Below are 115,343 nucleotides of genomic sequence, written 5' to 3' on the forward strand. Positions count from 1 at the left end.
AGCATGAACCGGGAAGAAATTGTCTTCAGCTCGGGGAAATTCGATCAACAGGAGCTCAAGCAGCAGCAGGTGATTACCGTGGAAAACGAGGACGGGAAAATTGTTGCTTTCCTCACAATCATTCCAGATTACAAAGCAGATGAAGGCACGTATGACTTGATTCGGCGAACCAAAGATGCTCCTGCTGGCGTGATGGACGCCTTAATCGTGCAGCTTATTCAACAGCTGAAAGAAGCGGGTAAAACCCATTTAAATATGGGTATGGCGAGTATGTCGGGCATCGATAAACCAAAGGATCTTCCCGAATGGACGGTAAAGTTCGCCTATGAAAAACTGCGGCAATTTCGGCAGCATCAGGGCTTATATGAGTTTAAGGATAAGTTTAATCCTGTTTGGCATAAAAAATACCTGGTTTATCAAAATCATTATGATTTGATTACGATTCCTTTGGTGATATCGAAGATTATGAAGGAATGATGAATGATTTCCTAACTCTTGCCTTTACCTGCATCCCCCTTCTCCAAGGCGTCAATTTTATGACAAAGTTCTTTAATTAGCTTATATTGGGTTTCCTGCGACTCAAATAGTGCCTTCAACTGCTCTTCCAAGAGCATATCCATCTTTTGATGTAGGCTTCGGATCTCGAGCTCTGCCTTCATATTGACCAGGTAATCGTTTTCTGCACGCATCCTATCCTTTTCCTCTTGCCTATTTTGGCTCATCATAATAATGGGTGCTTGAAGTGCTGCAATACAAGAAAGCACTAGGTTCATGAGGATAAAGGGAAATGGGTCAAATTGATCCTTGCTAGGCACCTGGCTATTGTAGATGATCCAAACAATTAGAATAAGCGTGAAAATAAGGATGAAAGTCCAGCTGCCACCAAAACGAGCGACTTTATCGGATATTTTTTGTCCCGGGCTCAGAATTTCCTTGGGTGGATGAACTAATCGGTCGACCATAAGGGCTTCTTCCTCCATTGTTTTCCTCACGAGATTATGCAGCTTTTCAATATTCTCATTGCTTTCCAGCATAATCTGATGGATATTCTTTTTCTTTTCCATACTTGCTAGGTTTTGTTTTTAAGTAAAACAATTGATGGGTGAAATTGCTTGCGCGATGGAAAAAGAGATTAATAATGAAAAAAGGATCGGGCCGCTCTTACAGGGCAAGCTTTACCTGCAAAAAGCACTTAAAGACATTACTATTGCTATTGATAAGTAGGCTATGTTGCTCGCCGGGATAGCAATACGCTAACCGCGATTGGAAATTCTTGATGAGTATATTATTAGCCTGATCTTCCAAATAATGATTGACACGGTTGCTAACTTCCATCGTGAACTGGTTAAAAGCTACTTTGATACGAATTTTAACCGGATGGTTTTCCATGCTGTTGTACCCGTTTCTTAAAGCATTCTGAACCAAAGCTAAGCTAATTAATGGCTGAATTAGTAGTGTAGGATCTTCGATTTGATAGTTGGTTTTGAAAAAGAAGGGTTCAGCTTGTAAAGAGGCAAACCACTGTATATAGCTTTCCAGGGCTCTAATTTCCTCCTCAATAGTCCATTGTTCTTGCTCAGGATAGCTATAGCAGGTTTTCTGCCAAGCCAAGAATGCATCCTTTGCCGCTGTATCGGCATCTTGTCGTGCTAGAAATTGTTGACAAAGCTGATGATCTAAACGGGCTTCCTGATAGGATAATCGGGCAGCAAGCTGAAGATTCTCTTGCTGCATAGCCTGTTTCTCCTTGCTTTCTTTATTCCAGAACATCACGTTTCTCCTTCCCTCCTTCCAAACCACTTACACCACCTGACACCACTAGTTTCATGGCATCTGTTGCCGACATATTTAATTTATGTACCTTCTCGGAGCTTATGATAACCACCTGCCCTGCAACCGAGTAGGAATACGGAAAGTAAACCACTACTTCACCGGGAAGACCGATCGCTTGCAAATCCTTTTGAGTCAGAAAACCAACCTTCTTCAGTCCATATTCATTGACATCAACCAATACCGGTTCATTAAACTTCTTGGCATCGCCTACAAAAGCCTCTGTAAAGTCTTTGATCGAAGAATATAAGGTATTAAATAGAGGAATCTTGTTGATGGTGCGGGTCATCCAACTGCGAATAGGTGCTGTTACTAAATTGGTGAATATTAATCCGACCAAGGCCAATAACAGGATAACGGAAAGTATACCGATCCCCGGAATATACAAGGGGTGCCCACTTTCATCTTCCAAGAAATGCTCGGTAATATTCAAGGCCCCGTCGAGCGTAGCCACCAACCAAACAATTACGAATATAGCCCCTGCAACAGGTGCTACCACCAAAGTTCCTTTGATTAAATAATAGAAAAACTTTTGAAAAATCTTACGCAACATACTTATTCAAAATAATACACTCTTTTTACTCGACTCGCAATATTGACCAATAACTCATAAGGTATCGTATCGATCGCTTTGGCCGCCGCCATAATATCCGGAAACACCTCCACATCATCGCCTTCTTTTACCTCAATATCCGTGACATCTAGCATACACATATCCATACAAATAGTGCCAACGGTGGGTACTAGCTGCCCGTTTATCTTCATTTTACCGATACCGTAGCCAAATTTACGATTATATCCGTCAGCATACCCAATTTTTACCGTAGCAATTCGACTATCGCGGGTTAAAACCCCTTTCCTATCGTATCCTACGGTTTCCGTTTGTGGCAAATCCTTCAACTGGGTTACCGTCGTTTTAAGGGTACTTACCTTTTCAATAGTTGAGCGTGTATGATCCATATCAACGCCATAAAGGCCGATTCCTAAACGCACCATATCAAAATGCGCCTGTGGCCAACGGACAATGGCGGAGGTATTGGCTACATGCTTAATGAAGGTATAACCCAGCCCTTCCTCCAGTTGTTTGGCACAATGGCTATAGGTGTCGATTTGCTGTTGGGTAAAAGCATCTTGCTCTGGATCTCCCGACGCTACTAAATGCGTAAAGCAGGATTGTACATGTACTTCTTCCTGCGTTTGTAATCGGCTAAGCAAGGCAGGTACTTCGTTGGGCAAAAATCCCAGTCGATGCATACCTGTATCTAGTTTTAAATGTATAGGATATGCAGTTTTACCTACATCTTTAAGAAAACTCATAAACTCCTCCAGAAACCGCATGGAATAAACCTCAGGCTCTAGGTTATATTGCAATAGTGTTTGGAAGGTATCGCTGTCCGGGCTCAGCACCATAATAGGTAATTGGATGCCCCCTAATCGTAATTCTACGCCCTCATCGGCAAAGGCAACCGTTAAATAATCAACCTTACTAAACTGCAAGAGATTAGCCACCTCAAAACTGCCACTACCATAGGAGAAAGCCTTAACCATGGCCATTAACTTCACCTGATTAGGAATCATGGATCGGTAATGCATAAGGTTATGGGACAAGGCATTTAAGTTTATTTCTAAGACGGTACCGTGCGAGCGCAGGGTTAAGCGTTGCACCAATAGCTCAAATTGATAGGCACGGGCGCCCTTGATTAAAATACTTTCTTCTTTAAAAGCCAATTTATCTAGGGATTCCAGCAAGGCTGTCGTTTCGGCAAAGAGATGAATCTCAGGCACAGCTAAGGAGGTTAACCAAGGGTATTCGGGTCCTACCCATATAAATCGTTGCAGGTTCGCCCTATTAATTAGGCTCACTACTTTATCTTGAAATTTAGCAGTCTGCTGTAGGCCTTCCATATCCGAAAGAATCAAGGTTTTCTTTTGATGCTGATTTTGCTGCGAGAGAAAATCTAAGGATATCTGCAAGGATGCTAAATCGTTCGAATAGGAATCATCAATCAGCGAGCAATTATGGATACCTTTTTTCAATTGCAAACGCATTTCTAAAGGTCGCAATAGTTGCAGGCGCTTGATGATTTCAGACATGCTATATTGAAAGTACAACATAACGGTGCTGCAGGTGAGGCAATTCTCGACGGATGCCCGGTCGGTAAAGGGTACTTCAAAACTGTATTCCTCACCTTTTAACAGTATAGTAAGCGCGGTTCCCTTTGCTAAGGTATGTTGATCCAATACACATAGGCTATCAGATTCCAAACTTCCCCAGCTGTACCAGTCCAAGCACTCAGGCAACATAGCCTTCTGTATATACTTGGATCCCGCTATTAAGGCCTTGGCATGTTGGAATAGTTTCAACTTTTCCTGTAGTTTGGCTTGTATGGATTCAAAATACTGCGCATGGGCTTCACCAATATTGGTAAATATGCCAAGGTCAGGTTGAATAATCTCCTGTAGTCTTTCCATTTCTCCAGGTTCACTAATTCCGGCTTCAATTAAAGCAATATCATATTGTGGCCCTAAATTCCATAAGGATAAGGCCACCCCTAATTGGGAATTATAGCTTTTCGGACTTTGGTAAACTTGCTTGTCATGGCCCAAGAGCTGATGCAGCCATTCTTTCACGATGGACTTGCCATTGCTTCCTGCAATGCCAACCAGCAATCCCTTAAATTGAAGACGATGGTAGGTTGCCAAACGTTGCATCGCCGCTAATGGATCTGCAACCAGCAGGATATTGACCGCTGCTAAGGTCTCTAAATCCGCTGTTAGGCGGGAAACTACAAAACTACGAACCCCTCTTTGATAAGCATCTAAGATAAAGTCATGCCCATCACGTGCGGCAGTAAGAGCAAAAAACAAGCTTTGTTCCGGTTGATTAACCTTTCTACTGTCGTATACTAGTTCAGTAATTTGTTGATTGTAATTCGCTAATCGATCATCTTTTACTTCTAAAACCTCACGTATTAAATCAATAGTATACATCTTTAAATAAATATGGAACGAATTTCATCATTTTTTTATTAAGTTCATCATTTTTTGAACATTTGTATTATGGAAGAAGGATTTGGAAAACAAAAGAAATATACGCCCCTGCAAGCCAAGAGTAAAGCCGAGAGTTATTGCGCCTATCAGGAACGCTCGCAACAAGAGCTACGCGATAAACTGTACAGTTGGGGGCTTCATCAAAGCGACGTGGAATCCATTATCTCCGATCTTATTGCCGATAACTTCCTGAACGAAGAACGCTTCGCTAAAGCTTTTGTTTTGGGGAAATTCCGCATGAAAGCCTGGGGTAAAGTTAAGATCATCCAACATTTAAAGCTGAAACGGGTTTCCAAACCCCTTATTTCAGTAGCCATGCGTGAAATCGATCTGGATGAATACGAGGAAAAGCTAGAAGAATTGATTGCCAAGAAAACAAATAAACCACTTGGCAGTCTTACTCTCCCTGAAAAGGCAAAATTAATACGCTATTTACAAGCAAAAGGCTATGAAAACGATTTGATCTTTCAAAAGATAAAAGCCGAATAAGGCTCATTAAGGCTGTTTAATGTAAGATTTACAGAAAAAAAAGCGCCCGATTGGGCGTAAAATAAAACTATTGAACTTGACAAACAGCCACTTGTAAGATTTAACCCATTTTTTTTCAAAAATAATTTTAGGAAATCAAATTTCTCTCTATCTTTGCAGCACGTCAAGCGAAAGTAGCTCAGTTGGTAGAGCACAACCTTGCCAAGGTTGGGGTCGCGAGTTCGAATCTCGTCTTTCGCTCAGTTGCCTAGGTGGTGGAACTGGTAGACACGCAGGACTTAAAATCCTGTTCCCGTTAAGGGAGTGCGGGTTCGATTCCCGCCCTAGGTACTTGGATAAAAAGCTCATCGAAAGATGAGCTTTTTTAGTATATAGTTTTTGGACTTAGTAGTTAGATCTTGAAAGTGTTAAATTTTAGAAACTTACTGTACTCAAATACTCTCCAAAACCGTTAAGATCCGTATCTTTTAGAATCACTTTTTTATCCTTATCCAATAAATAAATCGTTGGTGAGGCTTTCAAATCATAGAGTCCTTGACTCAGAACCGCCTGCTTCTCATCTATGGCATTGATAAAATTAGCAGGAACCTGATTCCTATAGTTTTTCCAGATATCCATATTTCCATCAGGATAAACCGCCAAAACTTGTAAATGCTTATGGCTAATGAGGTCTTGAATGCCTGCATGAGCCTTTAATGCAGCAAATGTCTCTTCGCAGTTACTACAGCCTGGTTCATAAAACATAAGCAATAATAAAGCAGCATCCGTTTGATATAAGCTGGACGTTGACCCATCGCCTAATAAGAAGCTGAAGTCTGTTGCTCTTGTACCCTCTTTATTGCGTTTCACTAAATCTAGTAGCACCTTATATTTTTCTTTATCTGCCGCGCTAACCCGGTCAGATGACGTGAAATAGGTCAGTACCGGTTCGTAGTATAAATCGTTTCGTATCGGGGAATTCGGGTCGTATAAATAGCTATCTAATTTCTGTTGAAAAAACGCAAAACCTGTAGGTTCTATTTTTGCTTGATCCAAAAACTGGGGAATGCCGGTTTCCAATTTATCTATAGAGACCTGAGGAAACATCGCCAAGTAATCGACCAATATTTGCTCAGCCGTACCATTATTAAATTGTGTGCTGGTATCACTAAAATTAAAATGATCCCAATAATGCTCAAAAACGTAATTCAGTTTGTCCTGCGGATCGGTCAGCACCGCCGGAGCTTCTGGAAGGTGAAACCCAGATTCTGAAGGATTACCCTTATCTGAATTTAAGTTAGTGCTGGATTGGCAGGACAGCAACAAACTAACTATACATAAAAATAGAGAGGAAAGAAATATTCTGTTCGCATACATAGGCTTAATGAAATTGATACTGTAGTTAAATTTAACAAAAAATAGTCTTGGCCCAAAAGGAACCAAGACTATCAACTATTTAAATGAAATTTACTTTCTTGTATTGCTTACCAAATCTTGAAATTCAAGCCAACTAGGGCTGCTAATGAACCTTCGGCATTTCTACCGCCAAATTCACCATCAAAACCATCACCATGGATATTACCTCTGACATCAATATTTAAATCCAAAGATTCGCTCAAACGGAAGGTTTGCAAAATACCCAAAGATGGGCTAACACGCATTTTTTTCGTATGATCTATGCCGATCATTAAGCCTACACCTGCATAAGGAATAAGGCTGTACAAGCGTTGTTCGCTGTAACCATTCACATCATTTAACCAGTTGAACATAAAATCGGCGTTCACATTTAAATAATTGAATTTTTGATATTGCAGGTTTTGGGAAGCATCCCATACTTTTCCAGTCCCTAAATTTGGGTCTTGGGTAGCTCCTTTATATTGGAAACCTCCTAAACCTAGGCGGGCACCAAACCTATCATCAAACCACTTGCCGGCATATACCTCAAATTTAGGCGATATACGCTTACCAAGATCCATTTGTTTATCATGGTCACCGAAATAAATAGCCCCACCGGCATTTACCCCAACAAACCAGTTGTCTTGAATACCTCCAAATTGGTAGGCACGGCTTGGTTTGCGCAATAAAGGTTCACCTTCTTTAGGTTCTGTTTCGGCATATCCCAAATGTAGGGATGTTAATGTAATAATTAACGCTACTAGTTTTTTCATCATTATATTAAAAATTGATTGGATACCTGCCGGAAAACCCCCTGTCTTTCGGCAGCTTATTTACTAAAATTCTATTTTTTACGACATCGCACCGTTGCTCTCCCCGTTGCAGCTGACATCACATCGAATGTAAATTGACTTTTTGGATTCGCTTTATAAAAACTTAAAGCATAACTTGATGTGTTAAGTACCGCAGGGTCGGTAGTCATATATAATCCTCGATTGCCTACACCATTGGTAAACCAGCCCAAGAAAAACTCATAATATCCTGCGGTGTAAATTCTGAACTTTTCATTTTGAGCAGTTGTAAACTCATAAAAGTCGGATCCTGTAGCTTTCACAGTTGAGGAATGATTTAATAGTTTTCTAAAATCATCCCTAGAAGGTGTAATCCAAGTCCCCTCGGGAGCTACCTTTAAACAAGGGTCTCCTTTATAAATACCATCCCAGGAGTAAATCTCCTCTACACCAAAATAATCTTGTGTTCTTTGTAAAACTGTATAACTATAGGTGTCACGAAATTTATTAACTCTTGTTTGCGGCGTATGTAAATTATAGCGCGCCCAAGTTATTCCATCTATTTCTAAACCTCCTTCATACATGTCAATCACGGTGCGGTAAGCATAATTAGGCGCTACATTAAAAGGATTGAACGATACAGTAACAGGCTTATTTAGTACCACATCAGCACCACTACCATCCTTATAAACTAAATTCGTTACCTTAATAGATGGAGCAATCGAGCCTGTTTTGGCTGTATAATACCATTGTGTTCCCGCTTCGTAATTGGGGCTAGCCAAGGTTACAAAGTTTAATTGACTAACGGTATACGGTTGTAAATCGGACACAACTCCGGTTTTTAAGTTTACAGCACCTGTATAAAATTCATTGGTATTCACCAATTGGGCAGTTATACTTTTTATTTTCCGATTTAAGGAGGTAGCTCCATTAAATGTAAAATTCATTGCTGCATTTTTACGTTTAAAAGCAATCGCAATCAAACGGTTTTGGGCTCCAGCTCCAGTTACTGTTACGGTGCTCGTACCACTTGTAGCATGCAAAAAGCTTCCGGTTTGCAAGGTTCTTGCTGTTGGGTTATTGGTACCTGTAATATCAGGCACATCCGTTGTGTTATTATAGGTATATGCCGCCCATGTATATGCTACATTTTTAACCACAGGAATATTTAACCGTGTTCCGGAAATAGCTTGTACCGATTTATAAATGCTTCCGTTCGGATTAAATAAGAAAAGCCGATATTTATTTCCAGCAGTCATGGCAACAGCTTTCACGCCCTTAGCCGATCCAGCACCTTTTGCTGTACTTTTAAGAACAATAGATTTTCTATTCTGTGTATCTCGTTCTACACGAGGAACCATATCTAAACTTTCCATAGAAAAAACTTGGCTTTTTTTACCACTTTTTAATCCAGCTGTTATTTCTTGCGCATTTGCTTTTGCCTGACCTTGATTATCCCACACTCCTTCTTCTTCATCAATAATCCCCGCCACATCTACTTGAAGCGTTGTCAAATCATCTGGATTCACCTCGGTATTGGTATCCCTGTTACACCCCATTGCTACGGCAAGGAAGGATAGTGCAATAATTGATTTTAATACTTTCATCTTGGTTTGATATATTATATTATAAACATCCAACGAATTCCTCTTAGAACAGTCCGTTCGTTCTTTGGTTATCATCATAGATATACTCTTCCACTTCGGGCGAGTATGGCTTATTTGAACCTGTAGGTGTAACTGTTGCTGATGAGGTAGCAATACCTTGTTCAAGTTCAAGCGATACACAAAGAACACTTGGCCGTGTATACTTTAGTTTTTGAAATTCCATTTTTCCCATTTTTAAACACTTACTAGATTACAATTTCTGGAAGAGCATGTCATCCAGAGCTTGCTTTATTACTGCATGTTTACCGAGATTGAACAGTTAGTGTGAATAACAATTTGCACTCCGTTAATAAACAGCAACAAATATAAGCCGGGAAAAAGATGTATTAAAATCGACTAAAGATACATATTTTCGTTAAACAAAATATTTAAAATTGAATTCTGTAAATAATCAACTACATTTCTTAATTATCGCGTTCCATTTATAAACTAACATACATCTATTTAATTATTACATTAGTTGTTTACACAATTTGTTAAGAAGAAATAGCCATACGGAATAATTGTCTATATTTTCATTTGTCAATGTATGTCTACATAAAAGGTCGATTTAATTATACATGTTATAACAATAAACCTTAAGTAGTTAGTTAATTGACCTAATTGAGGATTGAAAATATTAAATTAATATATAAACACAGGTAGATGAATTCTTAATTTCTTACGCAACGAATGTTCTCCTTACCACCCCAGGATGATATCGCCCAGTACTCCCACACGTTTTCACCAAAAAGTGGAACGCTTAAATTATCGCTAACACGGTAGCCATAAACCCCGGTCATTGCACCGCCTAAGAAGCCCGTTTCTGAAGACCAAAAATAGCCATCGGTTTTTTCACCCGAAACAGTAAAAAGGCCAGCAATCACATGGAGGAAACCAAATTTATTGATTCTTAGTTTATTGCTTGGATAAGGTGCTGCAACCCCTGTTGCCACATACTCTACATAATCATTTTTCAATTCTCGCAAGGAACTTGCGTCTACAGCAACAAGCTTTTGAATTTCATCACGATTCGGCATGCGCCAAACATTTAAAGGATAAACTCGTGTACAAGGATCTTGTTTTCCAATAGTTCCATCTGGAAATGGCGCCTTGAAATTCCAATAATCCTCTTCTCCTCGGGGATATTCAAAACCAATTTTATGCCGAAAGCGGTACGCTCTATCGGCATAGGAGAAGTACAAATTCGTCCTCGCCCAACGAACTCCAGCTACCGTTAAAGGAGACTCCAGCATATTTAAGTTGGCAATTTTACTGATGCCGACACTGGGGCTAATGTTATAGCTGAAGCTAGCCGGACTCGTAAATGTACGCGTGGAATTATCATCCAGGTTGAGGACAAAGTTGTTTAAGGTGTATTCAAAGTTCGGAATTGCTGCCATATCCGCGGTATAGAAATAAGCCACTTTAATGGTATCTTTCGAATCAGTTTCCAGATTTTGGAAATCCAATGGACCCGATACGGTATAAGGTTGCAGATTTTCAATGTCACCCGTTTTCAAATTGACAGTTCCCATTTTGAAATAACTATCGGAACCTAAGGTCACATTCGCCGATCGAATACCAGCAAACATACCCCTAGCATGTAACTGTACGCCTACCCTACCCAATTTCTGAAGGAAATATACCCGTAAAGGTTTATTCACTTGTCCCGGACCGGTAACCGTAATGGAACCTGTTGCATACAACATTTCTTTTCCAGGAATCGTAGGAATTTTCGGGTTATTATGATCAGCTACATCAGCCACATCATCCGTCGAATTATAGGAGTAAGCAATCCAGGTGTATGGATGTCCTTTCACCACATCAATTTTGGTTTCTGTACCAGAAGTCAAATGGTAGGATCCCGCAAACTTGCCATCACTCATATACAATAACAACCTATACTTCATTCCCGGATCCATGGCTAAGGCCTTCGCGCCGTTCACTTTTCCCTGTTCTTGGGAAGAACGACTTGCCAATACCACCTTACCTTGGGCTATGGGGGCTTTTATTAGCTCAGAAACCACATCATAACTTTCTAAGGATTGCACTTGTGGTTTGCTTTGACTTTGGATCCCTTCGCGATTTAACAGCGCTGCAGAAGCCATCGGCTCCTCATCCTGCATAGACACCTCTTCCACCCCGCCAACAGACACGATTAAGTCTGTCAGGTCTTGCGGGTTAATTTGCTCTTGGACGCTAGGTTTATCACAGCTATAAATAGCAAATAATACCATCGGCAAGCAAAGGAGTTTAATTAATCGAATGCTTTTCTTTTTCATATATAGATGCTGATTCATAGGTTAGAAATCTTTGTTTTGCGAACTTATTTCCACTTCCCAGTCTTGATATTCTGGTGTTGAATTTCCTTGTTGTCCATTACCAGGCGTAAAGGTCGCAGAAGAACTAGCGATTCCTTGTTCTAACTCAATAATGGACCAACTAATTCGTGGCGCATGATAAGGCAGGTTTTGGTTGCGTTTCTGTTTCATAGCATAAATGACTAATTACATTTTAAATTATTATTAATATATTGTAATTATAATGCAAACATAAGAAGAGAACACGCATGATAACGCATGTTTACTATAACTTAATTATTATTGTAGTAATTAAATGACAAGATGTTTACTTGACTATTAACGAATCTAAATAAGGATAGTTAACCGATAGGAAACCAAGCAAATACCTTCGCCTTCATGTAACATATAAAACGGATCACTCCTTTTACTTAAGCGTAATAAACCTTATTGCAAAGGGGATTGATACGGGTGTGAAAGGGGAGTGAAAGGGGAATGAAAAGGTACTATGTGAGAAGAGAGTATGCAGTCGTACCTAGAAAAGCCTCCCAATATTTCTACTAACTAGCCATCATGCGATAGCTTTATAAAAATACAGGGAGGCTATATAACTTAGCGGAAAAGCATTTCAGACGCTAAGAGCGCCTAAAGAGATTAGAAAAAAATCCTTTCTTTTTTTGCACTTCATAGCCATAGCCGTAACCATAGCCGTAACCATAACCATAGCCATATCCGTATGATCGAGGGTCTTCTTTGACTCCATTCAGGACAACAGCCATATTTTTTAATTTATGGTTTTGATATACTTTTTCAATTTCTGGCAACTGACGCTTATCCATCTTTCCGGAACGAATAACAAAAAGCGTTAAGTCGGTCACCCGATTTGAGATATACCCATCGGCAACAATTTCAATAGGCACACTATCGACCACGATATAATCATATACTTCTCGCAATTGACCAAATAGATCGTCCAAGCGCTTCGAGAGTAACAATTCTACTGGGTTAGGTGCCGGTACGCCAATCGGGATTAAATCAACATTATAATCATTCAATAAATTGGTCGGGTAAATAATTTCTGATAAGTCTACTGAATGATTAGCCAAATAGTGGGTTACCCCCTTATCTACCTCTAAATTGAATTTCGAACTTAATGTTCCTTTGCGAATATCTAAATCGACTAATACGACTTTCTTATTTAAAAAGGCCAGCGTAGCTGAAAGGTTTAAAGCGGAGAAAGTTTTCCCTGCGCCAATTCTAGAAGATGACAGCATAATCACTTTGGCTCCTTGGCTTTCAGGGCTCATAAAGCTCAAGTTAGTACGTAAAATTCGGAAGGATTCTGTTAATGGATCACGTCCATTTTCAAATACTTTCACATCCGATGTAGACTTTTTATTATCTGCTAATGGAATTTCACCCATCACCGGAATACTTAGGCCATTTTCTAGATCTCCTTTACCCCTAACTTTCGTATCTAGCATCAGCATGGCTAACAAAATAATGGTAGGAATTAAAAATCCTAATCCAACACCTAATCCAACTTTCCTGAATTTACTTGGTGATATGGGTGCGCCAGAACCCGTTGCAGGGTCGATGATACGCATATTATCTTCCGTCATCGCCTGATTAAGGGCGTTTTCTTCCCGTTTATTAAGTAAGAATAGGTAAAGCTCCTCTTTCACTTTTTGCTGACGTTCAACCGATAACATGGTTCTTTCCTTTTTCGGAATCTCCATGACCTTGCCGGTTAGTCTTCTATACTCCCGATCGACATTCGTCAATTTAATACGCAAACCCTCAACAGCATTATCCACCGCACGGTTTATATTACCCCGCATCGAAGAAAGATCGCGATTCAATTCTTTTACGATCGGGTTTTCGCTGCTACTCCCCTCTTCTAATCGGTTCTTTTTTAGCAAGATATTGTTATACTCATTTATCTGCGATTCGACATTGGCATCTACTAATCCAGTATTATTGGGGATTAGATCTTTGGTGCGTTCAGCCGAGCGTAAATAATCCCGCATCATATTGGCCAACTTAATATCGGTTTCAATTTTATTTTTATCAGCCTGATACTGGCGGCTGTCGGTCAAGTATATTTCACTTGCGGTTCCTACATCAATGCCCTGGTTTCTGGATTTTAAATTTTCGATATCACTTTCTACAGACCCTAATTCACTTTCAATAATTTGTAACCGTTCTTTGATAAAATTAGACGTGTTGTTCGCGATTTGATTTTTATCAATAACGGTTAATTCATTATACACCTCAATCATCTTGGTGATGATATCATCGGCTCTTTTTGGCGAGCCATCCTGAATGCTGATTTCCAATAAATTGGCATCATCTTGCAATTGTTGAATGGTCATGTTGCTTAAGAAATAGGCCGCCATAGCTTCTAAAGGTATTTTCTTAATCAAAATCTCTTCGCCAAAGAAATACTCATCATAGTTATTATTTGCCGTTAAGGTCATTTTACCGACGGGGGTTTGAATTTCTTCATTAAATTTGGCCTTTATACGTACGCTAGGGTCGCCTTTACTGAAGCCAAAAAGTTCAACGGTTTCCTTGTCTATCCCTTTCAGGTCAAATTCAAAACCCTCATAACTGTTGTTATGGATTAAATGTATTAATACGGGTGCATCTTTATAAAGCTCAACCTGTCTTAACCCTCGTTTTTCGCTATAGCTGATATCGGCATGCAAACTAGTGACAGTTTGACGCATCAATTCTTTTGATTTTAACTGCAGGATTTCACTAGCAACGCTGACCGTATTGTAAAACATGGAAGATCGAGTCACCCGACTGGAAGTTGGCGTATTTTCCGGGGTTTTGATCATAACCGTTTCGGCACGCCTAAATACATAAGGCGATTTACTATATTGATAATAAAAATAGGATGTAAATACTAGAATGGATAAAACATACCATTTCCAATAATGCAATAAATAATTTACGATATCCAGTAAATTAATCGTCTTATGTGCATTTAAACCTTCAATAGGTTGATAATTATTTGCTGTATTACTCATTGCAAATTACTTAATAAGATTTAAAACGCTAAGTAAAATGGTAACTAGACCTAAACTAAAGGAAGCATAGCGCCATGTACGGTCTTCTTTAGGTGTGTTTTCACTTTCTTTAGGTTCTACGAAAACAAAGTCATTTTGTTTAAGGTAAAACCCTGGAGAATCAAATACATCTTTGGATTCGATATCAGTGACAATTTTTTTACGTTGTCCATCTTCTTCCCGAACAATGGTAATACGTTGAGGATTCGCATTTGAGGTTAATCCTCCAGCACGGGAGAGTGCCTCGATTAAAGTTAGTTTAGAATCTGACACCTCAATCAGGCCACCACCTACCACTTCCCCTAAAACATTGATCTTTAAATTCATTAATTCAACCCGCACGATGGGAGCTGTAATGTATTTTTCATCAATCAGTTTATTACGAATAATCGATTTAATTTCTTCAATGGTTTTCCCTTCAACGGCTATGGTTCCTAAAATAGGAAACTCAATATTTCCACTCTGGTCCACTAAATATCCAGCTTTCATGGCTGTAGGTGTACTACCAGGGGTAACAACACCTGTTGGTTGTACGGAAAAGGAGCCCATTTCATTATTAAAAGGTGCTGCCAATTCTGGATTCTTTGCACTTATAAAAACGCTCAGTCGATCACTCTTTTGAATCGTTAAGGGAGCAACCTCCGCTATCGGATAACTGACATTTTCACCCATGTCTTTCACATAGACCACCTTTTGGCCAACTGAACATGCATTTAATAAGGCCATTAAACACAACAGTCCAAAAAATAAAACTTTATTCATAGTTATATGATTTGTTATTCTTAATTTCTTTATTACAAAGCTTTGCAGCTTCTTCATTAGGTAAACAGGCTAATTCACCAACATATACCCTTGCTATAATGTTTTCTAATAAGCCAATCATGGAGGAAAAAAGTTCATTATTCCAACGTAAGGCTGTAAAACTTGGCAAAAGTGCCATTAAAGCAAGTTTTCCGGTTTTTGATTCCATTTGATTATAAGGGGCTTGCTTTAAGCGGATAAAGGCTTCTAACCTCCCTTTTTCATTCTTATAACAAGGTGTTTTGCCACTCCATGGTGTTCCGTATATATACACTTCACCATTTGGTAGACATTTGATGGCTGGATTATCATCATTTAGGAGTTCATATCCCTGAATATACTGCAACCATAATTTACTATGGGTACTTTTTCCGGTTCCGCTTTTTCCTAAAAAGGCAACCGCCCTATCCTCCTTTTTCACCACTGAAGCATGAATTAAGGCGGTATTAAATCTTAAAATGGACTGGCCAAATGCAACCATCAATAACCAACTTAAGGCCGTATTACCGGCTTCAATAGATCCATCGGTATAGATAGCAGATTGCGAAAAGTTTTTATTACTGAGCATTTTCCAAGAAGCGGATTGATTAGCCTGGGAACCTTCAATATGGGTAAGATATTGCTGCTCCGATTCATAGAACTTAAAATTATCGCCCCACACAATCGAGATATCACTTAACAGCTTAAAGTGTTCTTGCTGTAGTTGGACGTTATTTAAAAATAGATCGAAGGAAATTACCGGCATTCCATCAGGAATTTCTTCAACCTGAAACCTTTTGAAGTTATAGAGAACAGCATCCATTTTGATCTGGCTTGGATATCGAATTTCCAGAGCAATTTCAGCCACCACATAGTAAATGTGCAACTGTTCTTCTTGATTTCTATGTTGTTTGTTCTCCATTAATTCAATAAATTATTGCATATAAACAACTTGGCTACAGCGCTCTGCTACAGTTAAATCATGCGTTACATAAATGACCACCTTATCCTTTCCTGCTAGCAGGAGTCGATCTAATAAGGTTTGGGTGGTTTCAGCATCTAAGGCGGAGGTTACTTCATCAAATAACCAAATGGTCGCATCCTTTAGTAAGGCGCGTGCTAAGGCAATGCGCTGGGCCTGCCCTTCAGAAAGACCATATCCAGATTCACCAATATCCGTATCTAAACCCTCTGGAAGCTGATGAACAAATTCAGCGCAGCTTAAATAAAGCACCTCTTTTATTTTATTTTCGGTGATCTCTGGATGGATCATGAGGTTCTCGCGGATTGTACCAGCAAAAAGCTTATCACCTTGCGGAACATAAGCAATATTTATCCGATGGTTTCGGTTTAATGGAATACGTTTGCCTGCTGCTTCTAAATAAACCTGTCCGGAAATCGGGTTCACCATCGTTAATAACAAGCGAATAAGCGTAGTTTTTCCTTTTCCACTCGATCCGATAATGGCGGTTGGTTGCCCTGATATGGCCTTCATCGTAAAGTTGTCGATAATGAGGTTATCCTCATATTGAAAGGAAAGATTATTGATATGTAAAGCAGCAACATCAGGCAAAACCTCAGGTTGTTCCTCCGCTTCCAATTCGGTACCTAATAGTTCATCTACCCGATCTACAGACGTTCTAAACTTAATGAACACGGGAACAAAGCTCATTAAGGCCAATACCGGTGTTTGTATCCGGCCTACCAACTGTAAGAAGGCCGTCATCATCCCAAAAGTAATTTCTTGCTCTAACACCTTATAAACACCCCAAATAAAGGTTAATAAAAACCCGAAATTAACAGCTGCTTTTAACAGGGTTTGTGATTTGATGGAAAACGTCAGTAAATCCCCTTTTAAATCTTCAATAGACGCTTGCTGTTGTTCAATTTTATGCCATCTATTCTGTTGCAAACCTAAAGCCCTGATGACCATACGGAACCGAAGGTTCTCTTGAACAACTTGTGCAAGCTTACTTTCTGCTGTTTTCAAGTTGTGATTTAAGGTACGTAGTCTGCGAAAATAGACCTTGGAAAAGATAAATAAGGGGGTAATGGCTAAAATAATAAAGGCCAACATGGGATCCATGGACCAAAGCACAAAGAAAGAAGCAATCAAGCGAATTAAAGTTAATACAGAAGCGATACATGTTGCCCCGACCATTTGAACAACTTCATTGGCATCTGCGTTAATCCGTAATTGGATATCACCACTGTGCCACTTCTTGATGTAATTCCAAGTGGATAACATTTGCGATTTAACCAAACGATTCTGTAAATCGATCAACATATTAATGCGAGTCTTCTCATTGATCCAAACCGATAAACTTTTAAAGATCAAGCCTAATATCACGACAACAACTCCGATAATCAGCACCATCTTGACCATTGCCCGATCTCCTTCGATGGCAAAATCAATCGCTTGTTTGGAGAGAATAATAAAGTATAGCGAACTGGCAATGACAAGTAATTCCAACAGGAAATGTATTGCCAATTTCCCGTGGAAGCCTTCGGCCAACTGCCAAGCCCATTTCAGCTGATATTTTAAGTTACTGTTCATAACCTTAATGGCTAAACCGGGATAAAAAGTGGACGATAGGGAATGATATTGCTTCTTTGGGTGCTACTGGCACATATTTTATAAAGCTTGAGAACAAACGTTTACCTATTTGTTGTCTTTTACCTGCGCGAAGTTCTTCGCTTTTATAGGCTTCATGATGGAATCCAAAATTTCCTGCCAGCAGGATATCTTCTAGCATCCATTCGGCGTTATTATTTTTGTTTAAGGCAAAAGGCAAATAGGACTCTGCTAAGCCTAAGTTTTTCACCAAGATGTGGTGCAACAGATCAATCCATTTATGCAAGCCTGCTCGTTTATAAACCTGTTGTAACTCTCTCTCATCATACTGGTTTTTTAAGCTGAAATAGGCGCGTGCCGCATCGCACAATTGCCTCAAACCAATTCCGAAGGATAATAAATGCTTTAGAATATGCGCATTCACCTGCACGAGAGTTTCAAGAGCCGATGGTAAAGTAATAGTCTTTTCATTAACCTCCAGAGTTAATCGTTTCGGTTCTTCCTTTTTAGCCAGTTTCCCTAAAAAACCCTTTAAAAAAGGGTTATGAAGGTCGAACATCCGTTGATGATGCTCGATTTCGCAGTTATTCCAAACATAGCTTAAGCTATAACCCGCATCTTCTTGAACTGTGATGTCTTTCGAATGTAAAGCCGCTGCCACCTTGCTGTAATCTTTACGATTTTCGAAATACCAATCGATATCTCCTGACACACGTCGCGAAGGCTCCTCATAATACTGTGCAAGCCCCTGCCCTTTTAATAAAATTGGGGATACTTGGATCTGGCTAAAAAAATGTATCTGATCCACAAGAATCTGATTCATCCAGTTGTTACGCATCGCCAACTTCTCGACGCGGACGATCCATTTTAACAAGATTGATTTTTGGGGTTGTAAGTTTTGTGGCAATTGTTGGATACCATCGAATAAAACGCCTTCCACGGTTTGATGAACTGCCCATAGGTAAACCAGCTCCCAATCCGATTCAGACAATGGGAAATTCTCCAAATGTTGCACAGGTTTATTCCATAAACCGCTCTGCAATAAAGTAAAGAATACTTGTTTTATCTTTTGTTCGTTCATCAAATGATTTTATTCAACGATTAAACCGCCGGATTTAAAATCTGCTAACAATTTTTCGGCGTCTTCACGAGCCAGTTCAGGTTCTACTTCAAAAGTAGTTAAGAGAATAGCGACAACTGTATCTACTGTAAAATCTTTATCAAGCAACTCTTCCCAAACTAACACAGCAGACTCATTTAAAGTAAAAACTTTGGACAGGTCTACCATGTCTTGTCCAGGATCAACAATAATATACTCGCCTGCAATATTCCTTAATTTTAAATCTGCTCTTAACTTCATAACTAATTACCTAATGATCTTGGAAACTACACGGCGCAACGGACGTAAATAATAGTATAATGTCGATTTGACGATACTTTTTCTGCTATACAAGTGGAGCTGCTTCTGGCCTCGAAATCCTTGCAAGACCTTGGCTAATAATTCACTTTTTGAAACCTCTTCAATAAGTTGTAAATTATTATCACCAATTAAAAAAACAGTATCTCCTTTAATTCGGCGGATCCGATGTAATATATACTGTTTTTTATACCTGGCTAATACAATATCTCCCGGTTGTATGTTGTCTAAATCGACTGCCTCTAGCAGCACCTGATCACCATAACGCAGGAAAGGAAGCATGCTGTTACCGATAACATTAATTTTCACAGTTTTACCTGAGCGGATATCGCTTAAAATCTCAGCAAAGAAAACTTCATTGTTAATTTGAATTTTTCGATGACCAAGTGTTTCATCCATTGTTAAGTAATATCTAGTATCTAAAACTGTAAATTGTCGTGACAACCTTTGTTTCTAAGCCACAAACATACCTATCCGTATTAATTCGATAAAATCTGTTTATATAATTGTAAACTTTTATCTACCATATTGGCGAGGGTAAAATTTGATTGAAATCTATTTTTTCCTGCAACTACTAATTTATTGAAATATTCCTTATTTTCGGTAATGATTTTTATCGCATTTGCGATCGCTAAACCGTCTTCAATAGGTACTATAAGTCCTGATTCATCTTTTTTATTTACCCAACTTACACCCGACTCTGGGATATCCGTGGAAACTATTGGTTTACCACAAGACATGGCTTCCAATTGAACGATACCAAAGGCCTCTGTTTTTATGATAGAGCTTAAGCAGAATAAAGTGGATGCACCATAATAACTAGGGATATCCTCGTCGGCAATAAATCCCAAGAGTTTCACCTTATCCTGAAGTTGATATTCGGCGATTTGCTGCTCTAATTCCTCCTTTAAAGGGCCCTTCCCTCCTATTAAAACCACATAAGAGTCATCTAAGTGCCGGGCAGCATCAATTAGATATCGGAATCCCTTGTATTCAACCAAGCGACCTAAGGAAAATATTATTTTACGATGATTATAGCTTTCCTGGATTTTTTTGGCCGAGGCTTGGTCATAGGTCATGGCTGGGATACCAATGGGTATATAATCTATTTTATGTTGAAAGTTTTTGAGGAATGGGGATTGCGCAACATATACGGGAGTAGTACCAACAATAAGATCGGCACGTTTCAACAACCAGTTTTGCAGGGGTTTATAGGCTTTCAGCAACATTTTTTGTTTTAAGATATCACTGTGCCAATGTAACATCACTTTGCCTTTATAACCGCTTAAAAACAAGGCTAAAGTCGCCATAGGGTCTGGGTGATGGATATGGATAATATCGTAATCTTTAGCGATGCTCCTCAGCTTGCCTATCATATCAGGCGCCAGCATGGTGGCGGCAAGCTTTACCTTGGTAGGCATGACCATGAGTTTTGCAAAAGGATTGAGCTGTATGGTTGAAGCAGGATAGTCTTCTGTGGAAGCACAGAGCATATCGCAATGAACCTGCTGCGCGGAAAGACCGAGCATGAGGTCGTACATTACTTTCTCTACCCCTCCCCGGATTGGATAGAATTTACCTATTTGCAGAATTTTCATGGGTTTAATATTTTTTTTGCGAGCTGATTGAATATAAAGGCAGAAATAATAGAAAATAAAACGACGCTGATGGAAAAGATATAGTCATTGTCAAGATGTATAGTTTTACCTCTTAATAAAAACATCCAAGCGCCATGCAAAAGATATATTTCGTAGGATATACTACCTAAAAATAATAAAACCTTATTCTTAAGCGAAATAAAACTTACGAGATAAACTAAAGCTATGGGAATAATAACATAGGCTAAAGGAAACAAAAGCTCGATTTTACTTTTTACAATAAGCAATAACAAAACGCAAATAGACGGAACAATCAGCAATGGCCATTTCTGTTGCTTAGTAAGTTTTAATAATTTGTCTTCATACAACTTATAATACATCCCGGTAGGGAAAGCTAAAGCACAAATCCACCATTCTCTTCCGTAACCTAAGTTTCGTAGCATAAAGATAAATGCAACGGTCAAGAGAAGGAGGATAAATAATTTCAAGTATAATCCTAATTTGGAATTTAGAAATACAAGGTAAAAAAGCAAGTAAAAACCAATGATAGCATATGCATACCAAGAAAAAGGTAAAGGAGTTATCCCGTAAAGGAATAAATTTTGAAAGATTCCCTCGGGGAACATTTGCTTATCTAAATATTCAAAAATCAGATAAACAGCTGTCACCAATAATAGTGGAAAGACAATTCGCCATATTTTAGATGGGATAAAGTTATTTAAATAACTATCTCCTTTTTTTTGATAAGATGCTAATAAACCATATCCAGAAATGCATAGAAATAATGACACTATAGGTGCGCCCCAAAAATCAAAAGGAGATAAGAAAGTCACATGCCCTATAGTTGTTAAATGATAAAGGATAATTAAAATGGCTAAAACACCTTTTAGGTTATTTACTTGATCTAAAGAAAAAGGCTTGATTTCACCATTTTTTAGTGTTACAATCAATGCGTTTGCATATAAAAACACAATAAGGAGAGCAAAGGAGATCATATTTTATTTTAATAAAATAGAAAACAATTGTTCCCAAGATTTTGATACCGGCTCTTCTAGATTTTTCTCTGGAACGGTTGAAAAAACACCCTTTTTCTGTTCAATAAAAGCTAGCATTAACTCAGCAAGTTCCTGAGGATTTTCCGAGTTAAAGAAGGCAGCATTTGATGTGGAGGCAGCTGTTTCTTTGGCATAGGGTAAATTTGCTAATAGCATAGGTTTTTTAAAACTAGCAAACTCCGTGATGGGTAATCCCCAAGTTTCTACTTTTGAAGGAAAAACTAAGCAAGACGCCTCATTATACAGTTTGAACATGCTTTTTCTATCTTGAAATCCTTCCCATTTTATTTGTTTTACAGAACCCCATTTTTTATACAACCATTTTGAATAGGCATTCTCTGTCCCATCTATAGTGAGTTTAACATTAAATTCACTATCTGTGTTTATAGCCAGAATGCGAGTCGCCTCGCATAAACATTCAAAGTTTTTATGACTGTTTGGCGAAGCTGCGTATATAAAGGATGGTATTTCAACTGTACCCTCTGAAGGTTTGATAGACCAATTATTGTCTGAATTCTCCGTAGGAAGTGCAACAATAATTTTGTCTTTCGCAAGTCCAAACATCCTTTTAAAGGCATCTTTTATCCATTGTTGTTGAACAATGACAAATAGATTTCGATGAATTCCTTTTTGATAGATAAGCTTTGAAAACAAGGAAAAACCTACAATTTTGGGAGCAAATAAGATTTCTTTAAATTTCCAATGATAGAAAGGAAAAGGATTATGACAATATACAGCTTGGCGCTCAGCAATTACATTCGGAGTGGTATCATGTAAGGATAACCAAAGAAAAACAGGACCAATTTGTTTGGAAATTTTATTTAAGCTTATATACTCATACCAGAGCCTATTTAACCAGCTTTTTTTTGGCCATTTATTTTCAATATATTCAATGTAAGGATAATATGCTAAATCCTTATCATAAACGACAGCAATTATCCTATAATCCCCCTCTTTATTTAAACTGGACAAATAGCTTAAACAATCTCTTAAAATGGTCAGTGTCCCACCAACATTTAAGTTTACAGCTGATACAACAATGGTTTTCTTTTTTTCCAAAATATCAATCTTCTATTATTTAATATTAATCAGATAAACCATCAAAGAGTTTCATCCACAAGTGCATTACTTTATCTTCTGAAAAATTAGAAGCCATTAATTTAGCTTCCTTTCCCATAGTTTTTCGGAGTTCCTTATTCTCAATTAGGGAGATTATGCCTTTTGCCAATCCATTTATATCCCCTACAGGAAATAGCATACCATTTTTCCCTTCCTCTATAATATCTCTTGGACCACATTTACAGGCATATGCCAACAAAGGTAATCCACATACTTGTGCCTCAATTAATACCATTCCAAACCCCTCATACCTGGAAGTCATAACAACCATACTTTTATTTAAATAGGCATTTCTGATATCTTTTACTGGTTCATGGAGTATAATCACGTTTTCCAATCCATAGGCTTTTATACGTTGGATATAAGATTGTAATAATGGCCCATGCCCATATATATCCAATACCCAATCTGGATGACTTAAATTCACGATTTTCCAGGTGTCAATCAACTCATCAAATCCCTTTTGGTAATCGAATCTACCTACAGCGATTGCATGTTTCTGTTGTAAATTTGAAACAATGTCAGACTCAAATGAATTAGCGTTAGGGATTACCTCCATATTTTTCATATTTCCCCAAAGCTTTTTATCTTCTTGAGTCAACACGACGAACTTTTTATATTTCGCAGCAGTAATAGCATCTTGCTTACTTCTATATCGATCAATAGCTCCCCAAAATCCTTTACGCCCATACTGGATGCGCTTAAATCGTGAAAAGTGGATTTCCAACAGCTTTTCACTCCCGTCAGAAATGCTATGTAAAAAACTTACATCATGATCAAACATAGATATAACAACATCAGCTTTTAATTCCTTTAAAGCTGCTTCCAACTTTTTCTTATGTAATCGCTGTTTACTTGGATAACTCCAAACTTTAGATAATAAGCTTTTATTGTTATTCAAATCGTAATTGATATCTAAATCAATATGTTTAATCTGAGGGTCAAAAGAAAAAAATGTATTTCTGTTTCTTTGGTCCGTTGTAATAATTACTATTTCATAGCCATGTTTTTGTAAATAGTTCGCTTTATTGGCTAATACCCTTTCCATTCCCCCAGAATTAAAAATTCCAGAAATACAATAAACTATTTTCATTGAGCTACCTTTCTTTCATTATTCATGCAATAGAACAGCGCATATATTAGGAACAAATCTGTCGAAACCTTAAGCCAAATAATAAAAGTTAATGCCAATAAAAAAATAAAGAACAACCTATATTTGGGAAATTTTAGTGCACAGATCCACGCATTTACAATAAAAAAGATAGAGAATGTCACTAACCCAAGCAAACCAGAATAAAAGATGAATCGACAGTAGCCAATATCAGTACCTGCAAAAAACCAGTTCGCAAATTGCGCCTTTCCGATAACCCAGGTTTGATAATCATCAATATCTGGCCATCTCCACATTTCTGAATTCAACCTTTCCGTCGAACCTGTGGTCCAAACACCTGTTTCCAACCAATTAAAAAATCCTTCAAACCCAAACCTTAATTGTTCCCGAAATTCTAAGTTGGTGTTATAAAAATAAATTGACAATAATAGAAGAATAATGGAAACCACGAATATTAACCCCCAACTTTTTAATACAGAGAATCGAATATCACTTTTGAAAATATTTGAACTTATTAACAGATATCCCAGTCCCATGGCTAGACCCACTGTAGTAGTTCGTGAAATCATATTTCCAATGACACTAATTACAAAAAAGGAGAACCAATAAAATAGAATTAAAGATCTTCTATTCTCTCCATCAAATTCATTTTTCAGTATGGCACATAATCCAATTAGTATAATAGAAAAACGTGTGCCGGCAACATCAATAGCGGCCCCAATTCCATATAAGCGATCTACCTCATTTAAAAATTTTACATCAGCAACTGTATCTTGAGAAATGTATCTGTCGACAATCGTTTTTACCGTTTCATTATTATCGATTAAAAGGGCTAAAAAACATTGAACTACACATACTGCAATTAAATAATGAAAAAGAGTTTTGAAATTGAAGGTTTTATGATACAATTCTAATACAAAAATTGTGGTATAAGCACCTAATAGCCAAGTGGCAAAAGAAATCCAATAATTTGCATAACTAAGGTCACTGGAATTATTAACCTCAACAGAAATAAAACCAATAATACTAAAAATGACTGCAATGCCTATTGCGGGAAATAGTTCTTTATTAATAAGAACCGCACCTTGCCGAATGAATTGAACCGCCAAAATCAAAACAGCAAATACAGCAAGGATGACCTTGGTATTTAAGCCCTTTGGAAGAAAAGTAAATTCGAAAGGAAAAAAATAGGTACTAACTAATATGCCTAGTAAGATAGATGTGATAATTACACTTAGCTTACTGGGTTCTGACTTAATGCCAGAATAATTCTTATTTATAGATAATTCCATAGATTACTTTAATAATTAAGAAATAATGTAACCGGACTATAAAATCCAGTTTATGCAAAGCTGCCCACTGAATAAATTTTATTCGTCTATTTGTTGTTGGATTACTTTCAATAAATGGATTTGATTCTGTATATAGAGACCTCCAAAAATCAAATGAAGTCTTATTATTACCTATAAGAAGGGGTAATTTGACATTTAATTTAAAATAATTTGATTCATTATTGAACTTATCTCCATACCGTCTTTCTAAAAAGTTTATAGTTTCTTGGGCATTAAAATCAATTTGTTTAAATCGCTCCAAAGACACCTGTTTAGTATAGGCATTTGGATTAATTTGTAAATAATGATAAAAAGCTTTCGGCAAATAGCTGACGACTTTAGCATATGCAAATAATTTTATCATCGTCATATCCTCCCCCATTGCCTTTCCAACAGGAAACACCACTGCACCTTCTCTATATAAATCTCTTTTTACTAATTTATTCCAAACATTAAATCGCATTCCACCTTGTAGCATCGCTTTAATACAATCTTCTCCATTAGTATGAGCTTCTTGTTTCATGTAGCGTTCGTTTTGGGCAAATGTCAAATACCAATCTGAATAAACGATATCTGCCTTCTTGCTAACTGCATGGTTTACCATTTGTTCTACCATGTCTATTTCAACCCAATCATCACTATCTACATGTATAATATATTCACCTTTTGCAACTTTCAATCCTGTATTTCGTGCCGCTGGCAAACCTTGGTTTTTCGGATGACTAATAATTTCTACCTGCGTTTTTCTACGCGGATATTTATCCAAAGTTGCTTTGGCAATGTCCATACTACCATCCTTGCTTGCGTCATCAACAAGCAGATATTCAATATTTTGATAGGTCTGCTCAAACAAAGAAACTAAGCATCGCTGAATAAATCGTTCAACGCCAAAGACTGGAATGATGATGGAAACCAAAGGAGTATTCATGAACTAATTAGGTGATTAGGATGAAAAAAAGTTTTTAATCTTTTTAGTAAGTATCCAAGTATTAATAAATATATAATTATTATGATTAATTGCTTGCCCTAATAAACGCGAATACTGCGGCAAACTTTTTTGTTTCATTACAAATTCATTGGATTCAGGAAAAATTTCCTTCCATTTTCTATAATCAGATTTCTTGGTTGAAAATAAAAGACTCTTTTTCGAGGATAACATCAATTGAGCTAATATCTCGGCAGCATTAAAGTTTTCTTTTGATTTTAGAAAGTCTAAAATACTTTGTGTATTTACAAATATGGAAGCTAATTTATCAGGAGATTTGCTAGAAACCTGGGAATCTGCATTATACTGAACATAATGATAATAAGCTTTTGGCAAATAACTAACCTTTTTTGCCCAATAAAATAATTGAACATTCACAAGCATATCTTCCCAGATATTATAACCAGCAGGAAATCGAATATTATGCGCCTTAAAAAGTCGCATCGCATATAATTTATTCCATAATCCTGCATGCATTTGTTCAGAAATCATCGCTTTAATACATTGTTCAGAAGTCGGTAGAACATCTTCTTTTTGAATCAATTCCTGGTCAACATAGGAGAGAAAAAAATCAGACCAAACGATATCAGCATTTTGACTATTAAGATGATCAAACAAATCCTCTAAAGCATTTTTCTCCATCCAATCGTCTGCATCACAAAACGTAACATAGTCACCATTAGCCTTATCTAAGCCTATATTCCGAGATTCTGAGGATCCTTTATTACATTCATTTTTTATGATTAATATTTCTTTCCTCTCCGGGTATTCTTTTATAGCTTCTTCTAAAATTTGTATGCTATTATCCCCTCCAAGATCATCAATGAAAATATACTCTATATTACTGTAGGATTGCTGCATTAAGGAATGCACACATCGCGCTATATACTTCTCAGCTTTATAGACAGGAACAATTATAGAGATCAATTGATTCATCCTTTGCCCCTCTTTCTTGGAAAAAAATACCTTACTAAAACTTTTACCCGTTTCATCAAAGATAATTCATCAAGTTCGTTAAACTTGCTGGCATAAAATTGATAATAGTATTGCGCATTAAAATAGGGTGATTTTCGATAATATTCCCACCAAATATCAAAGTTTAAGCACCAAGAGTTCCATGGCTTTGGACCATTATAATGGATTATACCGTATTTTAAAGCATAAGCAGTCTCTTCTTTGGAATAATAGGTTTGCTTAGGATCTTGGAGGATTTTTGAGGTAGTCCCTACGACACAAAATGAAGGCGGTAAATATTTTACTCGCCCCTTGCAAGCAATATTTAAAACATCCATATCTTGGTATTTCCAGTTCTCCTTCGCCAGGTCTTTAAATTTTTGTACCAACCCATCCTCACGAAGTTTTTTAGAATTCAAGATGATGTTTCCCGCAGCGATATACTCTTTAGAGGTCATTCCAATTACCTTTTGCAAGTATTCTTCTGTATCTGAAAATGGAGTCGATACACCAGCAACATAGTAATCCTCCATAGCTGTATTCAAGAAAATATCAGCTAAATCCGATCTGAAAATAATATCGACATCATGATACATAATAGTATCATATTGAGGAATAACATCCGGAATCAATAAACGATAATAAGTAGCTTGCGTAATGCCTCTAATTTGAAATGCGTCCTTAAAAGTTTCGCCTACATTTACATAAGAGATTTCAAAATTAGAATAAAACTCATGGAGTTTTTCTAATTCACCAAGCTTGGGAAATTTAGCTTGGTCATCATGTAAAATGAAAATAGAATAATAAGTGCTTGCTTTGGCATGAAAAAGTAAAGAAGAAATACAAACTCCTGCCTGCATCACTAAATTATCGTCAAAGCTAAATACAATAGGTATGATATGCTGCTTTTCCATATTAATATTATTTCCCTAAAACTTTTTTTAAGAACAACCAACCCCTAGGAATCAAAAACTTGTTATTTAGAATCTGATTACCGATAATTTTATAATGTTTCGGCAAATCACTTTCATCAAGGAAGGCATTACTCTCCGGAAATACTTCTCTCCATTTTAAAAAAGCACTCAATTCTTTTCCTCTAACCAGCAAGTTCTGCTTTGCTATTAACTTTAACTTCATGATGTTGCTTTCTACACCTTGGAAGTTTTTTGATTTTAAAAAAGATTCTATACCCTTTATATTTTCAAACCATTGAAGATTGACTTTTACTTGCTGATTATTAGATATACTTATAGAAGTATCACTAAATTGTGTATAGAAATATAATCCCTTGCCAACGTATTTTACGGTCTTTGCATAATAGAATAAGGATATACAAACCCTAAGGTCTTCAGACATATTTAAACCATCGGGGAACCTGATTTGATTCTCTAGAAATAAGGAGCGTTTGACTAATTTAGTACACATGCCACCAAATAAAGCTCCAGACAAAAGATCAGAAATACATGTGAGAGGATCTTCCGCTATCTTTTGGCTGATATAATCTTCTCGATCTGCATATACATTTACATAGTCACACCAAACGATATCCGCATTGGCAGTCTCCGCGGCTTGAAACATATCTTCCAACATAGTAGGTGCAATAAAATCGTCCGGATCTACTGCTGCTAAATATAATCCTTCAGCATTGTCAAGCCCTTTATTACGAGTACTTGCAACACCTAAATTACTTTTATTAAGTATGACTTTGGTTGAAATTTCCGTATTAGCTAGGTCACTTAAAACTTTTTTTAGTTTCGAGACAGTACCATCTGCACTACAATCATCAATAAATATAATTTCAAAATTAGTTAAGGTTTGTGCAAATAAACTCTCCACGCATTTTGTCAAATACGCCTGCGCATTGTACATTGGTACAATTACACTTACCTTATATTTATCTAATATTATTGACATTATATAAATTTATCTCCAACTATTTAGCTTTCAAATAAGTTACTACGGAGGAATGCTAAGGATTTTTCGCGCTCTTCTTGAAGGACATTATTGATTTTATCATAATCAATAGCCTCTTTTAATAGGTCAAGATTCAACTTTTTGTAATCTACTAGCAAACGATGCTCTAAACCAAACTTCTTCAGTAAAGAATAAAATCTCGACGCCCCTCTTTCTTCATTTACTATCGAAAGAAATGGTTTATTAAAGATAATTGAAAAGACTGTACCGTGGAAGGAATCGGTCACAACAAATGAAGCTTCAGCAAAGGACTTTAACCAACTTTCTAAGGAAGGGTATTTATAGTCTTCTATATTTTCAAAATCATAAACAGGACCATTTTCTATCGCTTTTTTAGGTTGTGTAGTAAATAGTTCCGTTCCCAAAAAATTGGCAATTTCTTTTAATACAGCTTGTTTTTCTGGATCTCTATCAAGAACATAATTAAATACGGAAGGCTTATTAGTAATTTCCTGGTTAATTAGTTCTAAATAATGCGATTTAGTCAATAGCATCGTCGGATCCAATACCCACTGCGCATCACAATCTAAGTATTCTTTACATAACTTGACTGCGGATTCCTCGCGAACAGAGATCGCTTTAAACGTTTGAACAAGTTGTTTACAACGGATTGTTTGTTCTTCGGAAAACTCCCATTGATCTGTTCCAAATGAGGTAGCATAAGTAAGTTTTACTGGTTTAGCATCATTTGATACAAAATCTAAGAAATAGTTATAGATATTGGGTGAATATTTTGGCCTCCAAGTTTGATCACTCCCTACGATTATTGCATCAAAATTATGTTGCGAAAAATAGGTTTGCATTTCTGCAGTATTATATATGCTTTTTGACTTATTAATATAGGTTTTAATAAATCTGAAGTTCTCTGCAAATATGAGATCAGCCTCCTTAGAAGAAAAGATTTTCTTTTTATTCCCTTTCACTAATCCAATCAAGTTATTTTTAACTCGAGCAAGAAATTTTCGAAAATCAGAGGCGTCTTTAAAATATTCACGAGAAATCGTTTCTGGTTCATACCCTAAGGTCAATAAAGCTTGTTGGAGTGCATAATTTTGAATTATCCCCCCATAATTCCCTTTTAAGGGTTGAGTTAATATAGCAACCTTTTTATTCATAGTTAGGTGATGAATTCTAAGTTTTCATGACTAGGCCTTCTTAGTGACAAAGTTGTTTTAAATTCATCCACAGCATATCCAATTGGAACCAGACAAATTATTTTTTCAGACCTCGGTAATGCAATGACTTGATATATCTCTTCTTCTTGTTTAATAGTTTTGGCCCAATTAGCTGGACAATTCGCAACTTTATAATAATGAAGAGCATAAAGTAGGTTTAATAAATATAGCCCTCCATCAATGTATAATTGATTTCGTTCACCAGGTGTATAATAATAATGTCGATCATTGGTTAAAATTATTAGCTGATTAACATTTTCTGTATACCCAGTAAATCCATCTTGAATCTTCAGAATTTGATCAATCTTATTTTTATCCTCCACAACATACACATTGCTCGCTTGACGGTTACAAACAGAAGGTGCATTATTTGCTAGAGTAATTACTTTTTCTAAAATTTCTCGAGGTACTTTCTCTCCGGTAAAATTCCGAACACTCTTTCTTGAGCTTGAGAATTGCTCGAAATTACTTTGGTTATCTTTATAAAATTGGTCTATTGTCCAATCAATTGTGCCTGAGAAAGCTGCATTGTAATAATTACCTAAAATTGTTTTGTACAATTCGTACTGCGCTTTGCTGAAAATACCACTGATGTCATAACCATTAGCTTGTTGTAACTCATAATATTTACACATTACCTCATACCCAACCCTTATTTGCGAACGTCCTATATGTTTTATGACTTCCTCATCGGTTAATAACTGATGAAGATTATTAATCCTATATTGTCCATAAGCTCTTTTCATCTTATTAAATAACATTCCTTTTTCTAAGGAATGATAATTTAAAATTAAATTCGCCTCTTTATTTTTTAAGCCTCCCTCATTATATGCCGTCGCATGCCGATGAAATAACTGAGCATCTTGTTGAAAGTTCTTAAATAAATATCTTTTTTTTATCCAGCCTTCAACAGTAGGATTAGACAAAACTGGTTTTAATAGAGTTCGAATAGCTTCTTTCATTGTAGGCTAAATTTAAATATGATCCCCTTGTTGGGTTGTTTTCATTTGCTTGATGATTCCAGATAAAAAAATTCTGTAAGCAGCAGCAGAAAGGGTTAAGCGACTCAAGATAATTTTTACGCCTTTAAATAGTTCATTATGCTCCATATATAATCGCAATTTAGAAAGTTCCATTTTTCTTTTTAACGTATAGAGCACTTTCGAATTTACATTGAGCTTATAATGTGAAATAATTTGAAGTTTTAATAAATAGATATCAGATAGTCTTTTAACTGCATCGATCAAACTTTTTTTAGCATGAGAATGTGAGTTAGCTCTTACTAGATAGTTCACTAATGGAATCTCAATTGTTTTCATTTTCCCGGAATAAAATAGCGGAATATAAAACTGAAAGTTTTGTCCAACTTTACTAGGTAAAATCTTATTATCAAGAACCTCTACAATCACGTTTGATTTGAAGAAATAACAAATGGGTGAAAACCAAAAATTATTTTCTAATAAGCAATCATTTAGAATCTCTTTATCTGAATACGTTGGAATAATAAACTCAAGAATGGCTCCCTTATCATCTACATGATTTGGAAAACACCGAACCATATCATAATCTCCACGCTCAATCTCAGTGACAAATGTAGAAATAGCACTTTCCGTATTATAATAATCATCACTATCCGGCCAAGTCAAATAATCACCTTTATAATGCTTTAATCCCAAATTTATTGCGGAAGCCTGACCATTATTTTCCTGATAAAAGTACTGTAATCTAAACCCTTTTTCCTCAAACTTGATGAAATAAGCATGATCTATCAGATAGTCCTTAAGGTTATCTTTAGAACCGTCATCAACTAAAATTACTTCAATATTTGGGTAATCTTGCTGTAAGATGGAGTTTAATAGTTTGTGAAGATACTCGGTACTATTAAAACAAGGAGAAATTATGGAAACTAATTTTACCGCCATAACTTTCCTACATAGTTAATACACTTTGCTTTGATTCCGGCATCTAAAATAAAATACCAAGAGAATAGCCCCATCAACAAGCTAGACAAAATGCAGGTAATAAAAAAGGACAAATACTCATTTGCAAATTTCCCCTTTACGAATAGTAAGAGTACATAGGTCATAATGGAAAGAAGCAAAACAGGAAATACCGCCTTTTGATAAAAGCGAAGAATTTGAAAAGACTTAATTTCCATTTTTAAATAAATGGCATTTAAAAACCCTCCAGTTAGGACAAAAATAACATTCAAAATATAGGGGAATTCTGCTGATGCTTGCTGTTTATAAGCATAATAAGATATAGGAAGTACCAAAAAATATAAAGTACCATTGATTAGGCTGGAATTCTTAACCTTACCAGTCGCATGGATCCCCATAATAAGACATTGGGAAACATTCGCTCCCAAAACAAAGAGCAAAAACCATTGAACAAAGGAACTTGCATGGTCAGGCAAAATTCCTAACCAAAATTTCAATACAAAATCTATTTCTACAAGAAGCGGAACAATTACAAATGCTAATAATAGGGTCGTATATTTTGTCGTTTTATGAATAATATTCATCATATCCGGAATATTCCCTGCAGCATAATGCTTTACCACCTGAGGTTTAGATGCAAATAGAATATTTGATGAAAATTGGTTGACAATATTCTGAACCTGGGTGGCAATTCCTATTGCAGCATTCACGACCACACCAAAGAACATATTTTGCAAAATTGCAACGCCTGAGGTTCGCGCAGTAACGGCCATATTTCCGTATACATCCCACGAGGAATAAGCGAATAAACTTCTTAGTTCTGATCCAAATCTAGGCTTAAATGAAACGACTTGAAATCTCGATTTTGCATAATAGATGTAAAATACGCCAATACTAAAATTTACTAATAAGGTTAAAAAAGTGTATAACACCAAATTACTCACGGGAAATGGGCCTAAGAATAGTGCGAGAACCAATAATAAGTTTAATATGGAATTTACTACACTCACCATAGCATAAACCCCCATTTTTTCATAGGCAATAACCAATGCATTAAATGGCGTAAATAATATCGAGAAAAATAAATTGATTATTGAAATATGAAAAATGGTGAGCGCGTCATTTATTTTGTCTGCCGGAATGACTAATTTATTATTAAACCACCAAAGCCCAAAAGTTTCACAAAGAAGGACTAAAACTATTCCTATGATTAGGCTCGATGCTAAGCACAAAGAAAAAGTCTTATTTGTTTTTTCATAATCATTAAGTCCTATACTAAACGAAAGAAATCGGGCATTTGCAGAAATAATAGTATTTGAAATAAAGGAAAAGGATGCAATTACACCTGCAACTAAATTATAAATCCCATAGTCTTCTACCCCCAACAATTGAAGAATAGCCCGGGAAGTATAAAAACTAATCCCGATGGTAATCAGCATTCTTAGGTACAGAAAAAAACTATTTTTAGCTATAGAATTGCTTTCTCCCATCTAATAAATTACTTTCCAAACTCTTCTTTTAACATCCTTCTTAACCCCTCTTCCATACTATAAGGCGGAATGAAACCAGAAGACATTGCTTTGGTAGAATCGTATTTAGTAACAGCACAAAATTTCTTAACTCGAACAGAACTAATATTCAGCTTTTTTCTCGTTAAAAAAGCCAGCACATCAAAACCATAGCCTCCAAAAAGTCCTAACCAATAAGGAATCTTGGTTGTTGGGATTTTTTTACCTAATATCTCTCCTGTATGAAAAACAAGATCATTGGTGGTAAAATCAGGTTTATCAACATAATTATAAATATGATAGCCAGCAGTCTTTTCTACTAATAGAAATTCAATAAAGGCAATGATATTTCCGATATAAGACATGGATTTTTGGTTATTTCCTGCCCCAATCATCATAAATTTACCTGTTGCAATTTGGTTAAGCAAATTGAATACATTTCCTCGATTGCCTTCTCCAAAAATAACGGTAGGACGTACGATATTAATATTCCAATCAGCATGCGAATTGCGCCAATTATCTAATACTTGTTCAGCCTTCCACTTACTTATGCCATAATGATTAAAAGGATCCTTTTCCGACTGCTCGTCGGGATTATCTTTATCTAACCCATAAACAGCAACAGAACTTGTAAATATTAACCTTTTAACCCCATTATATTCCATTGCTTCCAACGTATTTTTCATTCCTTGTACATTTACATCGTAGTACAAGGAGGTAGGAGTAACATCGTCTCGGTGTTCAGCTGCCAATAATATGACTACATCTGCACCCGCCAATTCACGTTTTAAAGCCTCAGAATCTAACACATTAGCGATGTTCGTTATTTGAGGGTGGGCAATACTACGCTGTTTATCAATGTTTTTTATGGAAAAGTTAGGTGATTGAGAAAGCAAGCTGATTAATTTGGTCCCAACAAAACCGGAACCACCAATTATTGTGATATTCATGAGTAGATTATAACAGATTAATATACAGTTGTACTTTCGCTATAACATTTCTACGATCTAGACGATTAAAAATTGCATGAAATCCAATCCATAAAAAAACATCTAAAACTAAAACTATATTATTACTAATATACTCAACCATTACTATATTAAAAATACTAAAAAATAGGGATAGACCAATGATTGCAATCATGGCAGTCCGATGCGTCATTCCTGCCTTAAGAAACTTATGATGTAAATGATTACGATCTGGCTTAAAAATAGGTTGGCCTTGTCTCCAGCGTACATACATTACACGAGCAACATCAAATACTGGAATGATTAACGTGGAGAATGCAACAACAATAGCCCCTTCTGAAAATGGTTTTATGTATTCATTATTCATGGCAAAGCTAATGGCTAAGAAAGCGATGGAAAAACCTAAGGTCATACTTCCAGTATCTCCCATAAAGATTTGACGTCTTCTTTTTTTGGTGCCAAATACATTATAATAAAAGAATGGAATTAAAACGCCTAACGTAATAAATGCAAATAAGGCATGAACCCATGCGCCATAAAACATAAATAAGCTTCCTAAAACCAAACAACTAACACCAATCAATCCCGAACAGAGCCCATCCAGACCATCGATGAGATTTACAGCATTAATAATTAATACAATAACAAAAATGGTTAATGGCATCCCAATCCAAGGGGATAATTTTATGATAAAACCTAATCCGTACAGATCATTAATCCATAATCCAGATAAAGGCAATAAGGAAGCCACCAACACTTGGGTTAAAAACTTCCATTTATAATCAACACCAATAAGATCATCTCCTATACCCACAATGGAAAGAATGACCAGCCCACAAATGAGCATCATAAAATGCGATAAAAAAGCCCAGGACTGTACTTCAAATGGCGCAAAAGAAGTCTTAAATACCAAAACCATCGTAATAACCATCAAAATACATTGAATAGGCGCAAATGCGACCCCTCCTAACCTAGGAATAATCCTTTGGTGAAGTTTTCGCGCATCAATAGGGTCAAATAACCGTTTCTTATAGGTAACTAATAAGATAAACGGTATAAATGCCGTATTCATTAATATGGCGAAGATAAATGGTATAACGATTACAAGTAATTCCAAAATTTAAAGTATCTGTAAAACAAATAGCACTATTAAAATTCGATAAATGAGAGGTAGAAATGTCCTTCACATATATTCACGTAACAAAATTACAGTTTCGAAAAGGCATTAACTGACAAAGCGTTTGTTCAAATCTTTATTTGTAGCAAACAACCGACAGATTGTCGCGAAACAAAAATTAACAACACTTCAAAGAATAGTTAGCTCTCAATTTTTTGTTAATTTATAAAAAATATCTCTAACAACAATACAGAAACCATTAGTTACAATTTGAAACTAACTTTAAAAACAAGGAAAGTAAAATTCTAATGGGGAATTATTATCGAAAAACAGGCAATGAATATTAAGATTTATTTGGCAATAAACACGACTCCACTCATTATTAATAGAATTCCGATGGCTTTATTTAACGTTATGGACTCTTCTAAGAAAAAATAACCCAATAATAAAGAAGCAATATAACCTAGACTCACTAAAGGGTAAGCTCGACTAAGCTCCATTTTTGATAAGGCATCTAACCAGAACAATAAACTCAATCCATAACAAATTAATCCTCCCCAAAAATAGGGAACCATTAATAATGATTTATATTTAGGGATGATGCCGACAATCGAGTTCATGTCTTTTGACGACAATTTTAAGAACAATTGAGCTACTGCCCCTAAAGAAACACTAAGTAATATAGTTATGTAGTATGATTTCATTTAAAATAATTGAAAAATCCACGATCAGCATACGCTAACATTTGTTTATCACCGGAGCTATCTCCAAAAGCTGTAATAGCATAAGAATCTCTAGCTGTTAATTTTTTATTTATTCTATTGACCTTTTCTTCGCCATGGCAATTTGCAGAAGCAAATTTTCCGGTAAGCAATCCATTTTCATCAATCTCGACTTCTGTGGCCAACACAAAATCAATTCCCAACTTCTCCGCAAACAATTTCACCCAAGGAAACATACTGGCAGAAACAATGCCTTTCTGCGCCTTTGAATCCTTGATATAATCAATAGCCTTTGTCCTTATAATTTTAGGAAAGCGATCCTCCGTATATGCTTTGCATAATGCATTGAATGCTGCATGATGCATCCCTTTAAAAAAATAACTGAAGATCATCTCTTTGGTTTTTTGATTCGAGTACAAGTTTAATTTCATCAAAACTAAAAAAGGAGCATATCTCAGAAAGCCAATATAACATTTAAAAAAACCCTCGTTAAATTTGATAATATCAACAAACGTGTCCTTATCAGTTAATGTACCATCAAAATCAAATAGTTCAAGATTGATTTTATCCATTTAAATAAATTATCAAATAAAAGGATGCTATCCATAAGGCAAGACATCCCTGTATAAACCGATCCTTTAACAATATTTCAGTCGGACTTCCCGTATTTTGATCTACAATAGCTAATTGTAAGTATCGCACAATCCCTCCTAAAACAAAAACTGTTGTAATATACATATATGGAGACTTAAAACGAACAATTACTTCTGGCGACACGGTATACATAATGTAGCAAACTATCGTTATTCCGCCTAACAAACATAGCACCTGATTAATAAAGTCTAAATTATAACGATTAGTATTTTTTCTCAGTGTGATACCATGGTTATTTTTTAAGATTAAATCGTCCCTACGTTTAGCAAATCCAATAAAAAGCGTTAATAAAAAGGTCATAATCACGATCCAATGGGTTAACGGAATGTCGGCCGTCATCCCGCCGATGATCAATCGGAGCACAAAACCAATGGCTATAAACATGACATCTATGATAGCAACCCTTTTCAACCAAAAACAATATAAAATGTTCATGATCAAATAAATGCCCAATATCAATAATTGTTGCACTTTATTAGTTGATGGATAAAACCATATCAAAGAAAAAGAAATGAGGATCAGTAGCATAGAAATTAGTATTGCCACAGGAATGGAGATCCTGCCCGAAGCAATTGGTCTTTTCGATTTCTTAGGGTGCAACCTATCTTCTTTTACATCGACTACATCGTTAATACCATAAATTGCACTAGCCATGAAGCTAAAAGCTGCAAAAGTAACCAGGCAGTTTAAAATTAGATTAGGATCCTGAATTTGACCAGCAAAAAATAATGGAAGAAAGATAAATAGGTTCTTCGACCATTGTTTGGGTCTTAATAATTTGAGAATTTCTCCCATACACTAAATATTTTTTGTAAAAGTCTTCCCGCAATAGAATTATCAAAAGCAGTATACGTCTGAAACCCAAAGTTTGAATAGGTTAAAAAGAAAAAAACAATTAAGATAAAAACAACTGGATTATACATCCATTTCATCCTCGGGTGATCATAAAAATTTGCAATCCATTTTGCGAAAGGATTCAGCATGTTAAGGGGTGATTTCAATGCAACGAAATACGTGCTGAAAAAATAAAAAACAAATAAACTACTGATATTTAAATAAGTAAATAATCGTGCAAAATCGCATGATAAAACCGTAAATAAAGGCAACATACAAACAAATATGGTCAACCAAATGCAGACAAAAGCAGTAAACTGAGTTTTAGCAGAGGCTTCCATTGCACGGAATTTAACCGTAGAATATACATAGAGCATCACAAATAAAACCGGTAATATATAGCTGAAGGCTGGGACACCTAAACTATCTCGTCTTATAAAATTAATATCCAGATGCAGCCCTACAGCATGATTAAGCGACCAGGTCAATCCTTTTAAGGATACATAATCATACATTGAAGCATTGGGTCCGAACTCATTCTGAAAAAAAGAACCCCAGGAGTTCCAAATTTGACTGGCAACCAATTCATTACCCTTCTGCGTAAAATTCAAGATGACAGCTAGGAAAATTGGAAAAAGAACCCCTATTTTTCGCAATATACGCCAAGAAAAAGTTGACTCCTTCGCTAATAGGAACAGTAAAACCTGTATACCTACTGCATAAAACAAAAATGCCTCATGAATAAACAGGCCTAAGATTAAAAGAAACTGCCAGATTATTAGAAAACTGATTTTCTCCTGGTCAAGGTATTTCTTTAAATAGGAAAGTGAGTAAAATACAAGGACTAATTGGATTGGGTCTTTCCTAAATCCAGAAAAATAAGGTTGATAATAGAATAAAGTGACACTTATTAAAGGGAAAACAATGTAGTAATAGGGTATTCCAATTTGTTTAAAAACGAAAAGAACTAAGGCAGAAATCCAAAATATAAAAAGTATGGAAACAACTTTTAAAACTAAAACCGGATTTGCACCAAAAAACAAATATCCCTTATAGAGTAACTCTCCTAAAATTCCTCTTCGAACGAAGCCTCCTTGAAAATTTATAAGCCATTCCCCCAAGGCATCAGTTTTTTCCAAATTATTTAAGAGGCCTCTAAAAAAAACGGCAAGCCCAAGAAGAAAAAAGAAAAATAAAGCTGTAAAAAACAGAAATTTTAAAACTCTATTTGAAAAAAGCATAATAAGTTAATAATGTTTGGCCTACAGAAGGAGCAAAATAGGGTTCGCATCCTCGGTAAGAACTGCAAATATTATAAACTTTTAAGATGTTTTATTTTCTACAAATAGAAATAATAAACCGATTGCGGTTTTTGTAGCAATTCATCTACTTACTCTTATACAAATGGCTCAACAGCGCAAAGCAAATCACAAAACTAGCAACAAAGCCAAACCATGACAACACCGGGATTCCCCAGATCAAATACCCTACCCTACCATTCGCCAGAATGCTTGCCCCCACCCCAAATGTCATCGCCAGAATAGAAAGCAAGAATTTATTTCCCATGCGATGCAGAATCAGCTGCAGATTATCGAAATCCTGCATTTTATGATTCAGCGTCACTTTATCGTTTTTCACCTTATCCAGCAATTCCAGAAGGTCTTCAGGCACTTCCGTCAGCACATCCTTAGCAAACTTCGCCTTCTCTTTCAATTGGGCAATCAAGTATTCTGCCGACAGCTTCTCCTGGGCGATTTTCTTCGCGAAGGGCTCAATACTCTCCGGCACATTTAACTCTGCATCCAATTGCCTGCCCGTACCTTCCAGAATCGACACCCCCCGCAGAAGGATATACACGAAGTCAGGTAGGAGGATATGATTACTTTGCAGCACGATATTCAACTTTTTGAGCATCACCGAGATATCGATATCGTCCAAGGCATTCTGCTTTATCATCTCAAAAATCTCGTAGGCATCCCGCTCCAGCCGACGCTCATCTTCAATGTGATGCACCACGGCCAGCTTCTTAATATCCTTAATCAGACCTTTTGCGTCATTTGCCAAAAAATCAAGCACCATGGCTTCGATAATCCGGCGATCTTCCGGAATCATAAAGCCCATAGCTCCAAAATCCAGAAACACAATCTGCCCGCGCCTATTGACCAGTACATTGCCCGGATGCGGATCCGCATGAAAGAAACCATGCATCAGCACCTGCTCCAGATAGAGGTCAAGCACATTCTGAAGGACCGATTTTGTATATAAGCCATAGGTTTGAAAGCCTTCCAAGTCATTCACCTTGATGCCATCAATAAACTCCAGACACAGCAACCTATCGGTACTGTACTTGCGGTGCACCTTCGGCACATACACATCCTTATTGCCGGCGAAGTTGCGACGAAAGCGTTCGATATTATTTAATTCATTGGTAAAGGAAAGCTCGTTGAGGAGTGAACTTTCAAAGGAAAGCACAATTTGGTAGAGGTTCATTTTATAAACCACCTCATATTTCCGTTGCAGCAACTGCACCAAATCCTTTATAAAGTCCAGGTCGGCATGGATAATTTCATCAATACCCTCCCGTTTCACCTTTAACACAACCTCCTGCCCAGTCTTTAAGGTTGCCCGGTATACTTGGGCAATGGAGGCCGAAGCAATTGGAATGGGATCGATGGAAATAAAATCATCATCCGCATTGATTTCCAATTCCTCCTGCAAAACCGCACGGATATCAATATCGGAAGTCAGCACATCATCTTGCAGCTTAATCAACTCCTCCTGCATATCCTTGGGAATAATATCAGGACGGTTGCTTAACAGCTGCCCGAGTTTAATAAACGTCGGCCCTAACTCTTCAATAGCTAAACGAATGCGCGCATTGAAATCATCCTCAAAAATGCGCTTGGCATGGTTGTTCCAAAACAGAAAGCTATCGGGAAGAATCCGATCCAAGTTGGAACGGGAAATAATTTCATCAAATCCATGTTTAGATAAAATCTTCAGGATCTGTCCTACGCGCTTTATCTTTTGAAACCCATTAAATTGCATGCCTTTTTTTTATCAAAATACGAAATATCTAAACAGATAACAATTCATCCGAAAAGATGTTTAATTGTTGTCAGTCCTTGTTAAATCCGTAATCAATAAAGGATTCGTTTCTTTCACTTTCGCTATAAAAGCAGCCACATAATCAGTCGATGCATTAGCCAACAGATCATCCAGCTCCTTCTGGGTCACGCCATACAATTGAATAAAAGAAACCTCACCATGAGCCGTCTGTATCCGACCTAATTCCGGGTCCAAGGCTGTCACAAAGCCTACAATAGCCGTATCGGTATTCAAGCGAACAGGACCTTTGGCCGGAATAAACTGATTCTCCTCAAACCAGCGACCACTTTGGTACACGTACCTCGCCAGGTTATTGAACACATGAACCAGCCAAAAAGGGTCACCTTCATCTTCAGCAAAAGGCAGAAGCCGACAGGTAAATTCAAATCCCCATTTACTAAATTCTTCGTTGGCCTTTTCCGGAGCATAATAAAGCTCGCTCATGCCATAGGAAATCAAATGCAAGTGAGGCGGCTCGCCAGCATGATCATAAATGCTGATGCCATCAATGGGGTCTTGTCCTCCGGCAGCGTAATGTAAGCCATTGGCCGGGCCATAATGGCGGGGCTCCAATTGGCCATAAACTTCGTTTAAGGCTTCATCGATGGCCATCCATCCGACAGCATCCTCTTCTTGGTATTTCGCTTTATAGGCTTCAGTTTTATCCATATACTAAATTTTAATGACACATAATTACCTATTAAACGTATAGAAACGCATAAAGTTGTAATACCACTAAATTTCAAAATATATGCCTACATTGCTTTAGGAATTTACACTGCTATTGCTACCTACATAAAACAAATAGAACCAATGACCATATTATCAAAATTAGCTGGTGCTCAAGGCTTGAAAGATGAAAGCGCCAATATCCTGTTAGCCCAAGAAATAGTGGACCAGCAAAATGAAGCTGCAGTTGCCGAATTAATGGCCCATCTTCAAGATAAAAAAGTCCAAAACGATTGTATCAAAACCCTGTATGAAATTGCAGGCCGCCAACCGGAAATGGTTAAACCCTATTTCAATGACTTTTTACAAGCCTTAAAAAGCAAAAACAATCGCATTCAATGGGGAGCCATGACCGCCATCTACGAGCTATCCAAGGTAGCCCCCTCAGAAATCTTACTTCACCTGGATGAATTAGAACAAGCCGCCCAATCCGGATCGGTCATCACCCGAGACAACTTCCTAAAATCACTTGCCCAACTGATGCGGCATACCGCCTATCAAGAGCCAGCCTGGAAAAAGCTAATTAAACAACTGCAGGAAGCCCCCGACAACCAATTCGCCATGTATGCTGAAGAAACAGCAGCAACCTTACCTAAGGAATATGCGCCCCCTTTTACCGCATTACTCGAAAAACGCATCGTCGATTTACCCAAAGAAAGTCAACAAAAAAGAATTCAAAAAATCCTCAAAAAACTAGCAAAGGGATAAATTATCTCTTTTAATTATTTTCATTTTTAATTGTATTCATATTGTTATAATAGAATTGCAATACCAATCGTCGTTCCTAACAAACCGCTTTCCCTTATAAATGAAGCTTTTACAGCAATAACCTCAAGTAAACCAAAATCGTCAAAACTAAAAAACAAAAATAATTATTAGTAATTAGTTAATTTTTATCATATCTTAACAATCTGAATTAAAATTTTAAATAATCTACCTAGTAGTATTATAAAAACAATCTATATAAAACCATTGTTCTTACAAATACTACAGTATCACAACGAAGATTATAAGTATTTTAATTCCTTTCGTTCTTTGTTTATAAACAGTATAAATTTCTTTTTCCGGCATTTCTTACCATATATCAATGGATTATAGTTTTATAAAGGGAATATTTGCATATATATTTAAGACACACACTAAAAATGCAGATTATGAAAACAATGTTAAGTTTAGTTACTTCCCTCGTATTACTTGGAAACATGGCCTTTGCGCAAGTAAAATGGACCGTTGACCCGGCACATAGCAATGTGCGATTTGAAGTTAATCATTTAGGAATATCTGTTATCGACGGTGAATTCAGCAAGCTCGCTGGAGCCGTAGAATCTAAAGATTCTACCCAATTCAACCAGGCGAAAATCAGCTTTGAAATCGATGTCAACAGTATCAATACCCGCATTGCAGCCCGCGATAAGCACTTAAAGAACGATGATTTCTTCAATGCAGAGCAATTCCCAAAAATAACATTGACCGATGCGGTGTTAACAGCAACAAAAAAAGGAGAATTTACGTTAAAAGGAAATTTAACCATCCGCGACATCACTAAACCCGTTGTTTTTAAAGTAAAACAAAACAATGGTGTGATCACCGATCCTTGGGGTAAGAAACGTGCCGGCTTCACCGCCAGCACCAGCATCAACCGCATGGATTATAATATAAAATACAATGATAAGCTTCCCAATGGCGTAGAAGCCGTTGCTTCCGAAGTTAAAATCATTGTAAATACTGAATTAGTAAAGAACTAAGTGCATTATAATAAATGTCTGCAACTTCACACGCAGACGAACATTTCACACACTAATTTCATTCTATGAAAATTAGAGGCTACCCCCACTCGGTAGCCTCTTCTTATTTATTCTTCAACCTCGTAGGTCCAGGATGCCAAACGCTCCTGGAATACGCGGGAAATCTTGTTAAAATATCGTTTTTGCTTATAGCCCATCACCCATTGAATGCCATGGGTCGCATTGGTACAGAAAATTTCATCGGCCACCTTCATAATTTCAGGCTTTATTTCCGCTTCCACCACTTCAATACCTTCCACCTGCGCAATATCCATCACCACACGGCGCATCACTCCAGCAATACAGCCTTCAGAAAGAGCTGGTGTATATAACACCTTATTATAGTAAATAAACAGGTTCGACGATAAAGCCTCGCATAAGTTACCGGCCTGGTTTAAAATAAACACCTCATCGAAGGCATGCTTCTTCCGATACAATCCCGCCATCACATACACCAAGGCGTTGTTTGATTTCAACTTAGAAAGCTCACTATAAGGCTTTTTAAAGTCGGTATATACATCAACAATTAACCCCAATTTCTTATCTCTTAAGGTCTCCTGCTTACGCTCTACCTGCAACACATAGCCCGGTTTATTAGTCTCTGGCCCATAAAGCCCAGCGCCCGTCCGGAATACGATCAGCCGCACCCGCAGCTGTTGACCCATCATATTGTTTTTACGGATCAACTCTTCTGTTTTCGCACGGATAAAAAAGGAATCAAACACGCCAGTATCCTCAAATTGCAGCAGCTGCAGGCCTTCCTGCAAGCGCTCCACATGAAATTCCAGAAAGCGAATATCCCCATCCTTCCATAACATCGTTTCAAACAACCCATCTCCGTAACGAAAAGCACGATTATCCGCACTGATTACGGCCATATCTTCCGGCACTAAACTGCCATTAAAGTTTATATATTGTATCGGCATAAATTATTGTTCCAATCTATTCTTGTGAATTTATACTATAGTTCTCCCATTTCTCTAATGCTAAACGAAAATCCTCTGGTAATGGTACATCAAACTGCAAAATTTCCTTACTTTTCGGATGAACGAAGCCTAGATGCTGCGCATGTAGTGCCTGGCGTGGCAATAGGCTAAAGCAATTTTCAACAAATTGCTTGTACTTCGAAAAAGTGGTACCCTTTAAAATCTTATGCCCCCCATAAGATTCATCATTAAACAAGGGGTGACCAATAGACTTCATATGTGCCCGAATTTGGTGCGTTCTACCGGTTTCCAGTTGGCATTCTATCAAGGTCACATAACCCAGTCGCTTTAAAATCCGATAATGGGTAACCGACCATTTCCCTTTCTCCGGATCGTCATAAACATCCATAATCCGACGGTCTTTCATGTTCCGACCAATATAACCTGTCACGGTACCATCCTCCTTCAAATCGCCCCATACTAGGGCTACATATTTACGGGTAATGCTATGATCGAAAAATTGCTTGGCCAAAAAGGTCATGGCCCATTCGCTTTTGGCAATAACCAATAAACCGGAGGTATCCTTATCAATGCGATGCACCAAGCCCGGACGGCCTGTATTTCCTGGTAAGGTTGGCAATTGGTTTAAGTGGTAGGTTAATGCATTCACCAAGGTTCCAGTATAGTTATTAAAACCCGGATGCACCACCATGCCTGCTTCCTTGTTCACCATCAACACATCATCATCTTCATACACAATGTCTAATGGGATGTTTTCAGGATATACCTCCGTGTCGCGCGGCGGATCTGGCAATACCACCGTTATCACATCAAAAGGTTTCACCTTATAACTGGCCTTGATAACTTTTTCATTCACCAAAACAGAACCCGAATCGATGGCATTTTGAATACGATTTCTAGACGTATTCTCCACCCGATTCATTAAAAACTTATCCAAACGCAGTAAAGCCTGGCCCTTATCAGCTACTATTCGTAGGTGCTCAAAAAGCTCCTGGTCATCTTGTTCTATATCCAGTTGTTCTGTCATAGCGCAAAAGTACTGTTTTTTGCATGGAAGTGCCTATACATCCAATATTTTACCCACAGCAATAGCAATTATCCTAATTTATCGTCTACCTTTACAACATGGATGTGCAATTCCCGATTTATAGCCCTGAACATGAAATTTACGACCCATTATTTGAGGAAAAGAATCTTCGCGTATTTATAAAACGCGACGATATGATTCATCCTTTTATTTCCGGCAATAAATGGCGGAAATTAAAACTTCATATCGAGCAGGCTAAATCACAAGGAATAAACCAATTGGTCACCTTCGGCGGTGCTTGGTCTAACCATATTTTGGCAACGGCTGCCGCAGGAGCCCAGTTTCAACTGAAAACCTATGCCTTCATCCGAGGTGAAGAGGTTAGCAATCCGGTGCTAAGCATGTGTAAGTTATTTGGGATGCAACTGCACTTTGTCGACCGGGAAAGCTATAGAAATAAGGAAGCCCTCTTTCAACAAGCATTTCCTGCGCAGGAAGCCTGGTTTATTGATGAGGGTGGAAGAAGCGACCTGGGAATTGAGGGTTGTGTTTCCATTTATGAGGAATTAAAAAACACCTATCAGCATATTATTTTGGCGGCAGGAACCGGCACAACGGCAGCAGGACTATTGAAAGCCATCCAAAGCCAATCGAACGACACCCAATTGCATGTAGTCCCTGTGCTTAAATTAGGCGATTCCTTAGCAAATGACTTCAAGACTTGGGGATTAGCGTCCAAGAATTTATATTTGCATGCTGATTATCATTTCGGCGGCTATGCGAAAACTAAACCTGAACTCTTGGCATTTATCCAATCGTTCGTGTCTAAAACCGGCATCATGATCGAACCTGTGTATACTGGAAAGATGATGTACGGGCTTTATGATCTCATCAAAAAAGATCAGTTTAAACCCGGAAGCCACATCTTAGCCATCCATACTGGTGGCCTAACGGGCTTCTTAGGGATGTATGAACAATTTGGCGCATTGCCCGGAATTTAATCGGTATAAAAACAAAGCAAACTTATCGCTGTTAATTCATTAAGATAACAATTTATATAAGCAAACACTCCGAAATCAGGCCATGCGCATCTCCTTACTCCTTTCCGTTTTCTTTTCTATCTTTTCTTTAACAGCCAGCGCACAACAAATTGAAATTCAAGATACCCTTTCCAATCGGGAGGCTTTAGAAAAGCAACAGAAAATAGATAGCTTATACGATATTGTTGACTTATTTAAAGATATAATCCCCTCCAAAAAGAAAAAAGAGGATAAACCAAAAAAGCGATCCGCCATTTCCTACCTCCCCAATATTAATTACAACCCATCCATTGGCGCCCAAATAGGCATCAAGGCCGTGGGCGGAAAAGTCCTCGGCAACCAGCCAAACACCAGCATGTCTATTGCTGCTGCAGCCTTAAGCTATACCACCCGAGGTATTATGGTGGGCTATTTAATTCACGATATTTATACCCCTTCCAATACTTGGAATATCAAAGGAAACGTGATGGTGGCTAAAGCGGTGGGATTAGATTATGGCTTAGGTATCGGAGAACCCCTCCCCAACCCGACCGAGGAAGAATTAATCATCAATAATCCTGATAGAAAACGATTCGTCAATAAATTCACGGCCTATACCATTAGCGAACGGATCTACAAACAGTTATTTCCCGGAGCCTTCGTCGGCGCCGGTGTGTTTTTCGAGTTAAAGCGAAACCTAGAAACCGTAGGTAGCGAACCGGGCATGTCGCCAACGGAAATTTACAGTCGCTGGAACAACTTCGACCCTCAGAACATCAACAACAACGGGCTTATGCTAAATATGCAGTATATGACCCGCGATAACCCCAATTCAGCTTATAAGGGGATGTATATTGATGTAGTGATGCGCATGAACCAAAAATGGTTGGGCAGCGAGCATTACGCCTACCAATTGCAAACCGACTTTCGAAAATATTGGCAACTTTCCGAAAGCCGACCAAACCATGTCCTGGCCTTTTGGAACTACGGATCCTATAAACTGGGTGGCAAACTTTCGTACATCGACCTTCCCGGCACCAGCAAAGACCCTTATGCACGTAGCGGACGCGGCTATACCATGGGCTATTTTAAAGGACTTTCCTTTTTCTATTCGGAATTGGAATACCGATACCCGATTTTGCGAAATCAGTTTTTAAGCGGGGTGGTATTTGCCAATGTACAAACCACGAACGATCAAATGGGAACGAAGCTATTCCAAAAATGGCAACCCGCCGCAGGGGCTGGATTAAGACTCCTCTTTAATAAGGCTACCCGAACAAATCTATGTATAGACTATGCCTTCGGACGTTTCGGACAAAGAGGCCTATTCTTAGGTTTAAATGACGCTTTTTAAGATATTTTTAGGTATTTTGCAGCCTTTACAACCTAATAAATATGCATTTTCCCACACGAAAATTAATTTTCACTGTTCTTAGTATTTGTTCGCCAACCGTCTTATTATTTGCACAACAAATAAACCCCGACACCAGTCTTGCTGAAATAGCACCCATCGAAATCAAAGCGCATTTTAATGCGCAGGCCATGCTCGACTTAACGAGTTCAGCACGGGTAGTCAGTCATAAGCTTCTCAACGCTCAAAATTCAACAAGCATCCTTTCAGGTATGAATAGCACGCCCGGCATCCGCATGGAAGAACGATCGCCCGGCAGCTACCGCTTGGCCATGCGTGGCAGTATGATCCGCTCCCCTTTCGGCGTCCGCAATACCAAAATCTATTTAGATGAAATACCCTTCACCGATGCCAGCGGAAATACCTACTTAAATCTACTCGATCCGGTAGGCATCGAACATATTCAAGTGTTAAAAGGCCCCGATGGCTCTTTATATGGCCCCAATACCGGCGGCGTGGTTCGCATTATCCCTTTCGGCCTGGATTTACAGAAACGAGAAGAAAAATCATTACTCCTATCCGGAGGCTCCTATGGCCAATTTCATGAACAACTGACGTTTGCCCATCAGGTTAATAAAAACTATCATTTCTCCATTAATCAAGCATATTTACGCTCCGATGGCTATAGACAGCAGAGCGCATTGGACAAAAAATTCATCCAAACCGCCCATCAATGGAATTATAACGAACGAGGGCAATTGAAAATTTTAGCGCTTTATAGTGACTTAGGCTACGAAACACCGGGCGGCTTAACCGAGCAACAGTATCATGATAACCCCGCACAAGCAAGACCCGCAGGCGGCCCCTTCCCGAGTGCCGCAGACCAGAAAGCGGCTATTTACAATAAAACAGGCTTAGCAGGTATCACTCATACCTACCGATTCAGCGACCATTTATCGCATGTACTAACTGTATTCGGCACGCATACCGATTTTAAAAACCCATTCGTTACCAACTATGAAACCCGCATAGAAAAAAACCTGGGCTTACGTACCTACATGGCCTACCAGAATCAAGGTCAGGAGGAAATTCAATGGGAAATGCAATTGGGTGCTGAAGGTCAAAAGGGCTGGTATGCCATTAAAAACTACGATAACAACTTCGGCAGCAAAGGCGAGCTGCAATACAACGATCAATTAGAAAACTTGCAGCATTTCTATTTCTATCGTGCCAAAGCAAAGCTGATGCAAAAATTAATCGTCGAAGGATCCATCGGTTTAAACTTTAACAATATAGACTTTAAACGCAATAATCCCGACGAAGATGCCATTAACGGGCATAAGGGCTTTGATCCGTCCTGGATGCCTCGTTTAGGCCTTGCTTATAGCTTACTGCCTGAATTGGCAGCCCGAGCTTCCATTTCTAAAGGCTATTCCACCCCAACGATCTCCGAAGTACGCTCCTCCGATAACCAAATCAACCAAGCGCTGAATCCCGAAGATGGCACCAACTATGAAGTTGGCCTACGCTACGAGTCGAAGCAACGTCGCTTTATTGCCGATATTGGCGCGTATCGGTTCAACATGAAAAATGGCATCATCCGCCAATTGAATGATGCGGGTGCGGAATTCTTCAGCAATGCAGGCGCCATCACCCAAAAAGGACTGGAAGCCAGCATCATTAGCCAAATCATTAGCCCCGAACAAGATTTATTTCTACGCAGCCTCATCCTGTCTAGCAACCTGACTTATCAGCATTACCGCTTCAAATCCTATAAATCAGGTAATCAAGACTTCTCCGGTAATAAATTAACGTCCATCCCCGACTGGATCTGGGTAAACACACTATCCATCGGCCTACCAAAACAATTGGAACTAAACCTTTACCATAATTTTACCTCATCCATCCCTTTAAACGATGGCAACACCTTCTACGCTGATAAGTACCACTTGCTGCAGGCAAAACTAGCCTGGACAACAAAAATCTGGAAGAAGCATAGCATACAGTTTTTTACTGGAGTAGATAATCTGCTGAATGAAAAATATAGCTTAGGAAACGATATTAATGCAATGGGAAACCGATTTTTTAACGCGGCAGCACCGAGGAATTATTATGGCGGTGTGAAGGTGGGAATGTAGGAGGGCCTTAGTAGTTAGTAGTTAGTAGTTTTGCCATCGTACTGTCATCGTGAGCGGAGTCGAACGACTGGTACGTCAGTGCAATCAACCATATGTAACAATCTAATTAACAAGCTGTTAATAAGCGTAAAATGCTTGTATAAATGCACTGACGTACCAGTCGTTCGTGGTTCGACTCCGCTCACCATGACAAAGCGATGACAAAGCGATAACAAAGCGATGACAGCACGTGCTAAACACTATGTACTAACAAAAAACCACGCTCCCCCCTTGCTCCTCCCTTTCACTCCCCTTTCTCACCCGTATCAATCCCCTTTGCAAAGGGCTGAACAAGGCCTAACCAACAGCTTTAAAAAGCCAGAACAAAACCACAATAAGGCGTCATGCTAAAATCAGTTCTTACTTTCCAACATAAAACAGTAACTTCATGACTGTTAATCACTTAATAAAATAGCTCATGAAAACTATCACGCGCATATGGCATGGGATTACCAAAAAGGAAGATGCAGATATTTACCTCAATTACCTGACCAGCACCGGCATGAAGGATTACCGCAGCACCAAAGGCAATATTTCCGCTAAGGTATTAAGGCGTATCGATCATGATATCTGCCACTTCATGACTGTTACAGAATGGGAGTCCACGGGAAGTATCCAGCAATTTGCAGGTGAGCATTTCCAAAAAGCCAGATACTATCCAGAGGACAAAAAATACTTACTCGAATTCGAGGAGTTTGTGACCCATTTTGAAACCTACGATTTCGATTAGGCGCCCACCTTGTGGATAGGAATGGCAAATGAAAAGGTACTGCCTACCCCTAAGGTACTATCGACATAAATGCTGCCGCCTTGGTTTTCGATAAAGTCTTTACTAATCGATAAGCCTAAGCCTGTTCCCGTACGTAGGGATCCGGGAATCTGAAAATAACGGTCGAAGACCCGGTTCTTATAGGAACTGTCGATTCCTTTACCATGATCTTGCACGGAAAACACCAATTTATCCAAGTTTCGTTTCAAGCGCACGATAATTTGGGAATGCTCCGGCGAGTAGCGAATGGCATTGGTTATAAAATTGGTCAATACCCAAGCTGTTTTCTCTTCATCGATAAAGACTTTAGGCAAATCTTCGTCGAGCTCGGTAACCAGTTCAATATCTTTTTGCTTGGCCTGCAGCTGTGTCGCCTGTAAGGCATAGGTAATAACCGGCATCGGATTGCTCCACTGCGCGAAAAGCTTAATATTACCGGTTTCTACTTGCGATACATTCAACAATTCGGAGGTAATGCGCAACAGGCGTTCACTATCATCCTTAATGCCGTCCATTAATTTCTTTTGGTTTTCACTCAGCTCCCCAGTTTTCGGGTGATTCAACAATTCCAACCCCATCTGTATGGAGGCAATTGGCGTTTTTAGCTCATGTGAAACTGTGGCTATAAAATTAGTTTTCGCCACATCCAACTCCTTAAAGGTGGTGATATTTTTCAGGATAATCACCTCACCTACATGCTGTAGCGACTCCTCACCTGTAGGAACAATATCAATCGGATAGACCTGCTTCTCGAAAAAGGATTCTTTGTTATCGGCAAAAATACTCAGGGTATTTTCTGCAAAAGCGCCCTGCTCCTGCTGTTCCTGCTGAGGATCTTGTTTGGAAAGGATCCGTTGCACCAAATCATTGCCAGCTGCCAGTTCTTTCAAACTCTTCTGCTTAATATCATCCCGATTTAAACCGGTAAGTTGTAAGGCCTCATCGTTGATAAATAGAATTTCCATTTTATCGTTCAACCCAATTACCGGATCGTGCATGCTGTTTACTAAAGCCTCTACCCGCTTCTTTTCCTGCAATATGCGATCGAGCTTGCTGTTTGCATATTCCTGCAAGCGCTCAGCCATCGTATTAAAGGAGCTGGCCAGGTCCACAAATTCCGAATCGCCGGTAAAATAAAGGCGTTGATTGTAATTTTGCTTCGCAATCTCTTTAATACTGTTGGTTAGTTTTTTAATCGGATCGGCAATATTACTTGGTAAGTTCACAAAGAGCACGAAGGCAATTAAAAAGCTTAAGGCTCCTAACACGGAAATCAGCAAAAAGGCTTCTCGCGCTAAGACTTGCGCATGGTCATTCTTCTTCACAATGGCCGCCATATTCACGTTCATCAGGTTCACCAGCTCTTCCCGAAACTCTTTTGCTGTTTGTACATCCTGCGGATTCTCCAACAAATAGCCTAGCTTCTGCTCCAGCTTCTCGGTAATTTCCTTCTCACTTAATTCCGTTACGTTCTGCTTTTGCAGTTTGAGGTTCTGATGCAGTTTATCTACACTCTCGGGATGGCCAGCCGATAGTTGATCGGCGGCACCAATCATATTGCGGGCATATTCCACCGACAGGTAATTGGCGGCAAGCACATTCTCCGCATCCTTTTTTAAGGCACTCACATACCAAGTGCTAAAAATGGCCAGCAATAGGATCATGATAAACAGTAAGCCTATGCCTATATTTAATTTCGTTTTGATTCTCATGATAAGATGATTAAATCTACTTGAACAGGTTCCAATTTTTTCAACAACTTTCTAAAAAGCCCCATCGTCCATAATATCCTAAAAAATGGCCATTTCGGACGCCCGATACACAAGGTCGTAATCCGCATTTGGATCACTTGCTCTACGATAAGTTCCGGCACATCCTTCCCCTGCACATGTAATACCTGCCCGCCCAATTCGGTTGCCAATTTAAAGTTATTTATTAAGAATCGTTGTTTATCTAAGGCTATTTTATTCGTACCCTCCTTCGGCGTTTGCACATACAACACATACCATTCGGCCTGGTAGTAATTGGCCATACGGCTGGTTTTACGAATCAAGTTCCTCGCTTTCTTCTCGTCGGTACCAATGCATACCATAAAGCGTTCCAATCGCCATTTCGGTTCACGAATGGTAGTCTTCTCATGCTTTTTAATGGTATGGGATGCAATTTCCTTCACCGCCAGTTCGCGTAGCAATTGCAAATGCTCCTCTTGAAAGAAATTCGCTAAGGCCGTTTCAATTTTTTCCTTTTTATAAATCTTCCCCTCCTTCAAGCGACCAATAAGATCCTCCACACTGATATCGATCAATAAGAGCTCGTCGGCCATATCGATCACCTTATCAGGCACCCGTTCCTTCACTTCCACCTTGAAATAGGCCGCCAGTTCGATCTGCAAACTCTCTACATGCTGAATATTAATGGCGGAGATAACGTTGATGCCTGCTTCCAAAATTTCCAGCACATCTTGCCAGCGCTTCTCATTTTTGCTACCCGGAATATTGGTATGCGCCAATTCATCAATAACCACCACCTCGGGCTTCAGTTTCAAAATCAAGTCTAAATCCAGCTCTTCCAGCTCATTGCCTTTGTAGTAAAGACGCCTTCTAGGCAAAATAGGCAGGCCCTGAAGCAAAGCCTCCGTTTCCTGCCTACCATGTGTTTCTACATAGCCAATCTTTACGGGAATACCGTTGTTTACCAAGTTATGTGCTTCCTGCAACATGCGATAGGTTTTCCCTACCCCGGCACACATGCCGAGGTATATCTTGAATTTCCCGCGTCGGGATTGCTTCAAGAGGTCCAGGAAAAACTCCGCCGATTTACGTTGGTATTCCATCTTCAATTGGGTATATCATTAAAATCGCCATCCTATACTCGTTGTAAAACAGGCTTGCCTATCGGTATAGTTCGCCGTTCCTTTTTTGAATATAGCGCCATCACTGTTTAAGTAACGGAATTCTGAGCGCCAAAAAAGATCAGGTTGAATCTGCATATCAAATCCCAATGAACCGCCAATTACCTTTTTAGGCAAGGGGTCCATACTTCCAAACATGGCGTCATCGCCATCGTTATAGTATTCGCCCCGTGCATTCAAGCGATATCGGTCGCTAATGGCATATTGCAACTGTAAGCCCGTTGTCCACCAGTTTAAGGTTTTGCTGCTATGCGCTTGCTTTTGCATGCCATAATCAAATAAAGCCAACAGCTTTACTTGTTCGTGCACTTGCACCTGCATATAAAAGTCGTGAAAAAAACGTAAACTATCAGGTCCTTCATTTCCGATATAGGAACTGCTGTTGAACAAGAGGTTCTCGTTGGGTTGATAGGTTAACTGATGGCCGAATGACATGCCTTTACTGCTTTCGGGAAGCTGGATTTTTTGCCATCCATTGAGGGCCAATACCGCAACATACCAATCGCCCTTAGCATTCGTATAGCTCAGCTTGGCACCGGTTTCAAAGTAAGGTGAATTTTCGGCAGCAATACTGCGGGTAAGGCTGATATTGTCGATACCAATCGCACTCTCTGGCCCGATATGGGAAGGCATGATCCCGGCATCGAACCAGATGTTGTGCGACTTACTCAACTTAACGCCAATATTTGCCTCGTAAATATTCTTGTACACGCCTTCTTCAGCAGCATAATTCGCATTCATATACGATCCTGCAGCCAGGCCAACTTGCCCCCGTAGCCAGTCGCCATCATAGGACGCCTTGACCATCGCGAGGTTTACAGCAACCTCATTACTGCGGTTATGGCTATAAACCAAGCCTGATTTCTGATGGGTAGCAGGCTTGTTAAAATCGTAACTGTAATAACTCTCTACATACCCTCCGAAGGATAGTGGATTTTTTGTAGAGTCCTTGTCTTCCTGAGCCAACGCTGAACTGGCAGAAAAACAAAACATTCCCATTAACAGTTGTTTAATTTGCATGCTGACCTCCTTTCATGCTTGATAAGGCATCCAATGCTAAATTCAATTTTAAAACATGGACTTTCTTTGGACCAAACATGCCCCAAAGTGGAGATTCAATATGCTTATTGACAAGTTCCTCCAGGGTGTCAAGGGCTAAATTGCGCTCCTTAGCTATACGCGGAATCTGCACTTTTGCACCCGCAACAGAAATATGAGGGTCTAGACCACTACCACTCGCAGTAATCATATCGGCAGGAATCTGGTTTCGTTCAACCCCCGGATTAATGGCCATGAATGCTTGTATCCGGGATTCCAATTCTTGCAGATATTCCTCGTTGGAAGGGCCTTTATTGCTGGCTCCTGACCCTGAAGCATCGTAATCTACTGCTGAAGGGCGTGACATAAAATAATTCGTATCGTTCATCGCTTGTCCGATATTGCTGTAGTACTTGTTTCCGTTGGCTTCTATAAGGAAACCTTCTCCTTTATTAGGTGCCAATTGAGCGACGGCCCATAAAGCCAAAGGATAAGCGACAGCCAACAGCACTAAACAAGCAACAGTTAGTCGGATAGCGGGTATAATATGCGTTTTCATTTTCTAGTGTATTTATAGTATAAAGGCTAATGCCATATCGATTAATTTGATGCCTATGAATGGGGCTAATAAGCCTCCAAATCCATAGATAAATAGGTTGCGACGTAATAAGGCCGAAGCACCGAGCGGCTTATAAGGCACCCCACGGAGGGCCAAAGGAATCAACATCGGAATTAACACCGCGTTGAAGATAATGGCCGAAAGAATGGCCGATTCAGGACTGGCCAATTGCATCACGTTTAAAGGTGCCAGCGCTGGAATGGCCATGATAAACAAGGCCGGGATAATGGCAAAATACTTCGCCACATCATTGGCAATACTAAAGGTGGTGAGGGTACCACGAGTCATCAGCAGCTGTTTACCAATTTCTACAATCTCAATAAGTTTGGTAGGGTCATTATCCAAATCCACCATATTACCGGCTTCTTTGGCGGCCTGGGTTCCACTGTTCATGGCGACACCAACATCGGCCTGAGCCAGGGCTGGCGCATCATTGGTACCATCGCCCATCATCGCCACCAATTTACCTTCCTGCTGTTCCTTACGGATGTAGTTCATCTTATCCTCGGGTTTTGCCTCCGCAATAAAATCGTCTACGCCGGCAGTTTTCGCAATAAAAGCGGCTGTTAAGGGGTTATCCCCAGTAACCATCACCGTTTTAATACCCATGCGGCGCAGGCGTGCAAAACGCTCTTGAATGCCCGGTTTAATAATATCCTGCAACTCCACAACGCCTAATACTTGTTCGTTTTCAATCACCACGAGTGGGGTTCCACCATTGGCTGCAATGGATTGCACGGTGTCTAGGGTTTCGGTTGGAAATGGATTGCCGGCATCCTCCACAATCTTCTTGATGGCATCGGTGGCTCCTTTACGAATGCGAACATTGCCGATGTCCAAGCCTGAACAACGGGTCTCTGCTGTAAACTTGATGAAGATTTCAGCTTCTTCTTTTGGGTTCGTTAAGTTTAATCCTGCTAATTCAACAATAGACTTTCCTTCAGGTGTTTCATCGTATTTAGAGCTTAATGCCGCAGCCTTCATCAAATGTTCATGCGCAACTTGCGGTGCCGCATGAAACTTGGTGGCCTTTCTATTCCCAATGGTAATCGTTCCGGTTTTATCCAGCAATAACACATCGATATCGCCGGCCGTTTCTACGGCTTTACCAGATTTGGTCAGCACATTAGCGCGTAAGGCTCTATCCATTCCGGCAATCCCGATGGCCGACAATAAGCCTCCAATGGTGGTTGGCACCAAGCACACAAATAGGGATATAAACGCCGCGATACTAATACCTACCTTAGCATATAAAGCGAAAGGACTTAAAGTAACCACCACCAGGATGAATACCATGGTAAATCCGGCCAGGAGAATGGTCAATGCGATTTCATTCGGTGTTTTTTGGCGTTTTGCTCCTTCTACCAAGGCTATCATCTTATCTAAGAAGCTTTCGCCGGCAGAAGCCGTCACAGTAACGGTTATTTCATCGGACAATACTTTGGTACCGCCCGTAACGGAGCTTTTATCACCTCCTGCTTCGCGGATCACGGGCGCAGACTCGCCAGTAATGGCACTCTCATCAATCGTAGCTAAGCCTTTGATAATTTCACCATCGGTTGGAATCACATCGCCTGCCACACAAACGAATACATCGCCTTTCTGCAAGGCGGAGGAAGCCACAACGCGGCCATCCTGTAACTTTGCCGGGGTTTCTTCACGGGTTTTGCGCAAGCTGTCGGCCTGTGCCTTACCCCTTGCCTCAGCAAGGGACTCGGCAAAATTGGCAAACAAAAGCGTAAGCAGCAGGATAATAAACACGCTGATGTTATAGCCCAGGCTGCCCTGATCGGTATTGCCCAACAATACAAGGACACATACCACCCCCATAATAACCGTAGCAATTTCTACAGTAAACATCACAGGGTTGCGGAACATTATTTTTGGATGAAGCTTCACAAAAGCTTGCTTGATAGATTCATTCAATAATTTCGGATCAAAAAATGAATTTTGAGCTTTCATATCTATTTTAATTAACGTAAAGTGAAATATTCAGCAATTGGACCTAAAGTCAACGCTGGGAAAAAGGATAAGGCGGCAACGAGGGCAATAACGGCCAGTACCATGAATCCGAAGGTATAAGTGTCAGTTTTTAAGGTTCCGGCACTATCAGGGATGTATTTTTTGCCTGCCAAGATACCTGCAATGGCTACCGGACCGATAATAGGTAAGAAACGTCCGAAGAGCAATACAATCCCGGTGCTGATATTCCACCATGGGGTGTTATCGCCTAATCCTTCAAAACCACTACCATTATTGGCTGCCGCAGAGGTGTACTCATACAACATTTCGGAGAAGCCATGGAAACCCGGATTGTTCAAGGTCGCTTCGCCATAGCCCGGAAAGGCTGCAGCTAAAGCAGTCCCTGTCAGAATAATAAAGGGATGAAGGAAAGCAATCAACATGGCAATTTTCATCTCCTTGGCTTCCACTTTCTTGCCCATAAATTCTGGCGTACGCCCAACCATCAAGCCGGAGATAAACACCGCTAGGATGATAAATATGAAGTAGTTTAAAATACCGACGCCACAACCGCCGAAAAAGGCATTAATCATCATGGCCAGCATTTCATTCATACCCGATAAAGCCATCGTGCTATCATGCATCGAGTTCACCGAACCTGTGGAAATAACCGTCGTTACGATAGACCAGAAGCCTGCCGCCCCGGAACCTATCCGGATATCTTTGCCTTCCATAGCACCCAAATCTTGGTTGACACCCAGGCGATCGATTGCCGGATTGCCCGCCATTTCCATATGTACGTTTGGAATCGCCAAGCATAAGAATCCGACCGTCATCACCGCAAATACAACGTAAGCAAACTTCCGCTTGCGGATGTAGAAACCAAAGGCAAATACCATCGCAATGGGAATGACAAATTGGGCAAACATCTCTGCAATATTGCTGATGAAGGTTGGGTTTTCAAACGGGTGATTGGAATTGACGCCGAAGAATCCTCCGCCGTTGGTGCCTACATGCTTGATGGCAATAAAGCCGGCTGCAGGACCGCGAGATACATCTACCGTATCACCAGCAAGGGTTACCATTTGGTCTTTCCCTTCAAAGGTCATCGGGGTGCCTTGGAAAATAAGGATCGTCGCAATGATAAAGGATAAAGGCAATAAGATGCGGGTACAAGATTTGATAAAGAACTGGTAAAAGTTACCCAAGGTCTTGGTAGTTTTGTCCCGAAAAGCCTTGAATACCATGGCGGCCGCAGCCATCCCTACCCCAGCACTTACAAACTGCAGGAACATCAGCATAAATTGACCAATGTAGCTCAATCCGCTTTCGCCGGAATAATGCTGAAGGTTACAGTTCACCACGAAGGATATCGCGGTATTTAAGGCTAAATCGGCACTCATGCCGGGGTTTCCATCAGGGTTCAATGGTAATAAATGCTGCCCCATCAACACGGCCATGGTTAGGAATAACCAAAATAAATTGATGGTTAATAAAGCTGTCAGGTTTTCCTTCCAAGTCATCTCCTTCATCGGATCGATCCCCGACAGCTTATATATAAACTGATCTATAGGCTTGAAAATACGGTCGAACATAGTTCGTTCGCCAAGATACACACGTGCTATATACCGACCCAAGGGAATCCCCAGAGCAATGGTAAATAGGAACATAAATAAAACACCTAATATTTCTGTATTCATTTTAGTATAAGGTTAAAATCGTTCCGGATAAACCAATACATATACGATGTATAGGAAAACCAGAATTGAAATAATTAATAAGGCTATCATGATTAATTTTCTAAAATCGTTTTCATATAAATGGATCGCATTTCCTTCGGCATATAGGCCATGTGCTTCTTCAGGCTTGCTGGCGATTCACATTTGGACAAGCGTTCCAAGAACTCATTTTCAATCGCATTGCGGATATGCAAGCTGCCATTGTAATAGAGAATACCCATAATGTTGATGGCTTCCTTGGCCAGGGCTTGCTCTTCGTCGCTACCCTCCAAGCATTCCATACAATAGTCGGCTACATTCTGTAATACCTTGTACTCGGATAATTCCCGATCCGAAGGCATACATTGTGGAAACCACTCATTTACGGTATTGATAATTTTGTTTTCCATGGTGTTAAATTTTATCGAAAAAATCGATGGATTTGTAGAAGATTGCGAAGCACAACAGGGCTATGGCAATCATAGCAAGGGTCATCATCTGTTTCTTATTTAAGGTGTTGCGATTGATAGGAAATGCGGAGCGGCTGAGGTAAGTGGCTCAATAGATTATGCCATTCCTTACTGCTGCATAAATGATCCATGCGCGAGAAGCTATACATAAACAAGTAATCGATACTCTGTCGAATGGCCCGATCACCACGTTCATAAAGCTGGCCTACGCATTGCAGTAAGCGATAGGCATGTTGGTACTTGCGTTGGGTGCAGACCTCCCGGAGGTAGGTCACCAGCACCTGCATCACCGGCATGGCCTGTGTTTGATCTGCCAAACTCTGTAGTCGTGGACTGATTTTCCGAATCCGCCGACCCACAAACTGTGACATCTCTGTTGAACTAATATTTTCCATTATCTGTTATTGTTTTCCAAGGCATGCCAATACAAATACCAAGAACTTGAAAAACACAACAAAACACTGATATACAGCTGTATAATAAATAATCAGAAACTTTAGGTCATAAAAAAGCCTATCAAAATGATAGGCTCTTTCTCAATATGGTAGGATATTAGAGTTGATACTCTTCAATTTTACGATATAAGGTGGCAATCCCGATGCCTAGTAATCTAGCCGCTTCGGCCTTATTCCCATGGGTATGGATTAACACCTTGCGGATATGATTCTTTTCTACTTCCTGCATGGCGTAGGAACTGCCTGAACTGCCCACGCTTTCATGATGTAAAAAGTCGTAAGGAAGATTTTCCTGGGTCAAGGTGCCCCCATCCATAAGGATTAGACTACGCTCTACGATATTCTTTAACTCCCGAACATTCCCTTTCCATACCCGGTTCATAAAGGCTTCCACATAAGAATCTTCAATCTTCGGCATCTTCAGGTTCATCTTGCTGGCACAAATACCTACAAAATAATTAATCAATAAGGGGATATCTATTTTCCGATCGTTTAACGAAGGTAAGCTGATGTTAAATACCGATAAGCGGTAGTATAAATCGGCCCTAAAATGACCGTCTTCTACTTCTTGTTCCAGGTTCCGATTCGTAGCCGCAATAATCCGGACATCGACCTTGCTGGGTTTACTTTCCCCCACTTTAAAGAACTCGCCGGTTTCTAATACCCGCAGAATCTTGGCTTGCAACTCCAAGGGCATCTCGCCCATCTCATCCAAAAACAAAGTGCCGCCATGGGCTTCTTCAAAGAGTCCTGATTTATCTTTCATAGCCCCGGTAAAGGAGCCAGCCACATGGCCAAACAACTCACTTTCCAGAATCTCCTTACTGAAAGCAGAACAATTGACTGCTACAAAGTTCTTCCCCCTACGTTTGCTGGCATAATGGATAGATTGGGCAAAAACTTCCTTACCTGTTCCGGTTTCACCGAGCAGCAAAACTGTCGTATCTGTAGGGGCCACTTTTTCACCTAAAGCGATAGCTTCTTTAAGTTCACGCGATTGCCCAACAATCTTATCAAAAGCATACTTCTTGCCCACTTGTTCTTCCAATCGGGCCAAACGCTTCGCCATGCCGGCCTTATCAAAGGCTTTATAGAGCAATGGAATGATTTTATTGTTATCATCGCCTTTGGTCATATAATCAAAAGCTCCATTCTTGATCGCCTGGACTCCATCGGCAATTTGCCCGAAGGCAGTCATCAGGATTACTTCCGCCAAAGGTTGCTGCTTTTTGATTTCAATGACAAAGTCTACCCCATTACCATCAGGAAGCTTCACATCGGAAATCACCACATCCACATCTTGCTGCTTTAAGCAGTGCAATCCTGCCTTCAGCGTGGCGGCTTGAAGAATTTCCAGATCCTCCCATTCCAGTTGAATAATACGGGCGAGTAGCTGCCGAAGTTTATCTTCATCGTCGATGATGAGCATCCGTTTTTGCATAAGGTACTTTCCTTGATTTGCTGGCTAATTTATAAAAAATTGAAATACCCCTCGCAGGATTCCAGATTCTTTTCAGATTCTTTCTGTTTAATTGTATTTTTAGAAAAGATGAAGATACTAATCATTGAAGACGAAATTGCACTACTACAAACCATGGAAGAGTTTCTACGCGCAGAAAACTTCCTGATCGAAACAGCCAACGATTACCCATCTGGCTTAGAAAAAGCAATGAACTATGCTTACGATTGTATCCTCTTGGATATCATGCTGCCAGGAGGTTCCGGACTATCCATATTAAAAGCACTAAAGGAAGAGCATCGCAAGCAGCCTGTATTGATCCTATCGGCCAAAGACGCCGTCGAAGATAAGGTACTAGGCCTGGAAATTGGTGCCGATGATTACCTGGCTAAGCCTTTCCACCTGGCCGAACTCCTAGCACGCATAAAAGCGATCATCCGCAGAAATGCCCAACAAGGGGAAAGCATGTTACAGTATAAGAATATTCAAATCGATCCCGATAACCGCCAAGTCATTGTGGGAGAAACGGAAATCAACTTTAATAGAAAGGAATACGATCTGTTCTATTATTTCATGCTTCGGCCTAATAAGCTGATGGAAAAAACGAGTCTGATTGAATCTGTATGGGGCGACCATACCGACCAAGCAGACAACTTAGATTTCATCTACTCGCAAATTAAGAATATCCGTAAAAAGCTACGTGATGCCGCTGCCGAGGTCGATATTCAGGCCGTATACGGTGTGGGTTATAAACTTGTATAAATGGCTGTTTCCATAAAATATTATACCAATCGGTTTCTCGCCTTTACCATTTTGATTATCATGGCGATCTGGGCTTTGCTATTCTACGCCTTCCTGATGGATGAGGTTTATGATAATGTAGACGATGGCCTCAAGAATCAAAAGATTGAAATCATCCGGGAAGCCTATAATAACCCATCCATTATCGAGGATAACAAGGTATATGGTATAAATCAGTTTCGTATCCTTCCTACGCAGGATCACAAAGATCTGGACAAGAATCATTTCTCCAGGGAGTTTATGTATATGCCCTACGATGAGGAAGATGAACCCTATCGGATTCTGCGCACCGGCTTTTACAGCAAAGATGGCAAAGCCTATCAACTCGAGATCCGGACATCTACCGTGGAAGAAGATGATTACCTCATTAACTTAGCCATTTCCTTACTGGTATTGTACTTAGTGATTGTATTAAGTATCCTGGTGATTAACTATTTCGTGATGAGCCGCGCCTGGAAACCCTTTAAGCAAATTCTTGCCAACCTCAGCTTATACCGCTTCGGACATGCCAAGAGTTTTACGCCGGTGCAAACCCAAGTTAAGGAGTTTGAAGAGCTCAATACGCGGGTGCTACAGATGATCGACCGGAACGAGCAAGTCTTCGAAGGGCAAAAACGCTTCTTAGAAAATGCCTCCCATGAATTGCAGACCCCATTAGCGATCACCATCGGTAAGTTGGACCTCATCTTACAGGATGATCATTTAACCGAACAGCAATTGGTTAAAATTGCCGATGCCAAGCAATCTTTACACCGGATGGTAGCCTTAAATAAGTCCTTATTGATGCTATCACGCATCGATAACAACCAATACAGCCAAATCGAGGACGTCAATTTTAACGAAAGAATGAAACGCTTGCTCGATGATTTCGAGGATATGATTCAGTATAAAGGCATCCAAGTTGACTTGGAAGAAACTGGAACATTTAGCAGCCGCTGTAACCTGGAACTGGTCGATATCCTGTTATCTAATCTATTGCGCAATGCTATTAAGCACAACGTCCAGGATGGAACAATAGCCATCAGTATGGATAGCCAAAAGCTACAAATCGCCAATAGCAGTCAATCTGGTGCTTTAAACCCCGATTACATCTTCCAACGGTTTCACAAAGGCAATCAAGATAGCCAATCATCGGGCTTAGGGCTATCCATTGTGCAAAGTATTCTGGAAAAATATACAGCCCTCCATATTTCCTATCAATACGAAGATGGCCTTCAAATCTTCCGTATTTATCAATAAAAACCGCTAGGATACCATCAAATTCCTACTTCTTTCCAGATTTGCCCCTTAATCTTGTACTAATAAAAAGAAAGAAGTATGAAAAAGATGATTAAAACGATTTTATTCGTAATGCTAACAGGAATTTCTGTGCAAAGTATGGCACAGGAAAAGATTATTCAGGCTCAAGAATTACCAAAACAAGCGCAAAGTTTTATTAAAACCTATTACCCACAGGATGTTATCACTTTAGTAACATCTGAGAAGGAGTTTTTTAAGGGTATTGAGTACTCGGTAAAGCTAAAAAGTGGCACAGAAGTTGAGTTCGACAAGAACGGTAACTGGACAGAACTGGACGCTAAATTAAAACCCGTCCCACAGGCTCTGATCCCTAATAAGATTAAAGAATATATAAGTAGAAGCTTTCCGAACAACGAAGTTGTACAAATCAAAACCAAATCTAATATTATAGAGGTTGAGTTAACTAATGGTATAGATTTAGAATTTAATAAGAAAGGCGAGTTTTTACGAATTGATGATTAAAAAACTTTTTAACTATTTAAATTACATAACAACATGAAAAAACTAGTTTTAGGTATTACCTTACTGTTTTCAGCATCCCTTCTTTTCGTATCATGCGATAAAGATGAAGTTATTAGCCAAGCGGAATTGCCAAGTACAGCAAAGTCTTTCATTGAAGCCAATTTCGAAGGTACTAAAGTGATTACCGTTGTACAAGATGATGATGATCTTTACGTTTGGGAATACGAAGTAAAATTAAGCAACGGGATTGAGATCACCTTTAATGCCAATGGGGAATGGCTAGAAATCGAGGCTGATAAAGATACCGATCGCTTACCCGATCACTTAATTCCAGATGCTATCCTTGCTTATGTTACAGAACACTATCCTAACCAAGGGGTAAACAGTATCGAAAAGGAAAGCCACGGATTCGATGTAGAGTTAACCAATGGTGTTGATTTAGATTTCGACCACAATGGTGGATTCATCCGTGTTGATGTAGATTAATAAAAAACAACAAACATGCAAAAGCCCTAGGAGTCTAGGGCTTTTTTTATGTGTTTCACTTGCTTATTCTTTATTAATTACTGAGGTAACTCGCCTTAACGGTAATATTCGCTGTTTTATTCCGCGAGGTGGTATTAAAGGCACCACCGTAGGAGAACTCCTCATTATCATTTTGACCCGTAATTTGAAAGATCCCCAAATCAGCCTTTACCAAATCTCCTAAGGAAGACCCTGCTTCTTTAGCGATATTCTCTGCACGCAAGCGCGCATTTTGCGAAGCCATTGAAATAAGCTTCAGCTTCAAATCTTCCAAGCCCGAGAAATAATAGCTAGGCGTATTGGAGCTAAGCTCGATACCCTGGGATATTAAGGTTGAAATCTCGCGGGAGGCATTATCCACCTTATCCAATTCCTTGGATTCCACACTAACATTCTGCGAAAGGTTATAGCCTGTAAAGGTATTAGACGAGTTTCCGTTGGCATCGGTATGGTAGGCGAATTCCCGATTAATCACCACCGCATTAAAGAGGATTTCCTTTTCGCTGATTCCCTTTTGGATGAGGAAATTGCGCACCAGGTCGCGATCTCTTTTCAACTGCTCGGAAGCCTCGCTGAGGTCCATTGATTTACGATTATAGCTAGCCGACCATTTCACAATATCAGAGGCAAAATCAGTCTTTGCGCCGCCTGTCACATTAATGGTATTGGTACTTTTAAACTTGTATCTGTAGGCATTTGCCAAGACGATGGCAAAGACAACAAAGGCGATACCGGCAATGATACTAATGATTATTCCGCTGTTTTTCATAGTTCCTGTTTGTATAATAAAATTGTTATAGTCGTCCTTCTTCTAAGTTAGCAATTTTCGTTAATATTGATGACACCTTATATTTTACGATCTATGAAACTAAAATACGGATTATTATTCGCAAGTATGTCCCTGATTTCAGGGGTTTATGCGCAGAAGAAACCGTTAGACCATTCCGTTTATGATTCCTGGAAATCCATCTCCCAGGCTAGCATTAGCAAGTCAGGAAATCTGATTATCTATAGCATTAGCCCCCAAGAAGGCGATGTGCTCACTGAAGTGAAGAACAATAAGAATCAAGTGGTATTAAGCATCCCTCGCGGAACGGATATACGATTAACGGATAACGAACAGTTTTTGTTTGCAACCATCAAACCTTTCTTTCAGGATGTACGTCAGGCGCGTATCAAAAAGAAAAAATCAGATGATATGCCCAAAGACACCTTACTGATCTACAATTTCAAACAACAGAAGGCCGAAAAACTACCTAATGTTAAAACCTACCATCGCACCGCCAAAGGCAATAATTACATTGCCTATTTAGGGGAAACGATAGTTCCATCGGCTACTGCAGCGAAAGATACGACCGAACAGAAGGCCGGTACCGATCAGAAAGCCAGCAAGAAAAAGGAAAAACCAACGCCAACCGTTCATTTATTAAACCTGAATACCGGTGATACCACCAACTTCCTAAAAGCGGAGAACTTCCAGATTTCCGATAACGAGCAGTACCTTCTGTTTACTAAAAAGGGCGCAGAAAAGGATAGCTTGAACGAAGCCGGCTTGTATCTCTATGATATTGCTAAAAAACAGCTGAAGAAAATCAGCAATGGTAAAGGAACCTACAAGCAATTTACCTTTGATGATGCCGGACAACAGCTCAGCTTCCTGGCCGATAAATCGCCAGAGAAAGCCCTGTTAAAAGATTATAAACTCTATTACTATACGCCAAAGCAAGATACCGCTCGTATCCTAGCCGATCAGCATAGTGCAGGCATTCCAGACCAGTGGTATGTCTCCGGGGATGCTTCTTTACGCTACAGTGAATCCGGAAAACGCTTATTCTTTGGCTTGGCTCCTATTCCACGCGTTAAGGACACCACCTTAGTTGATTTTGAAACCGTCAAACTCGATATCTGGCATTGGCAGGATGATTTTCTGCAACCTATGCAGTTGTTGAACTCCCGTACCGACCAAATGCGCAGCTACACGGCGATGATCCTGCCACAAAGCAGCAGTAAGATCACCCCGCTATCGGATAAGATCTATAACCGGATTTCCTTTGCTGATGATGCCGACCATGAATGGGTATTAGCCAGTGGCGATGCCGATTATCGCGTGGCCTCCCAATGGGAAGGCGGCATGAAATCTGATGTTTATGTATTATCTACGCTTACCGGGAAAAACAAGCAAGTGGTAAAAAGCTTGGCCGGCTCGGCCTACCTTTCTCCAAAAGCCGATTATGTTGTTTATTTCAATCAGGAAAACGGCAATTGGTACAGCTACCACATCAACAGTGAAAAAACAGTGCAGTTGAATGAAGGCCTAGACGTAAGCTTTGTGGATGAGGAAAATGATGTCCCTGCCCTACCCGGATCCTACGGCTCCAGTGGTTGGACAGCCGATGGTAAAAACATCTTTATCAACGATCGCTATGATATCTGGAAATTCAGCCTGGATGGCAAACGTAAATCCCTGTTAACGCAAGGCCAAGGACGTAAGCGAGAAAAAGTATTCCGCTATCAAAACTTAAGCCGTCAGGAAAACCCACGCATCCGCACGACTTATATCAACGAGGATGAACCTATCTATTTAACCGGCTTCGATAAGAAAACAAAGTATGCAGGCCTATACCTATTAAAGAAAAAGGATATCAGAGAGCTGATTACAGGTCCTTATACCTATAAGATGTTTTCTGCGGATAGCAAAATCGATCAGTTGATCTATACCAAAGAAGATTACCAGGCTTCACCTGATTTATACCTGAATACGGCCTTCAGCAATGAGCAACGCCTAACCGACATCAACCCACAGCAAGCCAACTACAATTGGGGAACGGCAGAATTGGTGGAATGGAAGACGCCAAAAGGCTATCAAGCAGAAGGGATTTTGTATAAACCAGAGGATTTCGATCCGAATAAAAAATACCCGATTATAGCTTATTTCTATGAGAAGCTTAGCGATGGCCTATACACCTATCAGGCACCAGCCCCTACGCCTTCCCGCTTAAACATCTCCTATTTCGTAAGTAATGGCTATTTAGTCTTTGCACCAGATATTCGCTATGAAAACGGATATCCAGGCAAATCGGCTGAGGAGTTCATCAATTCAGGTATGCATCATCTGGCAAGAACACACAGCTGGGTAGATTCCACCAAGATGGGTATTCAGGGACAAAGCTGGGGTGGTTATCAGGTCGCGCACTTAATTACGCGCACCAATATGTACGCAGCAGCTTGGTCGGGCGCACCAGTAGTGAATATGACCTCGGCCTACGGAGGTATCCGTTGGGGAACAGGTATGTCACGCCAATTCCAATACGAGAATACCCAAAGTAGAATTGGCAAACCTTTATGGGAAGCCCTGGATCTATACATTGAGAACTCTCCGTTATTCTTTATGGATCGGGTCAATACACCGGTTGCCATTATGCACAATGATAACGATGGTGCCGTACCATGGTACCAGGGTATTGAGTTCTTTACAGCCTTACGCCGCTTAAATAAACCGGTTTGGTTGTTAAATTACAACGGTGATGGACATAACCTCATGAACCGTCAGAACAGAAAAGACATACAAATTCGCGAAATACAGTTCTTCGACCACTTTTTGAAAGGTAAACCAGCAGCAAACTGGATTAAAAAAGGTGTCAAAGCAACTGAAAAAGGAATAGATTGGGGATTAGAAACAGATTAATCCCAAAATAAACAATAAAAAAGACGGAAATTCGAAAGAATTCTCCGTCTTTTTTGTTTTTCAAGCATTCGAATTGTCATTTTTAATATTTTTTTGAAAAATCTTCTACACTTTATTTGATTTTCCCATATTTTTGAATTGTTTTTAGATTTAAACAAAAGATAATCAACTTAAATAAATAGGAATTAATTCAAGAACCATGTCAAACAGCAGATTTAAAGCAGTTGAAGAGGCTTCAAAACACTTGTTAGATGCTAAAACAGACGTTAAAGCAGAACGAGCAATTAACATTTACGGCAAGAATGTATTCACCATTGTAAAAATGAGAGAGTACCTTCCGAAAACCGTATATAAGGAACTGACAACTGTCATTGAAGAAGGAAAACAGATTACCCGGGATATGGCCGAGTATATTGCACAAGCCATGAAAGCTTGGGCAATTGAAAACGGCACCACACACTATACCCACTGGTTCCAGCCACTGACAGGTTCTACAGCGGAAAAACACGACTCCTTCTTCGAACCCGATGTTGACGGCAGTGCCATGGAGAAGTTTACAGCAGATGCTTTGGTGCAACAAGAGCCTGATGCATCCTCCTTCCCCAATGGCGGTATCCGTAACACCTTCGAAGCTCGTGGCTATACTGCATGGGATCCTTCTTCGCCGGCCTTTATCTTCGAAACAGGATCCGGTAAAACCCTATGTATCCCTACCGTATTTGTATCCTATACTGGTGAATCTTTAGATTATAAAGCACCATTATTGAAGGCCATTGCTGCGATTGATAAAGCCGCAACCGATGTAGCGCAGTACTTTGATAAATCTGTTACCAAAGTAAATGCCTCCTTAGGTATCGAGCAAGAGTACTTCTTAGTCGACCTAGCCTTATACAATTCCCGTCCTGACTTGCAGTTGACCGGCCGTACCCTATTTGGCCACATGTCGGCAAAAGGACAACAATTGGAAGACCATTACTTTGGTGCCATTCCTGAGCGTGTACTTGCTTACATGGTTGACTTGGAGAATGAAGCCCTAAAACTGGGTATTCCTTTAAAAACGCGCCACAACGAAGTTGCACCATCGCAATTTGAATGTGCGCCCATGTACGAGGAAATCAACTTGGCCATCGATCACAACCAGTTGTTGATGAACGTAATGGAGCAAGTAGCTGTTCGCCATAACTTTAAGGTATTATTGCACGAGAAGCCTTACAGCGGTGTAAATGGTTCCGGAAAACACAATAACTGGTCATTAATTACCAACACAGGGGTAAATTTATTATCACCAGGTAAAACGCCTAAGAACAACTTGATGTTCTTAACCTTCTTTGTGAACACCATTAAAGCCGTATTTGAGCATGCTGACTTGCTACGTGCTTCTATTGCCAGTCACTCCAACGATCACCGCTTGGGTGCTAATGAGGCGCCACCAGCGATTATCTCCATCTTCCTAGGTTCTCAATTGGATGAAATCTTGGAAGAAGTAGAATCTGCACGTGTTGCTAAAAAGGTAAAATCTGAAGCCAACCTATGGCATGGTATTCCGAAGATTCCAGATTTGAAACTTGATAATACCGACAGAAACCGGACTTCCCCATTTGCCTTCACGGGTAATAAATTTGAATTCCGCGCCGTTGGTTCATCGGCAAACTCGGCTCTACCGATGACGGTATTAAATGCGATCGTAGCAGCACAGTTAATCGATTTTAAATCGGAAGTAGATAAGCAGATTAAAAAAGGTACCAAGAAAGATCTAGCCATCTTGAACGTGGTGCGCAAATACATCAAAGATTCTAAGGCCATCCGCTTCGAAGGAAATGGCTACAGCGAGGAATGGGAAAAAGAAGCCGCAACTAGAGGCTTATCCAACATCAAATCGACACCAAAATCTTTGGATGTTTATGTAACGCCAGAGTCTATTGCCTTATTTGAAACCCTAGGTATCTATAACAAGCGCGAATCGGAAGCCAGACATGAAATTCTTTTGGAGAACTTCTATAAAAAACTGCAGATTGAAGCGCGCGTTATTGGTGAAGTGGTAACTAGCCAAATTGCACCAGCTTGTTTAACTTATCAAAACGAACTTATCGAGAACGTTAGAGGCCTTAAAGACCTTGGCCTAAGCAAAGAGTCTTACAGCTCGCAGTTGAACTATTTAGAGCGTATCTCTAAACACGTAAATACCATCTTAGAAAAAGCTGAAGAAATGCGTCAAGCACGTAAAAAAGCAAATACCTACGAGGATATACGTGAGAAAGCAATTGCATATGATGAAGTGGTAAAACCTTACTTCGATGAGATTCGCTATCACGTGAACAAATTGGAGAAAATTGTAGATGATGCGAAATGGCCATTGCCAAAATTGCGCGAACTATTGTTTATTCATTAAGAAATAAGCTGGATTTTTTCAGCTAATGGATAAGCTGCTCAGGGGTACTTGAGCAGCTTTTTTTGTGGGAACGGGGGTAATCTTTCTTTCATCTTTTTGGAACGTGTTGCCATCGACTTGTCATCGGCTTGTCATCAGCTTGTCATCGCTTTGCCATCGTCTTGTCATCGCTTTGTCATCGTGAGCGGAGTCGAACGACTGGTACGTCAATGCAATCACAAATTATAATCACCATTACATTTACTTGTAATAATAATATAACACTATTAATCAACAACATAAGTTAGTTTACCTGTACTGACGTACTAATCGTTCGACTCCGCTCACGATGACAGCCTCCCCACAACCGCATGACAAAACGATGACAACCTTCCAACAAACTTCCAACAACCTTCCCACAACCTTCCCACAACCTCCTGACAGCACCATGGCAACACGATGACAACACAATGACAAACAGATGACAACACGATAACCTCGCTAAGCCTCACCCCTTGCCCTCCCCTTTCTCACCCCTTTCTCACCCGTATCAATCCCCTTTGCAAAGGCTTAATCAACGGCAGAAATACGCTTTGGCAAAACCACAAAAAAGTATCAAACTAAACCCAGCCATGCAGCATATTTTTGTAACTTAGTAGCAAGACCAGGCCACAAAATTGTGGCTCTAATCGAATAGCATGAAGATACACAGCATTGATACCGGATTTTTTAAATTAGATGGTGGCGCGATGTTTGGCGTGGTGCCGAAGTCCATTTGGCAGAAAACAAATCCTGCCGACGAGCGCAACCTCTGCAATTGGGCAACGCGTTTGCTCTTAATAGAAGATGGAAAACGATTAACACTTGTGGATACCGCCATCGGCGATAAGCAAGACGATAAATTCTTTAGCCATTATTTCCGGCATGGCGAAGACACCTTAGATTCTTCCTTGGCCAAATTGGGCTACCATCGCGATGATATTACCGATGTGATATTAACGCATCTGCATTTCGATCATTGTGGTGGCGCGATAAATCGGGAAGGCGATAAACTGGTGCCAGCATTCAAAAATGCTAGATTTTGGTCGAATGACAAGCATTGGGACTGGGCGACGGTAGATCCGAACCCGCGGGAGAAAGCTTCCTTTCTTAAGGAAAACATCCAACCCATACAAGAGTCTGGTCAGCTGCATTTTATAACCGAGGAACAACCGCAGTACGATACAGAAATCAAGATGCGCTTTGCCTATGGCCATACGGAGGCTATGATGCTGCCGCAAATAAACTACAAAGGAAAAACCATCCTTTACATGGCCGATTTGCTACCTTCGGTTGGGCATATCCCCTTAGCTTATGTCATGAGCTACGATGTTCGCCCCTTACAAACAATGGACGAGCGGAAAGCCTATTGGCAGGAGATTGTAGACAAGGAATATATCCTGTTTCTGGAGCACGATCCGGAGCATGAATGCTGCACCCTGCAACATACCGAAAAAGGGATACGACTGAAAGAAACCTTTAAGCTGAGCGATTTAGGCTAATCGCTTTCAACCCACAGCTATGTCTATAGAATTAAAGAAAAGGTTCGACCGCATTGTCGATATTCTGGTGCAACTGCAATCTAAACGGGTCGTGAAAGCGCAAGAATTGGCCGATCGGTTTGAGGTAAGCCTACGAACGATCTACCGCGATATCAAAAGCTTGGAACAGGCCGGTGTGCCCTTAATTGGGGAAGCTGGAACGGGCTATTCCATTATGGAAGGCTATCGGTTGCCGCCGGTTTCCTTCAGTCGTGAAGAAGCCCTAAGCTTTGTGGCAACCGAAAAATTAGCACAGAAGTTTCTGGACAAGGAAAGTAGTCAGCGTTACTCTGCTGCCCTGTTAAAGATTAAGGCAATTTTAAAAAGTAACGACAAAGACCTGCTATCCAGCATGGAAGATCAGATTGTGATGAAACAGCAGGCGGTGCCTTTGTTTTTAGATCAAGTGCCCCATATCCTGAGCAGTGCCTTGGAAGCCATCTCGCTAAAGAAACAATTTGAGGTTAACTACCAAGGGATCCGCGATGAGCAAGCCATGGCTCGCACTATAGAGCCCATCGGCATCGTGCATGAAAGCGGCTTCTGGTATATTGTGGCCTATTGCTTAAAACGGCAAGATTTCCGCCAATTTCGCAGCGATCGCTTTGAATCAGCAAAGATTACGGAGACCAATTTTTCAAAAAGCCATATCTCCATTGCGAATTACCTGGCGCAAAAGAAACAAGACGAGCAACCGAAAAGCTTAGTGAAGCTATCGGTTAAGCGAGAAATAGCTAGCCATTTGCGTTGGGAGCGGAATTACTATGGTTTTGTAAAGGAAATTGTGGGTCCTGAATGGGTGGAAATGCATTTCCAAAGTCCGGATTTAGACCTGGAGTTTCCACGATGGTTGATGATGTTTGCCGACCATGTGCGCAGCATCGAGCCGGAACGCCTACGCAAACAAGTTATCAGCTTATTGGAAGAAAGCCTGAACACGATAAAAAAACAAGGGGAAAGCTAATTTGCAATCCCCTTGTTTTTTTAAGCTATTAATGATAGCCTGGGTTTTGAACGAATAGTTCGTTTTTATCCATTTCATCCTGCGGTATTGGTAATAGGTAATCCTTATCGGTAAAGACAGCCTTTTTCCAAACCATTTTTTTGTATTGTTTTACGCCTGTTGTTGTGTTTTTACGAATATCCATCCGTAAAATATCACCATTCATCACCTGCGGAGCAATTTTCCAACGACGGATATCATACCAACGGTGCAATTCAAACACCAGCTCTACTCTTCTTTCATTCACAATCCGATCAAATAAAGCCGGGCCAGTTACAGTTGCCGGAATAGGCGGCATTTTCACGCTGGGGCGATTTCGAACCAGATTCACATACTCACGGGCTAATGCTTCATTGCCCAAAAAGTAGTTTGCTTCTGCATAATTCAATAAGATTTCAGCATAACGGAAGAAGGTCCATGGGGTTTGCGACATATTGGTAGAACTCGGTTTATTGATGCGTTCATTGACAAATTTACGCGAGTAATAGCCTGTTTCCGAAGCGTTCCATGGTGAAATGGAGCCCTCATTGGAATCTTTACCTCCCGGCAGGAAGGTTTCCACTTCACGGCCTTTCCAAAGCATGCCATCATGCAATATAGAGGCATAGAAACGAGGGTCGCGGTCTTTGTAAGGATCTTGATCATTGTAGAGCGGATCATTTTCCGGCAATACCCCACGGATGGTTTCATAATCATCCACCAAGTTCTGTAGCGGGTGAATTTGCGCGAACCCATTATACCCATTCGGATAGGAACTTAACTCCACGTAGACGGCTTCCGGACTCACTAACTGATTATAAGGGCGTTGCCAGATAATTTCAGAATTATACCGGTTTTCTTCCAGAAATAAGGTTCTATAATCACTAAATAACGCATATTTCCCCAAGTCTATCACATCCTTGGCTGCTTTTGCGGCGGCCTCCCATTTGGTTCTATCGTTAGTTGTATTGTTTAAGGGGCTGGCACGGTATAATAATACCCGAGACTTTAAGGCCATAGCGGCATCTTTGGTAATTCTTCCCATATTGGCGGCATCGTAACTGCTTGGCAGCAGGGCAATGGCCTCATCAATATCCTTCAACACAAAAGTCATCACCTCATCGTAGGTATTCCGTTTCATCTTGAAATCGTCCTTCAGGTTGAATGGCTTGCTCACGATAGGCACGCCTCCATATTGGCTGATCAGCTCAAAATAACACTTCGCGCGGATGACTTTGTTCTCCCCTTCCATGCGTTTTTTAACCTCCTCATCCAGGGGTTTGCTCCGCTCACGATCGATATTCTGGAAAAAGATATTTACCCGATTAATCGTAGTCCAATAATTCTGATTGGTATTGGGCGCCGCATATACACCACTCCAGGAATTGGCAATTCCTAAATTATCGGCTGTTAAATTGCCTTGCCAATAGGCGTATAACCAGGAATTATTCCTTGCATTCAGCTCGTCTGACATCACCGATAAATTATATAAACTATACCTAAAGCCTGCAGGCAAAGAACGGTAGGTGCTTGAAATAAAGGTTTCAATCAAGGCCGGATCATCCCAGATGGCATCCTCACTAAACCGATCTCTTGGCACGGTATCTAACACATCTAACTTACAAGAGGAAAAAGATATAGCCATGCTCAGGAATAGCAAACTAACAACTCTCATTTTTATATTTAAACATTTCATAACTTCCTTTTTTATAGACCAACACTTAAACCAATATTGAATACTTTGCTTTGCGGATAGAACACACCGCGATCGGATGCACCTTCCGGATCGTACCACTTAATTTTTGATAAGGTAAAGAGGTTGTTTCCATTGACAAAGACGCGAGCGCTGGAGAATTTAATCTTCGACAGAATATCCGGATTGATATCGTAGCCGATTTCTAAGGTCTTTAAGCGAACAAAAGATGCATCTTGCAACCAAAAGGTACTTTTCAACCCACTAGGTTCCCCCGGAGTATCCAATGTTGGGATGCGCGGATATTTAGAATCCATGCTGCCCGGTACCCAACGGTTGGCAATCAGATCTTCGAGGCCGTTGATGGCAATTCTAGCATTCTGATGGTAATATTGCCAAGCTCTGGCCTGTCCGGCAAAATTCACAAACATCGACAAGCGCTTGTATTGGAAATTAGCGTTTAATCCAAAAGTAATCTGCGGGATATTCGATTTATCCATCCGCACTCGGTCACCGGCATCAATAATGCCATTGCCATTCACATCACGGTATTGCAAATCGCCTACTTTGGAGCCAGGGTAAATGGCTACGCCATTAAGCTGATCTTCGGTTCTAAAAATACCGATGGCATCGTAGTACAAATCTGCAGCGACTAGTTTGCCTTCCGCTTTCTGGTAATCTGGCACATTGCTGGCCTCACTTAAATTAATGACTTTATTTTTTGAATAGCCCATATTAGCGCCAATATTAAATTTAAAGTCACCAGCATTCATCTTATTGTATTTAATGGATCCCTCTACCCCTTTGTTCTCTACCTCCCCTATATTTTCCATCGGTAAGGACAAAGAAGTATAGGCTGGGATTTCCAGGTCACGCAGGGCCAGGATGTTGGAACGGCTTTGCTTAAACACATCGATTGTTACATCGAACATGCGATTGAGGAAGCTCAAATCCGCACCAAGGTTCATAATGGTTGCTACTTCCCAGGTAATATCCGGGTTTGGCGTTACATTAGGTGCCGATCCTAGGCTAGACTTCGGTGTTTGGCCAAAGTGGTAGCCATATTGTAAACCTAAATTATAGGCCGCCATAAATTGGTACGGGCTAATGGCATCATTACCCAATTGGCCAACAGAAGCTCTAATTTTTAAATCGTTAATGGTTGTACTTTCCGGAAACAGGTCTTTTGAAGCTACCCATGCCACGGAAACGCCTGGGAAAAAGCCAAAGCGTTGGCCCGGAGCAAATGCATAGGATCCATCTAAGCGCGCATTGACATCAACGAGGTATTTTTCTTTGAAATTATAGCTAATCCGACCTAACACACTTTGCCGACCCGAATTGTAGGACATGCCGTCTGATTCTTGTGTTGCAGGGTCACCGGCGAACATTTCATCGATGGCTGTCGATAAGAAATTACGGCGAAAACTACGTTGAAAGTTAGATTTCGAGGAAGATTGTTCCCCCGCAACAAAAGCACTGAAAAAATGATCATTAATGGCTTTCTGATAGCTAAGTTTTAAGTTATAAAACATGCCATTGTCCTTATCGGTTCTGATGTTAAGTTCAGGCGATAAAATGGCACCGGCAGATCTTGGGGTATAGGTATCGTTGCTGGCATCGTAGGTATAAACCGTCCAAGGCGTCCGCCAGTTTTTATCAAACGTATAACCATCGGAATAGACCATGTAGCCATTCAGCTCGAGGCCTTCCACTTTCGGTATTTTCCAATTGAAACCCGCTTTAATATTGTAATTATTTTTATTGATGGTTCGCTTCCCTGCAGCATCCGTTACCATCATGGCTGGGTTATAGCCGTTTTCAATACCCGCTGAAGGATAGCCATTTGGGTAATACACGGGAACCATCGGCAGGGCATTCAACCAATACCAGGCATCCTGCGTGCCGGGGCTAATTTTGGAGCCATACACTGCGTTGATATCGCCGGAGATGGTCAACCCTTCGGTCACTTGGGCATCAATATTGGAACGGATGGTATAGGAATCGTAATTATGGATTCCTTTTTTGAATATACTGTTTTGATTGCTGAAGGAGCCGGAAAGGGAATATTTAACTTTTTCGCTACCACCACGCATATTTAGGTTATGAATTTGCTGGCTGGAAATTGACTTCAACACCTCATCATACCAATTTACATTGGGATAATTAGGGTCGGAACCGTTTCTAAACTTCTCGATTTCATCATCGGTATAGCGTGCCGTTTGGCCGCCTTGCACCAAAAGATCATTTACATATTCGGCAAATAAAGCAGAACTGGCCAACTTCGGTGTCCGGGTGGGTTGGTTGAGACCTACATTCAAGGAATAGTTGATCATCGGTTTACCGGCTTTACCGCGTTTTGTGGTAATTAAGATAACCCCGTTCGCTGCCTGGGCACCGTAAATGGCCGCCGAAGCATCTTTTAGGATATTGACAGACTCGATATCACTTTGGTTAATGCGCTCCCATCCTGCGGGATTCTGAACCCCATCCACCACAACCAGGGGTTGGGTGTTTCCGGTGGTATTGGTACCGCGTACCAAAAGTGCCGATACATCATCTCCAGGCTGTCCGGAACGGTTCATGGCTACCACACCCGGCATTAAGCCCGCAATGGAATTTGTAACACTTACTGTAGGGCTACGCTGCAACACATCGCCTTGCACCGTGGCAACAGATCCGGTTAAGGTGGCTTTCTTCTGCACACCATAGCCTACCACCACCACTTCTTCTAAATCCTCACTGGAACGATCCATCAAGATTTGTAATGCTGTGGATGCGGAGGCAACAGGCTTTTCCTGGGTTAAAAAATTCAACATGCTAAAGACAAGAACATCGCCGGTTTTGGCGACAATACTGAATTGTCCATTTTCATCTGTTTTGGTACTTATAGGTTTCCCCTTTACAGAAACAGTCACACCAACCAAAGGCTCGTTTGTATCGGCCGCTTGGACAGCACCGGTAACATTAGCTTGCAATAGAGCAGAAAGCGCGTCGGTATGTGGAGGCATTTCGTGGGAATTCGCCAGTAACCGATTGCTAGAAAGGAAGGAAAGCGACACTATAAGTAAAAAGTTTAAGCTTCTCATAGTTTAAGCGTTTAAAAGGTTGTTTATGTTAATATGCTATAGGATAAGCACTTCTGTCATTACAATGATAGATATATTTTTTTCACGCCTTACCGAGGATCGCGTATTTATTACCGACAGCGTTGCCGACAATTTATTTCCGCATGCACAAAAAATTGAATAAAATTGTAATAGTAAACAAAAGGAATCAACCTTTAAACCAAAATTATGAGCGCCGATTTAAGAATATCCTTCCCCCGACTGTTTGTCCTTTCTTTAGGCTTAACCCTTGCTGCGCATAGCAGCCAGGCCCAACTCGATGATTCAGCTATGAACAAAAACAACGACAGTATTCCCAGTTTGTACAACAAATCTGACTATGATGTCTTGGCTACAAACCTTGACACCGAAGCCGCCCGCCAGTTTCGTAAAATCATTGCGCCCAGCAGTTTAGAAAACTGGAACGGCCGAAAAAAGGCTATTCATGAATTTATTCAACTTAAAACAAATTATAAACGCTTTCACGACCTGCCCTTAAACCTCACGGAACATGTGTCCAAGCAATACAAGGGCTATCAACTTAAAAATGTTACCTTCCAAACGCGCCCAAACAGCAATACTACGGCGAATTTATTCGTGCCAGAAGGAAACGGCCCATTTCCGGCCATTTTGGTGATGATGGGACACTCGACCAATGGAAAATTCTATGAGAACTATCAGCTTTTAGGTCAGGACCTGGCCAAAGCAGGCTATGTAGCCTTATTGGTAGATCCTTGGGGTGCTGGTGAGCGCAGCACGGAGCATTTGAATTTTGAATACCATGGTGCACATTTAGGTGGCCACCTGATGGATGTTGGAGAAACCTTAATGGGCATGCAGATCACAGATAACCTGCGTGGCATAGACCTGCTAAGCTCCCTTCCCTATGTAAATAAAGAATTAATTGGTGCAACCGGAGCCAGCGGCGGTGGCAACCAGACCATGTGGATTACTGCGGTGGATGAGCGCATAAAAGCAGCCATTCCGGTGGTGAGTGTAGGTACATTCGAATCATACGTCATGAACGCGAACTGTATCTGTGAACTGCTTCCTGATGGGTTGAGCTTTCTGGAGGAATCGGAAATACTAGGTTTGGTAGCTCCTCGAAAACTTTGTATGTTTAATGCACTTCAAGACGCCAACAAAGCGTTTTATCCGAGTGAGATGTTTCGTTCTTATCGCATTGCAAACCAAATTTATAGACTGAACCATGCGGAGAAACACTTAAGCTATCAACTGTTTAATTTACCACACGGCTATGCCCCGGAAATGCGGCACCAAATGATTGATTGGTTTAATGTAAACCTAGCAAATAAACCCGCTAATAGTGAGGGCAATCGGAAAAACTCACCAGCCTTAAAGCAAACAGAATTGCAAGTATTTGCCCAAGGTCAACGCCCTAGTTCAGTGACAACAACCGAACAATATTGTAAAGAAACAGCCGCCCAATTACTTGCTGATGATGCTTGGAAAAAGCTCAGTAAAGCACAAGCCATCGCCGCCCTGAAAGAAAACCTACGCTTGGGTGAATCGCCTCAACTGCAACAGGTAAAAAGTGCTGTTGTTGATCAGAAATGGACCCGGTATCAGGTAAATGGCAATGGCGGGCAAGAAATAACGGCCTTGGTCAGTAATCCGGGTAATTCCAGCAAATTCAAATTTATATTTATGCCAGATCTTGGTAAAGGGGAACTATCTAAACTGGTAAAACAGCATAATGAAGCGGGCTATGGCGTCTTAATTGCCGATTTAACAGGTTTGGGTGAACAAGCTTCAGCAGAAGCACAAAAAAGCGATGGCACCTCCCTCCCGAAGTTCCATACCGTTTCTCGCTCGCATATGTGGCTAGGACGTACAACGATGGGTGAATGGATCTCCGAGATGCTATTGCTGACTGCTATGGGCAAAAAAGAGCTACAGGCTAAAGAAATTGAACTGATTGGGGCAAAAGACATGGGCGTTGCGGCCGTATTGGCTTCTTTATTCTCCGCAGATATTCAAGGGGTAAGCACCTACCAAGCACCGGCGAGCTATGTAGTGAACCAAGTGAAAAAAGAAAGTTTCTATACCCAGGCTATCCATATCCCACAGATTATCAATTGGGGCGATCTATCCATGGCGATGGCCTTAGCAAATGCAGACATCCAGATGTTTGAGGCGAAAGATATTGTTGGAAATGCATTGAGCACGGAACAATTAGCAGCCGTTACTCAACGCGTGAAAGACTATCAAAAAGCGCTGAAAACCAAAAATAACGTGCTGATCAAGAATTGATCGAGCGTAATTAACCAAAACCAAATGGCGCCTTTATGGCGCCATTCTTTTTTTAATAGACTAGATTACTTAAATAGTACCCAGGTTCATGCCTGAACCCCGCGTCTTTTTTCCCTTTTTTTCATGTTCGATGACTTCCAGTAACTGAAGTAACATCGTTAAAAGAAACTCGATAACCTTACTCAATCGATCCAAGGAAAATGGAATTTTACTTCCTCCTTTAAATAAGGATTTAATAAAATAAACTAAAAACTCAATTAACTTTTTCATAATGACTTACATGTTTTAATTAACGTATGACTACAATGCTGTTTTTGCTGTAGGCGGTTGTGTTTTTGTGAATCCTTTACGCAGCAGATATTGACTGCTAGACACCGCAGATCCTTCATGCGCTAAGCAAAATAACCAACAATGCAGGTCACGCGATTCATACCGGGCTGGCAGTTCTTTCTCAAACTTCTTATCGCTGCGTTTGGCAGTGTCGAACATATAAAACTCGTGACTATTGGCTTCATAAGCGATGATAAATACCTGATCGTTCGGATGGCCTGCATACTTGCCTTCATCATATTCCCAGGAAAAGCTGAGCACCGAAGGCATGATGGCAGTTAGCTGCAAGAAGCGTAAATCCTGTAAGCTACCACGACTTACTTGAATGGTTGGATAATTGAGCTTTTGCGCTGGATAATTGCCGCTGAAGCCTGTTTTAATTAGGGCACCGATTTGGTCGACCACCGCATAGGAATGTCTGTTCTTGCGATCATTAAAACCAATATTAATAAATGGGCTTAAAGGGCGCATAAAGTCCGATGCCATTTTAAAGCGTTGCTGAATGGACAGCTGCTTTTCTGAAGGTTCTTTTTGGCTGTATTTTCCCTTAGCGCGAACATAATCGATGTTACGCCAGCTACTACCGACAACATTGCCTATTTTCCCAGACAATCCGCCTAAAATTCCTTTTGAAATTCTTGCCATGATTTTATTTTTTAAATTTGTTAAACCATTGACCTGCATGCAAGGCCTTGAATTTGATATCGGCAGTAAAACTAGAGCTGACAAGCATAGGCATTTGAAAATGAAACATTTTAGGACAAAATGAAACAAGATGACCGCATTTGACAGCGACGAAAGTCACGACGCTGGCCTCGGCTTCGGAAAATTCGCTGTGTGGATATAAACTATTCCTTTATCTTTGCAGCTGATTAAAATCGAGCAAACGTGATCAATGTAAATAACATCTCTGTATCCTTCGGCGGAACCACCCTATTTAGTGATGTCACCTTCTCTATCAATGAGAATGATAAGATTGCTTTAATGGGAAAAAATGGAGCCGGAAAATCCACCTTATTGAAAATTATTGCAGGGGTTGGCAAACCAACCACGGGCGCAGTTACGGGTCCTAAAGACGCAGTAATAGCCTACTTGCCCCAGCACTTGCTGACGCAGGATAATTTGACCGTATTTGAGGAAACTTCCAAAGCTTTTGAGGAAGTATACCACATGCGTGATGAATTGGAACAACTGAATGAACAGTTAAACATTCGTACCGATTATGAGACGGATGATTATATGAAATTGATTGAACGTGTTTCTGAATTGAGTGAGAAGTTTTACTCCATGGAAGAAACAAACTACGATGCGGAGGTTGAAAAAGTATTAAAGGGTTTAGGTTTTGAGCGTACTGATTTTAGCCGTCCTACTTCGGAGTTCTCCGGCGGCTGGCGTATGCGCATAGAATTGGCGAAAATTCTATTGAAGAAACCAGATTTAATTTTACTGGATGAGCCAACCAACCACATGGATATTGAAAGTATTCAATGGTTGGAAGATTTCTTGGTAAACCAAGCCAAAGCAGTGATTGTCATTTCCCACGACCGTGCCTTCGTCGATAATATCACCAACCGTACTATTGAAGTGACGATGGGTAAAATATACGATTACAAAGCCAAATACAGCCATTACTTGGAATTGCGTAAAGACCGTCGCCTGCATCAGTTGAAGGCTTATGAAGAGCAACAGCGCTTTATTGCAGATAACCAGGAGTTTATCGACCGTTTCAAAGGAACCTATTCCAAAACCTTGCAGGTGCAATCGCGCGTGAAGATGTTGGAGAAACTGGAGATTATTGAGATTGACGAGGTGGATACCTCGGCTTTGCGCCTGAAATTCCCGCCATCGCCGCGATCTGGTACTTATCCGGTTATGATTGAGGGGCTTTGCAAGTCCTACGGCGATCATTTGGTCTTTAAAGATGCCAATATGGTGATTGAGCGTGGGGAGAAGGTTGCCTTTGTTGGAAAGAACGGGGAAGGGAAATCGACCATGATTAAAGCGATTATGGGTGAAATTGAAGTGGAAGGAAGCTTAAAAGTGGGTCACAACGCTAAAATAGGCTACTTTGCGCAGAACCAAGCCTCTCTATTGGATGAAGAATTAACGGTTTTTGAAACCATCGATCAGATTGCTGTAGGCGATGTACGGGTGAAAATAAAAGATCTATTGGGTGCTTTTATGTTCAGTGGAGATGATACGCAAAAGAAAGTAAAAGTGCTTTCAGGAGGAGAGAAAACCCGCCTGGCCATGATTAAGCTGCTATTAGAACCTGTGAATGTGTTGATCCTGGATGAGCCAACCAACCACCTGGACATGAAAACCAAGGATATTATTAAAGATGCCCTTCAAGACTTTGATGGCACCTTGATTTTGGTATCTCACGACCGTGACTTCCTGGATGGATTAGCGCAAAAGGTTTTCGAGTTTGGCAATAAGCGCGTACGCGAGCATTTTGAAGACATTAAAGGGTTCTTGGAATACAAGAAGATGTCTAGCCTCAAAGAAATAGAAAAGTAAATAACAAAAATCAGGGCTATAAAAACCTAATTATCAGAAGGCATCCCGCATTTTAGCTAAAGTTTCGATTTCCCGGAAATGATAGTAATGTCGATTGCCAATGAGGGTTGGTTTTAGCACACCAGCCTGTACCACATTCCAAAGGGCTTTCATATGGGTGTGAAAGGAGGCAAAGAAAAAGAAGGTGTTAGTTTATTTGGCTATAACAAGAAAGGGGCTGTTTCACCAACAGCCCCTTACACTCAATTTTAAACCTATTTATACTATTATTTAAACTTACTTTTCATAAACAAATCGGCCATTAATCATGGTTTTCTGGATTTGAATATCCTCATCAAAGAGTAATAAATCAGCCTTTAAACCCTTGGCAATGGTTCCGATTTGATGTTGCAATCCGAGTATTCTTGCCGGATTAGCGGTTAGCATTTGCACCGCTTCCGCTAGCTCTAAACCCGCCTTATTGCGCATGGTGCGAATAAGTCGATCGGCTGTAGCGACGGATCCGGCAAAGGATTTCCGATCTGGTAATTTAGCCACATCATCTTCCACAACAACCGGCAACCCATTAACTTTACTTCCTAATATACTTTCGGTTACGTTGGTACCGGCAGCACGCATGGCATCGGTAATAAGGATAATTTGATTTTTAGCTTTTACTTTGCAAATTAACTTTAAGAAAGGTTCTGGCAAGTGTGTACCGTCAGCAATAATCTCCACATCAATATCATCCAATAACAAACAAGACTCAATAGCGCCCGCATATCGGTATGCATTTCTACGCGTCATTCCCGACATCCCACTGTATAAATGGGTTGCCAGGCGATAACCTGCCTCCACCCCTTTTACTACTTCTTCGTAAACAGCATCTGTATGTGCTAATGCACACAAAATACCTTCTTCACATACCCGACGACCAAAAGTCAATGCACCGGGTAATTCCGGAGCTGCACTCCAACGGGCAATCAGGTGTTTATAATCGCGAAGGATAGGTTCATATTCCTCAGGCTCCGGATTGCGAATATACCGCGGATCTTGCGCGCCGCGTTGTTCCATCGCAAAATATGGTCCTTCTAAATGAAGCCCATAAAATTGAGCACCATTTTTATTTTTACTTAAAGATTGCTCATAAACTTTAAAGGTTTCTAATAATAGCGCCTGCTCACTGGTTAAGGTGGTTGGCAGCATCGCTGTAGTACCATAACGCGCATGTGTTTCGGCAATATTCAAATAAGCATCGATATCGTTGTCCATGAAGTCTGAACCGCCGCCCCCATGAATATGGATATCGATAAATCCTGGCGAAAGGTAAAGTCCGCCGGCATCAATAAGCTGGTGGTTAGCAGAAGCGGTAGGCCATTTATCTGTGGCTTGCACGTCGATAATTCGGCCATCTTCAATGGTAACAAATCCTTTTTCTAATACCCGATAAGGGGTAATAATTTTGGCATTAATAATACTGATCATTGTTTAGGTTTTTTACTCCAATACTTAATTTTATGCCCAACAAAGGCATAGAATACAATATACGAAAAACATGGTACCAAAACCCAATAAGCGGCTTTTACCGTAGAAATATCGGCAACAGCTCCGTAAATCATCGGAAGAATGGCATTACCACATAGCCCCATAATCAATAAAGCCGAACCTTGTTTGGCATATTTACCTAAACCGTCTAAGGCTAATGGCCAAATGCCTGCCCATATCAGCGCGTTTGGAACACCAATCATCGCTAAAAACCAAATAGAAAGGTCTAAATGATGGCCCAACCAACTCACTGGATATGTTACTAAACAAACCAATAAAGCCAAAGTTAGCCCAACTAAGGAACAAATCTGAAGCATGCGCTTCTGGGATATTACCGCTGGAATCAGCGTAATACCCATCAGATAGCCTATGATGGTAGCCGTAAGTACATAAGAAGGTAAAGCCTTCGCCTCCAGGAGCGATAGCCCCATAGAGTCTGCATAATTGATAATCGTATCGATAGCAATAACCTGTGTTCCTACGTGTAAAAATATCGCCACCGCACCTAATACAAGGTTTGGAAATTGAAAAACACCCGATTTGCCAGCACTTGCATCCTCTTCTTCTTTATTTTCAATTTCAGGTAAAGGGGAAAACCGAACAAATAATCCGATTAAAAACAATACCGAAGCCACCACGATATAAGGGACCACCACCCGGAGAATTAGCTCATCCAAGGTTTGCGCTCGGGTAACCTCATCCATCAATGGGATTTGCTTGAACAATTCATTATCCGTAGGACGCAATATGGCCCAAGAAAAAGCTAAAGGGGCCAATATGCCCGCCCCTTTATTGCAGATGCCCATGATACTGATCCGTTGCGCTGCGCGCTCTTTTTCACCAATCATGGTGATGTATAAATTGGCAACCGTTTGTAAAACAGCCAAGCCAGAACCTAGCGTAAATAAGCCTAACAAAAAGATCGCATAGGTTCGGCCATAAGCTGCGGGCACAAATAATAGCGCCCCGACTGCCATAATCCAAAAGCCAATCGTGATCCCTCTTTTATAGCCGACACGCTTTAATAGATAAGAGGATGGCATAGACATCACCAAATAGGAAATGTAAAATGCAAAGGCGACGAGATAAGATTGAAAATTACTGAGCTCGCAAGCTATTTTAAAGTAGGGAATCAATATGGCGTTTACCCAAGAGACAAAGCCAAATACAAAGAACATCGTTCCGATGATTCCAATGGAAATTAAAGTCGTCTTCTTATCTAATTGTTGTGTGTTCATAAAATAGGTTAATCGTTGGCAAATTATAATAATGAGGCTGAACCGCGATCTAAATAGCAGTTACAGGAAGCATGTTCTTGCAAAATACTCGATGGATATAGGTTCGAAACAGCTAATGTAAGACAATTCTTCACAGCTTGGGCTTTCCGCTCATCAGGAACGGCACAAATAATATGCTTCGACTTCATGATCTGCTTAATCGACATGGAAATAGCCTGCTTTGGCACCTCGTCTAAACTATTGAACCACCCCTCGCCCATCTGTTGCTGCCGGCATTGTAAATCCAAATCAACAACGATGTATGGATCTTCCACCTCAAAATCAGCCGGTGGATCATTAAAGGCCAAGTGACCATTTTCACCAATCCCTACAAAAGCAACGTCGATAGGGAATTTTTTAATAATTTCGCCCAATCGTTCACATTCTTGCTTAGCATCTCCTTCGCCATTAATCAGCACAGCTTCCTTTAAAGGTGGAACTTGCTCTAAAAAACGCTCGGTCAAGTACTTCCTAAAGCTAGCCTTATGCGTAATCGGCATGCCGATATACTCATCTAAATGGAACATCCGCACCTTCGACCAGTCTATATCTTTATCCTGAATTAAAGCTTGCAGGGTTTCAAACTGACTAGCCCCGGTTGCTAAAATAACATTAGCTTCATTCTTTTGGCTGATGGCTTCTTTTATCCATGCCGCCCCTTGCGCACTGGCATGCGCGCCCAAAGATTCCCTATCCGGGAAAATTTCAATATTCATATGCCCTCGTTTTGAAAAATTTATTTATTAGCTTTTAATACTTGTGTGGTTCCTCCTGTTTCAAGGTGAATATTATGCACCTTATTACCTTGCCAACGCCCCATCGTAAAGTCTGGAATGGCAATAGGCTTCGATCCGTTAGCTACCGACCATTCACTTAATGGTCCAATCGAACTCCAAGCTGCCGCATCATAAACGTCCATATCAACCGGTAGTCCATTGCGTAAACAGTCTATTAAACGCCAGTCCATAATAAAGTCCATTCCACCATGTCCCCCTACTTGTTTGGCCATCTCGCCAATATGCGTAATGATTTTCGGCGTGCTCTCCGCTTCAATTTTCTTCATCTCCTCATCCGTAAAGAATCGCTCATGCCCTACCGCTAATTTCGCTGGTAATGGATATTTCTGCGCATAGCCTTTCGTTCCACTGATCACGTGTAAACGAGAATAAGGTCTTGGTGTACTGACATCATGTTGGAGCATAATGGTACTGCCATCATTGTTTTTAATGGTCGATGTATTCATGTTCCCACGGAACGGGTATTTTAAATACTGCTCAAACTCCTTGTTGGTTTTTGCTAACTCCTCCGCTTTCGGACGTAAAGAGAAATCCTTCGACGACATGGAGGTTAGGAAATCCATCTTATTACCTCGGTTAATCTTTAACACCTGGGCAATAGGGCCTAAACCATGCGTAGGATAAAGGTTACCGTTACGCTTCGCATTTTCCATTAAGCGCCATTTATGATAGCGTTTTTCCTCAATAAATAAGCTCTCCAAAATATCATGGATATAAGCGCCCTCACAATGTACTATATCACCAAAGAAGCCCTGGCGCGCTAAGTTCAGTGTTAGCATTTCAAAGAAATCATAGCAACAGTTCTCTAAAATAACACAGTGTTTTTTCGTGCGTTCAGAGGTTGTTACTAAACGCCAACATTCGTCAATGGTTACAGCGGCTGGAATTTCTAAGGCCACATGTTTTCCATGCTCCATGGCATAGATGGCCATCTCGGCATGTAAAGCCCAATTCGTGGCAATATATACGAAGTCTATATCATCGCGACGACACATTTCCTTCCAGGCTTCTTCCGTTCCGCTGTATATTTTTGCTTCATGCCCTTTGGTCACAATACGTGCTTTAGCAGCTTCCGCTTTTTCTTTACGAATATCACATACCCCTTTTATGGATACGCCTTCAATCATACTTAAGCGATACACAGCTGCCGATCCCCGATTACCCACACCGATAAACCCGGTGCGAACGGTAGATAAGGCTGGGGCAGCATATCCCGACATATTGAAAACTGGCTTATAGCTTTGTTGTGATTCACGTAAGATGTGGTGGTAAGTAGTTTTTTCTTCATGTGACTTTGCAGACACTTGATTCGATAGGAATCCCAACCCAGCGAGTCCCGATAACTTTAGAAAAGATCTTCTATCTGTAGACATAATATTAAGTTTAAGGTTAATGGATAATTTTTAATAAAGAAACAGGAATTGTCCTAGAAATCCAATTGGAAACAGCGCTAATCTACGGCACCGTTATCGGTAATTCTGTTGTCTTAGGCTATTTTTGCTATCCTGAATATTCCGGTTTCCATACTTGCTCTTGATGGGTTTCCATAGCAATATTAGCCATATGACTCGCAATTGCCACATCTCGAGCGGTATAGATATCTGCTGCTGGCTTCTTCCCGCTACGGATACATTCGCAAAAGTCGGCCAAGGCATAATAGGTCGGGTCCTTTTTCAAGGGATCCAGATCCGAATAATCTAACACTTCCCCATCGCCATAATGTGCCGCAATAGTGGCTCCTGTTACCCCATCTACGGTCCCAACCTCCTTTTTCACCTGTTCCGAAAATAATAAAGCCTGATCCCGTTCCACGATAATGGATCCTTTGTCTCCCAAAATCCGAATACCATAGCCCTTGTAGCCATTAGACAAAATAGAAGAAACACTAGACTTGATGCCCTCCGGATACTCATATACTACGCGAACATTATCATAGTTCTCCCGCCCATCCTTCCAGTAATCTACACCGCCAATGCCGGTCACCCGTAGGGGATGCGAACCCACCATCCAGTTCACTACATCAATCGGATGCCCACATAATTCCGTCATTAAACCCCCACTAGAAGCTTTATACATCCGCCAATTAATAAACCGTTCATCCATACCCGGAGGTACCGGAAAACGCCAATCCGAATTACGATGGTACTGACATTCGTAATGCATAACCTTGCCTAACCAACCTTTATCTATAACTTCTTTAATGCGCTTATACAATCCGAAATAACGGTATTGATGGCCTACCTGAAAGACAAGCTTCGATTTCTCAACCCGCTTCACTAAATCAATGGCCTGCGGAATATCATAGGATATCGCCTTCTCCAAGTACACATGTTTTCCATGTTCCAGCGCATCCACAGCCATCGGGTAATGCAGATATAATGGCGTAGCAATTATAACAGCATCCAGCTTCCGATTACGCATCATGTCTTTGTAGTCTTTGTAAATGGTCACCGGACTCGTAATAATCTTTTTGGCTAAGGCTAAAATATCCTCCCGCACATCACACATCGCCGTTACTTGCACATCTGGAATATCTTTCATCAAGTGCAATAAACCTTTGCCCCGACTTCCTACCCCAACGATGCCTATGTTTAACTTTTTTTTCAGTAGCGATGGATTTCCCTTGCCAAAGGCAGCTGGGAAAACCGCCAGTCCGGATAAAGCAAGGCTACTATTTTCAAGAAACTTACGTCTTGATATTTTATGATCTTTCATAACTTATAATCGTTTGATTCTAATATTACGGAATGAAGCACCGTCTTGATGGTCTGTCAATAGAATATGTCCATATTCGGCTTCCCCATAGCCAGATTGGTACATTTCAAATTTTGTTCCCGCCACTAATGCCCTAAAACTTGAAGTACCGCGTTCATAAGAAACTATTTTTACACCATTCAACCAATGCTCAACCTGCTTACCACGAACCACCACCTTGGCCTTATTCCATTTTCCATGGCCATAGAACACTTTCTTAGCATTAGGCGCATACAATAAATACACAGACCCGGTTTCAGTTTTCGGACTAATCCCTCCCTTCACCGACTCATGGTTTACATCATCAATCATCTGAAATTCCGGACCATTTAATTCCACCTTTCCTGATTTGGTATGTAAGGGTGCAACGAAATACTTTATCCCTGAATTGGCATTCTTATCCAACTTAAACTCCAATTCTAAGATGAAATCTTTATAAACGTGCTTGCTGATCAAGTCACCACCACGCTGGCCTTGTTCATGCCTTAAGGTTCCCTGGTCTACTTTCCAGGCCGCATTGGGCAAAGTTCCGCCAGCCACAGAAACCCAGTGTTTGCCAGGGTCAGATCCGTTGAATAAGCTTTCCCAACCCGCTTGCGCCTGCCCCAGGCTTTCCTGAGGCGGTAGCAGCATGAATAAAGGTATCCAAATCAGCACATTAACTATCTTCATATAAATTAAGTTTAAATTATGGAATCGTTTCTATTGGCGGTTGATTCCGCTCAGCACCATCATATCCTTTATTTTGATTGATAACACCTTTGGTATTTGCCGTAATCACGGTTGACGGAATTGGCCATAAGGCATGAAATGGGGCAATATTGGCCACATTCCCTAACATGGAAATCTTTTGATCATAGGTCGGATTCTTACGCCGAACACGATCGTAATAATAGTTCTTCTCACTAAAATTAGCCAAGGTATATCCTTGGAGATTTTGCTTCGCCAGAATATAGGAAACCCGCACCAACTCGGTATGGCGTGGCTCTTCCGCAAATAGTTCCCGCGCGCGTTCGTCCATAATAAAGTCTAAGGTCACTTCCCCTGCCGTCATCGGTAAAGCCTTCGCACGTGTTCTTACCTTATTAATATCATCTGCTGCCAGTTGCATTTGTCCCTTCCAGAAATAGGCTTCCGCACGAAGTAAATGTGTTTCTGCCAATCGGAAAACATACCAATCGCCATTACCACCCTGCGGAGTAGCCGCTTTATTTTGTTCAGGAACATAAAGAATATAGTGAGGAATAGCGTAAATACTTCTGAAGGTATCCAAAGGATCCGCGAAATAGGCCGGATTTACCGGTTTCCCAAAATCTTTGGACGCAGGATTGTTGTATTTATATTCATGATTATCCACCCAATTAGAATTGCTGCGACGCAAATCTGTCGTATTCTTATACGTTGCCCCTTTGTACGACCAAACATCGTATTGATAAAAACCGGTCAAGCGCACGTTCGCATTTCCTCTGCCCAGGGAATCATACATAGGCCCCGAAGCAACCATGCCCGGCTTACCTTCACTATCGCGAACAGGTGCCTGAAACCAAGAACATCCATAGTAGCGCATCGTAAATAAACCCAAAGAACGGGCATCTGCCGGCGCCTCAAAGCGATCTATAGTCGCTAAAATAGTTTCTTTATTTGTTGAAATCGATACATTTTCCGGACGGTGTAAATCCCACATTAAATCCCGATAGTTATTCGCGGCATCTTTACCAAAACGTGCCGTCATTAAGGAATAAGGACCGTTAATGACTTCCGAAGAACTGGCAATAGCCTTATCAAATTCAGCATTTGATAAATACACCTTCGTCAATAAATGATTCGCTGCACCTTTCGTTAATTCACCCGGCGCTGCAGTTAGCGGTAAATTCTTAACGGCAAATTCCAAGTCCGATTGAATTTTCTTAAGGATAGCAGCCTTACTGTGGGTTTGAAAATCCAGCTTCGCACCATTAATCTCTTCACCAATAAACGGCACATCACCATAGCTATGTACTAAGCGGTAGTACCAATACGAGCGGTAAAAATAACCAATAGCAAGCATGGCATTTTTCTCGTTCTCATCTTTAAATTGTACGGTTTCCACCTTCGCAATTAACACATTACAATTCTTGACATTCTCATACATAAAATTGAACATCTTTAAGAAATTATAATATACGTCATTATTAGGGGTAAGTTTATAGAAATCCAATTGCGACCAAGGTGTTCCTAAATCCGAGGAAGCAAACTCCATAATTAAGTTATGTATCCCTTTGCCCACATTATGGGTTTCTTGCTTTAAATCTCTTTTCAAGGTAACAGCTAAGGAAGCTAAACCCTGAGGGTCTTGATATACATTTTCAGGCGTATAGAAGGATAAGGGCTTGGGATCTAGCCATGATTTACTACACGATAAGCTAATCAGGGTAAGAAATAAGCCGGCTATAATATATTTAATTCTTTTCATGATCTTTCAAATTAAGCGTTATAGGGAAAAGTTAACACCAGCAGAAAAACTGCGAGGCATAGGCATCGCATTGATGCTATTGTAAGCAGACTCTGGATCCCATCCCGGCCATTTATCTAACGTAAATACATTTCTGGCAGCAACAAAAACACGTAGATTTTTAACCTTAATCCGTTCTAAGCTCGAGTTTGGTACGGTGTAGGAAAATGATAAATCTTGCAAACGAACAAAGGATAAAGGTTTGTAAATTTTAATACCACCGCCAAATACAGTCGTTAATGCATTTAAACGAGGATATTCATTATTCCTGTTCTCAGCAGTCCAATAGGGTAAATCATAGGTACTACGTTTATCATAGGTGTCAGATCCACCGGCACGTGCTGCTTCTAAGAAGTACCCGTAATGGCCTAATTCTGCTCTTAAGAAAAAGGATACCGAGAAATTCTTTAAAAAGTCAAAGGAGTTTCTAAAGCCTAATCTATGACGAGGGCGCTTATAACCAATAAACTCCTTATCAATCAGGGCATCATATTTATAGTTTCCATCGGCATCTTTAACCTTAAAATCACCGGGTTTTAGCCCATATTTCGCGGCTTCATCTGCTTCTTCTACTTGCCAGATACCGTTCACCTTATAGTTCCAAATCTGGTCAATTGCTTGTCCCGGGAACCACTCATTTGTGTAATCGGGTAGTTCCTGATAGCCCGTTTTACCGCTGATTGTTGTCTCGCCAAAATCACCAAACAGCTCTTCAATTTTATTTCTATTGGCCGAATAAACGAGGCTACTGTTCCATGAGAAGTTTTCCTTATCCACGTTTACTGTATTTAAGGTAAGTTCCCAGCCCGTATTACTCAACTTGCCCAGGTTGGTTACAACAGAAACATAGCCCGTAATCTCCGGTAACTTCCGATTCATCAATAGATCAATGGTGGTCATGCGGTACACATCGGCAGTCAGGTTAATTCTATTTTTGAACATCGCCAAATCAAGCCCTAGGTTATAAGACTCGGTTTGCTCCCATTTCAAATCAAAGTTTGATAGGGTATTGTTGAATACGCCGATTTGGGAGATTGAACCATTATAATAGCGATTGGAATTTACAGTAGCCAATGCCGCGTACTCGCCTATCGACCTATTACCATTTCTACCCCAGGATGCCCGCAGCTTTAAATCATCAACTTGATCTACATTAAAAAAGGGTTCCTGCGATACCCGCCAAGCAAAGGCCAATGCCGGGAAAGTAGCTCGTGGGTTTTTCTTTCCGAAAGCTGAATAACCATCCCTACGGATAGAAGCTGTAAAGAGGTATTTATCATTTAAGGTATAATTTAACCTGGCCATCGCTGCATCGCCTGTTGCCCTCGTATCGTTAGAGGATACTTTATGATCGGCACCAAACTGAATCCCATGATAGCCTAACCATTGGTTCGGACTGAAAGTCTGGTTGCTTAATAAAGAGTTCCACGCATCAATTTTCTCCGCACTGTATAATAAGGTAACATCAAACTGGTGCATGCCAAACTTTTTATTCCAGTGCACCAAATGGTCTAGCATCCATTCAAAACTGGACTCTTCTTCCCGTGTTGCATAGACATCCTTATAGGTTGAACCGCCGGTAAGCGTAGTGGAAGGGAAGAAATTATACAACTTTTGAAAAGTATACCTCGGGTTGAACGAAGCTTTATAAGATATCCCTAAGGGAAGTTTTATATTCATGTACACAGCAGAGAATAAGCTGTTTATTTTATTCATCTGATCTTGCCCACCTAAATTATTGATTAAAGGGGTAGCTAAGGCGAAACTATTAGGATACCAGATTAAATTTCCATCATCATCGTATTGGCTACCATAAGGACTCATTAAAAACATGGAATTGATGCTTGGAATGATAGCTTGCTGATTCCGATCGGCAAACTGTGCATTTACCCCGGCCGATAACCAATCGTTGATGGTAAAATCAGTATTTAAACGGCTACGGATAATATTAAACTCATCGCCATGCGTTATCCCTTCATTCCCTTGATACCCTAAGGACCAATAATATTTTACCTTATCGGCACCACCAGAAATACTGAGGTCATAATTTTGTTTCACTCCGCGCTTAAATACCTCATCCAACCAATAAATCTCATTACCTGCCAAGTAGTTATCCACCTCTATTTGGTAGAAGTTTAAACGACTTAACCATTCTTTGGTATTATCACTTTGCGGGTTATTACTAGCCTTCCGCCAGGTTTCTAAGCTAATGCCATCCGGAAGATTGTCCGGATTATTATAGTAGTAATTTGGTTTCGAAGAATTATAAGCACGCATCACATCTGTTCTAAAGTCTATATAACCTTGACCATCGTACGTCTTAAATGCATGCATTAAGCTGGATACCCCCACATTCGCTTCCAAATTAATTCTTGGCGTGCCGGTCAAGCCCTTCTTGGTAGTCACCTGAATAACCCCTGCGGCAGCGCGTGCACCATATACGGCGGTGGAGCTCGCATCTTTTAGAATATCCATCGTCTCGATATCCGCCGGATTAATATCCGAAAGGCTACCGTTATAAATTACCCCATCCAACACAATCATCGGACTGGTAGAAGCATTCAAAGATTTAGGACCACGGATTTCCATGGAGCCCCCACCTGCTGAACTGGTACTTTGATTGGAGTTAAAACCGGCAACCGTACCATTCAACATCTCTGTCAATTGCGTCGTCGGTTGATTTTGATAATCCCGCGCATCGACCCGGGCAATAGAACCCGTTAGGTCACTGCGCTTGGCCGTACCATAACCAATTACCACCACCTCGTCTAAATCGGAGGTCGTACTTTGCAGTTTAATAAGTAAGTTAGATTGTGCTTGTGTAACGGTCATTTCATGGGGGCTGTAGTTCATCATGGTAAACGTCAGCTTATCACCTTGATTCACCTCCAAACTAAAATTCCCTTGTTCATCTGATGCGGTGCTTTTGTTTTTGCCTTTTACAGCAATGGTAACCCCGGCTAGAGGCTCATTGGTTTCTGAAGCAATTACCTTCCCCCGAATCTCCAGGCTTTGCACCTGTTGAAAATTGTTTTCGTGAAATACCTTAATCGGTATTTTCGCTTGCAATATGGACGGCGATAAAGCCGAAGACACTGCCAACAGAAGTAAACATGTTGTTTTCATAATTAGTAGTTTTATACGGGTCGTAATGGCATTTGGGTTATGTTGCCATGTCTATACAAGTATATCAATTATGAATTTCACAATAATACATTCTTACAAATTTATTACCGACAACGCTTCCGCTGATTTTTTATAAATATGTCGAATAAAAAACTATATTGTAACAAAACCAACCTAATATGTTACACTTCGCTAGAAATTACCCTTTTTCAATACAGCTAGGCTTTATTTTCATCCTGCATGTTTTACTTTTTTGCGATGCCAAAGCCCAAGTCAACAGCACCTGGGACGACACAGCAAAGAGCAAGTGGCCGCCACAATGCGAAGTTATTAGCATTCCTTCCAGCCTCGATCAGCAACAACAGCCAGCCTATCTATACCGAAGTAAAAAGAATAATCAAGCCCTCATTATCAGTCTGCATACCTGGTCTGGGGATTATACCCAGCGGGATCCTCTTGTTAACTATTGCATTGCTGCGGATATCAACTACCTGCATCCCAATTTCCGAGGGCCGAACAACAGACCCGAAGCGGCAGGAAGTAAGCAAGTCATCCAAGACATAGATGATGCCATTCAATGGGCTATAGATTCTTTACAGCTCAATAAGGAAGAAGTACATGTGGTCGGTGTTAGTGGAGGTGGCTTTGCCAGTCTGTTAACCTACATGAAGAGTAAGCATGCCATTAAATCATTTCATGCTTTTGTCGGCATTTATAATCTCGAAGACTGGTATCATGAATCGCGAGGCCGTAAAAATGTATATGCCGATCATATAATCGCCTTTACCTCCGGCCAGCAGGGCATGCCGAATATGGAAGAAGCCAGAAACCGCTCGCCCTTTTTTATGAAAACACCCGTAAAACAGCGATCCCAAAGCAGCCTACACCTCTACTGCGGAATGCATGACGGCTATACGGGTTCCGTACCTATTTCCCAAACCCTAGAGCTATACAATAAAGTAGTTCAAGATTTTGCAGGAAAAAACAGCGCAAGTTTAGTTCCACAACAAATCATCTACACCTTATTAAAACGACGAAGCAGCCCGGCATTTCCTGTACAACAGGGAGCCTTTATGGGGCGAGACCTGATTTACCATAACCAGTATAAGCAGCAAGTGGAACTGACGGTCTTCGATGGAGGCCATGAAATGCCGGAAGGCAATGTTTTGAATCTTATTTTTTCAAAAAAATAACCCCGGCTCGGAAATTCTATGCAACCGTTATCGCTGATTTTTCTTCCATTCTTCAGCGCTATATTGTAGCATTGTACAAAATGCAAGAAACCTATGAAAACGATCAAACTAGAACCTCAAGATAATGTTATCGTTGCTTTAAGCAACCTAAGCCAAGGCAGCGCGATAGAAACGAATGCCGACCCTCTAACTTTATTAGAAGATATCCCTGCCAAGCATAAAGTTTTTGAACAAGACATGGCGGCCGATCAAGACATCATTATGTATGGTGTCCGTGTCGGTAAAACGACCCAAGCGGTAAAAGCCGGTGCCCGCATGAGTACCGAAAACAGCAAGCATGCAACCGATCCATACCAGTACCGTGGTTTGCAAGCTAGCTGGCAAGCCTTGGATGTGTCCAAGTACCAAGGTCGCACCTTCCAGGGCTACCATCGCCCGGATGGACGCGTAGGAACCGCCAATTATTGGCTGTTTATTCCTACCGTATTTTGCGAAAACCGCAATATGGATGTGATTAAAGCCGCATTATTAGATAATTTAGGTTATAATAAACCAAACGACTATCAAGACTATGTACAGTCCTTAATCCATGCCGTAGAAGAAGGTGAGTCTTTGGAGCAGGTGGATATCGCCAGCTTGGCGCCATCAACACATCGCGTCTTTCAAAACATCGATGGCATTAAATTCCTCAACCATCAAGGTGGCTGCGGTGGAACGCGTCAGGATGCACAAAGCTTAGGGAAATTACTGGCTTCTTATATCGATCATCCGAATGTGGCTGGTGCTACCATTTTAGGATTAGGCTGCGAGAACTTGCAGATGCAGGATCTTTTCGCAGAACTTGAAAAACGAAACCCCAACCTCCATAAACCAATCCTTCGTTTTGAACAACAGAAAACAGGCACCGAACAGGAATTGATTAAAACCTGCCTGCTACAAACTTTCAAAGCCTTGAAGGAGGTCAATAAGCAAGAACGCCAACCTGCAGGATTAGATAAACTGGTATTGGGCGTTAAATGTGGCGGTTCCGACGGCTTTTCTGGCATTTCAGCCAATCCGGCTGTAGGCTATGCGGCCGACCTTTTAGTCAGCTTAGGAGGCTCCGTACTACTAGCCGAGTTTCCAGAGCTATGTGGTGCCGAACAACAACTCTTAGACCGTATGGACAGCGCCGAAAATGCCGAGAAATTCATCAAACTGATGGAGCTGTACAGCCAATCGGCAGAGGCTGTAGGCTCTGGATTCCATATGAACCCATCGCCGGGAAATATTCGCGACGGCTTAATTACCGATGCCATGAAAAGCAATGGTGCCGCAAAAAAAGGAGGAAACTCCCCTGTTGCTGATGTGTTAGAATATACAGAACCGGTTAAGAAAGCAGGATTAAACCTGGTTTGTACACCGGGTAATGATGTAGAAGCCACCACGGGGAAAGCAGCTTCAGGTGCCACCCTAATCCTATTTACCACCGGATTGGGAACCCCAACAGGAAATCCAATCTGTCCAACCATCAAGGTGGCCACTAATAATCAATTAGCGGCACGCATGCCTGATATTATCGACATCAATTCCGGTAGCATCATCGATGGCAGCAAGAGCATTGCCGAAGTGGGCGAAGAAATATTAGACTATTGCATTGCGGCAGCCAGTGGAACCGTAATACCAAAAGCCGTGCAGCTGCAGCAAGATGATTTCATCCCGTGGAAACGTGGCATTAGCTTGTAATTTCATATATTTTATTTAGGCCTCTATAAAAAGCAAAAAATAAGTAAATTGCGGTTAATTAATCGCAATACCTAAAGAAAACGTAATGAAAAACAATCACCTAATCCGTAGTTTCCTGGCCATTTTATGTCTTGTTGCAGTCTGGAACTTGGGCACAGCCCAATCGCGCAGCTCCCAATTGGTTCAAGTGCTGGTCACACCGAACAAGGCCGATTGGACCTACGGCAAAAATCAAGAAATCAGCTTCAACGTGTCTGTCATTAAACATCAGGTACCCGTACAAGGGATAGATGTGAGCTATAGCATTGGCTGGGAGAAAATGGATCCCCTACAATCGGGAACCCTCAAACTAAACGGTCCTTCCAGCTTGGTAGGGAAGCCTATGCAAACCAATACCCCGGGATTTATCCGTTGTGAGGTGAAGGTAAAGGTTGATGGCGAAGAGTACCGTGGCATCGCTACAGCAGCGGTAGCCCCTGAGGAGGTGCAACCGACACAAACGATGCCTGCAGATTTTATGGACTTCTGGAACAAGGAAATCGCAGCCCTAAAAAACATCCCTTTAGATCCGAAATTAACCCTACTTCCGGAGAAGTCAACAGCAACCGTAGATGTCTATCATGTAAGTTTCCAAAACATCAATAATTCCCGCATCTATGGCATTTTAGCCAGACCGAAAAAAGCAGGAAAATATCCGGCGGTATTACAAGTTCCGGGTGCTGGTGTACGACCTTATGATGGCCTCGTGCAACAAGCAGAACAAGGCCTTGTAACCCTTCAGATTGGTATTCATGGCGTCCCTGTGCGATACGATTTGGAATTGTACCAAAGCCTTGCAGCAGGTCCCCTGCGTGGTTATATGATGAATAACCTGGACGATAAAAACCAATATTATTACCGTCGCGTTTACTTAGGTTGCGTGCGTGCCGTAGACTTTCTAAGTCAGCTCGAGGAGGTAAATGCCAACAATATGCAAGTATGGGGCGGCAGCCAAGGCGGAGCCCTATCCATCATTACGGCGGCATTAGATAAGCGCATCAAAAACCTGGTGGCCATTTATCCGGCTATTAGTGATTTAACTGGCTACCTACATGGACGCGCCGGCGGATGGCCTCATATGTTCAATAAAGATAACGCGCCATTTATGGCGACACCTGAGAAAATCGCAAACTCAGCCTATTATGATGTGGTAAACTTTGCCAAGCATGTAAAAGTACCTGGTTTTTATACCTGGGGCTATAACGATGAAACTTGTCCACCAACATCGTACTATGCTGCTTACAATGTGATCAAAGCACCAAAAACATTATTTCTAGTGCAAGAAACCGGCCACTGGACCTTCCCAGAACAACAAACCAAGATTTTTGATTGGGTATTGGAAAAAGCCAATATCAAAAAATAGAAATTGCAAAGCTGCCAGAAATGGCAGCTTTTTTTAAATGGTTGGTCATTTTTCTATCATCAATTTGTCATCAATTTGTCATCGTGCTGTCATGGTGAGCGGAGTCGAACCACGAACGACTGGTACGTCAGTGCAATCAACAATGCTTTACTAACTTATTAGTACTTTTTTAAATAAAAACATCACTTATAACGCTTATTTTTTAACAATGATATAACACTATCAATCAAGACCATAAGTTAGTTTAACTGCACTGACGTACCAGTCGTTCGACTCCGCTCACGATGACAACTTGTGATGACAAATTGCTCCCCCCTTTCTCCCCCCTTTCACAGCCGTATCAAACCCCTTTGCAAACGCCTCAACAACGCCCATAAAAAAGCAATACAAAAACAAAACATAAGCCCAAACTCAAAGCAATCAAACTACGCTCTAGTCCATCCTTCCTTTTTGAGACTTCCAATATTTCTGTATATTTAGCCTTGCAAGCTAAAAAACCGCAATTCTATGGAAGAAGTAAAACCAGTTCCACAGCTCAGTGCCGAAGAAATTCGTGTATTGGGATCATTAATGGAAAAATCGAAGACAACACCAGAATATTATCCGATGACCTTGAACAGCCTTCAAGCGGCCTGTAACCAAAAGTCATCGCGGAAGCCTGTGGTGCAATACGATGAATCGACTATCGTTGATGCTTTGGACACCTTAAAACGCAAGGGCTTAATATCAACAGTTGTGGGTGGTGGTAGTCGTGTCACCAAGTACAAGCATAATGTAGCCATTCAATACCCCTTATTGCCACAGGAAATTGCCATTTTATGCCTGCTATTTCTTCGTGGTCCTTTGACACCGGGAGAAATCAATAGCAATGCGGGTCGGTTATATGATTTTGAATCTTTGGAGGAAGTACAGCAATTGCTCAATAAACTGGCGGATGAAGAACCGCATTATATTCAGCAATTAGCGAAGCGTCCGGGACAAAAGGAAATGCGCTATGTACATCTGTTTAGTCCGTTTGATGAGGCAAGCTTTGAAGAAAGTGCCACTTCGGAAAGTCCAGCAGCAACGGGCAAGCTGGCCGCTTTGGAAGAACGCGTACAAAGCCTGGAAGAGAAATTGGCCAATTTACAAGCGGCCTTTGATAAATTAATGGAAGAATTAAGTTAAAGCTATTTTCGATGAAGAAACGCACCCTCCTTGCCTTTTGCTGCCTTTTCAGTAGTTTCGGCTATGCCCAGCATTTCCATAACCTGGTAAACGATATCCCGTCCAGCTTTCGCGGATTGGAAACTTATAAAGAGAAAGTAATCTGGGTAAGTGGTAGTCGTGGTACAGTTGGCAAATCCGTGGATGCCGGCAAAACCTGGCAATGGGTGAATCCGAAAGGCTATGAAGGGTTTGACTTTCGCGATATTGAAGTATTCTCGGCAAGGGAAGCGGTTATCGTCAATGCAGGTAGTCCGGCGGTGATTCTACATACCAAAGATGGGGGCAAAACATGGAAAGAAGTATACCGCGATGAGCGTAAGGAAATCTTCTTAGACGGCATGGATTTCTTGGGAAAAACAGGCTATATCTATGGCGACCCTATTGATGGGGCATTTCAATTATTAAAATCGACCAATAAGGGAAAGAGCTGGCAAGATGTCAGCAAGCATATTATCCTATTTGCCGAAGCGGAAGAAGGCGGCTTTGCCGCTAGCGGAACAGGGATTCAGGTTTTTCCGAATCGGGTTTATATGGCTTCTGGCGGGCGATACAGCTCTTTTTACAATCGTAATGACAAAGAAAATAGCCTGGATGTAACCGATGTTCCCATCTGGTCAGGCGAATCAGGAACAGGTATCTTTTCGATCGATTTCCTCAACCCCAATGAGGGAATTGCCGTAGGTGGAAATTATATGGCAGATAAGGACAACCGAAACAATATTTTGTTGACCAAAGATGCGGGGAAAACCTGGCAAAAACCACAGCAACCTGTTGGCGGCTATCGTTCTTGCGTAAAATACATCAGTCCACACGTATTGGTTGCAACGGGAACATCCGGCACAGACCTTTCCCGCGATGGCGGTCAAACCTGGACGAACATATCCCCGGGAAGCTTCAACGTAATTGCCGTCTCCAAATCAGGAAAGCATATTTACCTGGCCGGCAGTAATGGTAATATTGAAAGATTGGACCTCAACCCTGATTAAGCTGTAGGATGTTTCCATGGCCCACGATAGCTGCGTTTTAATAAAGCTGTTGCTTCCGGGTCGTTCACACATATCTTTTGAATCGGATCGTATTGCAGGGGTCTTTGTAAGGCCATAGACAGGTTCGCCAATATGCAAGAGGCTGTAGAAATATGACCTTGCTCTACATCAGCAACCGGCAAATGATTGTTTTCTATGGCCGAGAGTAGGTTTATAAAATGCCGACGGGTAGCTGGCGTGGCATTCAATTCTACCCTTGCTTCGCTTAGGTCTTCAGGATATTCCTCTTTTTCATAAACCACATCTTTTACAATCTTTTCGCCCTTACTCGGTGTAAACTCATATTTCATGGTACTACCTTTCAAGGTACCCTTATCGCCGTAAATAATAAATGCCCAAGGAAATTCAGGATCCGTTGGCAGACCCCAGGTGCGATGTTGCCAAACACAATTCAATTCCTCGTATTCAAATAAGGCCGTTTGGGTATCGGCAATATTGCTTTTCCCCTCCTTTTGCACATAGATGCCTCCGGTTGAGCTGATTTGTTTCGGCCAACCCAAGTTTAACATCCAGCGCACCGTATCAAACATATGCACACACATATCGCCCATTATCCCATTGCCATACTCCATAAAGGCGCGCCACCAGCCCCCATGCGGAAGGTTATCATAAGGTCGCAAAGGTGCCGGCCCTGTCCATAATTCATAGTCAATAAAATCAGGAACAGGCTTCTCCGCAGGATTTGCATTATTCCGCATATGGTAATAGCAGCACATTTCTACATGCGATATTTTCCCCAATAAACCCTTGTCAACAATATTTTCCTTTGCATCGATCATATGGGGGGTACTGCGTCTTTGTGTACCAATCTGTACTTTCCGGTTCAGCCTTCGGGCCGTAGCCAGAATAGCCTCCCCTTCCATCACATCCACACTGATTGGTTTCTGCAAATAGACATGGGCTCCAGCTTCCATCGCTGCAATGGCTTGCAGGGCATGCCAGTGATCAGGACTTCCGATTACCACCAAATCCAGGCGATGGGCAGCCAGCATTTTGCGATAATCGTTATAGGCCTTTGGGGTCTTCTTCGATTTTTGGCGTTTAGCAACAAGCTGTACCGCTTCATCTAGTCGGTTTCTGTCCACATCGCATAAGGCCACAACCTCCACATCACGCACCTGTAGCAGGCGAAACAAATCGCTTTTGCCATACCAGCCGGTGCCAATTAAAGCTACGCGCTGAACAGCATGCTTTGTGGTACTTGCCGAAGCGCCCAGCAAGGTAGAAAATGCCAAGAGCGAAGAGCCTCCTATAATAAATTCACGACGGTTTAATTGTAATGCACACATAGGATTAGGGTTATGTTGATATACGAAGATAAGAAAAGCAAGGCCAGGAATTTAAGAAGATGCTAAAAATCCATACCTTAGCTGCTAGATAACCAAATGCGATTATGATGCCTCCTGCAAACGTTGCTGAACATACGTTCGAACAACTGTTTCGTCAATGGAACAGGAAGGTGTATCATTTTGCGTTATCCAAAACAAATTCCACCTACATCGCCGAAGAAACGGTACAGCGTGTATTTATCAAGCTGTGGCATAATTTACAGACAAAAGACTTGGATATTCCTGCGGAGGTACAATTGTTTACGATTAGCCGCTCGGTATTGCTCGATGTTTTAAAGGAAGAAAACCGGCGGTATGCGGTGCTGCAACAATTTCCGGAACAGGCAACGGCGCAACAAGATTTAACACAAATCGAGTATAAAGATCTCTTGCAGGAAGTAGAGAAACTTATCGCTCAAATGCCACCCATGCGGCAACAAGTATTTCGTTTAAGCCGCTTCGAGCAATTGAATTATACAGAAATTGCCAAGCTATTGGCCATATCGAAACGTACGGTAGAAAACCATATTGCCTTAGCCTTAAAAACCATCCGCAAGTCGTTTAGCCATTTGCTATGGCTATTTTTACTTTTTTTTAATTCGCATTAGGGGTAAACTGCTTTTGGGTCGTATTTAGGGTATGCATATTGACCAAGCACTCCTAAAGAAATATTTTCAAGGCACCTGTACAAGCGAAGAATTACAGCAACTTGAAGATGCCCTTGCTAAAAAGGGCCTGACCTTTGATGATTTGCTATCGCAAGCAGACTGGGAAGAGGCGCGTGAAGATGCTTACCACAGCGAACAGGAAATTTGGGCTCGAATTCAGCAGCAGCTACAAGAACCCGAACCTAAACCAACATTCCCTTGGATCAAACGTATTTCACAGTTGGCAGCTGTGGGTATTCTGGCCTTTTTGGTCTATTCCACCTTTTTACAAGAGCGCAAGCAGCCTCAAGCCATAAGCAAATTAGCACCTAAAGAAAAACCCATTGAAGCTGCCGAAGCAAGCGGCAATCTATTCTACATCAACTCCAGTAATCAGGATATGTTGGTCTATACATCCGATAGTTCCAAGATTATTTTGAGCCCCGGCTCAGAGGTACGCTTTGCAGAGCATTTTCAGCATTTACCCGAACGTGCCATTCAGCTGAAAGGAAAAGGAACCTTTTATGTCCGCAAAAATAAAGAACAACCTTTTCGGGTCTATAGTAAAAACCTAATCACAACAGCTTTGGGAACTACCTTTGTCGTCGATGAATTTTCCAAGGAAGCCACCCTGGTGAAGCTCTTGGAAGGGAAAATTGAAGTGAAGGAAGTACATGCACATCAATCGGCAAATAGTCCAGCGCTACTCGTGCGAAACTTCACCCAAACAGGCGAACTCTTGTTAAACCATCAGGAACGAAAAATTGTACGCGAAATAAAACCAAACCTATCCACCGAAAACCGAAATGGCTCTTTTCAAGAGGAAAACGGCAAAATCATGATCAAAAACCTGTCATTACAGGATATATTAATCATATTACAACATAATTTTAACATTAAGTTACAAACACAGGGTTATCTTGCGACGAACAATTTTTTTAGTGGAACATTTAAAAAATCTCCAAGGGTGTATCAAGAAATCATACAAGAAATAAACTACCTCCATAAAACAAACATTCAGATTATTAAACAATAACAGTTCAATCCAGTATTAATTACATTAATTATGAACAACTCTTTACTGAACAAGAAAGGAATGCTTACGGCATTTCTGCTCAACTTCTCGCGACCAAAAACGAGTTGGTCCTTGCACCTGGCCTTATGTGGCGCCTTAAGTATGAGCACGCATGTAGTTATGGCGCAAAGCACCGCCTCTGTGAATGGTGTGGTTCGCGACGCCACAGGCAAAGGCATTGGCGCCGTTACGGTGACTATTGAAAACCCTGCCCTTTCTTTTAAGCGCAGTACCGTGAGCAAGGATGATGGTACCTTTGCCTTCGACCAGGTTCCGCAAGGACAAGGTTATAGCTTTAGGTTTCAATCCTTAGGTTATGCCAGCAAAGACCTCAGCAATTACAACATCAACGCCAATGACAAGGTTTCCTTATCGGTAAGCCTAGAGCAAAATGCCGAAGACTTGGAAGAAGTGGTGGTGACCGCCTTAGGTATTAAGCGGGATAAAAAAGCCCTGGGTTATACCGTAGCAGAGCTAAAAGGCGATGAGTTAACCAATGGAAAAGAAGCGAACGTGGCCAATGCCCTATCGGGCAAGGTGGCAGGCGTACAAGTGAGCCGTGCGGCCTCGGGTGCTGGAGGTTCTGCCAAAGTCGTGATCCGTGGTAATAACTCTCTCATTGGCAATAGCCAGCCTTTATACGTCGTTGATGGGGTGCCTATTGACAATCAGAACCTTTCGGCACCGAGCCAATGGGGCGGTACAGATTATGGTGATGGTATCGGAAATATAAACCCTGATGATATTGAGAGTATGTCGGTATTAAAGGGACCGAATGCGGCCGCCTTGTATGGGCAACGCGGTAGTAATGGGGTTATCTTGATTACCACCAAATCGGGTAAAGCAGGGAAAACATCCTTCAACTTCAATTCCGATTATTCCATTGGAACAGGGTTAATTCTTCCTGATTTCCAAAATGAATATGGACAAGGATTAAATGGCAATTTTACGCATTTCAGAAAAGAGGATGGCAGCATTGTATCTATGGCGGCAGCTCTTGCCGGCAATTTCAAAGGCATGCCAAAGGCCTCTGCAGGGCGCGACCGCACAACACGTGCCAGCTGGGGTGCCCGTATGCAAGGTCAACAATATGAGGATATGTATGGCAATGTCTTAAGTTTTAGCCCGCAGCCAGATACTTACGGCACCTTCTTTCAAACCGAAAAGCAATGGGTGAATAATTTAAGTGTAGACGGAGGCAATGATCGGGTGAACTACCGTTTCTCCTTCGCCAATACCAATGTAGATGGCTATATTCCAACAAATACCTTAAACCGCAATAACTTCGGTTTGCGTTCGCAAGGGAAAATTACCGAAAAGCTGCACATCGATGTGAAAGCGAATTACATCATGCAGCAGGCCAATAACCGACCAACGGTTTCAGATGCGGCAGATAACCCGGCTTATTTATTTATCTCGCAGCCGAGAAGCTTAAGCAACAGCATTGCATCCAGTTATAAATGGACCGAAGAGGAAGTGAAACGTCAGCTGGGATTCTCTGGCATCTTCCCGGGATTGGAGAAAACCTACGCGACAAACAGCTCGACGGCCAACCCTTTCTGGACCATCAATGAAAACCACAATGAAGACCGTCGCGATCGCATTATCGGGATGTTGCGCTTATCTTACGATGTGATGCCTTGGTTAAAACTGGCCGCAACTGGAGGTACTGATTTCTATACCGATCAGCGCTTTCGATATAGGCCAATCAATACGTATCAAAGTTTGAATAAAAAAGGAGACATCCGCGAGGAGGTGCTCCGTAGTCGTGAAGATAATTACGATTTCCTAGCCAGTTCCAACTTCAATGCTACAGATGATATTAAATTGAATGTGAATGTGGGTGCCAGCCATCAAAGTCGTTATTTGCGTTTAACAGGAAATACAGGAAACCAATTTATTGTGCCTGATTTATTTGTGATCAATAACACGACCACGAATTCCTATTTATTCGATTTGGTGGAGTCGCAGATTAACTCGTTGTATGCATCCGGACAGTTTAGCTTTAAAGATTATTGGTTTGTAGACTTCTCGGCAAGAAACGACTGGTCTTCTACCCTTTCTAAGCAAAACAACTCCTTCTTCTACCCTTCAGTAAGCAGTAGTTTGGTGTTAACAGATGCCTTTAACTGGCGCTCTACTACCCTGCCTTACGCCAAAGTGCGTGCTTCTTGGGCACAGGCCGGAAGCTCGGGTAATCCGTATCAATTAACCGGTGCCTATAGCTTAAACCAATATACCCATGGAGGTATCCCTATGGCTTCTTATACGGAGATTATCCCCGATCCGGATTTGAAAAATGAGCTTACCACGTCCATTGAGGCAGGTGCTGATTTTAGGTTTATTAATAATCGCTTGAACCTTTCCTTCACGTATTACCAGGCGCGTACGAAAAACCAAATCCTGGATGTGCCGATTTCCCCGTCCAGTTTATATGTAAAGAACCGCATTAATGCCGGTGAGATCTCGAACAAAGGCTTTGAGTTTGTTGTTTCAGGTTCCCCAATTAAGAACGATGCGTTTGAATGGACCAGCCAGTTCAACTTCAACCGCAATAAAAACAAAGTGGAATCCCTTTATCCGGGGGTGCCGACCTTCTTGTTAGCCACCGACCGCGGTATTAACGTGGTTGCAGAGGTAGGAAAACCGTTCGGCCAATTGATAGGTACGCAGTTTGCCTGGATTAAAGATGAGCAAGGCAATCGCTTGATTGACCCTGCTACTGGCTTACCATTACGCAGCAGTGGCCGTGTAGAAACGGATTTAGGCAATGCCCAGCCGGATTGGATTGGTGGTTTTGCCAATACCTTCAACTACAAAGGCATCAGTTTATACGCCCTAGTTGATATGCGTCAAGGTGGTATTATCTTCTCCCAATCGAATCGGGAGCAGATTATTTACGGTACATCGACCAAGACCTTGGAAGGCCGCGAAGGTACTTATGTAGCTTCAGGCATGCTGGCCACGAAAAACGCCAATGGCGAATGGGTGAGCAGCGGTACCCAGAATACCAAACAGGTAAATGCGCAAGATTATTGGAACCTGGTAGCCAGCGATAAAGAGGTGATGGTTTCGGAAGAAATGGTAAACGATATGAGCTATATCGCGATGCGTGAAATTTCTCTATCCTATAACCTACCGAAGCGTTACTTGCCTTATAAAGCCATAAGAAACTTAAAATTAGGCATCTATGGTAGAAACCTATTCTATTTCCAACGGAAGACCGACGGCTTCTCGCCAGAATCGGCATCCTTCAACGTGCATAACTCATCCATAGGTATTGAATCTACCTCCTTGCCGATGATGCGCAACTTTGGAATTAACTTAACTATGGGCTTATAATCAGCGAAACTAACATGAAAACGATTAAGAAAATAACATATATGGGGATGGGCGCTTTATTATTGAGCACAGCATCCTGCACGAGTGATTTTGAAAAAATTAATACCCCACCAACCTCGGTAACCACCGTTGACCCGGCTTTACTGATTGCCCGGGTATTACGTGATGGTACTTTTCAGGAGTCTGGTGAGTTGCCGGATACGAAGTTTGGGTCTTGGGTTCAGCATTGGGCCGGTGGTCCTGTTGTGCCGGTATCCCGTTATTTCGAAGGACCTGAGAACGGTATCTGGTCGCAGCATTACCAGTTGTTGCGTAATATTTCACAAATCCGTGAAGAGTTAAAAGGGAAGGAAGATGATCCGGCAGGACGTAGCAAGCTGGCTATCGCCTCGATTTACGAAGTATTCTTATACCAACGCTTGACAGATTTGTTCGGCGATGTACCTTTCTCGGAAGTAACAACCTCCAGTAGTGCCATTAACCGTACCGCAAAATTCGATAAGCAAGAAGACATCTATCCGGCCTTAATCCAGCGTTTAGATGCCGCTTTGGCGAAATTGACCACTGGCGACGCCAGTTATGGTACTGCGGACTTTTTCTACAATGGCAATATTGATAAATGGAAGAAATTCGGCAACTCGTTGAAATTACGCTTAGGGATGCGCTTGCGTTATGCTAATGCGAGCCTAGCGCAGAAAACAGTCACCGATGCGCTCTCCTCCAACATGGGGCTTATCGCGAGTAATGCCGATAATGCAGCCGTAGCTACCTTTAATAATGCGCAGGCCGAGAACCAAAACCCCATATTGCGACAATTAACCACAGGAAGTGCTGACTTACGCTATTTAGCGAATACCCTAGTAGATCAGTTAAAAACGTATAATGATCCGCGCCTTCCCCTATTGGCAGAACCCGTGACTATCAATGGTTCGCAAACCTACCAAGGTATTGGCGTTGCTTTAACAGATAATCAATTGTCGCAATTGATCCGTGCAAACTATTCCACACCGAATAAATCGACGTATTTCAGCTTAACAGGAACGGCGATTCCGGTATATGCCTTGACTTATGCGGATGTGTGTTTCTATAAAGCAGAAGCCGCCCTATTGGGTTGGGGATTGAGCAATTCGGAGGCGCATAGCAACTTTGTGGCTGGTGTAAAAGCGGCATTCGCTTTAGCTCCTTACAACTTAAACAGCATTCCAAGCAGCTATGAGCAGCAGGTGTTAAGCTTTGACAACTTGAGCAACGAGCAGAAAATGGAGAAAATTGGCACCCAGAAATGGATTCATTTGTTCGGAAGAAATATGGAAGCCTTTGCCGAATGGCGCCGTACAGGCTATCCGCAATTAACGGCTGGTCCTAACTCGGGATCGACCAATGGTAAGATCCCTCGTCGGGCGATCTATTCCAGCGATGAAGCCGAATTAAACGAAGCGAATTATAAAGATGCCGTAGCTAGATTAAGCAACGGCGACTCCTTCCTCTCGAAAGTATGGTGGGATAAACGCTAATAAGAAAAGCCACTGGAGAAGTTCCAGTGGCTTTTTTTATGCTTAATCTATTTTATTTTAGACTGATATCAGCTCCCATAATATTCTTGTTGTTACGGGATTGATTAGCTTGATCGATAATTAAATAGTTCGCATCAATGGCTGGCAGATTCACACCCAAGATTTCCAATTGGGTGGTAGACATACCATCGGTACTTGCAGCCGAACTGCCCTTTAAAGGTCTTGTTCCGCCGAAGGCCGCATAATCTCCAAATGCGGCAAAGGAGGCCGTTGGATCGAAGGTTTTACTACCAACCTTGCCTTCATAATCATACACTTGAGAACCTAATACACTGGATTTAATGCTATAATTCGCAAAGGCACTACCGCCTAATTCCTGAGAGGATGTGCTGATATTGCCTGAAATAATAGAGTTGTAGATGGCCAAGCTATTATTACCTCCTGAAGCATTTTGGATGGCAAATCCGCCTGAGCCGGTATTGTTCATGCCGCCTTGATTTCCGGATACCGTAGAATTGATCAGGTTGACCTGGGTACCACCATATAAGCTAATACCAGCACCAAAGGCATTGCCCCCCGCAGTGTTGCCATAAATAGTAGAGTTGATGATGTAGAATTGTGATTTCTCGCGGGCATAAATGCCTGCGCCAACTGCGTTGTTACCGAAGATTCCTGTTTGGTTATTGGCAATCGTCACATTATATAGGATATTCACACTTTCAACCGTACTGTTTAAACTGTACAAGCCTCCACCTACGCCGCCAATGCGGTTACCTGTGATTTCAGAATCTATCAATTGCAATTTAGAGCCATCATTCCAGATACCACCACCATTGGAAGCTGCTATCGTCGTGAAGTTATTGCTGATACTTACCTGCTTCATCGTTACATCAGCAGCTGCCGTTAAGTACACACCTGGACAGTGATTTGCGGAACTATTATCTGTAACAATGACATTTTTCATGGATACCTTCGCTCCGGCGATCAACAGACCTCCGCCATGCTGACGGCTAATGTTGATGCCATTGATAGCCACAGAACCCGAGCCTCCGGCTTTACCCTTGGTTAAGGTAATCCCTTCTAGTTCCACTTGTTGATTAGGCATTTTGCCTGCCACAATGGTCATCACGTGAATCGCTTGATCGTTTCCATTCAACATGGTTTTATTAACAGCGGCATTGGCTGTAGCTCCTTCGGCAGCATTCCCTGGATAACCGCCAATCACTTTGATGTTTTGGGCAATTTCAAAAGTAATATCCCCTGCTTGCGTACCACCAGTCAGGTTGTTCACCGGTTGGTAAACGCCAGCAGCAACGTGGACAACATCGCCATTCTCCGCTAATTTTAAAGCTTGGCTAAGCGATGTAGCGGCAGCCCAAGATAGGCCGTCCGCGGCTGCTGTGCCTGCTTGTTTTACGTAATAGTGTTTCGTTTCACTAGATACTTCGCCTGCCTTCTGCACAATGGTTAAGGTGGTTCTAACTTCATCTGTGATGTAAGCATCTACCGTACCGGTACGTGCTTCTAAATCTCTGTTTCTGGCCACAATGATGCTGACCTTTCCAGACTCCATGGCATTCGCCTTTACGAAGGAAATCCAGGAGCTTTTGGTACTGAGGCGAAACGGTAGATTGCTCTGCACATCGACTTCAATGGTATCTAAGGCATTTTCTACTTCCACATTGGCTTTTGAAAAAGCAATTTCACCAGCCTTCGGCTCAAAACTTTGAATATCTATTTTCTGACAGGCTGTATGTAGGTTCAGGAATAATAACCCTGACAATAGATATAGGAATATATTTCTTTTCATGAGGATTACTTTTTAAGGATTAAAATACCATTCGCAACGGCACGTTCCATACCGCCGTTATCGGATGGCCAGTTACGAAGAACAAAGCGATTGTCGGTAAAGTCTGGCGTATTGCGGATAAAGAAGGTGCTGGAACCTCCACCGTCTAAATTAATTGCATCGTAGGCGCCCATGGCTTTCAGTGCTTTGCCTAAGGCTTCGTAATTCATGCCATTGGAATAATGAAAACGACGTCCATCCACCACAAGCATATACACCTTAGAACCATCTTGCGATACGCCAATGGCCGTACGCGGCTCTAAGCGAGCATCTGTCTGCGTGACTAGCACGCCATTGGAAACTAAGGTTACCCGACCTCCTACGGCCTCATAGATGGAAGATTTTACATCCTCGTAATCAGATTGCTCACCGACAAAGGCTTTTCCGTTCTTAAGGATAGCAAAGAAGGTATTTATGCCATCAGTAACGGTGGTTTTAATAGGCAGTCCTTCTTTGTAAAGGATACCTTGCGGTGCGCCGGTTGTCATATTGAAGAAGTCGGCATTGATACCGGCCCATACCTGATGTCCCTCCGCATCCTCATACAGCGCCTGCTTGGTCATGCCTTGCATCGCAAATTTCGGGGAGTTATTCGGTGTAGATACCTCAATGGCAATATTGGGCTTGTTCAGATCGATTTCAAACGTGAAGATCTTCATCGCATGGCCTGTATTGGAAATATAGGCAACCTCGGAGGCTACCAAGCCATCCTGAATCACATAGGAAGTATCCTGCTTCAAGTGTACCATCAGGTTTGTGCCATTGGCAATCTTCTTGGCAACTTCCGTTTTTGGATTGAATATATAATTGTCTTTTACCTCAATAAATTCTTCCTTGTTGCTGCAGGAGACTACAACGAAAGGCAGGATAAAAAGTGCTAAATATAGTTTTCTAAACGTATTCATAGTGTTTCGATTAATAGCCAGGGTTTGGTGTTAGGTTGCTGTTTCGCTGCAACTCCGATCCTGGAATGGGCAATAGGGTTTGATAGTTTAAGATGCCTAAGCTAGAGATGGCTTTCCCGGTACGAACTAAATCATAATACCTAAAGTTCTCTCCCAATAATTCCAGCTGTCGTTCAGCCAGTACAGCATCAAGGAAATCAGCTTCGGAAGCTGGATTTGCATTCGGCAATCCGCGGTAGTTCCGCAATTGGTTCAATCGGCCTAGCCCGCTTTGCAAGCCTTGGGCCTCCGCAGAGATCAGGTACATCTCGGCAATACGCGAAATAATAACAGGATCACGACCCGTTTGCCCGCTCGGATACTTATTGACGCATTCCGTTCCAGCAATATTAATAATGGTCATGTTACGACGTTTGTCGGTTCCGGAGAACAGATTCACCGTCTTATCCGTAATCCGATAGTTCCCCTGCCCCTTGTTCGGGTGAGCGTAAGAATAGAACAGATCGGAAATATTGATAGACGATTCCTCAGAAAGATTCTCAAAGGAGAAGATGATCTCTGAATTGGCTTGCTTCCGGAAGATTTTCTCAAAGCTATCTAAGGCGTATTTCCCAGAGGTGATCAGTTTTTCAGCAGCCTCCGCAGCCTGTGCCTTTTTACCTTGGGCTAAATAAACCCGGGCTTGTAAAGCCGTAATGGCATCCGCAGAAACATAGTAATAGCTATCGGCAGTAGTTAATAGCTTGGCCGCTTCCGTTAGGTTTTGCTCAATAAATCCCCAAACCTCAGCTTTTGCTGTACGGAAGGGTTTCTCCAAGGTATTCTCGGGTAATAAGGGCACATCGCCCCAACGAGTAACCAAGTTGTAATAATTCAAGGCCCGGAAATAATAGGCTTCCCCTAAGGTTTTATTGCGAATAGCACTAGCCTCTTGTTTATTACAGATATCGATGACATTATTTACCTGATACAAAGAGCTGTAATAGCCATTCCATCCCCTGGATACGACCGAGTTTAGCGGCGATAAAAGGCTGGTTATTAAATTAATCGGCGAGGTATTGGCACTGGTTTGTAAATCACCTCCCAAGAGATCGAAAAGGATGAAATTATGGACACCAGGGTCATTCTGCATGTTGTTGTACATCCCGATACGTAAGGCCGGCAGGTCACCTTCTGTTACGGCTTCAGGAGCCATGGCGGAATGCGAGTATAAATCGAGTTGATTAGCACAGGAGCTGGAAAAAAGTAAAGCTGCCGCTAATGCGATATAATTGAATTTTAGACGTTTCATAAGCTTATAAGTTGACATTTACACCAAAACTAAAAGTACGTGGTTGTGGTACACCGAATAGGTCTACGCCATAGAAGCGAGGGTCGAGGTTGTTATTCACTTCCGGATCCCAACCTGTATAGCGCGTTAATAGGAACAGGTTATCGGCTGTCGCGAATACGCGTAATCCTTTTAACTTCACACGCTCTACCATAGATTGATCGAAGTTATAGCCTAGGGTTAAAGCACGCAGACGGATAAACGACCCATCTTCTAAGAAGCGGGTGGAGTTTTTATTGTTATGACCTAATCCGATTAATGCGCGCGGATAGACATTGGTACTTCCCGGCTTGGTCCATGCGTTTTCAATGTACGTGGCATCTTTAGCATAGTTAGCCGCTAGGTTCGCCATACCGGTTGATTTCCATTGTGCATAGATATCAGTGCCATACATATATGTAAACATTACATCCAGCTGGAATCCTTTGTAGGAAAAGCTGTTGTTCCAGCCACCGGTAAACTTCGGATTGGAGTTACCTGTAACCACACGGTCATTATCATTAATGATGTTATTGCCATCTACATCGCGCCATTTAACATCTCCTGCACGTACGCCAAGGTCGAATTGCTCCTGCGGAACTTCCCCATCGTATTGATACAGGCCTTCCCAATCAAAGAGATAGAAGGCACCAATGCTTTGCCCTACTTTTAAGGCGCGGTTATCTCCGATCGCGATAGGTGCTTCATCGTCTAATAATGACAATACCCGATTGGTATTATGGGCAATGTTGAAGTCTGATTTCCATTTAACTTCGCCAATAGGAATATTGGTGTTTATACTTAATTCTATACCTTTGTTCAGCATGGTTCCGATATTGCTTACTATGCTGGTCATCCCGGTAGTGGCATGAATCGGCATACTGTACAATAGATCGAAGGTCTTCTTGTAATAGGCATCAAAAGAAACATTCAAGCGGTTTTTGAAGAAGGAAATATCAAATCCTGCATCATACTGATTGGCTCTTTCCCAACGTAAATCCTTATTACCAAAAGAGGATACTGAGATCCCGGAGACATTCCCGTAGTTCTGCCCGCCAGACATTAAGGCTTGGTATGCATACTGTCCAATTCCCTCTTGGTTCCCTGTAATACCATAACTCGCACGGATTTTAAGGTCGTTGGTATTGTCGCCCATAAATTCTTCCTTGGAAACATTCCAGCCAAAGGAGATCGATGGGAAATAGCCCCAACGATTATCGCGGTGGAATTTGGAGGAACCATCTGCACGGAAGGTCGCAGTCATCAAGTATTTATCTTGGTAA

At 41.0% G+C, this 115,343-nt stretch carries 93 protein-coding genes and 2 tRNA genes (2 of these 95 cut by a window edge); 29 read left to right on the top strand and 66 right to left on the bottom strand.

Translation table 11 applies throughout. From position 1 onward, the window contains the following. A protein-coding gene (locus tag GQF63_RS02880) for a phosphatidylglycerol lysyltransferase domain-containing protein (protein ID WP_160367610.1) crosses the window boundary here: on the top strand, positions 1 to 477 show its 3' end. The gene continues 2,094 nt to the left of window position 1, outside the view; the window shows 477 of its 2,571 coding nt (coding positions 2,095-2,571); its start codon lies beyond the left edge, outside the window; it ends in the stop codon at positions 475 to 477. A gap of 11 nt (positions 478 to 488) precedes the next feature. On the opposite strand, the gene GQF63_RS02885 is transcribed toward GQF63_RS02880, so the two are convergent. The 4 genes from GQF63_RS02885 to GQF63_RS02900 form a co-directional block, all read right to left on the bottom strand. Beyond that, positions 489 to 1,064: a DUF1003 domain-containing protein gene (locus GQF63_RS02885; protein WP_160367611.1), complete on the bottom strand. Its 576-nt coding sequence runs from the start codon at positions 1,062 to 1,064 to the stop codon at positions 489 to 491. Positions 1,065 to 1,161: 97 nt separating this feature from the next. Continuing rightward, entirely contained in the window at positions 1,162 to 1,770 is a 609-nt protein-coding gene (locus GQF63_RS02890; RefSeq protein WP_160367612.1) for a LytS family sensor histidine kinase, read from the bottom strand. Further along, on the bottom strand, positions 1,757 to 2,383 hold the full coding sequence (locus tag GQF63_RS02895; protein ID WP_160367613.1) for a DUF502 domain-containing protein: 627 nt from the start codon (positions 2,381 to 2,383) through the stop codon (positions 1,757 to 1,759). Before GQF63_RS02895 ends, GQF63_RS02890 begins: the two co-directional genes overlap by 14 nt. 2 nt (positions 2,384 to 2,385) lie before the next feature. After that, complete coding sequence (locus tag GQF63_RS02900) at positions 2,386 to 4,821, bottom strand: bifunctional UDP-N-acetylmuramoyl-tripeptide:D-alanyl-D-alanine ligase/alanine racemase (protein WP_160367614.1); 2,436 nt, start codon at positions 4,819 to 4,821, stop codon at positions 2,386 to 2,388. Between the two features lie 69 nt (positions 4,822 to 4,890). Here GQF63_RS02900 and GQF63_RS02905 point away from each other — a divergent pair, with 69 nt between their 5' ends. The 3 genes from GQF63_RS02905 (at position 4,891) to GQF63_RS02915 (ending at position 5,700) form a co-directional block, all read left to right on the top strand. After that, positions 4,891 to 5,370: a regulatory protein RecX gene (locus GQF63_RS02905; RefSeq protein ID WP_160367615.1), complete on the top strand. Its 480-nt coding sequence runs from the start codon at positions 4,891 to 4,893 to the stop codon at positions 5,368 to 5,370. Between the two features lie 167 nt (positions 5,371 to 5,537). Beyond that, a tRNA-Gly gene (locus GQF63_RS02910) sits at positions 5,538 to 5,610 on the top strand. A 5-nt stretch (positions 5,611 to 5,615) separates the two neighbouring features. After that, positions 5,616 to 5,700: transfer RNA gene (locus GQF63_RS02915), tRNA-Leu, on the top strand. An 84-nt stretch (positions 5,701 to 5,784) separates the two neighbouring features. On the opposite strand, the gene GQF63_RS02920 is transcribed toward GQF63_RS02915, so the two are convergent. The 33 genes from GQF63_RS02920 to GQF63_RS03080 all read right to left on the bottom strand — a co-directional run bounded on the left by GQF63_RS02920 (position 5,785) and on the right by GQF63_RS03080 (position 42,155). Further along, on the bottom strand, positions 5,785 to 6,726 hold the full coding sequence (locus GQF63_RS02920) for a DUF5106 domain-containing protein (protein ID WP_160367616.1): 942 nt from the start codon (positions 6,724 to 6,726) through the stop codon (positions 5,785 to 5,787). Positions 6,727 to 6,833: 107 nt separating this feature from the next. Next, complete coding sequence (locus GQF63_RS02925) at positions 6,834 to 7,520, bottom strand: hypothetical protein (RefSeq protein ID WP_160367617.1); 687 nt, start codon at positions 7,518 to 7,520, stop codon at positions 6,834 to 6,836. Between the two features lie 68 nt (positions 7,521 to 7,588). Continuing rightward, complete coding sequence (locus GQF63_RS02930) at positions 7,589 to 9,142, bottom strand: hypothetical protein (protein WP_160367618.1); 1,554 nt, start codon at positions 9,140 to 9,142, stop codon at positions 7,589 to 7,591. 713 nt (positions 9,143 to 9,855) lie between these two features. Continuing rightward, the gene (locus GQF63_RS02935; RefSeq protein ID WP_212592450.1) at positions 9,856 to 11,466 is read right to left on the bottom strand and encodes a fibrobacter succinogenes major paralogous domain-containing protein; all 1,611 of its coding nucleotides are present in this window, start codon (positions 11,464 to 11,466) and stop codon (positions 9,856 to 9,858) included. Between the two features lie 21 nt (positions 11,467 to 11,487). Next, positions 11,488 to 11,676, bottom strand: coding sequence for a hypothetical protein (locus tag GQF63_RS02940; protein WP_160367620.1), 189 nt, complete (start codon positions 11,674 to 11,676; stop codon positions 11,488 to 11,490). Between the two features lie 443 nt (positions 11,677 to 12,119). Continuing rightward, on the bottom strand, positions 12,120 to 14,522 hold the full coding sequence (locus tag GQF63_RS02945; RefSeq protein ID WP_160367621.1) for a GumC family protein: 2,403 nt from the start codon (positions 14,520 to 14,522) through the stop codon (positions 12,120 to 12,122). Between the two features lie 6 nt (positions 14,523 to 14,528). Further along, a complete protein-coding gene (locus GQF63_RS02950; RefSeq protein WP_160367622.1) occupies positions 14,529 to 15,323 on the bottom strand; it encodes a polysaccharide biosynthesis/export family protein in 795 nt (264 codons plus the stop codon). Beyond that, the gene (locus GQF63_RS02955) at positions 15,316 to 16,263 is read right to left on the bottom strand and encodes a hypothetical protein (RefSeq protein WP_160367623.1); all 948 of its coding nucleotides are present in this window, start codon (positions 16,261 to 16,263) and stop codon (positions 15,316 to 15,318) included. Before GQF63_RS02955 ends, GQF63_RS02950 begins: the two co-directional genes overlap by 8 nt. Before the next feature lie 12 nt (positions 16,264 to 16,275). Then, complete coding sequence (locus GQF63_RS02960) at positions 16,276 to 17,898, bottom strand: ABC transporter ATP-binding protein (RefSeq protein ID WP_160367624.1); 1,623 nt, start codon at positions 17,896 to 17,898, stop codon at positions 16,276 to 16,278. Positions 17,899 to 17,902: 4 nt separating this feature from the next. Continuing rightward, positions 17,903 to 18,997, bottom strand: a complete 1,095-nt coding sequence (locus GQF63_RS02965; protein ID WP_160367625.1) for a nucleotidyltransferase family protein — start codon at positions 18,995 to 18,997, stop codon at positions 17,903 to 17,905. A 9-nt stretch (positions 18,998 to 19,006) separates the two neighbouring features. Further along, entirely contained in the window at positions 19,007 to 19,276 is a 270-nt protein-coding gene (locus GQF63_RS02970; protein WP_160367626.1) for a PqqD family protein, read from the bottom strand. A 6-nt stretch (positions 19,277 to 19,282) separates the two neighbouring features. Next, on the bottom strand, positions 19,283 to 19,732 hold the full coding sequence (locus tag GQF63_RS02975) for a S24 family peptidase (RefSeq protein ID WP_160367627.1): 450 nt from the start codon (positions 19,730 to 19,732) through the stop codon (positions 19,283 to 19,285). Between the two features lie 80 nt (positions 19,733 to 19,812). After that, positions 19,813 to 20,931 (bottom strand): glycosyltransferase, encoded by a 1,119-nt coding sequence (locus tag GQF63_RS02980; protein ID WP_160367628.1) that lies wholly within the window; start codon positions 20,929 to 20,931, stop codon positions 19,813 to 19,815. Next, positions 20,928 to 21,926: an acyltransferase family protein gene (locus GQF63_RS02985; RefSeq protein ID WP_160367629.1), complete on the bottom strand. Its 999-nt coding sequence runs from the start codon at positions 21,924 to 21,926 to the stop codon at positions 20,928 to 20,930. Before GQF63_RS02985 ends, GQF63_RS02980 begins: the two co-directional genes overlap by 4 nt. Before the next feature lie 3 nt (positions 21,927 to 21,929). After that, entirely contained in the window at positions 21,930 to 23,045 is a 1,116-nt protein-coding gene (locus GQF63_RS02990) for a glycosyltransferase (protein WP_160367630.1), read from the bottom strand. Between the two features lie 25 nt (positions 23,046 to 23,070). Then, positions 23,071 to 24,198, bottom strand: coding sequence for a glycosyltransferase family 4 protein (locus GQF63_RS02995; RefSeq protein WP_160367631.1), 1,128 nt, complete (start codon positions 24,196 to 24,198; stop codon positions 23,071 to 23,073). After that, positions 24,195 to 25,508: a hypothetical protein gene (locus tag GQF63_RS03000; protein ID WP_160367632.1), complete on the bottom strand. Its 1,314-nt coding sequence runs from the start codon at positions 25,506 to 25,508 to the stop codon at positions 24,195 to 24,197. Before GQF63_RS03000 ends, GQF63_RS02995 begins: the two co-directional genes overlap by 4 nt. After that, on the bottom strand, positions 25,489 to 26,475 hold the full coding sequence (locus tag GQF63_RS03005; RefSeq protein ID WP_160367633.1) for a glycosyltransferase family 2 protein: 987 nt from the start codon (positions 26,473 to 26,475) through the stop codon (positions 25,489 to 25,491). The genes GQF63_RS03000 and GQF63_RS03005 overlap by 20 nt, the downstream gene beginning before the upstream one ends. 15 nt (positions 26,476 to 26,490) lie before the next feature. Beyond that, positions 26,491 to 27,468 carry a glycosyltransferase family 2 protein gene (locus tag GQF63_RS03010; protein WP_160367634.1) on the bottom strand — a complete coding sequence of 326 codons (978 nt, stop codon included), beginning with the start codon at positions 27,466 to 27,468 and terminating at the stop codon, positions 26,491 to 26,493. Further along, positions 27,465 to 28,400, bottom strand: coding sequence for a glycosyltransferase family 8 protein (locus GQF63_RS03015; RefSeq protein WP_212592451.1), 936 nt, complete (start codon positions 28,398 to 28,400; stop codon positions 27,465 to 27,467). The genes GQF63_RS03010 and GQF63_RS03015 overlap by 4 nt, the downstream gene beginning before the upstream one ends. A 7-nt stretch (positions 28,401 to 28,407) precedes the next feature. After that, the gene (locus tag GQF63_RS03020; RefSeq protein ID WP_160367635.1) at positions 28,408 to 29,400 is read right to left on the bottom strand and encodes a glycosyltransferase family 2 protein; all 993 of its coding nucleotides are present in this window, start codon (positions 29,398 to 29,400) and stop codon (positions 28,408 to 28,410) included. 23 nt (positions 29,401 to 29,423) lie between these two features. Beyond that, entirely contained in the window at positions 29,424 to 30,575 is a 1,152-nt protein-coding gene (locus tag GQF63_RS03025; RefSeq protein ID WP_160367636.1) for a polysaccharide pyruvyl transferase family protein, read from the bottom strand. Positions 30,576 to 30,577: 2 nt separating this feature from the next. Next, positions 30,578 to 31,597 (bottom strand): nitroreductase family protein, encoded by a 1,020-nt coding sequence (locus GQF63_RS03030; protein ID WP_160367637.1) that lies wholly within the window; start codon positions 31,595 to 31,597, stop codon positions 30,578 to 30,580. Positions 31,598 to 31,609: 12 nt separating this feature from the next. Continuing rightward, a complete protein-coding gene (locus GQF63_RS03035; RefSeq protein WP_160367638.1) occupies positions 31,610 to 32,557 on the bottom strand; it encodes a glycosyltransferase family 2 protein in 948 nt (315 codons plus the stop codon). Next, positions 32,548 to 34,065 (bottom strand): lipopolysaccharide biosynthesis protein, encoded by a 1,518-nt coding sequence (locus GQF63_RS03040; RefSeq protein WP_160367639.1) that lies wholly within the window; start codon positions 34,063 to 34,065, stop codon positions 32,548 to 32,550. Before GQF63_RS03040 ends, GQF63_RS03035 begins: the two co-directional genes overlap by 10 nt. Positions 34,066 to 34,073: 8 nt before the next feature. Then, the gene (locus GQF63_RS03045; RefSeq protein ID WP_160367640.1) at positions 34,074 to 35,033 is read right to left on the bottom strand and encodes an NAD-dependent epimerase/dehydratase family protein; all 960 of its coding nucleotides are present in this window, start codon (positions 35,031 to 35,033) and stop codon (positions 34,074 to 34,076) included. A 7-nt stretch (positions 35,034 to 35,040) separates the two neighbouring features. After that, entirely contained in the window at positions 35,041 to 36,123 is a 1,083-nt protein-coding gene (locus GQF63_RS03050) for an MraY family glycosyltransferase (protein WP_246163260.1), read from the bottom strand. A 395-nt stretch (positions 36,124 to 36,518) separates the two neighbouring features. Further along, the gene (locus tag GQF63_RS03055) at positions 36,519 to 36,872 is read right to left on the bottom strand and encodes an EamA family transporter (RefSeq protein WP_160367642.1); all 354 of its coding nucleotides are present in this window, start codon (positions 36,870 to 36,872) and stop codon (positions 36,519 to 36,521) included. Next, on the bottom strand, positions 36,869 to 37,462 hold the full coding sequence (locus tag GQF63_RS03060) for an HAD family hydrolase (RefSeq protein WP_160367643.1): 594 nt from the start codon (positions 37,460 to 37,462) through the stop codon (positions 36,869 to 36,871). Before GQF63_RS03060 ends, GQF63_RS03055 begins: the two co-directional genes overlap by 4 nt. Further along, a complete protein-coding gene (locus GQF63_RS03065; RefSeq protein ID WP_160367644.1) occupies positions 37,455 to 38,339 on the bottom strand; it encodes a decaprenyl-phosphate phosphoribosyltransferase in 885 nt (294 codons plus the stop codon). Before GQF63_RS03065 ends, GQF63_RS03060 begins: the two co-directional genes overlap by 8 nt. Further along, positions 38,315 to 39,619: a hypothetical protein gene (locus GQF63_RS03070; RefSeq protein ID WP_160367645.1), complete on the bottom strand. Its 1,305-nt coding sequence runs from the start codon at positions 39,617 to 39,619 to the stop codon at positions 38,315 to 38,317. Before GQF63_RS03070 ends, GQF63_RS03065 begins: the two co-directional genes overlap by 25 nt. 145 nt (positions 39,620 to 39,764) lie before the next feature. Further along, on the bottom strand, positions 39,765 to 41,426 hold the full coding sequence (locus GQF63_RS03075; protein WP_160367646.1) for an ABC1 kinase family protein: 1,662 nt from the start codon (positions 41,424 to 41,426) through the stop codon (positions 39,765 to 39,767). Between the two features lie 60 nt (positions 41,427 to 41,486). Beyond that, complete coding sequence (locus tag GQF63_RS03080) at positions 41,487 to 42,155, bottom strand: suppressor of fused domain protein (protein ID WP_160367647.1); 669 nt, start codon at positions 42,153 to 42,155, stop codon at positions 41,487 to 41,489. Positions 42,156 to 42,299: 144 nt separating this feature from the next. Here GQF63_RS03080 and GQF63_RS03085 point away from each other — a divergent pair, with 144 nt between their 5' ends. Further along, positions 42,300 to 42,923 (top strand): hypothetical protein, encoded by a 624-nt coding sequence (locus GQF63_RS03085; protein ID WP_160367648.1) that lies wholly within the window; start codon positions 42,300 to 42,302, stop codon positions 42,921 to 42,923. A 446-nt stretch (positions 42,924 to 43,369) separates the two neighbouring features. Beyond that, positions 43,370 to 43,960: a YceI family protein gene (locus GQF63_RS03090; RefSeq protein WP_160367649.1), complete on the top strand. Its 591-nt coding sequence runs from the start codon at positions 43,370 to 43,372 to the stop codon at positions 43,958 to 43,960. Between the two features lie 107 nt (positions 43,961 to 44,067). On the opposite strand, the gene GQF63_RS03095 is transcribed toward GQF63_RS03090, so the two are convergent. Together GQF63_RS03095 and GQF63_RS03100 are read right to left on the bottom strand one after the other, a co-directional pair. After that, complete coding sequence (locus GQF63_RS03095; protein WP_160367650.1) at positions 44,068 to 44,925, bottom strand: aminotransferase class IV; 858 nt, start codon at positions 44,923 to 44,925, stop codon at positions 44,068 to 44,070. A gap of 16 nt (positions 44,926 to 44,941) precedes the next feature. After that, complete coding sequence (locus GQF63_RS03100; RefSeq protein ID WP_160367651.1) at positions 44,942 to 45,973, bottom strand: RluA family pseudouridine synthase; 1,032 nt, start codon at positions 45,971 to 45,973, stop codon at positions 44,942 to 44,944. A 98-nt stretch (positions 45,974 to 46,071) separates the two neighbouring features. On the opposite strand from GQF63_RS03100, the gene GQF63_RS03105 reads away from it, so the two are divergent. The 4 genes from GQF63_RS03105 to GQF63_RS03120 all read left to right on the top strand — a co-directional run bounded on the left by GQF63_RS03105 (position 46,072) and on the right by GQF63_RS03120 (position 51,250). After that, a complete protein-coding gene (locus GQF63_RS03105) occupies positions 46,072 to 46,974 on the top strand; it encodes a 1-aminocyclopropane-1-carboxylate deaminase/D-cysteine desulfhydrase (RefSeq protein ID WP_160367652.1) in 903 nt (300 codons plus the stop codon). Positions 46,975 to 47,056: 82 nt separating this feature from the next. Then, on the top strand, positions 47,057 to 48,346 hold the full coding sequence (locus GQF63_RS03110; protein ID WP_160367653.1) for a BamA/TamA family outer membrane protein: 1,290 nt from the start codon (positions 47,057 to 47,059) through the stop codon (positions 48,344 to 48,346). A gap of 41 nt (positions 48,347 to 48,387) precedes the next feature. Then, complete coding sequence (locus GQF63_RS03115; protein WP_160367654.1) at positions 48,388 to 50,481, top strand: TonB-dependent receptor; 2,094 nt, start codon at positions 48,388 to 48,390, stop codon at positions 50,479 to 50,481. Between the two features lie 457 nt (positions 50,482 to 50,938). Then, entirely contained in the window at positions 50,939 to 51,250 is a 312-nt protein-coding gene (locus GQF63_RS03120; protein WP_160367655.1) for an antibiotic biosynthesis monooxygenase, read from the top strand. Here GQF63_RS03120 and GQF63_RS03125 read toward each other — a convergent pair. The 9 genes from GQF63_RS03125 to GQF63_RS03170 all read right to left on the bottom strand — a co-directional run bounded on the left by GQF63_RS03125 (position 51,247) and on the right by GQF63_RS03170 (position 61,903). Beyond that, positions 51,247 to 53,001, bottom strand: coding sequence for a HAMP domain-containing sensor histidine kinase (locus tag GQF63_RS03125; protein ID WP_160367656.1), 1,755 nt, complete (start codon positions 52,999 to 53,001; stop codon positions 51,247 to 51,249). The genes GQF63_RS03120 and GQF63_RS03125 overlap by 4 nt on opposite strands. Then, positions 52,998 to 54,122: a sensor protein KdpD gene (locus GQF63_RS03130; RefSeq protein ID WP_160367657.1), complete on the bottom strand. Its 1,125-nt coding sequence runs from the start codon at positions 54,120 to 54,122 to the stop codon at positions 52,998 to 53,000. Before GQF63_RS03130 ends, GQF63_RS03125 begins: the two co-directional genes overlap by 4 nt. 18 nt (positions 54,123 to 54,140) lie before the next feature. Further along, positions 54,141 to 55,220 carry a porin gene (locus GQF63_RS03135; protein WP_160367658.1) on the bottom strand — a complete coding sequence of 360 codons (1,080 nt, stop codon included), beginning with the start codon at positions 55,218 to 55,220 and terminating at the stop codon, positions 54,141 to 54,143. Continuing rightward, positions 55,210 to 55,797 carry a K(+)-transporting ATPase subunit C gene (kdpC, locus tag GQF63_RS03140; protein WP_160367659.1) on the bottom strand — a complete coding sequence of 196 codons (588 nt, stop codon included), beginning with the start codon at positions 55,795 to 55,797 and terminating at the stop codon, positions 55,210 to 55,212. The genes GQF63_RS03135 and kdpC overlap by 11 nt, the downstream gene beginning before the upstream one ends. A 12-nt stretch (positions 55,798 to 55,809) precedes the next feature. Next, a complete protein-coding gene (gene kdpB / locus GQF63_RS03145) occupies positions 55,810 to 57,819 on the bottom strand; it encodes a potassium-transporting ATPase subunit KdpB (protein WP_160367660.1) in 2,010 nt (669 codons plus the stop codon). Between the two features lie 11 nt (positions 57,820 to 57,830). Continuing rightward, positions 57,831 to 59,519 (bottom strand): potassium-transporting ATPase subunit KdpA, encoded by a 1,689-nt coding sequence (kdpA, locus tag GQF63_RS03150; RefSeq protein ID WP_160367661.1) that lies wholly within the window; start codon positions 59,517 to 59,519, stop codon positions 57,831 to 57,833. A 92-nt stretch (positions 59,520 to 59,611) separates the two neighbouring features. Then, positions 59,612 to 59,947, bottom strand: a complete 336-nt coding sequence (locus tag GQF63_RS03160; RefSeq protein ID WP_160367662.1) for a DUF7674 family protein — start codon at positions 59,945 to 59,947, stop codon at positions 59,612 to 59,614. Between the two features lie 95 nt (positions 59,948 to 60,042). Continuing rightward, positions 60,043 to 60,402: a DUF7674 family protein gene (locus tag GQF63_RS03165; protein ID WP_160367663.1), complete on the bottom strand. Its 360-nt coding sequence runs from the start codon at positions 60,400 to 60,402 to the stop codon at positions 60,043 to 60,045. A gap of 157 nt (positions 60,403 to 60,559) precedes the next feature. Next, on the bottom strand, positions 60,560 to 61,903 hold the full coding sequence (locus tag GQF63_RS03170; RefSeq protein ID WP_160367664.1) for a sigma-54-dependent transcriptional regulator: 1,344 nt from the start codon (positions 61,901 to 61,903) through the stop codon (positions 60,560 to 60,562). Between the two features lie 108 nt (positions 61,904 to 62,011). On the opposite strand from GQF63_RS03170, the gene GQF63_RS03175 reads away from it, so the two are divergent. The 4 genes from GQF63_RS03175 to GQF63_RS03190 all read left to right on the top strand — a co-directional run bounded on the left by GQF63_RS03175 (position 62,012) and on the right by GQF63_RS03190 (position 64,969). Then, positions 62,012 to 62,683 (top strand): response regulator transcription factor, encoded by a 672-nt coding sequence (locus GQF63_RS03175; protein ID WP_160367665.1) that lies wholly within the window; start codon positions 62,012 to 62,014, stop codon positions 62,681 to 62,683. After that, positions 62,684 to 63,961 carry a sensor histidine kinase gene (locus GQF63_RS03180; protein ID WP_160367666.1) on the top strand — a complete coding sequence of 426 codons (1,278 nt, stop codon included), beginning with the start codon at positions 62,684 to 62,686 and terminating at the stop codon, positions 63,959 to 63,961. A 78-nt stretch (positions 63,962 to 64,039) separates the two neighbouring features. After that, positions 64,040 to 64,483 (top strand): PepSY-like domain-containing protein, encoded by a 444-nt coding sequence (locus GQF63_RS03185; RefSeq protein WP_160367667.1) that lies wholly within the window; start codon positions 64,040 to 64,042, stop codon positions 64,481 to 64,483. 33 nt (positions 64,484 to 64,516) lie between these two features. After that, the gene (locus tag GQF63_RS03190; RefSeq protein WP_160367668.1) at positions 64,517 to 64,969 is read left to right on the top strand and encodes a PepSY-like domain-containing protein; all 453 of its coding nucleotides are present in this window, start codon (positions 64,517 to 64,519) and stop codon (positions 64,967 to 64,969) included. A 73-nt stretch (positions 64,970 to 65,042) separates the two neighbouring features. Here GQF63_RS03190 and GQF63_RS03195 read toward each other — a convergent pair whose 3' ends face one another. Continuing rightward, positions 65,043 to 65,777 carry an SIMPL domain-containing protein gene (locus tag GQF63_RS03195; protein ID WP_160367669.1) on the bottom strand — a complete coding sequence of 245 codons (735 nt, stop codon included), beginning with the start codon at positions 65,775 to 65,777 and terminating at the stop codon, positions 65,043 to 65,045. 93 nt (positions 65,778 to 65,870) lie between these two features. On the opposite strand from GQF63_RS03195, the gene GQF63_RS03200 reads away from it, so the two are divergent. From GQF63_RS03200 to GQF63_RS03215, 4 genes are all read left to right on the top strand, one after another. Next, a complete protein-coding gene (locus GQF63_RS03200; RefSeq protein ID WP_160367670.1) occupies positions 65,871 to 68,693 on the top strand; it encodes a S9 family peptidase in 2,823 nt (940 codons plus the stop codon). Positions 68,694 to 68,892: 199 nt separating this feature from the next. After that, on the top strand, positions 68,893 to 71,082 hold the full coding sequence (locus GQF63_RS03205) for a glutamine synthetase III family protein (protein ID WP_160367671.1): 2,190 nt from the start codon (positions 68,893 to 68,895) through the stop codon (positions 71,080 to 71,082). A gap of 677 nt (positions 71,083 to 71,759) precedes the next feature. Next, the gene (locus GQF63_RS03210) at positions 71,760 to 72,602 is read left to right on the top strand and encodes an MBL fold metallo-hydrolase (protein ID WP_160367672.1); all 843 of its coding nucleotides are present in this window, start codon (positions 71,760 to 71,762) and stop codon (positions 72,600 to 72,602) included. A gap of 19 nt (positions 72,603 to 72,621) precedes the next feature. Beyond that, positions 72,622 to 73,605, top strand: a complete 984-nt coding sequence (locus GQF63_RS03215; protein WP_160367673.1) for a helix-turn-helix transcriptional regulator — start codon at positions 72,622 to 72,624, stop codon at positions 73,603 to 73,605. Between the two features lie 28 nt (positions 73,606 to 73,633). Here the strand turns inward: GQF63_RS03215 and GQF63_RS03220 are convergent, their stop codons facing one another. Together GQF63_RS03220 and GQF63_RS03225 are read right to left on the bottom strand one after the other, a co-directional pair. Next, positions 73,634 to 75,298 carry a RagB/SusD family nutrient uptake outer membrane protein gene (locus tag GQF63_RS03220; protein ID WP_160367674.1) on the bottom strand — a complete coding sequence of 555 codons (1,665 nt, stop codon included), beginning with the start codon at positions 75,296 to 75,298 and terminating at the stop codon, positions 73,634 to 73,636. A gap of 32 nt (positions 75,299 to 75,330) precedes the next feature. After that, entirely contained in the window at positions 75,331 to 78,405 is a 3,075-nt protein-coding gene (locus GQF63_RS03225) for a SusC/RagA family TonB-linked outer membrane protein (protein WP_160367675.1), read from the bottom strand. A 207-nt stretch (positions 78,406 to 78,612) separates the two neighbouring features. Here GQF63_RS03225 and GQF63_RS03230 point away from each other — a divergent pair, with 207 nt between their 5' ends. Next, entirely contained in the window at positions 78,613 to 80,697 is a 2,085-nt protein-coding gene (locus GQF63_RS03230) for an alpha/beta hydrolase family protein (protein WP_160367676.1), read from the top strand. Positions 80,698 to 80,766: 69 nt separating this feature from the next. Here the strand turns inward: GQF63_RS03230 and GQF63_RS03235 are convergent, their stop codons facing one another. Beyond that, the gene (locus GQF63_RS03235) at positions 80,767 to 80,967 is read right to left on the bottom strand and encodes a hypothetical protein (RefSeq protein WP_160367677.1); all 201 of its coding nucleotides are present in this window, start codon (positions 80,965 to 80,967) and stop codon (positions 80,767 to 80,769) included. A gap of 30 nt (positions 80,968 to 80,997) precedes the next feature. Next, a complete protein-coding gene (locus tag GQF63_RS03240) occupies positions 80,998 to 81,672 on the bottom strand; it encodes a DUF6266 family protein (protein ID WP_160367678.1) in 675 nt (224 codons plus the stop codon). Between the two features lie 243 nt (positions 81,673 to 81,915). Here GQF63_RS03240 and GQF63_RS03245 point away from each other — a divergent pair, with 243 nt between their 5' ends. Further along, positions 81,916 to 83,547 (top strand): ATP-binding cassette domain-containing protein, encoded by a 1,632-nt coding sequence (locus GQF63_RS03245; RefSeq protein WP_160367679.1) that lies wholly within the window; start codon positions 81,916 to 81,918, stop codon positions 83,545 to 83,547. A gap of 276 nt (positions 83,548 to 83,823) precedes the next feature. Here the strand turns inward: GQF63_RS03245 and nagA are convergent, their stop codons facing one another. From nagA to GQF63_RS03285, 8 genes are all read right to left on the bottom strand, one after another. Next, positions 83,824 to 85,011, bottom strand: a complete 1,188-nt coding sequence (gene nagA, locus GQF63_RS03250; RefSeq protein WP_160367680.1) for an N-acetylglucosamine-6-phosphate deacetylase — start codon at positions 85,009 to 85,011, stop codon at positions 83,824 to 83,826. After that, positions 85,008 to 86,309, bottom strand: a complete 1,302-nt coding sequence (locus GQF63_RS03255) for a sugar MFS transporter (RefSeq protein ID WP_160367681.1) — start codon at positions 86,307 to 86,309, stop codon at positions 85,008 to 85,010. Before GQF63_RS03255 ends, nagA begins: the two co-directional genes overlap by 4 nt. Positions 86,310 to 86,332: 23 nt before the next feature. Continuing rightward, entirely contained in the window at positions 86,333 to 87,064 is a 732-nt protein-coding gene (locus tag GQF63_RS03260; protein WP_160367682.1) for a glucosamine-6-phosphate deaminase, read from the bottom strand. A gap of 20 nt (positions 87,065 to 87,084) precedes the next feature. Beyond that, positions 87,085 to 88,518, bottom strand: coding sequence for a Gfo/Idh/MocA family protein (locus tag GQF63_RS03265; RefSeq protein WP_160367683.1), 1,434 nt, complete (start codon positions 88,516 to 88,518; stop codon positions 87,085 to 87,087). A gap of 127 nt (positions 88,519 to 88,645) precedes the next feature. Then, on the bottom strand, positions 88,646 to 89,860 hold the full coding sequence (locus GQF63_RS03270; RefSeq protein WP_160367684.1) for a Gfo/Idh/MocA family protein: 1,215 nt from the start codon (positions 89,858 to 89,860) through the stop codon (positions 88,646 to 88,648). A 3-nt stretch (positions 89,861 to 89,863) separates the two neighbouring features. Next, positions 89,864 to 90,571, bottom strand: a complete 708-nt coding sequence (locus tag GQF63_RS03275; protein ID WP_212592452.1) for a 3-keto-disaccharide hydrolase — start codon at positions 90,569 to 90,571, stop codon at positions 89,864 to 89,866. Between the two features lie 16 nt (positions 90,572 to 90,587). Then, positions 90,588 to 92,351 (bottom strand): RagB/SusD family nutrient uptake outer membrane protein, encoded by a 1,764-nt coding sequence (locus GQF63_RS03280; protein WP_160367685.1) that lies wholly within the window; start codon positions 92,349 to 92,351, stop codon positions 90,588 to 90,590. 18 nt (positions 92,352 to 92,369) lie between these two features. Beyond that, on the bottom strand, positions 92,370 to 95,516 hold the full coding sequence (locus GQF63_RS03285) for a SusC/RagA family TonB-linked outer membrane protein (protein ID WP_160367686.1): 3,147 nt from the start codon (positions 95,514 to 95,516) through the stop codon (positions 92,370 to 92,372). Between the two features lie 179 nt (positions 95,517 to 95,695). On the opposite strand from GQF63_RS03285, the gene GQF63_RS03290 reads away from it, so the two are divergent. From GQF63_RS03290 to GQF63_RS03310, 5 genes are all read left to right on the top strand, one after another. Continuing rightward, a complete protein-coding gene (locus tag GQF63_RS03290; protein ID WP_160367687.1) occupies positions 95,696 to 96,709 on the top strand; it encodes a prolyl oligopeptidase family serine peptidase in 1,014 nt (337 codons plus the stop codon). A 93-nt stretch (positions 96,710 to 96,802) separates the two neighbouring features. Beyond that, positions 96,803 to 98,434, top strand: coding sequence for a UxaA family hydrolase (locus GQF63_RS03295; RefSeq protein ID WP_160367688.1), 1,632 nt, complete (start codon positions 96,803 to 96,805; stop codon positions 98,432 to 98,434). A gap of 85 nt (positions 98,435 to 98,519) precedes the next feature. After that, positions 98,520 to 99,836, top strand: coding sequence for an acetylxylan esterase (locus tag GQF63_RS03300; RefSeq protein ID WP_160367689.1), 1,317 nt, complete (start codon positions 98,520 to 98,522; stop codon positions 99,834 to 99,836). A 507-nt stretch (positions 99,837 to 100,343) separates the two neighbouring features. Beyond that, the gene (locus GQF63_RS03305; protein ID WP_160367690.1) at positions 100,344 to 101,003 is read left to right on the top strand and encodes a YceH family protein; all 660 of its coding nucleotides are present in this window, start codon (positions 100,344 to 100,346) and stop codon (positions 101,001 to 101,003) included. An 11-nt stretch (positions 101,004 to 101,014) separates the two neighbouring features. Beyond that, a complete protein-coding gene (locus GQF63_RS03310; protein ID WP_160367691.1) occupies positions 101,015 to 102,031 on the top strand; it encodes a WD40/YVTN/BNR-like repeat-containing protein in 1,017 nt (338 codons plus the stop codon). Here the strand turns inward: GQF63_RS03310 and GQF63_RS03315 are convergent. Further along, positions 102,028 to 103,380, bottom strand: coding sequence for a Gfo/Idh/MocA family protein (locus tag GQF63_RS03315; protein WP_160367692.1), 1,353 nt, complete (start codon positions 103,378 to 103,380; stop codon positions 102,028 to 102,030). The genes GQF63_RS03310 and GQF63_RS03315 overlap by 4 nt on opposite strands. 104 nt (positions 103,381 to 103,484) lie before the next feature. On the opposite strand from GQF63_RS03315, the gene GQF63_RS03320 reads away from it, so the two are divergent. Genes GQF63_RS03320 through GQF63_RS03335 form a run of 4 tightly spaced genes read left to right on the top strand, consistent with a single transcriptional unit; the run spans position 103,485 to position 109,997 of the window. Beyond that, a complete protein-coding gene (locus GQF63_RS03320; protein WP_160367693.1) occupies positions 103,485 to 104,027 on the top strand; it encodes a sigma-70 family RNA polymerase sigma factor in 543 nt (180 codons plus the stop codon). A gap of 31 nt (positions 104,028 to 104,058) precedes the next feature. Further along, the gene (locus GQF63_RS03325; protein WP_160367694.1) at positions 104,059 to 105,102 is read left to right on the top strand and encodes a FecR family protein; all 1,044 of its coding nucleotides are present in this window, start codon (positions 104,059 to 104,061) and stop codon (positions 105,100 to 105,102) included. A gap of 30 nt (positions 105,103 to 105,132) precedes the next feature. Then, positions 105,133 to 108,483, top strand: coding sequence for a SusC/RagA family TonB-linked outer membrane protein (locus GQF63_RS03330; protein WP_160367695.1), 3,351 nt, complete (start codon positions 105,133 to 105,135; stop codon positions 108,481 to 108,483). Positions 108,484 to 108,497: 14 nt separating this feature from the next. Then, entirely contained in the window at positions 108,498 to 109,997 is a 1,500-nt protein-coding gene (locus GQF63_RS03335) for a SusD/RagB family nutrient-binding outer membrane lipoprotein (protein ID WP_160367696.1), read from the top strand. 52 nt (positions 109,998 to 110,049) lie between these two features. Here the strand turns inward: GQF63_RS03335 and GQF63_RS03340 are convergent, their stop codons facing one another. The 4 genes in view from GQF63_RS03340 to GQF63_RS03355 are tightly spaced (at most 10 nt apart) and all read right to left on the bottom strand, a layout consistent with a single transcriptional unit that may run on beyond the window. Next, positions 110,050 to 111,807, bottom strand: coding sequence for a BACON domain-containing protein (locus GQF63_RS03340; RefSeq protein WP_160367697.1), 1,758 nt, complete (start codon positions 111,805 to 111,807; stop codon positions 110,050 to 110,052). A gap of 5 nt (positions 111,808 to 111,812) precedes the next feature. Further along, a complete protein-coding gene (locus tag GQF63_RS03345; protein ID WP_160367698.1) occupies positions 111,813 to 112,751 on the bottom strand; it encodes a phosphodiester glycosidase family protein in 939 nt (312 codons plus the stop codon). Between the two features lie 10 nt (positions 112,752 to 112,761). Then, positions 112,762 to 114,042, bottom strand: coding sequence for a RagB/SusD family nutrient uptake outer membrane protein (locus GQF63_RS03350; RefSeq protein ID WP_160367699.1), 1,281 nt, complete (start codon positions 114,040 to 114,042; stop codon positions 112,762 to 112,764). Between the two features lie 4 nt (positions 114,043 to 114,046). Continuing rightward, positions 114,047 to 115,343, bottom strand: the 3' end of a protein-coding gene (locus GQF63_RS03355; RefSeq protein WP_212592453.1) for a SusC/RagA family TonB-linked outer membrane protein. Its footprint extends 2,039 nt past the window's final position; the window shows 1,297 of its 3,336 coding nt (coding positions 2,040-3,336); its start codon lies beyond the right edge, outside the window — the gene reads right to left on this strand; it ends in the stop codon at positions 114,047 to 114,049.

Origin of the sequence: Sphingobacterium humi (assembly GCF_009768885.1) — a bacterium.
GTDB lineage: Bacteria > Bacteroidota > Bacteroidia > Sphingobacteriales > Sphingobacteriaceae > Sphingobacterium > Sphingobacterium humi.

Coding starts and splice junctions, on each gene's coding strand:
- GQF63_RS02885 (WP_160367611.1), bottom strand. CDS start 1,064: ATGGAAAAGAAAAAGAATATCCATCAGATTATGCTGGAAAGCAATGAG.
- GQF63_RS02890 (WP_160367612.1), bottom strand. CDS start 1,770: ATGTTCTGGAATAAAGAAAGCAAGGAGAAACAGGCTATGCAGCAAGAG.
- GQF63_RS02895 (WP_160367613.1), bottom strand. CDS start 2,383: ATGTTGCGTAAGATTTTTCAAAAGTTTTTCTATTATTTAATCAAAGGA.
- GQF63_RS02900 (WP_160367614.1), bottom strand. CDS start 4,821: ATGTATACTATTGATTTAATACGTGAGGTTTTAGAAGTAAAAGATGAT.
- GQF63_RS02905 (WP_160367615.1), top strand. CDS start 4,891: ATGGAAGAAGGATTTGGAAAACAAAAGAAATATACGCCCCTGCAAGCC.
- GQF63_RS02920 (WP_160367616.1), bottom strand. CDS start 6,726: ATGTATGCGAACAGAATATTTCTTTCCTCTCTATTTTTATGTATAGTT.
- GQF63_RS02925 (WP_160367617.1), bottom strand. CDS start 7,520: ATGATGAAAAAACTAGTAGCGTTAATTATTACATTAACATCCCTACAT.
- GQF63_RS02930 (WP_160367618.1), bottom strand. CDS start 9,142: ATGAAAGTATTAAAATCAATTATTGCACTATCCTTCCTTGCCGTAGCA.
- GQF63_RS02935 (WP_212592450.1), bottom strand. CDS start 11,466: ATGAAAAAGAAAAGCATTCGATTAATTAAACTCCTTTGCTTGCCGATG.
- GQF63_RS02940 (WP_160367620.1), bottom strand. CDS start 11,676: ATGAAACAGAAACGCAACCAAAACCTGCCTTATCATGCGCCACGAATT.
- GQF63_RS02945 (WP_160367621.1), bottom strand. CDS start 14,522: ATGAGTAATACAGCAAATAATTATCAACCTATTGAAGGTTTAAATGCA.
- GQF63_RS02950 (WP_160367622.1), bottom strand. CDS start 15,323: ATGAATAAAGTTTTATTTTTTGGACTGTTGTGTTTAATGGCCTTATTA.
- GQF63_RS02955 (WP_160367623.1), bottom strand. CDS start 16,263: ATGGAGAACAAACAACATAGAAATCAAGAAGAACAGTTGCACATTTAC.
- GQF63_RS02960 (WP_160367624.1), bottom strand. CDS start 17,898: ATGAACAGTAACTTAAAATATCAGCTGAAATGGGCTTGGCAGTTGGCC.
- GQF63_RS02965 (WP_160367625.1), bottom strand. CDS start 18,997: ATGAACGAACAAAAGATAAAACAAGTATTCTTTACTTTATTGCAGAGC.
- GQF63_RS02970 (WP_160367626.1), bottom strand. CDS start 19,276: ATGAAGTTAAGAGCAGATTTAAAATTAAGGAATATTGCAGGCGAGTAT.
- GQF63_RS02975 (WP_160367627.1), bottom strand. CDS start 19,732: ATGGATGAAACACTTGGTCATCGAAAAATTCAAATTAACAATGAAGTT.
- GQF63_RS02980 (WP_160367628.1), bottom strand. CDS start 20,931: ATGAAAATTCTGCAAATAGGTAAATTCTATCCAATCCGGGGAGGGGTA.
- GQF63_RS02985 (WP_160367629.1), bottom strand. CDS start 21,926: ATGATCTCCTTTGCTCTCCTTATTGTGTTTTTATATGCAAACGCATTG.
- GQF63_RS02995 (WP_160367631.1), bottom strand. CDS start 24,198: ATGAAAATAGTTTATTGTATTTCTGGAATTTTTAATTCTGGGGGAATG.
- GQF63_RS03000 (WP_160367632.1), bottom strand. CDS start 25,508: ATGGAATTATCTATAAATAAGAATTATTCTGGCATTAAGTCAGAACCC.
- GQF63_RS03005 (WP_160367633.1), bottom strand. CDS start 26,475: ATGAATACTCCTTTGGTTTCCATCATCATTCCAGTCTTTGGCGTTGAA.
- GQF63_RS03010 (WP_160367634.1), bottom strand. CDS start 27,468: ATGAATCAATTGATCTCTATAATTGTTCCTGTCTATAAAGCTGAGAAG.
- GQF63_RS03015 (WP_212592451.1), bottom strand. CDS start 28,400: ATGGAAAAGCAGCATATCATACCTATTGTATTTAGCTTTGACGATAAT.
- GQF63_RS03020 (WP_160367635.1), bottom strand. CDS start 29,400: ATGTCAATAATATTAGATAAATATAAGGTAAGTGTAATTGTACCAATG.
- GQF63_RS03025 (WP_160367636.1), bottom strand. CDS start 30,575: ATGAATAAAAAGGTTGCTATATTAACTCAACCCTTAAAAGGGAATTAT.
- GQF63_RS03030 (WP_160367637.1), bottom strand. CDS start 31,597: ATGAAAGAAGCTATTCGAACTCTATTAAAACCAGTTTTGTCTAATCCT.
- GQF63_RS03035 (WP_160367638.1), bottom strand. CDS start 32,557: ATGGCGGTAAAATTAGTTTCCATAATTTCTCCTTGTTTTAATAGTACC.
- GQF63_RS03040 (WP_160367639.1), bottom strand. CDS start 34,065: ATGGGAGAAAGCAATTCTATAGCTAAAAATAGTTTTTTTCTGTACCTA.
- GQF63_RS03045 (WP_160367640.1), bottom strand. CDS start 35,033: ATGAATATCACAATAATTGGTGGTTCCGGTTTTGTTGGGACCAAATTA.
- GQF63_RS03050 (WP_246163260.1), bottom strand. CDS start 36,123: ATGAATACGGCATTTATACCGTTTATCTTATTAGTTACCTATAAGAAA.
- GQF63_RS03055 (WP_160367642.1), bottom strand. CDS start 36,872: ATGAAATCATACTACATAACTATATTACTTAGTGTTTCTTTAGGGGCA.
- GQF63_RS03060 (WP_160367643.1), bottom strand. CDS start 37,462: ATGGATAAAATCAATCTTGAACTATTTGATTTTGATGGTACATTAACT.
- GQF63_RS03065 (WP_160367644.1), bottom strand. CDS start 38,339: ATGGGAGAAATTCTCAAATTATTAAGACCCAAACAATGGTCGAAGAAC.
- GQF63_RS03070 (WP_160367645.1), bottom strand. CDS start 39,619: ATGCTTTTTTCAAATAGAGTTTTAAAATTTCTGTTTTTTACAGCTTTA.
- GQF63_RS03075 (WP_160367646.1), bottom strand. CDS start 41,426: ATGCAATTTAATGGGTTTCAAAAGATAAAGCGCGTAGGACAGATCCTG.
- GQF63_RS03080 (WP_160367647.1), bottom strand. CDS start 42,155: ATGGATAAAACTGAAGCCTATAAAGCGAAATACCAAGAAGAGGATGCT.
- GQF63_RS03085 (WP_160367648.1), top strand. CDS start 42,300: ATGACCATATTATCAAAATTAGCTGGTGCTCAAGGCTTGAAAGATGAA.
- GQF63_RS03090 (WP_160367649.1), top strand. CDS start 43,370: ATGAAAACAATGTTAAGTTTAGTTACTTCCCTCGTATTACTTGGAAAC.
- GQF63_RS03095 (WP_160367650.1), bottom strand. CDS start 44,925: ATGCCGATACAATATATAAACTTTAATGGCAGTTTAGTGCCGGAAGAT.
- GQF63_RS03100 (WP_160367651.1), bottom strand. CDS start 45,973: ATGACAGAACAACTGGATATAGAACAAGATGACCAGGAGCTTTTTGAG.
- GQF63_RS03105 (WP_160367652.1), top strand. CDS start 46,072: ATGGATGTGCAATTCCCGATTTATAGCCCTGAACATGAAATTTACGAC.
- GQF63_RS03110 (WP_160367653.1), top strand. CDS start 47,057: ATGCGCATCTCCTTACTCCTTTCCGTTTTCTTTTCTATCTTTTCTTTA.
- GQF63_RS03115 (WP_160367654.1), top strand. CDS start 48,388: ATGCATTTTCCCACACGAAAATTAATTTTCACTGTTCTTAGTATTTGT.
- GQF63_RS03120 (WP_160367655.1), top strand. CDS start 50,939: ATGAAAACTATCACGCGCATATGGCATGGGATTACCAAAAAGGAAGAT.
- GQF63_RS03125 (WP_160367656.1), bottom strand. CDS start 53,001: ATGAGAATCAAAACGAAATTAAATATAGGCATAGGCTTACTGTTTATC.
- GQF63_RS03130 (WP_160367657.1), bottom strand. CDS start 54,122: ATGGAATACCAACGTAAATCGGCGGAGTTTTTCCTGGACCTCTTGAAG.
- GQF63_RS03135 (WP_160367658.1), bottom strand. CDS start 55,220: ATGCAAATTAAACAACTGTTAATGGGAATGTTTTGTTTTTCTGCCAGT.
- kdpC (WP_160367659.1), bottom strand. CDS start 55,797: ATGAAAACGCATATTATACCCGCTATCCGACTAACTGTTGCTTGTTTA.
- kdpB (WP_160367660.1), bottom strand. CDS start 57,819: ATGAAAGCTCAAAATTCATTTTTTGATCCGAAATTATTGAATGAATCT.
- kdpA (WP_160367661.1), bottom strand. CDS start 59,519: ATGAATACAGAAATATTAGGTGTTTTATTTATGTTCCTATTTACCATT.
- GQF63_RS03160 (WP_160367662.1), bottom strand. CDS start 59,947: ATGGAAAACAAAATTATCAATACCGTAAATGAGTGGTTTCCACAATGT.
- GQF63_RS03165 (WP_160367663.1), bottom strand. CDS start 60,402: ATGGAAAATATTAGTTCAACAGAGATGTCACAGTTTGTGGGTCGGCGG.
- GQF63_RS03170 (WP_160367664.1), bottom strand. CDS start 61,903: ATGCAAAAACGGATGCTCATCATCGACGATGAAGATAAACTTCGGCAG.
- GQF63_RS03175 (WP_160367665.1), top strand. CDS start 62,012: ATGAAGATACTAATCATTGAAGACGAAATTGCACTACTACAAACCATG.
- GQF63_RS03180 (WP_160367666.1), top strand. CDS start 62,684: ATGGCTGTTTCCATAAAATATTATACCAATCGGTTTCTCGCCTTTACC.
- GQF63_RS03185 (WP_160367667.1), top strand. CDS start 64,040: ATGAAAAAGATGATTAAAACGATTTTATTCGTAATGCTAACAGGAATT.
- GQF63_RS03190 (WP_160367668.1), top strand. CDS start 64,517: ATGAAAAAACTAGTTTTAGGTATTACCTTACTGTTTTCAGCATCCCTT.
- GQF63_RS03195 (WP_160367669.1), bottom strand. CDS start 65,777: ATGAAAAACAGCGGAATAATCATTAGTATCATTGCCGGTATCGCCTTT.
- GQF63_RS03200 (WP_160367670.1), top strand. CDS start 65,871: ATGAAACTAAAATACGGATTATTATTCGCAAGTATGTCCCTGATTTCA.
- GQF63_RS03205 (WP_160367671.1), top strand. CDS start 68,893: ATGTCAAACAGCAGATTTAAAGCAGTTGAAGAGGCTTCAAAACACTTG.
- GQF63_RS03210 (WP_160367672.1), top strand. CDS start 71,760: ATGAAGATACACAGCATTGATACCGGATTTTTTAAATTAGATGGTGGC.
- GQF63_RS03215 (WP_160367673.1), top strand. CDS start 72,622: ATGTCTATAGAATTAAAGAAAAGGTTCGACCGCATTGTCGATATTCTG.
- GQF63_RS03220 (WP_160367674.1), bottom strand. CDS start 75,298: ATGAGAGTTGTTAGTTTGCTATTCCTGAGCATGGCTATATCTTTTTCC.
- GQF63_RS03225 (WP_160367675.1), bottom strand. CDS start 78,405: ATGAGAAGCTTAAACTTTTTACTTATAGTGTCGCTTTCCTTCCTTTCT.
- GQF63_RS03230 (WP_160367676.1), top strand. CDS start 78,613: ATGAGCGCCGATTTAAGAATATCCTTCCCCCGACTGTTTGTCCTTTCT.
- GQF63_RS03235 (WP_160367677.1), bottom strand. CDS start 80,967: ATGAAAAAGTTAATTGAGTTTTTAGTTTATTTTATTAAATCCTTATTT.
- GQF63_RS03240 (WP_160367678.1), bottom strand. CDS start 81,672: ATGGCAAGAATTTCAAAAGGAATTTTAGGCGGATTGTCTGGGAAAATA.
- nagA (WP_160367680.1), bottom strand. CDS start 85,011: ATGATCAGTATTATTAATGCCAAAATTATTACCCCTTATCGGGTATTA.
- GQF63_RS03255 (WP_160367681.1), bottom strand. CDS start 86,309: ATGAACACACAACAATTAGATAAGAAGACGACTTTAATTTCCATTGGA.
- GQF63_RS03260 (WP_160367682.1), bottom strand. CDS start 87,064: ATGAATATTGAAATTTTCCCGGATAGGGAATCTTTGGGCGCGCATGCC.
- GQF63_RS03265 (WP_160367683.1), bottom strand. CDS start 88,518: ATGTCTACAGATAGAAGATCTTTTCTAAAGTTATCGGGACTCGCTGGG.
- GQF63_RS03270 (WP_160367684.1), bottom strand. CDS start 89,860: ATGAAAGATCATAAAATATCAAGACGTAAGTTTCTTGAAAATAGTAGC.
- GQF63_RS03275 (WP_212592452.1), bottom strand. CDS start 90,571: ATGAAGATAGTTAATGTGCTGATTTGGATACCTTTATTCATGCTGCTA.
- GQF63_RS03280 (WP_160367685.1), bottom strand. CDS start 92,351: ATGAAAAGAATTAAATATATTATAGCCGGCTTATTTCTTACCCTGATT.
- GQF63_RS03285 (WP_160367686.1), bottom strand. CDS start 95,516: ATGAAAACAACATGTTTACTTCTGTTGGCAGTGTCTTCGGCTTTATCG.
- GQF63_RS03290 (WP_160367687.1), top strand. CDS start 95,696: ATGTTACACTTCGCTAGAAATTACCCTTTTTCAATACAGCTAGGCTTT.
- GQF63_RS03295 (WP_160367688.1), top strand. CDS start 96,803: ATGAAAACGATCAAACTAGAACCTCAAGATAATGTTATCGTTGCTTTA.
- GQF63_RS03300 (WP_160367689.1), top strand. CDS start 98,520: ATGAAAAACAATCACCTAATCCGTAGTTTCCTGGCCATTTTATGTCTT.
- GQF63_RS03305 (WP_160367690.1), top strand. CDS start 100,344: ATGGAAGAAGTAAAACCAGTTCCACAGCTCAGTGCCGAAGAAATTCGT.
- GQF63_RS03310 (WP_160367691.1), top strand. CDS start 101,015: ATGAAGAAACGCACCCTCCTTGCCTTTTGCTGCCTTTTCAGTAGTTTC.
- GQF63_RS03315 (WP_160367692.1), bottom strand. CDS start 103,380: ATGTGTGCATTACAATTAAACCGTCGTGAATTTATTATAGGAGGCTCT.
- GQF63_RS03320 (WP_160367693.1), top strand. CDS start 103,485: ATGATGCCTCCTGCAAACGTTGCTGAACATACGTTCGAACAACTGTTT.
- GQF63_RS03325 (WP_160367694.1), top strand. CDS start 104,059: ATGCATATTGACCAAGCACTCCTAAAGAAATATTTTCAAGGCACCTGT.
- GQF63_RS03330 (WP_160367695.1), top strand. CDS start 105,133: ATGAACAACTCTTTACTGAACAAGAAAGGAATGCTTACGGCATTTCTG.
- GQF63_RS03335 (WP_160367696.1), top strand. CDS start 108,498: ATGAAAACGATTAAGAAAATAACATATATGGGGATGGGCGCTTTATTA.
- GQF63_RS03340 (WP_160367697.1), bottom strand. CDS start 111,807: ATGAAAAGAAATATATTCCTATATCTATTGTCAGGGTTATTATTCCTG.
- GQF63_RS03345 (WP_160367698.1), bottom strand. CDS start 112,751: ATGAATACGTTTAGAAAACTATATTTAGCACTTTTTATCCTGCCTTTC.
- GQF63_RS03350 (WP_160367699.1), bottom strand. CDS start 114,042: ATGAAACGTCTAAAATTCAATTATATCGCATTAGCGGCAGCTTTACTT.